The 114,654-nt window shown below is 70.7% G+C and carries 100 protein-coding genes, 1 tRNA gene and 1 riboswitch (2 of these 102 cut by a window edge); of the genes, 60 read left to right on the forward strand and 41 right to left on the reverse strand.

The features are described 5' to 3' along the window. A protein-coding gene (gene rarD, locus DEJ00_RS04950; RefSeq protein WP_071245443.1) for an EamA family transporter RarD crosses the window boundary here: on the forward strand, nucleotides 1-908 show its 3' portion. The gene continues 55 nt to the left of window position 1, outside the view; 908 of the gene's 963 nt are visible here — the last part of the coding sequence; its start codon lies off the left edge, out of view; the stop codon is at nucleotides 906-908. Between the two features lie 153 nt (nucleotides 909-1,061). Here the strand turns inward: rarD and DEJ00_RS04955 are convergent, their stop codons facing one another. Then, a complete protein-coding gene (locus tag DEJ00_RS04955) occupies nucleotides 1,062-2,390 on the reverse strand; it encodes an ABC transporter substrate-binding protein (RefSeq protein ID WP_071245441.1) in 1,329 nt (442 codons plus the stop codon). Nucleotides 2,391-2,651: 261 nt separating this feature from the next. Between DEJ00_RS04955 and DEJ00_RS04960 the strand changes: the two genes are divergently transcribed. After that, nucleotides 2,652-3,452 (forward strand): SDR family oxidoreductase, encoded by an 801-nt coding sequence (locus DEJ00_RS04960; protein WP_111056669.1) that lies wholly within the window; start codon nucleotides 2,652-2,654, stop codon nucleotides 3,450-3,452. A 68-nt stretch (nucleotides 3,453-3,520) separates the two neighbouring features. Here DEJ00_RS04960 and DEJ00_RS04965 read toward each other — a convergent pair whose 3' ends face one another. The 3 genes from DEJ00_RS04965 to guaB form a co-directional block, all read right to left on the reverse strand. Further along, entirely contained in the window at nucleotides 3,521-3,922 is a 402-nt protein-coding gene (locus tag DEJ00_RS04965) for a VOC family protein (RefSeq protein WP_071245439.1), read from the reverse strand. 166 nt (nucleotides 3,923-4,088) lie between these two features. Then, nucleotides 4,089-4,985 carry a hypothetical protein gene (locus DEJ00_RS04970; protein ID WP_111056590.1) on the reverse strand — a complete coding sequence of 299 codons (897 nt, stop codon included), beginning with the start codon at nucleotides 4,983-4,985 and terminating at the stop codon, nucleotides 4,089-4,091. A gap of 206 nt (nucleotides 4,986-5,191) precedes the next feature. Continuing rightward, complete coding sequence (gene guaB / locus DEJ00_RS04975; RefSeq protein ID WP_027466700.1) at nucleotides 5,192-6,694, reverse strand: IMP dehydrogenase; 1,503 nt, start codon at nucleotides 6,692-6,694, stop codon at nucleotides 5,192-5,194. A 326-nt stretch (nucleotides 6,695-7,020) separates the two neighbouring features. On the opposite strand from guaB, the gene DEJ00_RS04980 reads away from it, so the two are divergent. The 7 genes from DEJ00_RS04980 to DEJ00_RS05005 all read left to right on the forward strand — a co-directional run bounded on the left by DEJ00_RS04980 (nucleotide 7,021) and on the right by DEJ00_RS05005 (nucleotide 14,847). Continuing rightward, nucleotides 7,021-8,331: a branched-chain amino acid ABC transporter permease gene (locus DEJ00_RS04980; RefSeq protein ID WP_027466699.1), complete on the forward strand. Its 1,311-nt coding sequence runs from the start codon at nucleotides 7,021-7,023 to the stop codon at nucleotides 8,329-8,331. Between the two features lie 12 nt (nucleotides 8,332-8,343). After that, nucleotides 8,344-9,330 (forward strand): branched-chain amino acid ABC transporter permease, encoded by a 987-nt coding sequence (locus DEJ00_RS04985; RefSeq protein ID WP_027466698.1) that lies wholly within the window; start codon nucleotides 8,344-8,346, stop codon nucleotides 9,328-9,330. Beyond that, nucleotides 9,323-10,213, forward strand: a complete 891-nt coding sequence (locus DEJ00_RS04990; protein ID WP_027466697.1) for an ABC transporter ATP-binding protein — start codon at nucleotides 9,323-9,325, stop codon at nucleotides 10,211-10,213. The genes DEJ00_RS04985 and DEJ00_RS04990 overlap by 8 nt, the downstream gene beginning before the upstream one ends. Next, nucleotides 10,210-11,016 (forward strand): ABC transporter ATP-binding protein, encoded by an 807-nt coding sequence (locus DEJ00_RS04995; RefSeq protein ID WP_027466696.1) that lies wholly within the window; start codon nucleotides 10,210-10,212, stop codon nucleotides 11,014-11,016. Before DEJ00_RS04990 ends, DEJ00_RS04995 begins: the two co-directional genes overlap by 4 nt. Before the next feature lie 323 nt (nucleotides 11,017-11,339). Then, complete coding sequence (locus DEJ00_RS18220) at nucleotides 11,340-11,531, forward strand: hypothetical protein (RefSeq protein WP_027466695.1); 192 nt, start codon at nucleotides 11,340-11,342, stop codon at nucleotides 11,529-11,531. 248 nt (nucleotides 11,532-11,779) lie between these two features. Continuing rightward, on the forward strand, nucleotides 11,780-12,898 hold the full coding sequence (locus DEJ00_RS05000; protein ID WP_027466694.1) for a GuaB3 family IMP dehydrogenase-related protein: 1,119 nt from the start codon (nucleotides 11,780-11,782) through the stop codon (nucleotides 12,896-12,898). A 62-nt stretch (nucleotides 12,899-12,960) separates the two neighbouring features. Beyond that, nucleotides 12,961-14,847, forward strand: a complete 1,887-nt coding sequence (locus DEJ00_RS05005) for a glycerol-3-phosphate dehydrogenase/oxidase (protein ID WP_071245430.1) — start codon at nucleotides 12,961-12,963, stop codon at nucleotides 14,845-14,847. A gap of 225 nt (nucleotides 14,848-15,072) precedes the next feature. Here DEJ00_RS05005 and DEJ00_RS05010 read toward each other — a convergent pair whose 3' ends face one another. Further along, entirely contained in the window at nucleotides 15,073-15,576 is a 504-nt protein-coding gene (locus DEJ00_RS05010; RefSeq protein WP_111056591.1) for a hypothetical protein, read from the reverse strand. 75 nt (nucleotides 15,577-15,651) lie between these two features. On the opposite strand from DEJ00_RS05010, the gene DEJ00_RS05015 reads away from it, so the two are divergent. The 5 genes from DEJ00_RS05015 to guaA are packed head-to-tail and all read left to right on the forward strand — an operon-like array spanning nucleotide 15,652 to nucleotide 20,453. Further along, entirely contained in the window at nucleotides 15,652-16,182 is a 531-nt protein-coding gene (locus DEJ00_RS05015; RefSeq protein WP_017885470.1) for a cation:proton antiporter regulatory subunit, read from the forward strand. A 3-nt stretch (nucleotides 16,183-16,185) separates the two neighbouring features. Then, entirely contained in the window at nucleotides 16,186-17,637 is a 1,452-nt protein-coding gene (locus tag DEJ00_RS05020; RefSeq protein WP_027466692.1) for a cation:proton antiporter, read from the forward strand. Between the two features lie 5 nt (nucleotides 17,638-17,642). Next, complete coding sequence (locus DEJ00_RS05025; protein WP_111056592.1) at nucleotides 17,643-18,419, forward strand: SURF1 family cytochrome oxidase biogenesis protein; 777 nt, start codon at nucleotides 17,643-17,645, stop codon at nucleotides 18,417-18,419. A 10-nt stretch (nucleotides 18,420-18,429) separates the two neighbouring features. Next, nucleotides 18,430-18,876: a DUF3817 domain-containing protein gene (locus DEJ00_RS05030; protein ID WP_027466691.1), complete on the forward strand. Its 447-nt coding sequence runs from the start codon at nucleotides 18,430-18,432 to the stop codon at nucleotides 18,874-18,876. Next, nucleotides 18,873-20,453: a glutamine-hydrolyzing GMP synthase gene (guaA, locus tag DEJ00_RS05035; protein ID WP_111056593.1), complete on the forward strand. Its 1,581-nt coding sequence runs from the start codon at nucleotides 18,873-18,875 to the stop codon at nucleotides 20,451-20,453. The genes DEJ00_RS05030 and guaA overlap by 4 nt, the downstream gene beginning before the upstream one ends. Nucleotides 20,454-20,857: 404 nt before the next feature. Here guaA and DEJ00_RS05040 read toward each other — a convergent pair whose 3' ends face one another. After that, nucleotides 20,858-21,730 (reverse strand): Bax inhibitor-1/YccA family protein, encoded by an 873-nt coding sequence (locus DEJ00_RS05040; protein ID WP_027466689.1) that lies wholly within the window; start codon nucleotides 21,728-21,730, stop codon nucleotides 20,858-20,860. 31 nt (nucleotides 21,731-21,761) lie between these two features. Next, the gene (locus DEJ00_RS05045; protein WP_111056594.1) at nucleotides 21,762-22,757 is read right to left on the reverse strand and encodes a DUF817 domain-containing protein; all 996 of its coding nucleotides are present in this window, start codon (nucleotides 22,755-22,757) and stop codon (nucleotides 21,762-21,764) included. 106 nt (nucleotides 22,758-22,863) lie between these two features. On the opposite strand from DEJ00_RS05045, the gene DEJ00_RS05050 reads away from it, so the two are divergent. The 6 genes from DEJ00_RS05050 to DEJ00_RS05075 all read left to right on the forward strand — a co-directional run bounded on the left by DEJ00_RS05050 (nucleotide 22,864) and on the right by DEJ00_RS05075 (nucleotide 33,801). After that, nucleotides 22,864-23,874, forward strand: a complete 1,011-nt coding sequence (locus DEJ00_RS05050) for a glycerophosphodiester phosphodiesterase family protein (protein ID WP_111056595.1) — start codon at nucleotides 22,864-22,866, stop codon at nucleotides 23,872-23,874. A 12-nt stretch (nucleotides 23,875-23,886) separates the two neighbouring features. After that, nucleotides 23,887-26,334 (forward strand): ATP-dependent helicase, encoded by a 2,448-nt coding sequence (locus tag DEJ00_RS05055; protein WP_027466686.1) that lies wholly within the window; start codon nucleotides 23,887-23,889, stop codon nucleotides 26,332-26,334. 99 nt (nucleotides 26,335-26,433) lie between these two features. After that, complete coding sequence (locus DEJ00_RS05060) at nucleotides 26,434-28,413, forward strand: LamG-like jellyroll fold domain-containing protein (RefSeq protein ID WP_111056596.1); 1,980 nt, start codon at nucleotides 26,434-26,436, stop codon at nucleotides 28,411-28,413. A gap of 98 nt (nucleotides 28,414-28,511) precedes the next feature. Further along, complete coding sequence (locus DEJ00_RS05065; protein ID WP_111056597.1) at nucleotides 28,512-29,936, forward strand: aminotransferase class V-fold PLP-dependent enzyme; 1,425 nt, start codon at nucleotides 28,512-28,514, stop codon at nucleotides 29,934-29,936. Continuing rightward, a complete protein-coding gene (locus DEJ00_RS05070; protein WP_111056598.1) occupies nucleotides 29,933-31,336 on the forward strand; it encodes a lysine N(6)-hydroxylase/L-ornithine N(5)-oxygenase family protein in 1,404 nt (467 codons plus the stop codon). Before DEJ00_RS05065 ends, DEJ00_RS05070 begins: the two co-directional genes overlap by 4 nt. After that, on the forward strand, nucleotides 31,333-33,801 hold the full coding sequence (locus tag DEJ00_RS05075) for a GNAT family N-acetyltransferase (protein ID WP_258373543.1): 2,469 nt from the start codon (nucleotides 31,333-31,335) through the stop codon (nucleotides 33,799-33,801). Before DEJ00_RS05070 ends, DEJ00_RS05075 begins: the two co-directional genes overlap by 4 nt. Before the next feature lie 34 nt (nucleotides 33,802-33,835). Here the strand turns inward: DEJ00_RS05075 and DEJ00_RS05080 are convergent, their stop codons facing one another. From DEJ00_RS05080 to DEJ00_RS05105, 7 genes are all read right to left on the reverse strand, one after another. Continuing rightward, on the reverse strand, nucleotides 33,836-34,474 hold the full coding sequence (locus tag DEJ00_RS05080; protein ID WP_027466681.1) for a pyridoxal 5'-phosphate synthase: 639 nt from the start codon (nucleotides 34,472-34,474) through the stop codon (nucleotides 33,836-33,838). A 71-nt stretch (nucleotides 34,475-34,545) separates the two neighbouring features. Next, a complete protein-coding gene (locus tag DEJ00_RS05085; protein ID WP_111056599.1) occupies nucleotides 34,546-35,655 on the reverse strand; it encodes a hypothetical protein in 1,110 nt (369 codons plus the stop codon). Between the two features lie 22 nt (nucleotides 35,656-35,677). Next, nucleotides 35,678-35,824, reverse strand: a complete 147-nt coding sequence (locus tag DEJ00_RS18445; RefSeq protein ID WP_181440086.1) for a hypothetical protein — start codon at nucleotides 35,822-35,824, stop codon at nucleotides 35,678-35,680. 65 nt (nucleotides 35,825-35,889) lie between these two features. Next, a complete protein-coding gene (locus tag DEJ00_RS05090; RefSeq protein ID WP_081827410.1) occupies nucleotides 35,890-36,723 on the reverse strand; it encodes an oxygenase MpaB family protein in 834 nt (277 codons plus the stop codon). Next, complete coding sequence (locus DEJ00_RS05095) at nucleotides 36,720-37,088, reverse strand: hypothetical protein (protein WP_146247869.1); 369 nt, start codon at nucleotides 37,086-37,088, stop codon at nucleotides 36,720-36,722. The genes DEJ00_RS05090 and DEJ00_RS05095 overlap by 4 nt, the downstream gene beginning before the upstream one ends. Nucleotides 37,089-37,128: 40 nt before the next feature. Then, entirely contained in the window at nucleotides 37,129-37,428 is a 300-nt protein-coding gene (locus DEJ00_RS05100) for a hypothetical protein (protein WP_035809242.1), read from the reverse strand. A gap of 229 nt (nucleotides 37,429-37,657) precedes the next feature. After that, nucleotides 37,658-39,289: a RecQ family ATP-dependent DNA helicase gene (locus DEJ00_RS05105; protein ID WP_111056602.1), complete on the reverse strand. Its 1,632-nt coding sequence runs from the start codon at nucleotides 39,287-39,289 to the stop codon at nucleotides 37,658-37,660. A gap of 255 nt (nucleotides 39,290-39,544) precedes the next feature. Between DEJ00_RS05105 and sucC the strand changes: the two genes are divergently transcribed. The 8 genes from sucC (at nucleotide 39,545) to DEJ00_RS05145 (ending at nucleotide 50,818) form a co-directional block, all read left to right on the forward strand. Further along, complete coding sequence (gene sucC, locus DEJ00_RS05110; RefSeq protein WP_111056603.1) at nucleotides 39,545-40,714, forward strand: ADP-forming succinate--CoA ligase subunit beta; 1,170 nt, start codon at nucleotides 39,545-39,547, stop codon at nucleotides 40,712-40,714. Nucleotides 40,715-40,725: 11 nt separating this feature from the next. Beyond that, nucleotides 40,726-41,613, forward strand: coding sequence for a succinate--CoA ligase subunit alpha (gene sucD / locus DEJ00_RS05115; protein WP_071250213.1), 888 nt, complete (start codon nucleotides 40,726-40,728; stop codon nucleotides 41,611-41,613). A 141-nt stretch (nucleotides 41,614-41,754) separates the two neighbouring features. Further along, nucleotides 41,755-43,806: a DUF6350 family protein gene (locus DEJ00_RS05120; protein WP_111056604.1), complete on the forward strand. Its 2,052-nt coding sequence runs from the start codon at nucleotides 41,755-41,757 to the stop codon at nucleotides 43,804-43,806. 41 nt (nucleotides 43,807-43,847) lie between these two features. Beyond that, nucleotides 43,848-44,441, forward strand: coding sequence for a phosphoribosylglycinamide formyltransferase (gene purN, locus DEJ00_RS05125; RefSeq protein WP_071404669.1), 594 nt, complete (start codon nucleotides 43,848-43,850; stop codon nucleotides 44,439-44,441). Beyond that, complete coding sequence (gene purH, locus DEJ00_RS05130) at nucleotides 44,438-46,072, forward strand: bifunctional phosphoribosylaminoimidazolecarboxamide formyltransferase/IMP cyclohydrolase (RefSeq protein WP_111056605.1); 1,635 nt, start codon at nucleotides 44,438-44,440, stop codon at nucleotides 46,070-46,072. The genes purN and purH overlap by 4 nt, the downstream gene beginning before the upstream one ends. A 570-nt stretch (nucleotides 46,073-46,642) precedes the next feature. Beyond that, entirely contained in the window at nucleotides 46,643-48,451 is a 1,809-nt protein-coding gene (locus tag DEJ00_RS05135) for an ABC transporter ATP-binding protein (protein ID WP_027466673.1), read from the forward strand. Between the two features lie 101 nt (nucleotides 48,452-48,552). Next, nucleotides 48,553-50,352, forward strand: coding sequence for an ABC transporter ATP-binding protein (locus DEJ00_RS05140; protein WP_111056671.1), 1,800 nt, complete (start codon nucleotides 48,553-48,555; stop codon nucleotides 50,350-50,352). 37 nt (nucleotides 50,353-50,389) lie between these two features. After that, the gene (locus DEJ00_RS05145) at nucleotides 50,390-50,818 is read left to right on the forward strand and encodes a DUF805 domain-containing protein (protein WP_027466671.1); all 429 of its coding nucleotides are present in this window, start codon (nucleotides 50,390-50,392) and stop codon (nucleotides 50,816-50,818) included. Between the two features lie 43 nt (nucleotides 50,819-50,861). Here the strand turns inward: DEJ00_RS05145 and DEJ00_RS05150 are convergent, their stop codons facing one another. Continuing rightward, nucleotides 50,862-51,230, reverse strand: coding sequence for an MGMT family protein (locus DEJ00_RS05150; RefSeq protein WP_258373547.1), 369 nt, complete (start codon nucleotides 51,228-51,230; stop codon nucleotides 50,862-50,864). A 29-nt stretch (nucleotides 51,231-51,259) separates the two neighbouring features. Then, nucleotides 51,260-51,715: a GNAT family N-acetyltransferase gene (locus tag DEJ00_RS05155; protein WP_027466669.1), complete on the reverse strand. Its 456-nt coding sequence runs from the start codon at nucleotides 51,713-51,715 to the stop codon at nucleotides 51,260-51,262. Nucleotides 51,716-51,800: 85 nt separating this feature from the next. Here DEJ00_RS05155 and DEJ00_RS05160 point away from each other — a divergent pair, with 85 nt between their 5' ends. Both DEJ00_RS05160 and DEJ00_RS05165 read left to right on the forward strand, forming a co-directional pair. Continuing rightward, nucleotides 51,801-53,093 carry an ROK family transcriptional regulator gene (locus DEJ00_RS05160; protein WP_111056606.1) on the forward strand — a complete coding sequence of 431 codons (1,293 nt, stop codon included), beginning with the start codon at nucleotides 51,801-51,803 and terminating at the stop codon, nucleotides 53,091-53,093. Between the two features lie 216 nt (nucleotides 53,094-53,309). Beyond that, a complete protein-coding gene (locus DEJ00_RS05165) occupies nucleotides 53,310-55,718 on the forward strand; it encodes a lamin tail domain-containing protein (RefSeq protein ID WP_111056607.1) in 2,409 nt (802 codons plus the stop codon). A 178-nt stretch (nucleotides 55,719-55,896) separates the two neighbouring features. Here DEJ00_RS05165 and DEJ00_RS05170 read toward each other — a convergent pair whose 3' ends face one another. Continuing rightward, complete coding sequence (locus DEJ00_RS05170) at nucleotides 55,897-56,409, reverse strand: hypothetical protein (RefSeq protein ID WP_071245384.1); 513 nt, start codon at nucleotides 56,407-56,409, stop codon at nucleotides 55,897-55,899. Nucleotides 56,410-56,562: 153 nt separating this feature from the next. Here DEJ00_RS05170 and DEJ00_RS05180 point away from each other — a divergent pair, with 153 nt between their 5' ends. From DEJ00_RS05180 to DEJ00_RS05215, 8 genes are all read left to right on the forward strand, one after another. Next, the gene (locus tag DEJ00_RS05180) at nucleotides 56,563-57,405 is read left to right on the forward strand and encodes a PhzF family phenazine biosynthesis protein (RefSeq protein WP_111056609.1); all 843 of its coding nucleotides are present in this window, start codon (nucleotides 56,563-56,565) and stop codon (nucleotides 57,403-57,405) included. Nucleotides 57,406-57,618: 213 nt separating this feature from the next. After that, nucleotides 57,619-58,977, forward strand: coding sequence for an extracellular solute-binding protein (locus DEJ00_RS05185; RefSeq protein WP_027466665.1), 1,359 nt, complete (start codon nucleotides 57,619-57,621; stop codon nucleotides 58,975-58,977). Between the two features lie 107 nt (nucleotides 58,978-59,084). Then, a complete protein-coding gene (locus DEJ00_RS05190) occupies nucleotides 59,085-60,035 on the forward strand; it encodes a carbohydrate ABC transporter permease (protein WP_111056610.1) in 951 nt (316 codons plus the stop codon). Between the two features lie 5 nt (nucleotides 60,036-60,040). Then, complete coding sequence (locus DEJ00_RS05195) at nucleotides 60,041-60,934, forward strand: carbohydrate ABC transporter permease (RefSeq protein WP_371836703.1); 894 nt, start codon at nucleotides 60,041-60,043, stop codon at nucleotides 60,932-60,934. A 105-nt stretch (nucleotides 60,935-61,039) separates the two neighbouring features. After that, nucleotides 61,040-64,072 (forward strand): glycoside hydrolase family 38 C-terminal domain-containing protein, encoded by a 3,033-nt coding sequence (locus DEJ00_RS05200; protein WP_111056611.1) that lies wholly within the window; start codon nucleotides 61,040-61,042, stop codon nucleotides 64,070-64,072. Between the two features lie 330 nt (nucleotides 64,073-64,402). Further along, nucleotides 64,403-65,362 carry a hypothetical protein gene (locus DEJ00_RS05205; RefSeq protein WP_111056612.1) on the forward strand — a complete coding sequence of 320 codons (960 nt, stop codon included), beginning with the start codon at nucleotides 64,403-64,405 and terminating at the stop codon, nucleotides 65,360-65,362. A 95-nt stretch (nucleotides 65,363-65,457) separates the two neighbouring features. After that, on the forward strand, nucleotides 65,458-66,198 hold the full coding sequence (locus tag DEJ00_RS05210) for a histidine phosphatase family protein (RefSeq protein WP_027466661.1): 741 nt from the start codon (nucleotides 65,458-65,460) through the stop codon (nucleotides 66,196-66,198). Next, the gene (locus DEJ00_RS05215) at nucleotides 66,188-67,051 is read left to right on the forward strand and encodes an NAD(P)H-hydrate dehydratase (RefSeq protein ID WP_071245375.1); all 864 of its coding nucleotides are present in this window, start codon (nucleotides 66,188-66,190) and stop codon (nucleotides 67,049-67,051) included. The genes DEJ00_RS05210 and DEJ00_RS05215 overlap by 11 nt, the downstream gene beginning before the upstream one ends. A 154-nt stretch (nucleotides 67,052-67,205) precedes the next feature. Here DEJ00_RS05215 and DEJ00_RS05220 read toward each other — a convergent pair whose 3' ends face one another. After that, complete coding sequence (locus tag DEJ00_RS05220; protein ID WP_111056613.1) at nucleotides 67,206-67,643, reverse strand: YdeI/OmpD-associated family protein; 438 nt, start codon at nucleotides 67,641-67,643, stop codon at nucleotides 67,206-67,208. A gap of 184 nt (nucleotides 67,644-67,827) precedes the next feature. On the opposite strand from DEJ00_RS05220, the gene DEJ00_RS05225 reads away from it, so the two are divergent. From DEJ00_RS05225 to DEJ00_RS05240, 4 genes are read left to right on the forward strand one after another with little or no spacing between them, the layout of a single operon-like run. Continuing rightward, entirely contained in the window at nucleotides 67,828-68,973 is a 1,146-nt protein-coding gene (locus DEJ00_RS05225) for an ABC transporter substrate-binding protein (protein ID WP_071245371.1), read from the forward strand. Between the two features lie 5 nt (nucleotides 68,974-68,978). Continuing rightward, the gene (locus DEJ00_RS05230) at nucleotides 68,979-69,932 is read left to right on the forward strand and encodes an ABC transporter permease subunit (RefSeq protein ID WP_027466657.1); all 954 of its coding nucleotides are present in this window, start codon (nucleotides 68,979-68,981) and stop codon (nucleotides 69,930-69,932) included. Further along, on the forward strand, nucleotides 69,929-70,849 hold the full coding sequence (locus DEJ00_RS05235; RefSeq protein ID WP_111056614.1) for an ABC transporter permease: 921 nt from the start codon (nucleotides 69,929-69,931) through the stop codon (nucleotides 70,847-70,849). Before DEJ00_RS05230 ends, DEJ00_RS05235 begins: the two co-directional genes overlap by 4 nt. After that, nucleotides 70,846-71,916, forward strand: a complete 1,071-nt coding sequence (locus DEJ00_RS05240; protein ID WP_071245369.1) for an ABC transporter ATP-binding protein — start codon at nucleotides 70,846-70,848, stop codon at nucleotides 71,914-71,916. Before DEJ00_RS05235 ends, DEJ00_RS05240 begins: the two co-directional genes overlap by 4 nt. Nucleotides 71,917-72,049: 133 nt before the next feature. Here the strand turns inward: DEJ00_RS05240 and DEJ00_RS05245 are convergent, their stop codons facing one another. Beyond that, entirely contained in the window at nucleotides 72,050-72,529 is a 480-nt protein-coding gene (locus tag DEJ00_RS05245; RefSeq protein WP_027466654.1) for an NUDIX domain-containing protein, read from the reverse strand. A gap of 60 nt (nucleotides 72,530-72,589) precedes the next feature. Between DEJ00_RS05245 and nagB the strand changes: the two genes are divergently transcribed. Further along, entirely contained in the window at nucleotides 72,590-73,375 is a 786-nt protein-coding gene (nagB, locus tag DEJ00_RS05250) for a glucosamine-6-phosphate deaminase (protein WP_071245367.1), read from the forward strand. Between the two features lie 146 nt (nucleotides 73,376-73,521). Here nagB and DEJ00_RS05255 read toward each other — a convergent pair whose 3' ends face one another. Then, nucleotides 73,522-74,697, reverse strand: a complete 1,176-nt coding sequence (locus tag DEJ00_RS05255) for a MalY/PatB family protein (RefSeq protein WP_111056615.1) — start codon at nucleotides 74,695-74,697, stop codon at nucleotides 73,522-73,524. A 44-nt stretch (nucleotides 74,698-74,741) separates the two neighbouring features. Next, nucleotides 74,742-75,314, reverse strand: a complete 573-nt coding sequence (locus tag DEJ00_RS05260) for a TetR/AcrR family transcriptional regulator (protein WP_111056616.1) — start codon at nucleotides 75,312-75,314, stop codon at nucleotides 74,742-74,744. Nucleotides 75,315-75,391: 77 nt separating this feature from the next. Here DEJ00_RS05260 and DEJ00_RS05265 point away from each other — a divergent pair, with 77 nt between their 5' ends. The 5 genes from DEJ00_RS05265 (at nucleotide 75,392) to DEJ00_RS18225 (ending at nucleotide 81,657) form a co-directional block, all read left to right on the forward strand. Beyond that, a complete protein-coding gene (locus DEJ00_RS05265) occupies nucleotides 75,392-76,282 on the forward strand; it encodes an SDR family NAD(P)-dependent oxidoreductase (protein WP_111056617.1) in 891 nt (296 codons plus the stop codon). A gap of 40 nt (nucleotides 76,283-76,322) precedes the next feature. Then, nucleotides 76,323-76,787, forward strand: coding sequence for a hypothetical protein (locus DEJ00_RS05270; protein WP_138801991.1), 465 nt, complete (start codon nucleotides 76,323-76,325; stop codon nucleotides 76,785-76,787). Nucleotides 76,788-76,902: 115 nt separating this feature from the next. Next, nucleotides 76,903-79,350: a GH92 family glycosyl hydrolase gene (locus DEJ00_RS05275; protein ID WP_258373548.1), complete on the forward strand. Its 2,448-nt coding sequence runs from the start codon at nucleotides 76,903-76,905 to the stop codon at nucleotides 79,348-79,350. Nucleotides 79,351-79,606: 256 nt separating this feature from the next. Then, nucleotides 79,607-81,016 (forward strand): ATP-binding protein, encoded by a 1,410-nt coding sequence (locus DEJ00_RS05280; RefSeq protein WP_111056620.1) that lies wholly within the window; start codon nucleotides 79,607-79,609, stop codon nucleotides 81,014-81,016. After that, complete coding sequence (locus tag DEJ00_RS18225; RefSeq protein ID WP_146247870.1) at nucleotides 81,016-81,657, forward strand: HNH endonuclease; 642 nt, start codon at nucleotides 81,016-81,018, stop codon at nucleotides 81,655-81,657. Before DEJ00_RS05280 ends, DEJ00_RS18225 begins: the two co-directional genes overlap by 1 nt. A 764-nt stretch (nucleotides 81,658-82,421) precedes the next feature. Here the strand turns inward: DEJ00_RS18225 and nagA are convergent. The 6 genes from nagA to DEJ00_RS05310 form a co-directional block, all read right to left on the reverse strand. Beyond that, nucleotides 82,422-83,588, reverse strand: a complete 1,167-nt coding sequence (gene nagA / locus DEJ00_RS05285) for an N-acetylglucosamine-6-phosphate deacetylase (protein WP_111056621.1) — start codon at nucleotides 83,586-83,588, stop codon at nucleotides 82,422-82,424. After that, nucleotides 83,585-83,992, reverse strand: coding sequence for a YrdB family protein (locus tag DEJ00_RS05290; protein WP_051596981.1), 408 nt, complete (start codon nucleotides 83,990-83,992; stop codon nucleotides 83,585-83,587). Before DEJ00_RS05290 ends, nagA begins: the two co-directional genes overlap by 4 nt. Nucleotides 83,993-84,000: 8 nt before the next feature. Further along, nucleotides 84,001-84,861: a formyltetrahydrofolate deformylase gene (purU, locus tag DEJ00_RS05295; RefSeq protein WP_071245357.1), complete on the reverse strand. Its 861-nt coding sequence runs from the start codon at nucleotides 84,859-84,861 to the stop codon at nucleotides 84,001-84,003. A gap of 81 nt (nucleotides 84,862-84,942) precedes the next feature. Beyond that, a complete protein-coding gene (locus DEJ00_RS05300; protein WP_220038839.1) occupies nucleotides 84,943-86,340 on the reverse strand; it encodes an MFS transporter in 1,398 nt (465 codons plus the stop codon). 107 nt (nucleotides 86,341-86,447) lie between these two features. Next, on the reverse strand, nucleotides 86,448-86,882 hold the full coding sequence (locus tag DEJ00_RS05305; RefSeq protein ID WP_220038840.1) for a MarR family winged helix-turn-helix transcriptional regulator: 435 nt from the start codon (nucleotides 86,880-86,882) through the stop codon (nucleotides 86,448-86,450). 56 nt (nucleotides 86,883-86,938) lie between these two features. Then, complete coding sequence (locus DEJ00_RS05310) at nucleotides 86,939-87,394, reverse strand: MarR family winged helix-turn-helix transcriptional regulator (RefSeq protein ID WP_111032312.1); 456 nt, start codon at nucleotides 87,392-87,394, stop codon at nucleotides 86,939-86,941. A gap of 75 nt (nucleotides 87,395-87,469) precedes the next feature. Here DEJ00_RS05310 and DEJ00_RS05315 point away from each other — a divergent pair, with 75 nt between their 5' ends. Beyond that, nucleotides 87,470-88,342 carry an NAD(P)H-binding protein gene (locus DEJ00_RS05315; RefSeq protein WP_111056623.1) on the forward strand — a complete coding sequence of 291 codons (873 nt, stop codon included), beginning with the start codon at nucleotides 87,470-87,472 and terminating at the stop codon, nucleotides 88,340-88,342. Nucleotides 88,343-88,385: 43 nt separating this feature from the next. Here DEJ00_RS05315 and DEJ00_RS05320 read toward each other — a convergent pair whose 3' ends face one another. Both DEJ00_RS05320 and clpS read right to left on the reverse strand, forming a co-directional pair. After that, a complete protein-coding gene (locus tag DEJ00_RS05320; protein WP_111056624.1) occupies nucleotides 88,386-88,859 on the reverse strand; it encodes a DUF2017 family protein in 474 nt (157 codons plus the stop codon). Then, entirely contained in the window at nucleotides 88,856-89,161 is a 306-nt protein-coding gene (gene clpS / locus DEJ00_RS05325) for an ATP-dependent Clp protease adapter ClpS (protein WP_071245350.1), read from the reverse strand. The genes DEJ00_RS05320 and clpS overlap by 4 nt, the downstream gene beginning before the upstream one ends. A gap of 38 nt (nucleotides 89,162-89,199) precedes the next feature. Then, nucleotides 89,200-89,284, forward strand: a riboswitch (ZMP/ZTP riboswitch). A 96-nt stretch (nucleotides 89,285-89,380) separates the two neighbouring features. Here clpS and glyA point away from each other — a divergent pair. From glyA to DEJ00_RS05340, 3 genes are all read left to right on the forward strand, one after another. Continuing rightward, entirely contained in the window at nucleotides 89,381-90,658 is a 1,278-nt protein-coding gene (glyA, locus tag DEJ00_RS05330) for a serine hydroxymethyltransferase (RefSeq protein ID WP_111056675.1), read from the forward strand. Beyond that, nucleotides 90,655-91,590 carry a tetrahydrofolate dehydrogenase/cyclohydrolase catalytic domain-containing protein gene (locus DEJ00_RS05335; RefSeq protein ID WP_111056625.1) on the forward strand — a complete coding sequence of 312 codons (936 nt, stop codon included), beginning with the start codon at nucleotides 90,655-90,657 and terminating at the stop codon, nucleotides 91,588-91,590. Before glyA ends, DEJ00_RS05335 begins: the two co-directional genes overlap by 4 nt. 107 nt (nucleotides 91,591-91,697) lie before the next feature. Then, the gene (locus DEJ00_RS05340; RefSeq protein ID WP_027466641.1) at nucleotides 91,698-92,147 is read left to right on the forward strand and encodes a hypothetical protein; all 450 of its coding nucleotides are present in this window, start codon (nucleotides 91,698-91,700) and stop codon (nucleotides 92,145-92,147) included. A gap of 140 nt (nucleotides 92,148-92,287) precedes the next feature. Here the strand turns inward: DEJ00_RS05340 and galK are convergent, their stop codons facing one another. Further along, complete coding sequence (galK, locus tag DEJ00_RS05345; protein ID WP_111056626.1) at nucleotides 92,288-93,427, reverse strand: galactokinase; 1,140 nt, start codon at nucleotides 93,425-93,427, stop codon at nucleotides 92,288-92,290. Next, nucleotides 93,424-94,521 (reverse strand): galactose-1-phosphate uridylyltransferase, encoded by a 1,098-nt coding sequence (gene galT, locus DEJ00_RS05350; RefSeq protein WP_111056627.1) that lies wholly within the window; start codon nucleotides 94,519-94,521, stop codon nucleotides 93,424-93,426. Before galT ends, galK begins: the two co-directional genes overlap by 4 nt. A 64-nt stretch (nucleotides 94,522-94,585) precedes the next feature. On the opposite strand from galT, the gene DEJ00_RS05355 reads away from it, so the two are divergent. Together DEJ00_RS05355 and DEJ00_RS05360 are read left to right on the forward strand one after the other, a co-directional pair. After that, entirely contained in the window at nucleotides 94,586-95,440 is an 855-nt protein-coding gene (locus tag DEJ00_RS05355; protein ID WP_111056628.1) for a DeoR/GlpR family DNA-binding transcription regulator, read from the forward strand. After that, nucleotides 95,437-96,369 (forward strand): aldose 1-epimerase family protein, encoded by a 933-nt coding sequence (locus DEJ00_RS05360; protein WP_027466637.1) that lies wholly within the window; start codon nucleotides 95,437-95,439, stop codon nucleotides 96,367-96,369. The genes DEJ00_RS05355 and DEJ00_RS05360 overlap by 4 nt, the downstream gene beginning before the upstream one ends. 88 nt (nucleotides 96,370-96,457) lie before the next feature. On the opposite strand, the gene DEJ00_RS05365 is transcribed toward DEJ00_RS05360, so the two are convergent. Together DEJ00_RS05365 and DEJ00_RS05370 are read right to left on the reverse strand one after the other, a co-directional pair. Next, nucleotides 96,458-96,778, reverse strand: a complete 321-nt coding sequence (locus DEJ00_RS05365) for a hypothetical protein (RefSeq protein ID WP_027466636.1) — start codon at nucleotides 96,776-96,778, stop codon at nucleotides 96,458-96,460. A 186-nt stretch (nucleotides 96,779-96,964) separates the two neighbouring features. After that, a complete protein-coding gene (locus tag DEJ00_RS05370) occupies nucleotides 96,965-97,780 on the reverse strand; it encodes an SGNH/GDSL hydrolase family protein (protein WP_146247871.1) in 816 nt (271 codons plus the stop codon). Between the two features lie 140 nt (nucleotides 97,781-97,920). Between DEJ00_RS05370 and DEJ00_RS05375 the strand changes: the two genes are divergently transcribed. After that, nucleotides 97,921-98,475, forward strand: a complete 555-nt coding sequence (locus DEJ00_RS05375; RefSeq protein ID WP_027466635.1) for an SGNH/GDSL hydrolase family protein — start codon at nucleotides 97,921-97,923, stop codon at nucleotides 98,473-98,475. 82 nt (nucleotides 98,476-98,557) lie between these two features. Here the strand turns inward: DEJ00_RS05375 and DEJ00_RS05380 are convergent. Then, a tRNA-Lys gene (locus DEJ00_RS05380) sits at nucleotides 98,558-98,630 on the reverse strand. Nucleotides 98,631-98,683: 53 nt separating this feature from the next. Beyond that, entirely contained in the window at nucleotides 98,684-98,845 is a 162-nt protein-coding gene (locus DEJ00_RS18230; RefSeq protein ID WP_138801981.1) for a DUF2207 domain-containing protein, read from the reverse strand. A gap of 127 nt (nucleotides 98,846-98,972) precedes the next feature. Between DEJ00_RS18230 and DEJ00_RS05385 the strand changes: the two genes are divergently transcribed. The 3 genes from DEJ00_RS05385 to DEJ00_RS05395 all read left to right on the forward strand — a co-directional run bounded on the left by DEJ00_RS05385 (nucleotide 98,973) and on the right by DEJ00_RS05395 (nucleotide 101,567). Then, nucleotides 98,973-99,602 carry a DNA-directed RNA polymerase subunit beta gene (locus DEJ00_RS05385; RefSeq protein WP_111056630.1) on the forward strand — a complete coding sequence of 210 codons (630 nt, stop codon included), beginning with the start codon at nucleotides 98,973-98,975 and terminating at the stop codon, nucleotides 99,600-99,602. 493 nt (nucleotides 99,603-100,095) lie between these two features. Beyond that, complete coding sequence (gene sigK / locus DEJ00_RS05390) at nucleotides 100,096-100,695, forward strand: ECF RNA polymerase sigma factor SigK (RefSeq protein ID WP_027466633.1); 600 nt, start codon at nucleotides 100,096-100,098, stop codon at nucleotides 100,693-100,695. Then, a complete protein-coding gene (locus DEJ00_RS05395) occupies nucleotides 100,692-101,567 on the forward strand; it encodes an anti-sigma factor domain-containing protein (protein ID WP_111056631.1) in 876 nt (291 codons plus the stop codon). Before sigK ends, DEJ00_RS05395 begins: the two co-directional genes overlap by 4 nt. Nucleotides 101,568-101,782: 215 nt before the next feature. On the opposite strand, the gene pstB is transcribed toward DEJ00_RS05395, so the two are convergent. From pstB to DEJ00_RS05425, 6 genes are all read right to left on the reverse strand, one after another. Continuing rightward, nucleotides 101,783-102,562: a phosphate ABC transporter ATP-binding protein PstB gene (gene pstB / locus DEJ00_RS05400; RefSeq protein WP_027466631.1), complete on the reverse strand. Its 780-nt coding sequence runs from the start codon at nucleotides 102,560-102,562 to the stop codon at nucleotides 101,783-101,785. Nucleotides 102,563-102,611: 49 nt separating this feature from the next. Then, nucleotides 102,612-103,697, reverse strand: a complete 1,086-nt coding sequence (gene pstA, locus DEJ00_RS05405; RefSeq protein ID WP_027466630.1) for a phosphate ABC transporter permease PstA — start codon at nucleotides 103,695-103,697, stop codon at nucleotides 102,612-102,614. A gap of 13 nt (nucleotides 103,698-103,710) precedes the next feature. Beyond that, nucleotides 103,711-104,661 carry a phosphate ABC transporter permease subunit PstC gene (pstC, locus tag DEJ00_RS05410; protein WP_027466629.1) on the reverse strand — a complete coding sequence of 317 codons (951 nt, stop codon included), beginning with the start codon at nucleotides 104,659-104,661 and terminating at the stop codon, nucleotides 103,711-103,713. A 144-nt stretch (nucleotides 104,662-104,805) separates the two neighbouring features. Continuing rightward, nucleotides 104,806-105,915: a phosphate ABC transporter substrate-binding protein PstS gene (locus DEJ00_RS05415; protein ID WP_027466628.1), complete on the reverse strand. Its 1,110-nt coding sequence runs from the start codon at nucleotides 105,913-105,915 to the stop codon at nucleotides 104,806-104,808. Nucleotides 105,916-106,321: 406 nt separating this feature from the next. Continuing rightward, the gene (locus tag DEJ00_RS05420) at nucleotides 106,322-107,269 is read right to left on the reverse strand and encodes an NUDIX domain-containing protein (RefSeq protein WP_111056632.1); all 948 of its coding nucleotides are present in this window, start codon (nucleotides 107,267-107,269) and stop codon (nucleotides 106,322-106,324) included. Next, nucleotides 107,266-109,431 carry an RNA degradosome polyphosphate kinase gene (locus DEJ00_RS05425; protein ID WP_111056633.1) on the reverse strand — a complete coding sequence of 722 codons (2,166 nt, stop codon included), beginning with the start codon at nucleotides 109,429-109,431 and terminating at the stop codon, nucleotides 107,266-107,268. Before DEJ00_RS05425 ends, DEJ00_RS05420 begins: the two co-directional genes overlap by 4 nt. 207 nt (nucleotides 109,432-109,638) lie before the next feature. Between DEJ00_RS05425 and DEJ00_RS05430 the strand changes: the two genes are divergently transcribed. Both DEJ00_RS05430 and DEJ00_RS05435 read left to right on the forward strand, forming a co-directional pair. After that, nucleotides 109,639-109,920: a hypothetical protein gene (locus DEJ00_RS05430; protein ID WP_027466625.1), complete on the forward strand. Its 282-nt coding sequence runs from the start codon at nucleotides 109,639-109,641 to the stop codon at nucleotides 109,918-109,920. Nucleotides 109,921-110,027: 107 nt separating this feature from the next. Beyond that, nucleotides 110,028-114,654, forward strand: partial view of a DUF6531 domain-containing protein gene (locus DEJ00_RS05435; RefSeq protein WP_111056634.1) — the 5' portion only. 674 nt of this gene lie beyond the right edge of the window; the window shows 4,627 of its 5,301 coding nt (coding positions 1-4,627); the start codon lies at nucleotides 110,028-110,030; the stop codon falls past the right edge of the window.

Genomic DNA, 114,654 nt, shown 5'->3' on the forward strand with positions numbered 1-114,654 from the left:
TGCAGGCCATCGTGGCCTACGGGCTCTGGGGGCTGATGCCCCTGCTCTTCGCCGCAATGGCCCCCGCGGCGGCGTTCGAGATCGTGTCGTGGCGGATCGTCTTCGGCCTGGTGTTCTGCGCGGTGGCGATCGCGGTGACCCGGTCGTGGCTCCGCACCCGCACCCTGATGGCCCAGCGCCGTGTGATGCTCGTGATGGGGCTCGCCGCCGTCCTGATCCTGGTCAACTGGACCGTCTACGTCCTCGCGACGACCACCGGCCACACCGTCGAGGCGGCGCTCGGCTACTTCATCAACCCGCTCGTCACGATCGCGCTCGGCGTGGTGGTCCTGCGCGAACGCCTGCGTCCGGCGCAGTGGGCAGCCGTCGGGCTGAGCGTCGTGGCGGTCGTCGTCATCGCGATCGGCTACGGGCAGATGCCGTGGATCTCGCTGGCCCTGGCGTTCTCGTTCGGACTGTACGGCCTGGTGAAGAAGCGGGTCGGCGGCACCGTGGACGCCCTGAGCGGCCTGACGATCGAGACCGTGTGGCTGCTGCCGATCGCGGTCGTGGCGCTGGTGGTGCTCGGTGTGACCGGGCTCGGTGGCGGCGTGACGTTCACGAGCGAGGGCTGGGGGCACGCGGTCATCACCGTGCTGACCGGCCCGGCGACCGCGGTGCCGCTGCTGCTCTTCGCGTCGTCGGCTCGGCGGGTGAGCCTGTCGACGCTCGGGCTGACCCAGTACCTGGCGCCCGTGATGCAGCTGCTCGTCGGGGTGCTGGTGCAGCACGAGGAGATGTCCGCCGGACGCTGGTTCGGCTTCGGCATCGTGTGGCTCGCGCTCGTGGTGCTGACGGCGGACTCGTTCGCCGCCGCGCGGGCGTCCCGTCGCCGGGCGCTCGCACCCACCCGGGTCGAGCCGGTCTGACGAACGCACCACGGGCCTCCAGTCCGCCCGTCGGTCCGTCCTGCACCCGGTGACGGACCCTGCCGGGCGTCCGGCCACCGACGCGAAAGCGACAGTCCCCCACGGAAGTTCCGCGGGGGACTGTCGCTTTCGCGAGCGGTGCTGGGCTGAGCCCTACTTCTTCACCGCACCCTGGATGGCGCTCTGGTAGACGGGCTTGTTGTCGGCGTCGAACTTGTAGATGCCGATGTAGGCGGCCGACGGGTCGTTGTTCTCGTCGAACGGACCGATGCCGGACGGGCCGGTGTAGTGGATGTCCTTGCCGTCGTCCAGGAGCGTCTTGCACTCCTTGAACGTCGCGCACTCGGTGCCGCCGTCAGCACCCGACACCGCAGCCATGTTGGCCTGGATGGTGCCGGAGTCGGTGCCCTTGCCCTTCACCGCGGCGAGGGCGGCGAGGACGGTGGCGTCGTAGGACTCCGCCGCGTACGAGTAGTCGGCGAGCGTCTTGCCCGACGAGTCCTTGTAGAACGCAGCGAGCTGCTTCTTGAAGTCGTCCTTCGGCGAGGCACCGGGGATGGTGCCCTGGGCGCCGGTCAGGGTGCCCTTGTCGAAGTCCTTCGAGTAGTCCGCCGTGTTGCCGTCGGACATGTAGATCTTCGCTTCGTTGCCCTGCGAGACGAGCTCCGGGATGATCGACTTCGTCTCGTCGAAGGCGAGGACGACGATCGCGTCGGGCTTCGCGGCCAGGGCCGCGGTCACCTCGGACGAGAACGTGGTCTGGCCGGGCGGGAACTCCTGGCCCTCACCCTTGCCGCCGTAGACGACCTGGCCGCCCGACGCCTCGACCGCAGCCTGCACGGAGTTGCGGAGGCCGGTGCCGTACGTGTCGTTGAAGACCAGGAAGGCGACCTTCGCGTTGCCGTCACCGGTCACGAGCTGGCCGAGCGCGGAACCCTGCACCGAGTCCGGCGGTGCGGTCCGGTAGTAGTACGACGAGTAGCCGGAGAGGTCGGTCGCGGTGTTCGCGGGCGAGATCTCGACGATGCAGTTGCTCGTCAGCTGGTCGATGACGTTCAGCGTGACGGACGAGGACTCGGCGCCGATCGCGACCGGCACCTTCGCGTTGACGAGCTTCGTCGCGGCGGAGCTCGACACGGTCATGTCGTTGCTGTCACCGGAGTCGGTCGCCGGGTCGATCGTGACGTCCTTGTCGAGGACGCCGCCCGCGGCGTTGATGTCCTTGACGGCCAGGCCGACACCGGACTCGGCCGGCGGGTTGAGGTAGGCCAGCGAACCGGTCAGGGGCAGGATCGTGCCGATCTTCAGCGCGTCCGTACCGGGGGTGTCCGGGGCCTTGCAGCTGGCGGCGGGATCCTTCTTCGCATCGCTCGACGCCGAGCTCGAGGGGGAAGCACTGCCGGTGGTGGAACACGCGGCGAGGAGGACGGCTGCTGCGCCCGCCAACGCCAGTGCCGCGGTGGCACGGGTGGTTCTGATCATCCGTGGAGCCCTTTCTCTGCGCGGAGGCTGTGCCGCTTCGGGTGAATGCGACGCCTCCACTGGATGTCGAGAAACGTAGGGTCCATGTGTTTCGCCCGTGTGACGGGGCGGTACGCAAAGGTGTTTCGTTACCGAGCCGTGACGTTCCTGTGCGCAGGGACAGGGATCGGCGCAGGAGCGGCGGAGCCGGGTGGTGACCCGACCTGCGCCAGGCGGATGGTCCGGCAGGGCGCCCGGGAGGCCCGGCGTACGTTCCGCCGCATGAGCGACTTCCAGCCCACCAAAGCCATCGTCACCGGCTCCGAATCCGGGATCGGCCGTGCGACCGCCGTCGCGCTCGCCGAAGCCGGCATGGACGTCGGCATCACCTACCTGTCCGAGCCCGACCGTGCCGAGGAGACCGCGGAGGAGGTCCGGAAGACCGGTCGTCAGGCCTTCGTCGAGCAGATCGACGTCTCCGACCTCGCCGGGGCGGCCGCCGTCGTCGACCGACTCGTGTCGCAGCTGGGTGGCGTCGACGTCTTCGTGGCCGACGCCGGCACCGGAGACAACGCGCCGTTCCTCGAGATGACCCTCGACCAGTGGCGCCACACGGTGTCGACCGACCTCGACGGCGCCTTCGTCACGATGCAGGCCGCCGCGAAGCACATGGCGCAGGCCGGCACCGGCGGCCGGATCATCGGCATCACGAGCGTGCACGAACACCAGCCCCGCTACGGCTCGAGCGCCTACGACGCCGCGAAGCACGGGCTCGGCGGCCTGCTGAAGACCATGGCGATCGAGCTCGCCGAGCACGGCATCACCGTGAACGCCGTCGCCCCCGGCGAGATCGCCACCCGGATGACCGGCGCCGAGGACGAGGACCCGCACACCATCGACCGCCCCGGTGTTCCGCTCGGCCGTCCGGGCAACGCGTGGGAGATCGCGGCAGCCGTGGCGTTCCTGGCCTCGCGTGCGTCGTCCTACATCACCGGGGTGTCCCTGCCGGTGGACGGCGGGATGCTGCAGATGGGCCCGCACGGCGGCTCGCACATCACGTCGAACGACTGGCGTTCGGCGTAGGAGCTCGGCCGGCGCTCTGGCGGTCCGGCCGGTCCGGCGGTCCGGTCAGCGGGCCGTCGCCGGGCTGGTCAGCTCGGCTGGCCGGCTTCCTCGTCGAGTTCGGCCTGGGACCGCAGGACGCAGAACTCGTTGCCCTCCGGGTCGGCGAAGACCACCCATCCGCCGTCCGGGTGGCGCAGGTCGGCGAGCTCCACGGCACCGATGCCGCGGAGCCGCTCGACCTCTTCGTCGCGAGTGCGGTCGGTGGGGCGCAGGTCGAAGTGGATCCGGTTCTTCACGGTCTTCGCCTCGGGCACCTGGATGAAGAGCACGGTGTGCGATCGGTCGGGTGCCGTGATCTCGCACTCCTCGTGTCCGGGAGCGTTCGGGTCGTCGGGAAGGTCGACGTACCCGAGCACCTGCTTCCACCACTCCGACTGGGCGTAGGCGTCGCGGGAGTCGATCGTGGTGTGTGAGACGGCGCTGACCATGCGGTGACACTACCGCCGGGCAACGCAGCACGCCGGGGGTGAAGACGCCGTCGTGGTGCTCTGACGCCGCGGTGCTCGCGAGACGCCGCCGAAGTCGGTGGCGTTTCGGGGACTCGGCGGCGTCCAACCCACACGACGGCGTCTTGCGCTCTCCGCCAGCCGCTGCTCACGAGTCCGGCTGGCGACGTGCGCTGATCGGCGCAGCACGGAACAAGGGGAGCCCGGCAGCCGACAGCACCGCAGCCAGCGCTCGTGCATCCCCGGCCTCCCACATCGTCCACCGCGCGAACCCGCGTACCTCCGGCAGTCGACGGAGGGTGTCCTCACGGGTCTTCTCGTCCCAGAGGGCTCGGGGGACGTCGTACTTCAGGCGACCGTCGAACTCCCCGATCACGCCTGCGTCGGGCCACCAGAAGTCCGTTCTGAACTTGCCGCGCGGCGTCTCGAACTCGTGCTGCAACTCCGGGGCAGGAACCCCGAGGAGATGAGCGGTGACGCGGCTGATCGACTCCCCCGGGGATTCGGCCCGCGCATCTGCGAAGGCGACCGCCGCAGCAGCCTGTCGGCATCCACGCACGCGTCCGAGGGCTTCGAGTGCGCCGGCGAGTACTTCACGACGGAGCAGGTCGATCCTGAGCACGTGGTCGAGGACGACGACGGCGTGGGTGAACGACTGCCGCCGTGCGATGTCGAGGACCGTCCGCTCGAGGGACGTCGTCGGGATACCGCCGACCACGACGCGCTCGCCGCTCCGGATCCGCCCGGTGTGACGAACGACGCCCCGACCGGTGTGCGTCTTGTCGAGCCGGACGTCGATCACGTGCAACCGCCAGTCGGCAGCGTCGAAGTCGGGCAACCCCCAGAGCGCCGCGGCCGAGGTCCCCGAGACGACGCAGTCGGACTCCAGGGACCCGTACCGTGCGCGGACGAACAGGCGCCGGCGTTCCAGGAGTGAGAGCGCCTCCCACTCGGGGCGTTCGACGGCGGCGCCGTGGAACAGACGCACCGGTTCGTGCAGGGCCGACGGGACACGGACCAGGACGGTCTGGGCGAGCGCGTTCATGCCTGCAGCTTGGAACGCGGCCACGGCGGGCGGCGACTCGCACGTCGGACCGGTGGAGAGCCTCCAGGCCGTTGTCGGCTGTGGAGGAGTCGCAAGACGCCGTCGTCTCCGCACCACGCCCGGAAAGCGTTGAGACGCCGCCGAATTCGGCGGCGTCTCAACGACACGACGGCGTCTTCCGGACCAGACTTGGCCCGGACCAGCACTCAGCTGCGGTAGTTCGGCGCCTCGACGACCATCTGGACGTCGTGCGGGTGGGACTCCTTGAGCCCCGCCGCCGTGATCCGGACGAACTTGCCACGGGCCTTCAGCTCGGGGATCGTGCGACCGCCGACGTAGAACATCGACTGGCGCAGCCCGCCGGTGAGCTGGTAGACGACGTTGCCGACCGAACCGCGGTAGGGCACCTGGCCCTCGATGCCCTCGGGGATGAGCTTGTCGTCGTTCGGCACGTCCGCCTGGAAGTAGCGGTCCTTCGAGTACGAGGTCTTCTTGCCACGGGTCTGCAGAGCCCCGAGGGACCCCATGCCGCGGTAGGCCTTGAACTGCTTGCCGTTCACGAACACCAGGTCACCGGGGGACTCGTCGGTGCCGGCCAGCAGCGAGCCGAGCATGACGGTGTCGGCACCGGCCACCAGGGCCTTCGCGATGTCGCCCGAGTACTGCAGGCCACCGTCGGCGATGATCGGCACACCGGCTTCGCGTGCGGCGAGGGAGGCCTCGTACACGGCGGTCACCTGCGGCACACCCACACCGGCGACGACGCGCGTGGTGCAGATGGAGCCCGGGCCGACACCGACCTTGACGGCGTCCACACCGGCGTCGATGAGCGCCTGGGCGCCCGCGCGGGTGGCGACGTTGCCGCCGATGACGTCGATCGCGTCGAACGTCGGGTCGGCCTTGAGACGGCGGACCATGTCGAGAACGCCTTCGCTCTCGCCGTTGGCGGTGTCGACGACGAGCACGTCGACGCCGGCGTCGCGCAGGGCCTCGGCACGCTGCCACGCGTCGCCGAAGAAGCCGATCGCGGCACCGACGCGGAGCCGGCCCTCGTCGTCCTTCGTGGCGTCCGGGTACTGCTCGCTCTTGTCGAAGTCCTTGACGGTGATGAGGCCGCGGAGCTTGCCCTCGGCGTCGACCAGCGGCAGCTTCTCGATCTTGTGCTGCGCGAAGATGGCGATCGCCTCTTCGGGGTCGATGCCCTCCATCGCGGTGATCAGCGGGGCCTTCGTCATGACGTCGCGCACGTACGTGGTGGCCTGCTCGAACGTGGCCACGAAGCGCATGTCGCGGTTCGTGATGATGCCGACGAGGGTGCCGTCCTGCTCGACGACCGGCAGGCCGGAGACGCGGAACTGGCCGCAGAGCGCGTCGACCTCGGCCACGGTGGCGTCCGGGGTGGTGGTCACCGGGTTGGTGATCATGCCCGACTCGGAGCGCTTGACCTTGTCGACGTAGGCAGCCTGGTCCTCGATGGACAGGTTGCGGTGCAGGATCCCGATGCCGCCCTGGCGCGCCATGGCGATGGCCATGCGGGCTTCGGTGACGGTGTCCATCGCGGCGGAGAGCAGCGGGACGTTGACGGAGATCCGCTTGGTGAGCCGGGACGCCGTGGACGCCTCGCTCGGGATGACGTCGGTGTGCCCGGGCAGCAGCATGACGTCGTCGTACGTGAGTCCGATGAATCCGAACGGATCCGGCTGGTCCATGGGTCCCCTTCGTGGGCGAGTGAAGTGTCGAGACACCGGGAACACGACGACGGGTTCCGGATAGGACATGGTAACGCGAGCGGCTGTCGCCGCATTCCGCCTGGAGGCACGGATCGCGCCCGCCTCGGAGCATTCCTCCACAACGTCACAGTTCGGGTACGAATCACACAGGGAACGTGTTGGAAACACGGGTGTCACAAAATCCCCATAGGTTCCTCGTCATCCGAACGAGAGGCTCTTCCGTGGGATCCATCACTCCTCCGGGACGGGCGCAGCCGCGCCTGTTCCGCCTCCGCCACGCACGACGACGACCGGTCCTGGCGGCCGTGCTCGTCGCCGCGTTCCTGGCGACCTTCCTGATCGACTGGGCGGTCACCCTGCCGGCCTTCAGTGCCACCTCGGCACCGGCCACCAGCCAGGCGTGCACCGTCAGCCCCGACAACGGGTGCATCCAGGGCACGATCACCGATTCCGAGCGTGAACCGGCCGAGGGCGTCGACGTCGACGTGACCGGCCCGAGTGGCTTCGACCAGACGGCCACGACCAACGGCGACGGCCGCTGGTCGGTCAGCGTCGACACGGCCGGCGAGTACACGGTGAGCGTCGACCAGGGCACCCTGCCGAAGGGCCAGTACCTGACGAACGCCGCCGACGCCGAGCGCAAGGTGCAGGCCACCCTGAACGCCAACGTCGGGCAGATCTTCCAGCTGTCCGACCAGAAGGGCGCCACGACCTCGACGGACTCGTCGGGTGTGAGCATCCAGCGGGCCTGGCAGCAGTTCGCCTCCGGGCTCCGGCTCGGGCTCCTCATCGCCCTGGCGTCCATCGGGCTCTCGCTCATCTACGGCACGACGGGGCTGTCGAGCTTCTCGCACGGTGAGCAGGTCACCCTCGGCGGTCTGCTGGCGTACGTGTTCGCCAACCAGCTCGGCTGGAACATCTGGGTCACCGGCATCGTCGTCACGCTGTTGTGCGCCGCGACCGGGTACCTGCAGGACGCCGCGATCTGGCGGCCACTCCGGCGACGGCGCATCAGCCTCACGCAGCTCATGATCGTGACGATCGGTCTGTCGATCGCCGCCCAGTACGCGTTCCAGTACTTCTTCGGAGCCTCGACGGTCCGCATCCAGCAGGGCAACCCGGAGACCGTGCGGTTCGCCGGCGTCACCCTGACGGTGCAGTCCTACGTCGCCATGGGGATCGCCCTCGTGGTCCTGGTCGCGACCGGGCTCTTCCTGGCGAAGACGCGCTTCGGCCGGGCGACCCGCGCCGTGTCCGACAACCCGGCGCTCGCCGCGGCCTCCGGCATCGACGTCGACCGGGTGATCCGCTTCGTGTGGACGCTCGCCGCCGGCCTCGCGGGGCTCTCCGGCGTGATGCTCGGACTCGTCCTGAACGGCGTGAACTGGCAGACCGGGCTCCAGCTGCTCCTGCTCATGTTCGCCTCGGTCACGCTCGGTGGCCTCGGCACCGCGTACGGCGCCCTGGTCGGCTCGATGATCATCGGCGTCGTCGTGGAGCTCACGAACCTGGTGCTCCCCGGTGACTTCAAGTACGCCACCGCCCTCGTCATCCTCATCCTCATCCTGCTGTTCCGGCCGCAGGGCATCTTCGGCCGCGCCGAGCGGATCGGCTAAGGGAGCACGCGCATGGACTACATCCTCAACCTGCTGTCCTCGCTCACCCAGGAGGCACTCGCCCCGACGACGGCCGCGTTCGCCCTGGCCGCGATCGGCCTGAACGTGCACTTCGGGCTCACCGGCCTCGTGAACATGGGCCAGGCGGCGTTCCTGCTGCTCGGCGCCTACGGCTTCGCGATCTCGATCACGAACGGGCTGCCGTTCGTGATGGCGGTCCTCATCGCCCTGCTCGTCGCGATCGTGTTCGCGATCATCCTCGGCATCCCCACCCTGCGGTTGCGCGGCGACTACCTGGCGATCGTCACGATCTCCGGCGCCGAGATCATCCGCATGGTGGGTCGCTCGAGCCTGCTCACCTCGACCACGGGCGGCTCGAACGGCATCACCGGGTCGAGCTACCGCGACCCGTTCACCGCCCTCAGCCCGCTGCCCGACGGCACCACCACGATCCTGTGGTTCACGTACGCGAACAACGGCGTCAACGGCTGGTGGATCCGCATCGCAGCGTGGGCCATGGTCGCCCTGTTCACCCTGGTGCTCTTCCTGCTCATGCGGAGCCCGTGGGGCCGCGTGGTGAAGGCCATCCGCGAGGACGAGGACGCCGTCCGCTCGCTCGGCAAGAACGTCTACTCGTACAAGATGCAGGCGCTCGTGTTCGGTGGGGCGCTCGGTGCGATCGCGGGCATCATCTACGTGCTGCCGAGTTCGGTGCAACCGGACGCCATGGGCCGCTCGATGACGTTCTTCATCTGGACGGCGCTCATCCTCGGTGGTGCTGCGACGGTGTTCGGACCGGTGCTTGGAGCCGTGCTCTTCTTCGTCGTCCGGCTCTTCATCCGCACGCTGGCCGGCGACTTCATCCCCGACTCGATCATGAACGCGCAGCAGGCCGAGCAGTTCTCGTACGTGCTCGTCGGCGTCGCGCTCATGCTGCTCATCGTGTTCCGTCCACAGGGGTTGCTCGGCAACAAGAAGGAGCTGACGTTCAGTGTCTGAGACCTACGGCCACCCCAAGGCCGACCCGATCCTCACCGTCGACGACGTCACCCGCCGCTTCGGGGGCATGACCGCCGTGGACGTCGACCACCTCGAGGTCCAGCGCGGTTCCATCACGGCCCTGATCGGCCCGAACGGCGCCGGCAAGACCACGTTCTTCAACCTGCTCACCGGGTTCGACAAGCCGAGCCCGGGTGCGAAGACGCAGTTCAACGGCGCCACGCTGCAGAAGACGAGCGCGACGCACATCGCGAACAAGGGCATGGTCCGCACCTTCCAGCTGACCAAGGCGCTGTCCCGGCTCACCGTGATGCAGAACATGCTGCTCGGTGCGCGCGACCAGCCCGGCGAGAACTTCTTCGCCGCCCTGGTCAAGCCGGTGTGGGCGAAGCGGGAGCGCGAGATCACGGCCAAGGCCGAGGACCTCCTCGCCCGGTTCAAGCTCGACACGAAGGCGGACGACTACGCCGGTTCGCTGTCCGGCGGCCAGCGCAAGCTGCTCGAGATGGCCCGGGCGCTGATGTCCGACCCGACGATGATCATGCTCGACGAGCCGATGGCCGGTGTGAACCCCGCGCTCACCCAGTCGCTCCTCGGGCACATCCAGTCCCTGCGCGACGACGGCATGACCGTGCTCTTCGTCGAGCACGACATGCACATGGTCCGGCACATCTCGGACTGGGTGGTCGTGATGGCCGAGGGGAAGGTCGTCGCCGAGGGCCCGGCGGACACGGTGATGGACGACCAGGCCGTGATCGACGCCTACCTCGGTGCGCACCACGACACCGACCTGGGTGACGACTCGCTCCTCACCGAGGAGACCTTCGAGGAACTGGCGGAGGAAGTCGCCGAAGAGGACGCAGCAGAGGAGACGACCCGATGACGGACGCAACGGACCCCACGAACGCGAGCAGTGCCTCCAGTCCGTCCCCGGCGGCCACGCTGGAACGCGAGCCGGTGCTCAGCGCGAAGAACCTCGTCGCCGGCTACCTGCCGGGCGTGAACATCCTGAACGGCTGCGACCTGGACTGCTACCCGGGCGAGCTCATCGGCATCATCGGGCCGAACGGTGCGGGCAAGTCGACGCTCCTCAAGGCCCTGTTCGGGCTGGTGTCCATCCGCGAGGGTTCGGTGACCCTGCAGGGGGACGACATCACGAACCTCAAGGCGAACAAGCTCGTGCAGGCCGGTGTCGGCTTCGTGCCGCAGACGAACAACGTGTTCCCCTCGCTGTCGATCGAGGAGAACCTGCAAATGGGGCTGTACCTGCGGCCCCGGAAGTTCGCCGAACGGCTCGAGGTCATCTACGACCTGTTCCCCGTCCTCGCCCAGCGGCGCAATCAGCGGGCCGGATCGCTCTCGGGAGGTGAGCGGCAGTCGGTCGCGATGGCCCGTGCGCTGATGATGGACCCGAAGGTGCTGCTGCTCGACGAGCCGAGCGCCGGACTGTCCCCCGTGCGCCAGGACGAGACGTTCCTGCGGACCCGCCGGATCAACAAGGCCGGTGTGTCGATCATCATGGTGGAGCAGAACGCGCGACGCTGTCTGCAGATCTGCGATCGTGGGTACGTGCTCGACCAGGGGAAGAACGCGTACTCGGGCACCGGGAAGGAACTCGCTGACGACCCCAAGGTCATCGAGCTCTACCTGGGGACGCTCGCCAAGGACGTCGACGCACAGCGCTAGCGCTGTCGTCGACTACGGGTACCGCTGTGGGGGTGGTATCCGTGACGGGTGGGGCCGTGCGTGGTCGCTTCGCGCCGCACGGCCCCGCTCCTGTACCCGGCCCGGAGGCGCGGCTCGCCCCGCGTCGCATGACTGTGGTCGCATGACGCCGTCGTGTTCCGTTGACGCCGCGGTCCCGTCGAGACGCCTCGAAATTCGGCGGCGTCTCGTGGGCGTGGCGGTGTCCTGCGCGGACGACGGCGTCTTCCGTTGACGACGGCGTCGCCCGTCGTACCCGGCCAGGAGGCGCGGCTCGCCCCGCGCGGGTCGGTATCGTTCCGCGGGTGCGCACCTCTGGACCCCTCGTGCTCGACGCCCTCGTCTGGCTCGTGTTCATCGCGCTCTTCGTCGGGGCGGCGTTGCTCGTCAAGGTCGCGGCCGTGCTGCTCGTCGTCCTCGTGGTGCTCGCGCTCCTGCTCGGCTTCGTGCTGCGGGCGCTCCGGAAGCGCCGACGGGCGCCGCGCCGCCCGCGCTGACGGCTGCGTGGTGACGGCCCCGCGCTGACGACTGCGTGGTGACGGCTGCGTGGTGCGAGGTTCCGCACGTCGTGCGACCCTCGCGACCTCGCACCGAACACGGAACCTCGCACCGTACGCGGCAGCCCTCGCACGGTGCGCGGCAGGCCTCGCACCGTACGCGGCAGGCCTCGCACGGTGCGAGGTTGCCCGCCACCCGCACCGTCCGGCCCGTGCACGCCGCAGAGCCCGCCCGGTAGGCTGTCCGAGTGAGCGAAGTCGAGATCGGTGCAGGCAAGCGCGGACGTCGGGCGTACGCGTTCGACGACATCGCAGTGGTCCCCTCCAGGCGGACGCGTGACCCGCGCGACGTCAGCGTGCAGTGGTCGATCGACGCGTTCACGTTCGCGTCGCCGATCCTGTCGGCGCCGATGGACTCCGTGTCCTCGCCGGCGACGGTCATCCAGATGGGCAAGCTCGGCATCCTCGGTGTGCTCGACCTCGAGGGTCTGTGGACCCGCTACGAGGACCCGACCCCGTACTACGACGAGATCAAGTCCCTCACCGACGGCAACGTCACGAAGCGCATGCAGGAGATCTACTCCGAGCCGATCAAGGCCGAGCTGATCACCGCACGCCTGGCCGAGATCCGCGCAGCCGGGGTGCCGGTCGCCGGTTCGCTCAGCCCGCAGCGCACCCAGGAGTTCTCGAAGACGGTCGTCGACGCCGGTGTCGACCTGTTCGTCATCCGCGGCACCACGGTCTCGGCCGAGCACGTCTCCCAGACCGAGGAACCCCTCAACCTCAAGAAGTTCATCTACGAGCTCGACGTCCCGGTGATCGTGGGCGGTGCCTCGACCTACACGTCGGCGCTGCACCTCATGCGCACCGGTGCGGCCGGCGTGCTCGTCGGCTTCGGTGGCGGCGCTGCGTCGACCACCCGCGCCGCGCTCGGCATCCACGCCCCGATGGCCACCGCCGTCGCGGACGTCGCCGGGGCCCGTCGTGACTACCTCGACGAGTCGGGCGGCCGCTACGTGCACGTCATCGCCGACGGCGGGCTCGACACCGCGGGCGACATCGTCAAGGCCATCGCCGTGGGCGCCGACGCCGTCATGCTCGGCACCGCACTGGCCCGTGCGACCGAGGCCCCGGGTGGCGGCTACCACTGGGGTGCCGAGGCGCACCACCCCGAGCTGCCCCGCGGCCGCCGGGTCGAGGTGGGCACGATCGCCCCGCTCGAGAACGTCCTGAACGGCCCGACGCCGACCCACGACGGCCGCGCGAACCTCGTCGGTGCCCTGCGTCGCTCGATGGCCACGACCGGATACTCCGACGCCAAGGAGTTCCAGCGAGTAGAAGTGGTCGTGGCGCCGTACCACCAGTGACGGTGGCACCCGGGCACGACCCCGGGTGACGCCACGGCGCCGACCGTGACCCGGAGGCGACGATGGCCAAGTCCAGCACGACGAAGCAGACCAGCACGGCCGGACGTCCGCGTGACGTCGCGCCCGGCGTGGGGTTCGACCCCGCGGCGAAGCTCGGCCCGGACGAACGTGCGGCCGCGATCGAGACGCTGAAGACCAAGGAGCTCGACGTCCTGGTCGTCGGCGGCGGGATCGTCGGTGCGGGCAGTGCGCTGGACGCCGTGACCCGCGGCCTGAGCGTCGGCATCGTCGAGGCCCGCGACTGGGGCTCGGGGACGTCGAGCCGCTCGTCCAAGCTCGTGCACGGCGGCATCCGCTACCTGGAGCAGCTCAACTTCGCGCTCGTCCGCGAGGCCCTCATCGAACGCGGCCTGCTGCTCCAGCGCATCGCCCCGCACCTGGTGAAGCCCGTGCGCTTCCTCTACCCGCTCAACCACCGGGTGTGGGAGCGCTTCTACATCGGCATCGGCATGGCGATGTACGACGTGTTCAGCTGGTCCGGCGGCCGTCCGCCCGGCGTCCCGCACCACCGGCACCTGAGCCGGAAGCAGGTGCTCAGGAACATGCCCGGGCTCAAGAAGGACGCCTTCGTCGGCGGCATGACGTACTACGACGCCCAGGTCGACGACGCGCGCTACGTCGCGTCGCTCGTGCGCACCGCGGCCTCGTACGGCGCCGAGGCAGCGAGTCGCGTCCGCATCGAGGGGTTCATCAAGGTCGGAGAGCGCGTGGTCGGTGCGCAGGCCCACGACATCCAGACCGGCGAACGGTTCGAGATCCGCGCGAAGCAGGTCGTCAATGCCACCGGTGTCTGGACCGACGACACCCAGGCGATGATCGGCACCCGCGGCCAGTTCAAGGTGCGGGCGTCGAAGGGCGTCCACCTCGTGATCCCCCGGGACCGGTTCCAGTCGAACACGGGCATGATCCTGCGCACCGAGAAGAGCGTGCTCTTCGTCATCCCGTGGGGCCGGCACTGGCTCGTCGGCACGACCGACACCGACTGGTACCTCGACAAGGCGCACCCGGCGGCGACCGCGGCGGACATCGACTACATCCTCGAGCACGTCAACAAGGTGCTCGCCGTCCCGCTGACCCGCGAGGACGTCGAGGGCGTCTACGCCGGCCTCCGCCCGCTCCTGGCGGGGGAGTCCGACCAGACCTCGCAGCTCAGCCGGGAGCACGTCGTCGCCCACACCGTCCCGGGCCTCGTCGTGGTCGCCGGCGGCAAGTGGACCACCTACCGGGTGATGGGCAAGGACGCCATCGACGAGGCCGTCGCGGCCATGGACGGCAGGATCCCGGAGTCGACGACCGAGGACATCCCGCTCCTCGGCGCCGAGGGGTACCCCGCTGCGTGGAACCGACGCGCCCGCACCGCACGGAGCTTCAACGTGCACAAGGTGCGCATCGAGCACCTGCTCAACCGGTACGGCACCCTCGCGACCGAGGTGCTGCAGCTCGTCGAGCAGGACCCGGCGCTCGCCGAGCCGCTGCCGGGGGCCGACGACTACATCGGCGCCGAGGTCGTCTACGCCGCCTCGCACGAGGGTGCCCTGCACCTGGAGGACGTCCTCGCCCGTCGTACCCGCATCTCCATCGAGGCCTGGGACCGCGGCGAGTCAGCAGCGCCCGTCGCCGCGAAGCTCATGGCGGACGTGCTCGGGTGGGACCAGGAGACGACCGAGCACGAGGTCGCGAACTACCTGAAGCGCGTCGCCGCCGAACGGGAGTCGCAGCTGCAGCCCGACGACGAGAGCGCGGACCGCGTGCGGCTCGAGGCCCCCGACATCGCGTTCGGCTTCGACGAGGACGACGTGGTCGTGGGCGGCGGTCGCTCGGACGGCGCCGAGGGCGCGAAGGCGTCCGACGAGCAGGTCGTCGGCGAGAAGACGAGCGAGCCGGAGTAGCGAGGCCAGCAGACGCCGTCGTGTCACCGGAAAGCCGGCGTCTGCGGGTCGGACAAGACGCCGTCGTGTCGTGTTGACGCCGTCTGGTCGTCGAGACGCCGCCGGATCCGGCGGCGTCTCGGTGTCGACGAGGCGTCTCGACAAGACGACGGCGTCTTGCGGAGTCCACCCGCGCCTCCAGACCGGAAGGACGGAAGACCGGACTGGAGGCCCGTGGTCCGTCCGTCAGACGGCGCGCGCCCGCAGGGCGGCGCGGCGCACGTGCACCGACTGGCCCACCACGAGCACCACCGGGATCGCGATGAGCGCGACGAGACTCGTCACGTACAGCACGCCCGACCAGATCGTGTGGGCACCACCGCCGACCCCGTAGGCGTCCGCGACGTCCATGCCGAGGGCGATCGCCGCCACGAACGACATCGGCGTCCCCATCACCACGACGGCGAGCAGCACCGCCGCGATGACGTGCGCCGGTGCCCGGGTGATGAGCAGCAGCACCGACAGCCCCGCGGCGAACAGCACGCCGACGACGGCGATCCCGACGACGGTCGCGACGTCCGCCCCGACCGGGAAGCCCTGCTGCGTGAGCTCGGCGTGGATCTCGGCCAGGGTCGCACCGGGGACCGCGGCGAGCGGGTCCAGCACCAGTGCGTCCACCGCCAGCAGCGCTGCGTACAGCGCGACGACCAGCACCCCGACGACGGCGGCGACGATCCGTGTTCTCCCCATCCACAGAACAGTAGTGCGCGGAATGCGCGGGACCACCGGGTGGTTAGCATGGGGGTACTCGAAGAGGGAGCCATCATGGTCGACGTCCATCGCGTCAAACTCCCCGGAGTCGGCGTGCTGCACAGCTTCTACACCGACGACGGTGGCAAGTGCGGTGTCATCACGCACCGGTCGGGGCACTCCGACCTCATCTCGTTCGCCGACGTCTCCGACGGCGCGGACAAGTCCGAGAAGGTCTCGCTGCGTCTCAGCGAGGACGAAGCGCACACGCTCGCCGAACTGCTCGGTGGCACCCGGATCACCGAGGGCCTCGACAAGCTCGACGAGATCCCCGGGCTGTCCATCGACTGGTTCTCCGTCGACTACGACGACGCCATCGCGGGCAAGCCCCTCGGCGACCTGCACGACTCGGGCTTCATCGGCCTGACCGTCGTCGCCGTGGTCCGTGGCGACAGCGCCAACCCGGCGCCCTCGTCGGACTTCGTCGTCTTCCCCGGAGACACGATCGTCGTCGCCGGTTCCCCCGAGAAGGTCGCCAAGGCGTTCTCCTTCTACCGCAGCGGAGAGCTTGCGGCCGCCTCGGCCGAGGCCCCGCGGAAGAGCTAGCGCATGCACCTGGGTGGTGAGCTGCTCACCATCGGTGTGCTCTTCGTCATCGCCTACGTCCTGGGCCGGCTCGGCAAGACCATCGGTCTGCCGGCCATCCCGATCTACATGGTGGTCGGACTCGTCGCGAGTCCGAACACGCCGTGGTTCGGGCTGAGCGTCGAGTCCCACACGATCGAGCTCATCGCGACGTTCGGGCTCATCCTGCTGCTGTTCAACCTCGGGCTCGAGTTCGACCAAGAGGAGTTCTACGGCAACGCCGGCAAGCTCCTGGTGTCGGGCGGCACCTACGTCGTCATCAACATGGGCGTCGGGTTCGCCTTCGGGTTCTCGCTCGGCTGGGGCACCCGTGAAGCCCTGATCATCGCGGGCATGACGGCGACGTCCTCGAGCGCCATCGTGACGAAGCTCCTCATCGAGCTCCGGCGCCTGGCGAACGACGAGACCCCGATGATCCTCGGCGTCACCGTGATCGAGGACGTCTTCATCGCCGTCTACCTGGCGATCGTCTCCGTCGTGCTGTCCGGCGACACCAACGTCTGGGCCGTCGTCGGCAAGCTGGCACTCGCGTTCGGGTTCCTCATCGTGATGTTCACGCTCGCGCGCTTCGCGGGCAAGTGGGTCTCGAAGATCTTCGCCACCCGTGACGACGAACTGTTCACGGTGCTGTTCTTCGGACTCGCGGTCATGTTCGGCGGCATCGGCGACCTGCTCGGCGTGACCGACGCCATCGGTGCCTTCGTCATCGGCCTGCTCTGCGGAGCGACCCGGTACCGCGACCGCATCGAACAGCTCGCCCTGCCGATGCGCGACGTCTTCGCCGCGTTCTTCTTCGTCAACTTCGGGCTCGGCCTCGACCTGTCGACCTTCGGCGAGGTGCTCTGGCCCGTCCTCGGCGCGATCGGCATGACGGTCGTGCTCAACGCGGTCGCCGGCCAGATCGTCGCGCGGATGAACGGCTTCAACGTCCAACAGGGCATCAACACCGCCGTCATCCTGGTGAACCGTGGCGAGTTCGCGCTGATCCTCGCGACGCTGTCGGCTGCCGCCGGGCTGGAGGCGCGGATCACCGCCTTCGCGGGCCTCTACGTCCTCTGCATGGCCGTCCTCGGGCCGCTGCTCGCGGTGAACTCGGACCGGATCGGCCGCCTCGTGGTGCGCCCGGGCCGGCTCATCCGCCTGCGCGGACGCCTGGGCGGCCGACGTGCCGTCGCCGCGGCAGCCGCTGCCGAGAGCGCCGAAGCGGCCGAGGCCGAGGCGGACGCCACCGCCGCGGCGCGGAAGGCCGAGCGGGACCGCCAGTTCGCCGAGGAGTTCGCGCTCGTCGAGGCTGCTGGCAGGGACGAGCGAGACAATGAGGGGTCCGAGCCGACGTCCGCCCCCGTGACGTCGCCGGTCGAGATCCCCGCCGAGCGCCCCGAGCGCCCGGTCCGACAGCGCGATCCGGAGTACTGATACAGATGTGGGCCGTTGCCCGACGACCGAGGTGGATCGCGCTGCTGTTGCTGGCGCTCGTGCTGGCGGCGGTGTTCGCCGGGCTGGGGAAATGGCAGCTGGAGCGGTCGATCGCCAACGGCAAGCCCCTGCCGGCGACCACCGAGACCCGCCGCACGCTCGAGGCGGTCACCACCCCCGAGCGCCCCGTCAGCGAGAGTCTCGCCGGGCAGAAGGTCACCGTCACCGGGACCTTCGTCGCCGACGACACCACCGTCCTGACCGGCCGCACCGGGGGTGGGAAGTACCAGACCGTCGGACACCTGGTGGACTCGGACGGTGAGGCGAGCCTCCCGGTCGTCATCGGGTGGTCCGACCAGCGCGCGGCCGCCCTCGCCGGGGGCGAGCGCCTGGCGGACGGGCAGACGCTCACGATCCAGGGTCGCTACTACCCGGCCGAGTCGCCGGACCAGGACGCCTACAAGAAGGGCGAGTACTCCGCGGTCGCCCCCGCCCGGTTCGTGAACACCTGGCAGGCCTTCGACGACCGCATGTACCTCGGGTACGTCGTCGCCGACGGCACCACCGCGAAGGCTGCCGACCTCGGCACCATCGCCGACCGTGCACCGTCGCGCGAGGTCCAGTTCGACTGGCTCAACCTGTTCTACGCGATCGAGTGGGTCGTCTTCGCCGGCTTCGCCGTGTTCCTCTGGTACCGGTTCGTGAAGGACGCCTGGGAGCGCGAGCAGGAAGAGGAGCGCGAGGCAGCGCTTGCCACCGAAGCCGACGCGCTCCGACGGTAGGATTGCCGGCATGGCCCTGACCGTCCGAACCCGTGACATCCCCAAGATCCCGGGGGCGGTGAAGTGGTACCGCGTCTCGGCGTACATCACCGGTGTGCTGCTGCTCGCCCTGGTGGTCGAGGTCATCATCAAGTACACGCCGCTGCAGCTCGAGATGCAGCTCGGCAACGGTCCGTTCTTCGTGCCCAACGGCACGGCGGGCGAGACCCCGGGCACGTTCAACCTGTCGATCGCGATCCTCATCGCCCACGGCTGGCTGTACGTGCTCTACCTCTTCACGGACTTCCGTCTGTGGAGCATCATGCGCTGGAGGCCGTCGCGCTTCCTGCTCATCGCCCTCGGGGGCATCATCCCGTTCATGTCCTTCGTGGTCGAACACCGCATGCAGCAGCAGGCCATGGACACCTACCACGAGCTGATCGCTGCCCAGCAGCGTGAGAAGGAGGCCGCTCGGTGAGCGAGACCGAACAGCGTCCCGTCCTCGTCGTCGACTTCGGGGCCCAGTACGCGCAGCTCATCGCGCGTCGGGTCCGTGAAGCGAACGTCTACAGCGAGATCGTGCCGCACTCCATCACCGCGGACGAGATCCGCGCCAAGGACCCGGCGGCCATCGTGCTGTCCGGTGGTCCGTCGTCCGTGTACGAAGAAGGCGCGCCGTCCCTCGACGGTGACATCCTCGACCTCGGCGTCCCCGTGCTCGGCATCTGCTACGGCTTCCAGGCCATGGCGACCGCCCTCGGTGGCGAGGTCGCGAACACCGGTCTGCGCGAGTACGGCGCCACCGACGTGACCCTCGCCCCCGGCACCAGCACCCTGCTCGGCGACCAGCCGGCGGACCAGGTGACGTGGATGTCGCACGGCGACTCAGTGGCCAAGGCACCTGCCGGCTTCGACGTGCTCGCCTCGAGCGCGTCGACGCCCGTCGCGGCGTTCGCGTCCGACGAGCGCAAGCTCTACGGCGTGCAGTGGCACCCCGAGGTCAAGCACTCCGTGTACGGCCAGGCCGTGCTCGAGAACTTCCTGCACCGTGCCGCGGGCCTGCCCGGCGACTGGAACTCCAGCAACGTCATCGAAGAGCAGGTCGCCCGCATCCGCGAGCAGGTCGGTTCCGCACGGGTCATCGCCGGGCTCTCCGGTGGTGTCGACTCCGCCGTCGCCGCAGCCCTGGTGCACAAGGCCGTCGGCGACCAGCTGACCTGCGTCTTCGTCGATCACGGACTCCTCCGGGCCGACGAGCGCAAGCAGGTGGAAGAGGACTACGTCGCCTCCACCGGCGTCCGGCTCATCACGATCGACGCCGAGCAGCAGTTCCTCGACGCCCTCGCTGGCGTGAGCGACCCCGAGCAGAAGCGCAAGATCATCGGGCGCGAGTTCATCCGCACATTCGAGGGCGCGGCCGAGGCACTCGTGCTCGAGGCGCAGGCTTCCGACTCTGATGCCGAGGTCAAGTTCCTCGTGCAGGGCACGCTCTACCCCGACGTCGTCGAGTCCGGCGGCGGAGCGGGCACCGCGAACATCAAGTCGCACCACAACGTCGGCGGCCTGCCCGAGGACATGACGTTCGAGCTCGTCGAGCCCCTGCGCACCCTGTTCAAGGACGAGGTCCGTGCGGTCGGCCGCGAACTCGGGCTGCCCGAGGTCATCGTCGGTCGCCAGCCGTTCCCCGGCCCGGGCTTGGGCATCCGCATCGTCGGCGAGGTCACGAAGGAGCGGCTCGAACTGCTCCGCGCTGCCGACAAGATCGCGCGCGAAGAGCTCACCGCGGCCGGCCTCGACCAGGAGATCTGGCAGTGCCCGGTCGTGCTGCTCGCCGACGTCCGCTCCGTGGGCGTGCAGGGCGATGGCCGGACCTACGGGCACCCGATCGTGCTCCGTCCGGTCTCGTCCGAGGACGCCATGACTGCCGACTGGACGCGTCTGCCGTACGACACCCTCGCGAAGATCTCGAACCGCATCACGAACGAGGTGCCCGACGTGAACCGGGTCGTGCTCGACGTCACGTCGAAGCCGCCGGGGACGATCGAGTGGGAGTAGGGCTCCCCTGAGCAACGGAAGGCCCGGTACGCGTCACGCGTGCCGGGCCTTCGTGCGTCCGGGGGCGCTGCCGGGGTCGAGGGTGGGGCGCTGCCGGAGCCGCGTTCGTGGGCGCTCCCGGGGGCCGTCGAGTGGTCACAACACCCCGCGGGCCCGGTGCCGAGCGGTCACGAAGTGTCGGCTGGCCCCGGCCCGGACGACACTTCGTGACCACTCGGCGGGCGACCGGCGGGGTGTTGTGACCGCTGGGACCGACGCCGGGACCGCCACCGGGACGCCGGGACCGCCACTCGGGCCGCCACCGCACCGCCCCGCCACCGCACCGCCCCCACTGCCGCCGACCACCGGCCCGGGAACGACGAAGGGCCCCGGCAGCGCCGGGGCCCTTCGCGTGTGCGGTGGTACTAGTTGCGCGAGCTGCTCGCGATGATGGCGAGGATGCGCAGGATCTCGAGGTACAGCCAGACGAGCGTCACGATGAGGCCGAACGCCGCGGTCCAGGCGTAGATGCGGGGTGCGCCGCGCTCGACACCGGTCTTGATCTGGTCGAAGTCGAGGATCAGCGAGTACGCGGCCATCAGCACGACGAACACGCCGATGAGGACCCCGAGCGGGATGCCGAAGAGCGTCACGCCCATCAGGCCGAACGCGCTCTGGGTGACGCCGGTCCACATCAGGACCAGGTTCACGAGGGAGAACGCCATGTACCCGACCATCGCGATCAAGAAGAAGCGCGTGGCCTTCGGGGTCGCGCGGACCTTGCCCGAGCGGAACAGGAGCAGGGTGACGAAGAACACACCGAGCGTGCCGAACACAGCCTGCGCGACGATGCCGTCGGCCTGGGGGAACGCGGTCTGGAAGTAGTTCGAGATACCGCCGACGAACAGCCCCTCGAAGAACGCGTACGTCAGGATCAGACCCGGCGAGGGCTTCTTCTTGAAGGTGTTGACGAGCGCCAGGACGAACCCGACGAGCGCGCCGACGATCCAGACGACCGGCGGCAGGTTCCAACCGGCCACCGCGCCGACGACGAGCACGCCGAAGGCGAGGAGCGTCTTGACGATGGTGTCCTCGTACGACATGCGGTCGGTGTCCACCGGGGACGCAGTCGGGCGGTCGTACATGTACTGCAGCTGCTCGGGGGTCATGCCGCCCTGGGCCTGCTGCGGGGTCTGTCCCCAGCCGGCCTGCTGCTGACCAGCACCGCGCCCGCCCCAGGTGTTTGCCCCCTGTGCGTTGAAGGCGGGGGACTGGTCGAAACCGGGCTTGAAGGCCATGGTGTCCTCTTCCTAGGAGATTCGAGTCCTCTCAGCCTAGGGGCGCTCGGTCGCGGAAGGCTGAGGATTCGCGGCGAGCGGACGCGGGCCCAGCGGGCCCCGACGGGGGAAGCCTAGGGTCGCCCGCTGCACGCGCGCCCCGAGGACGTCGAGAGTCCGCCGTCGAGCCCACCCGTCCCGACGGCAGCGCCGGGTAGAGCCAGGTGACGAGCGCGACCGAGATCGTCATGAGCAGGAACCACGCCACGATCTTCGCCGGTGCCACCGGCTGCCACACCGCGAGCTGCGCCGGGTAGCTCCACGCCCCGGCCCAGGTCGCGACGTTCTCGGCCGCCCAGATGAACACCGCGACGAGTCCCATCGCGACGAGCACGGGCATCCGCAGCGTCGCCCGGTGGATCCGGACGTGCATGGTCGTGCGGGCGAAGAGCAGCAGCACGAGCGCGAGCAGCAGGTACCGGGCGTCGGCGACGAAGTGGTGGCCGAAGAAGTTCAGGTAGATCCCGCCCGCCACGACCGCCAGCAGCCACTGCCGCGGGTACCGGTCGAACCGCAGGTCGAACAGTCGGTAGACCCTGACCATGTACGACCCGACGGCGCCGTACATGAACCCCGAGAACAGCGGCACCCCGGCGAGGACGAACAGCCCTCCGGGTTCGTAGGTCCACGAGCCCATGTGGGTCTTGAACACCTCCATCGCGGTGCCGACGACGTGGAACAGCAGCACGACCCGGAGTTCGCGCACGGTCTCGAGCCCGAACACGAGCATCCCGACCTGCAGCAGCACGGCCGCGATCGTCAGGACGTCGTTCCGCATCGCCGCCGGCACGGTCAGGTGCACCACGGCCATGGTCGTGAGCAGCAGCGCCCCGAACGCGCACGCCCAGGCCTGCTTCGCACCGAACACCAGGAACTCGGTGACGAGCACCCGGACGGGCCGGTGCGGTTGGTGCCCGGCGTCGAGCAGTCGGCGTGCGGCCCGGTCGATCCGGGCCTCGACGGCGGTGGAGAGCGAACGGACGGTCATGCGGTGATGCTCGGTGCCGTCCCTGGGAACGACGGCCCCCGGAGCGCCGGGTGTGTCCCGCGACACAGGCGCCCCGCTGGTCACTCGCGGCAAGTAGGGTCGCGCCATGACCCTCGTGATCGCCCACCGTGGTGCGTCCGGCTACCGCCCCGAGCACTCGCGGAGCGCGTACGAGCTCGCGATCGAACTCGGTGCAGACGCGATCGAACCGGACCTGGTGCCCACGAGGGACGGCGTGCTGGTGCTCCGGCACGAGAACGAGGTCTCGGGCACCACGGACGTCGCCGACCACCCGGAGTTCCGGCACCTGCGCACGACGAAGACCGTCGACGGCCAGACCCTGACGGGCTGGTTCACCGAGGACTTCACGTGGGCCGAGCTGCAGACGCTCCGTACCCGCGAGCGCCTGCCGGTGCTGCGCCCGGGATCCGCCGAGCACGACGGTGCGCAGCCGATCCTGCGGCTCGTCGACCTGCTCGCGATCCTCGACGCCGCACCCCGCCTGGTCGGGCTCGTCGCCGAGGTCAAGCACGCCGCGTACTTCGACCGCGCCGGGTTCCCGATGGGTGGACTCGTCGACGCCGCGCTCGGCGAGGCCGGGTGGCGGCAGGACGAGCGGCTCACGGTGGAGAGCTTCGAGAAGGGCGTGCTGCGCGACCTGCGCGAGCGGGGGACCGGTGGTCGGCTCGTGTACCTCCAGGAGGCCCGTGGCAGCGCCGCGGACGAGGTCGCGTCCCACGGATCGCTCGCCCCCACCTACGCCGCCGAGCGTTCCGAGGACGCGCTCGCGTCGTTCGCGACCGAGTTCCACGGCATCAGCGTCGACCTCGGCACCCTGATGGCCGGCGTCGACAGCGTCGCGCTCGACGACCCGACGCCGGTGCGCAGCGCGATCGTCGACCGCGCTCACGCCGCCGGGCTCGCGGTGTACACGTGGACGCTCCGGCCGGAGAACCGGTTCCTGCCGTCGCCGCTGCGTCGTGGTGGCGACGTCGCGGCGTTCGGCGACTGGGAGCGGTGGTTCACGTCCGTGATCCGCACCGGGCTCGACGGGGTGTTCGCCGACCACCCGGACCTGGCGGTGCTCGCCCGGTCCGCTGTCGGGGGTCCCGCCTAGACTGTCCCGGACATGACGATCGTGCTCGACCCCTTCGAATCGACGCCCGAACCGGGCGCCGGTGCCCGCGCGTACGAAGACCCGTTCACCGCGGGTCTGAACCCCCAGCAGAAGGAAGCCGTCGAGTACCGCGGCGAGTCCCTGCTGATCGTGGCCGGTGCCGGTTCCGGCAAGACGAGCGTGCTCACCCGCCGCATCGCACTGCTGCTCGCCAACCGCGAAGCCTGGCCGTCGCAGATCCTGGCGATCACGTTCACGAACAAGGCCGCGGCCGAGATGCGCGAGCGCGTCCGGGCCCTGGTCGGTGGCGAGGCCGAGGGGATGTGGATCTCCACGTTCCACTCGGCGTGCGTGCGCATCCTGCGGCGCGAAGCCGAGCGGTTCGGGTTCCCGCAGTCGTTCACGATCTACGACTCCGCCGACTCCAAGGCGCTGCTGAAGCGGATCATCAAGGAGCTCGAGGCCGACTCCCTCGGGCTGACCGTCGGTGCCGCGGCGTCGAAGATCTCGAAGCTCAAGAACGAGCTGCAGGACATCGACACCTACGCGCGCAACATCAACGTGAACGACCCGCAAGAGGTCATGTTCACCGAGGTGTTCCGGCGCTACACGAACGAACTCCGCCGGGCGAACGCGTTCGACTTCGACGACCTGATCGGCCAGACGGTGTTCCTGTTCCGGGCCTTCCCGGACGTCGCCGCCCTGTACCAGCGCCGCTTCCGGTACATCCTGGTCGACGAGTACCAGGACACGAACCACGCCCAGTACGCCCTGATCCGTGAGCTCACCCGCCCGGTGCCGGTCGAACAGGTCGACAAGCTCGAGGACTCCGGCCAGCACGTCGCCCGGATGCGGGAGACCGACGGGTCGATCGCCCCCGCGTCCCTGACGGTGGTCGGCGACTCCGACCAGTCGATCTACGCGTTCCGCGGGGCGGACATCCGCAACATCGTCGAGTTCGAGCGGGACTTCCCGAACTCCAAGACGATCCTGCTCGAGCAGAACTACCGCTCGACGCAGAACATCCTCGACGCGGCGAACGCGGTCATCGCGAACAACTTCGACCGCCAGGCGAAGAGCCTGTTCACCGACGTCGGTGCCGGCGAGAAGATCGTCGGCTTCACCGGGTACACCGGCCACGACGAGGCGCAGTTCGTCGCCGACGAGATCCAGCGCCTGCGTGAAGACGGCATGGACTACCGCGACATGGCGGTGTTCTACCGGACCAACTCGCAGACCCGTGCGCTGGAGGAGATCTTCATCCGTGCGGCGATCCCGTACCGGGTGCTCGGCGGCACGAAGTTCTACGAGCGCGCCGAGATCAAGGACGCCATGGCGTACCTGATCACCGTCGCCAACCCGGCCGACCCGATGGCCCTGCGCCGCATCCTCAACGTGCCCAAGCGCGGCATCGGCTCGGTCACCGAGACCACGCTCCAGCGCTACGCCGACGAGCACGAGACCACGATGCGCGACGCCCTGCGGCACGCGGGTGAGCTCGGGTTCGGGCCGAAGGTGCGGAACGCCATCACCGAGTTCGCGGCGCTGCTCGACTCCGTGTCCGAGAAGGCCCCGACGCAGCCGGTGGTCGACACCCTGACGCAGCTGCTCGACGGTTCCGGGCTGCTCGACAACCTGCGGAAGTCGCCCGACGCGCAGGACGCCGCCCGTGCCGACAACATCGACGAGCTCGTGGCCGTGACGCGTGAGTTCCAGAAGAACAACCCCGAGGGCACGCTGTCGGACTTCCTGACCGAGGTCTCGCTGGTCGCCGCGGCGGACGAGCTCGACGACTCGTCGGGCACGGTGTCGCTCATGACGCTGCACACCGCGAAGGGCTTGGAGTACGACGCGGTGTTCCTGACCGGCGTCGAGGAAGACCTGCTCCCGCACCGGATGTCCGCCAACGAACCCGGCGGGCCGTCGGAAGAGCGCCGGCTGTTCTACGTGGGCATCACCCGCGCCAAGAAGGTCCTGTTCCTGTCCCTCGCGATGACCCGTGCCCAGTTCGGCGACGTGAACGTGGCGATGCCCTCGCGCTTCCTGCAGGAGATCCCCGAGGGGCTCATCGAGTGGAAGCAGTCCCCGGGCATGGCGAACAGCCGTGGTGGCACCCAGCCCCGCGCCCTGAACGCCAAGCGCGACGGCGGCTTCGGCGGTGGTGGCGGCGGCGGGGGCTACCGCGGTGGTGGTGGCTGGGGCGGCGGCTCGTACGACCGCGCAGCGGCAGCGTCCAAGACCCGCCCGAAGACCGAGTGGGCGAACCGGGTGTCCGGGCAGGTGCGCGACAACGGCGACATGGAACTCGTCGCCGGCGACCGCATCAAGCACGTCGACTTCGGCGAGGGCACGGTGTCCGCGGTGACGGGTCAGGGTGCCAAGCGCATCGCTGAGATCGCGTTCGACTCCGCGGGCCGCAAGAAGCTCCTCATCAAGATCGCCCCGATCGAGAAGCTGTAGGAGCCCTCACCGGTCCACACCGAACCGGCAGCCGCAGCCGGTCTGGAGTTCACGGAACGGACCCGGGGCGTTCCCCCGCGGTCCGTACGGTGCGGTGCTGTGCAGAACAGCCCTGACGATCGCAACGACGCCGACGACCACACCGGAGACCGCAGCAAGCGCATCCCGGTCTCCCGCCGGGGCTTCCTGGTCGGGTCCGGACTCGCCGGTGCGGCCGGTCTCGTGGCCTCGAACGGCTTCGGCGGCGCCCCGGCCGTCGCCGATGCGCTGACCGCGGCACCCGCAGTCGCCCCGGCGGCGCTGGCCGGATCGACCGAGGCTGCTCAGGCGGCGGTGGCGCGCGGGCACACCGGACGGTGGCGCCCGGACACGACCTCGCCACGCTTCACCGTCGCCGTGATGCCGGACACGCAGTACATGTTCGACGGCGCCGCGGTGTACCCGGCGCCGATGCGCGCCTCGCTCGAGTACGTCGTCCGCGAGCAGGCCCGGCACAACACGGTGTTCCTCGTCCACCTCGGCGACCTGACGCAGAACGGTGCGGCGTCCGAGATGCGTGCGTCCGGCGCGGTCTTCGACGTGCTCGACCGTGCCGGTGCGCCCTACAGCGTGCTCGCCGGCAACCACGACGTCGACTCCTCGACCGACGACCAGCGTGGCCGAACCCCGTACCTCGACGTGTTCGGCCCGCAGCGGTTCCGGAGGGCCCCTGGCTGGATCGGTTCGAGCCCGGACGGCTACAACACCGCTCACCGGTTCACCGCGGCCGGCCGCGAGTGGGTCGTCCTGGCGCTCGACTGGCGGACGAGCGCGAGCGGGCTCGCCTGGGCCAGCTCCGTGCTCGCGGTCCGGCCGCACGCCCCGGTCATCCTCACGACGCACGCCCTCGTCGACTCGGACGCCAGCGGTGGAGCGGCGTTCGACCCCTACGGCCAGCAGCTCTGGGACTCCTTCATCTCGAAGCACGACCAGGTGTTCCTGACGCTCAACGGGCACTACTGGGGGCCGGGCCGCACGACGGCGAAGAACGCCGTCGGGCACGACGTCGCCCTGCACCTGACCAACTACCAGAACCGTTACTACGGCGGAGCGGCCATGATCCGGCTGTACCACGTCGACCTCGAGCGGAACGTCATCGACGTCGAGACACTGTCGCCGTTCCTGCTCGGCGGTGGGCTCGGCGAGACGAACGAGCTCGCGGCCCAGGAGATCACCCTCAGCGGAGACGTCGACCGCTTCACCATGGCGGTGGACTTCGACGCACGCTTCGCGGGGTTCGCGCCGGTCGCACCACGGGCCTCCCGGCCGGCGGCACGCATGCTGGTGCCGGGGACGCTGGCGTACTGGCGGTTCGACGGCAACCCGGACGGGGCGGCGCTCGCGCCGACGACGCGGGTGCGCGACCAGAGCGGGCGGGGGAACGACCTGGTGGTCGCTCGCCGGACCGGTGCCGTCGCGGGGGCGCTGCGCTGGACGGCGGCGCACCACGCCGACCAGCCGGGCGCCGGCGGCCTCGCGCTGCAGGGCGGCAAGACCGGCGGGGACCACCTGCAGACCGTCGACGCGGCTCCGCTCAACCGGACCCGGTTCCCCCACGGCTACACGGTCGAGGCGTTCTTCGCGCTGCCGACCACGTTCGACCCGAGCGCGAACGGGTTCAGCGCCCTGCTGTCGCAGTACTCCAGCGCCGGTCAGGTGGGGAAGGCGACCGGAGCCGACGGCGACCCGGACGAACCCACCGTGACCCTGAGCCTGTCGGGGGACCGCGAACTGCAGTGGTGCGTGTACCCGGCGAGCCAGGACGGATCACTGACGAACTGGGGGCACGAGTTGCCGCTCGGGGCCTGGTGGCACGTGGCCGTGGTGAACGACGGGACGCACACCGTGCTGTACGTCGACGGGTGCCCGGTCGTGCGGAACCCGTCCACCCCGAACCGCGGTCTGAGCACGATCGGCAAGCCGTGGCTGCTCGGTGGCTACCGCTACGGCGGCAAGCTCGACAACGTGTTCGTCGGGTCGATCGGCGACGTGCGCATCGTCGGCCGGGCGCTGCAGCCGAACGAGTTCATGAACGCCTGACGCCCCGCCGGCAGACGGGCGTCTGACACGCCCGGCCGTTCGGTGCGCCCCTCGTTCGGGTGGCACGATCACACTTTGTGAGGTTAGCCTTACCTAACGTGACACCTCCCATCGAACTCCTGACCACCGCCACCGCCGAGCGCTACCGCTCCGCCGTGACGTCCACGGTGGACCGTCTGGCCGACCGCTTCGCCGCCGCCGACCGTCCGACGACCGACACCGCTCCCGAGGTCCTCCGGGCCCGGGTGCAGAACGTCGACCTCGACGCCGAACCCCTCGGGACGGACCGCGCGCTCGCCGAACTCGACGAGCTGTTCGTCCGTGAGGCCGTCTGGTTCCACGACCCGGCGTACCTCGCGCACCTGAACTGTCCGGTCGCGCTGCCCGCGGTCGCCGCCGAGTCGGTCCTGGCCGCCGTGAACCCGTCGGTCGACACCTGGGACCAGTCCCGGATCGGCACCGAGATCGAGCGGCACGTCGTCGCCTGGCTCGCCGGTCGGATCGGGTTCGCCGCGGGTGACGGCATCTTCACCTCGGGCGGCTCGCAGTCGAACCTGCAGGCCCTGCTGCTGGCGCGCGAGGCCCTGGGCGCCAGCGGCACCGTGTTCACGACCGCGGAGACCCACTTCAGCATCGCGAAGTCGGCGCGGCTGCTCGGCCTCGAGGCCGTGGTCGCCGTCGCCACCGACCACGCAGGCCGGATGGTGCCCGCCGCCCTCGCCGAGGCGATCGCCGCCGCCCGCGCAGCCGGGCAGACGCCGATGGCCGTCGTCGCCACCGCCGGCACCACCGACCGCGGAGTGATCGACCCGCTCGAGCCGATCGCGGACGTCTGTGACCTCGAGGGAGTCTGGCTGCACGTCGACGCCGCGTACGGCTGCGGGCTGCTCGTGTCCCCGACCCGCCGGCACCTGCTCGACGGCGTCGAACGGGCCCGGAGCGTGACCGCCGACCTGCACAAGTCGTTCTTCCAGCCGGTGTCGTCGAGCGCCCTGCTCGTGCAGCGCCCGGAGGACCTGCGCCGCACCGCCTGGTACGCCGACTACCTGAACCCCGAGGACGCCGCCGAGCCGAACCAGGTCGACAAGTCACTGCAGACCACCCGCCGGTTCGACGCCCTGAAGCTCTGGGCCACCCTGCGGGCGACGGGTGCCGACGCGATCGGTGCCGCGTTCGACGCCGTCATCGACCTCGCCGTGGCCACCCACCGGATCGTCGAGGAGCACCCCGACCTGGTGCTCGTCGCGCCGACGCAGCTCAGCACGGTGCTGTTCCGCTGGCAGCCCGCCGGCATGACGAACGTGGCCGCCGACGCGCTGGTCGCCCCGATCCGCTCGGCCCTGCTCGCCGAGGGCCGGGTGCTGATCGCCAAGACGGTCATCGACGGCCGGCCGTGCAACAAGCTCACGCTGCTCAACCCGGAGACGACGCCAGAGCAGATGCGCGCGTCGCTGGAGCACGTCGTCGCGACGGCCGCCCGGGTGCGCGCAGCCACCACCGAGACCGAGGGAGCGACCCGATGACCGCCGACCGCACCGCTGCCGACCGCACCGCTGCCGACCCCACCGTGCACGACGTCGTCGGCATCGGCATCGGCCCGTTCAACCTCGGCCTCGCCTGCCTGACCGACCCGATCGCCGACGTCGACGCGGTGTTCCTCGACGCCGCCGACGGCTTCGCCTGGCACCACGGCATGATGCTCGACGACGCCACGATCCAGGTGCCGTTCCTCGCCGACCTGGTGACGATGGCCGACCCGACCTCGCCGTTCTCGTTCCTCGCCTGGCTCAAGGAGACCGGGCGCCTGTACCCGTTCTACATCCGCGAGGACTTCCACCCCCTGCGCAGCGAGTACGACGCCTACTGCCGCTGGGCCGCCGACCGGCTCGACACCCTGCGGTGGGGCCGCCGGGTGACCGCCGTCGAGCACGACCCGGTCACCGACACGTTCACGGTGCACGCCGAGACCGATCAGGGTCCCGAGACGTACCGCGCACACCACGTCGTCGTGGGCATCGGCACCGAGCCCTCGGTCCCCGCCCCGCTGCGCGGGATCGGCGGACCGGCCGTCCACTCCGCCGAGTTCCTGCCGAACCGCGACGCCCTGCGCGACGCCGGGTCCATCGCCGTCGTCGGCAGCGGGCAGTCCGCCGCCGAGGTCTACCGCGAACTGCTCGAGGACATCCGGCAGGACGGGTACCGCCTCGACTGGATCACACGTTCGCCCCGGTTCTTCCCGATGGAGGACACCAAGCTCACCCTCGAGATGACGAGCCCGGAGTACACGGACCACTTCCACGGGCTTCCCGAAGCCGTCCGCGACCGCCTGGGGCGGGAACAGCGCGGCCTGTACAAGGGCATCAGCGCCGACCTGGTCGACGACCTGTACGACCAGCTCTACCGGATCAGCGCGCGCGGCCCGGTCCCGACGACGCTCCGGACCGAGACGAGCGTCGTCGACGCCGCCTGGCTCGCCGACCGTGGCACGTACCGGCTGACGCTCCGCCACGAGCAGCTCGACCAGACGTACGAGCACGAGGTCGAGCAGCTGGTGCTGGCCACCGGGTACAACCCGCGGGTCCCGCGGTTCCTCGACCCGGTCGAGCACCTCGTCGCCCGCGACTCCCGCGGTCGCCTGGCGGTCGCCCGCGATCACCACGTCGACACCCTGGGCGGACGCATCTGGGTGCAGAACGCCGAGGAGCACACGCACGGCCTGACCGCGCCCGACCTCGGCATGGGCGCGTGGCGGAACGCGTCGATCATCCGGTCCGTCACGGGTCGTCCCGTGTACGGCCTGGAGGCCCGGATCGCCTTCCAGGAGTTCGGCCTGCCCGCCTCGGAGCCGTCCACCGCCCACCCCGGCGCCGCGGAGCGCGCGCCGGCCCGGTGCGCGTCCGAGCGGGCGGAGGTGTCCGCATGAGCGCCGTCGTCGACAGCACCGGTGTGACGGGCGCCGGTTCGGTGGGCACCGGTGTGGTGGGCACTGCGACGGTCGACGCGCACGGGGTGACCGCGCCCGGGGGAGCCGAGCCGGGCCTCCTGACCGTCGAGCCCGTGGACCCGGAACGCGACGCCGCCGTCGTGCAGTGGTGGCTCGCCCACCCGGCGTCGTCGTGGTGGGAGATGGGCGACCTCGACGTGGACGGGGTGCGCGCCTACCTGGTCGGCGTGCAGGCGGACCCCGCGCAGGCAGCGTGGCTCGGCCGCCGGAACGGCGAGCCGTGCTTCCTGGCGGAGACCTACGACCCCTCCGCCGTCCTGCTCACCGACGTGTGGGCGGCCGAACCCGGCGACGTCGGCATGCACCTGCTCGTCGCGCCGGTGCCCGCCGAGGGTCGTGTCCACGGCCTGACCAGCGCGGTGATGCGTGCCGTCGTCGAGCACTGCCGGGACGCCCTCGGCGCGCGCCGGGTCGTCGTCGAACCCGACGTGCGGAACACCGCGGTGCAGGTGAAGAACGCCGAGGTCGGGTTCCGCGCCCTGCGACAGGTGGACGTCGCCGGCAAGCGGGCACTGCTGTCGGTGCTCGACACCGACCGGATCGGCGTCCCCGACGACGACGGGCCGGCCGCGCACCTGCGGCCCGAGCACCTGGAACCCGCCGAACGGCACCTGGTCGCCAAGGCGATCGCGGAGTTCACCCACGAACGGCTGATCGCACCCGTACCGGACGGGGACGGGTGGCGGCTCGACGCGGGGGAGTCGACCTACCGGTTCCGGGCCCGGCAGCACGTGCTCGAGCACTGGTCGATGGACGAGGCCTCGCTGACGCGGACCCGTGCGGGGGTGCCGGCGCCGCTCAGCGCGCAGGAGCTCGTGCTCGAGCTGCGCGCGGTGCTCGGGATCCCCGACGAGTTGCTCGGCACGTACCTGGAGGAGATCGCGTCGACGCTGGCGAGTGCCGCGGCGAAGCACCGGCGGGGCGGACCGTCGGCCGGGCAGCTGGCACGGGGGCGGGGCGCGGCCGGGTCGTCCGGTTCTGCCGGATCGGCCGGTTCGGCCGGGTCCGTCGAGGACGTCGAGGACGTCGTCGCGTCGTTCCAGGACGTCGAGGCGGCGATGACCGAGGGGCACCCGGCGTTCGTCGCCGCCAACGGCCGGATCGGCTTCGGGCTCGACGAGTACCGGGCGTTCGCGCCGGAGTCCGGCGGCCGGTTCCGGTACCGGTGGCTCGCCGCCCGACGCGAGCACACGCACCTGGCGCTCGCCGCCGACCGGACCGAGCAGGCGCACTGGGAGGCAGAGCTGTCGCCGGTGGCCGTGGCCGGGTTCCGTGCCACGCTGGAGCGTCGCGGGCTCGACCCCGACGACTACGTGTGGCTGCCCGTGCACCCGTGGCAGTGGCAGCACCGGATCGCCGTGACCTTCGCGCCCGACCTGGGGCGACAGGACCTGGTCGACCTGGGCGAGGGACCCGACGAGTACCAGCCGCAGCAGTCCATCCGCACCGCGTTCAACCGCACCGAGCCGGCACGCTCGTACGTGAAGACGGCGCTCGCCGTGCAGAACATGGGGTTCCTGCGGGGGATGTCGCCCGCGTACATGCGGAACACCCCGGCCGTGAACGACTGGGTCGAGTCGATCGTCTCCGCCGACCCCACGCTCGCCGCCGCCGGGTTCTCGGTGCTCCGGGAGCACGCCGCCATCGGCTACACGGGGGACGCCTACCACCGGGTCGACGTGTCCTCGCCGCAGCGCAAGATGCTCGCAGCCCTGTGGCGGGAGAGCCCGCTGCCGCGGGTGACGGACGGCGAGCGACTGCTGACGATGGCGGCGCTGCTGCACCGGGACGCCGCGGGGAACGCCGTGGTCTCGGCGCTGATCGAGGCCTCTGGTCTGCCCGCCGACGTCTGGGTCCGGCGCTGGCTCGACGCCTACCTGCTGCCCGTCGTGCACTGCCTGACCGTGCACGACCTGGTGTTCATGCCGCACGGCGAGAACCTGGTGCTCGTCGTGCGCGACGGCGTCGTGGTCCGGGCCGTGATGAAGGACATCGGCGAGGAGGCCGCGGTGCTCGGTCGGCACGCCGACCGCCCGGTCCCCGCCGACATCGACCGGATCGTGCACCCGGTGTCCGACGACGAGGCCGCGCTCGCGGTCTTCACCGACGTGTTCGACGGGGTGCTCCGGTTCGTCGCCGCGATCCTCGACGACGACGCGGTGCTGCCCGAGTCCCGCTTCTGGCAGGTCGTGGGGGAGTGCATCGACGCCCACGCCGCCGCGCACCCGGACCGCCGTCGTCCCCTGGACCTGCGGGTGCCGACGTTCGAGCACTCGTGCCTGAACCGGTTGCAGCTGCGGAACACCCTGTCGATGGTGGACCTGGCGGACCAGTCGGCGTCGCTCATCCGGGCGGGGGCGATGGCGAACCCGATCGGGCGGTAGAGGGGCGGGGGCTCTCGGTGCGGAGCCGCGCCGACTACGGCTGCAGGCGGGTGGCCGTCCAGGTGCCCTCGGCGAGTGCGTACTGCAGTCGTCGGTGCATCCGGTCGCGGCTGCCGTGCCAGAACTCCACGATGTCGGGCTCGAGACGCCAGGCAACCCACCGTGCAGGCCGGGGGACGTCGTCGCCGGAGTCGTCGAGCAGGTCGTTCGCGTCGTCGATCAGGTCCTGCAGGGTCCGCGGCTCGAGCACGGCCGACTGGTCCGCGATGGCCGTCGCGGCGCGTGACTTCGGGGAGCGGTCGGCGAACAGGGCGTCCGACTCGGCGTCCGACAGCCGGACGACGTGGCCCTCGAACCGGAGCTGCTGCATCGTCTCGCGCCAGTACGCCTGCAGGGCTGCGTGCGGGTTCTCGGCGAGCTGCCGACCCTTCGGGCTGTCCTCCGACGTGCCGAAGACCAGTCCGTCCGCCTCGATGCGCTTCACGTCGACGGTGCGAGCGGACACACGGCCGTCGGCCCCGGCCGTGGCGAGGGTCATCGACAACGGCTCGGAGACCTGTCGGTCCTGCGCCGCGGACAGCCAGTCGCGAGCGAGGTCGAGCGGAGACGCCGGAGGGCTGTCGAACTCGGGCAGGTGCAGGGAGTCGTCACCGGAGAGCGGGGCAGAGGACATGTACCCACCCAACCGTGCCCGAGGGCTCGGTGTTCGAAAGGGGTCGTCCGCCGGGGTCGACCTCGGCCTCGTCAGGGCGTCGCGGACGGCAGCGTCCGGGTGATGCGGAGGTGTCCGACCGCACTGACGAGGACGGTCCAGACGGATCCGTCCGCCAGGCCCGAGAACGTGACGGTTCGGCCCTGGTCGTCGTCGCTGCCGGTCGGGACACGTCCGTGATCCGGCCAGAACATGACGGACAGCGCCTCGTCCGGGATCAGCGCGAGCCGGCGGAGGTGCTGCCAGAGCGCGGACACCTGGTCCTGGCGTGTGGACGTCTCGAGTCCGCTCGGGCGGAACTCCGTCGGTGGCAGGTCGTCCAGGCGGGTGTCGTGCACCACCTCGAACGGCGCTCCGGGACGCTCGACGTACCGCCGACGGAACACCCGGATGCCGATCGTGCCGTTCGGTTCGACCGCGACGTCGATGAGGTCGGCCCACCGGGTGTCCTCGTCGTCCCACCCCACCGCTCGGGTGATCCGGTGCGTGCTCGGCTGGTGCCTGCCGGTCAGTACCGTGCCGGCGAGCACTTCCGCTTCTGACCACTCGGCCGGAGTCAGGGCGTCACCGAGCGTCGCCCGCACGGCGGTCCACCGTTGCGGTGCCGACCACGAGGCCGGCTGCGCGCGACCGAGGAGGCGATCGATCAGGGAAGGCCGTCCGTCGATGGAGCGGGTCGGAGCAAGCGTCGTCGAGGTGGCGATCGTCTCGGTGTCGTCGACGGCCTCTGGTCGCGCGACCAGCGGCTTCACTCCGACGAACGCCCGCTGTGCCTCCACCGTGCCGAGGCGTCCGTCGGCCGGGTCGAACACGTCGACCAGGTCGTCGAGGCGTGGACGACGACCGCGGCGGTGTCGGTACGCACGCAGGCCACCACCCTGCTGTCGGGCCATCCCGCTCGGCCACACGTCGACGCGAGCCCCCTGCACACCCAGGAGCCAGCCGTCGCGGTCGAGTGCCGCGCGCACCAGGCTCAGCGCCTCGAAGGCGTCGTCGGCCGTGGCCGAGTGCTCGACGCCCAGCAGCGACACGGTCACGGTGGAGTGCGCCTGGCGGTCTGGGTTCGTCAGGTCCACCTCCACCGTGACGGTCGCCGGGGCGCTGGTGCCGTTCCGGTACGCGATCCGGTCGTACGTCGTCATCGCCGCCCGCCGTGTCCACGTGTCACGGCGTCGGGACCTGCACCGACACGAGCCCGGTGAACCGGAGCTGCTGCACCGTCTCGCGCCAGGACGCCTGCAGGGCCACGTGCGGGTCGTCGAACTCGGGCAGGCGCAGGGAGTCGTCACCGGAGAGCGGGGCAGAGGACATGCACCCACCCAACCGTGCGCCGGCGGTCAGCGCTCGGGGAGTCCGGCGCGACGTACCGAGCTGGGTCACGTGACGTGTCGCCCGGCGGTCCGCCGCATCGCCCGCAGCAGCAACGGACCCGGCAGCCGCAGCAGCGCGCTCGGCACCAGCGCCCGCACCCCGGCCACCACCCGGACGGTGTGCCGGAAACGCCGTTCCTCCCGCGGCCCCCACGCGAAGCCGTACGCCGTGCGCACCCGTTCCGGCAGCATCCCCACGGTCACGATGCGGACGAGGGGCATCGCCGCCCGCACCCACAGCGGCGCGAACCGCGGGTGCAGCAGGTCGCGGACGACCCCGCGGGCGTCGTCGGTGACCTCGAGCCCCTCCAGCGTCCGCTGCCAGTACCGGTCGAACGCCGCCACCGAGGTCGGCCAACGCTCCGGCGGCACCCGCAGCGCGGTCGCGATCGGGGCGTAGGCGGCGAGGACCTGCTCGGCGCGGGCCGCGGAGACGCGTGTGCCGAACAGGTCGTGCGCCCGCCGGGCGGAGTCGAACAGGGTGGCGGCCACCCAGAGTTGCCGGTCGACGTCGTCGGCGCCGGCGACGGGCCGGTGCGCACGGTTGACGAAGCCGGCCGCGGTCGCCGAGTCGGTCTCCGTGCCGATGACGACGGCGTAGACGAACATCAGGGTGTGCGCGAGCCGCTGCTGGGGTCGCCGGGCGAAGTCCGAGTGCCGTCGGACACCGGCCGCGACGACCGGGTCGGCGATCTGCAGCAGGATGGCGCGGCCGCCCGCGGCCACGGGGGTGCTGTCGGCGAGGAACCGACGCAGGTGACGGTCGTGGACGCGCCCAGCAGGCGGACGGGAGGCACGGTGCGGGTCGTGTGTCGCGCCTCCAGGCCGTGGGGTGGTCACGCCGCACCCCGTCGGCGTCGCGCCCGCAGGACGGGCCACAGGTCCACGGCGATCGCCGCCAGGAGCGCGAGGGCACCGACGACCAGGGCGACCAGTGCATACGACGAGGCGTCGACCGGCACGTCACCGGTCAGGGCGAGGAGCGTCGCGACGAGCCAGATCGCGGGGAGCGGCCAGAGACGGGTCGGTGATCCGGTGACGACCGCACCGACGACGCCGACGACGAGGAGCGGGACCCAGCGGCCACCGGGCTCCGAGCGGGCGGCGAGGTGCGCCGAGGCGGCGACCAGGAGCATCGCCGCGACCGCCAGCAGCCGCGCTGCCGAGGGCAAGCTGCGGACGCTGGAGCGGACTCGTCGGAACACGGCCCGATGCTACCGAGCCGTGTTCCGGGGGAGCCTGGGCTCAGAGCGGCTTCGTGCCGAGGTCGTTGCCGAGGTCGGCGCGGTCCTCGTCCTGCTCGTTCTCGTGCTCCCACAGGTCGGGCGAGCCCTCGCGCGGGGAGCCACCGGTCGGACCGTCGTCGGAGCCGTCACCGGGCTGCGGCTCGACCGTCTCGCCGGCGACCGCGTCGTTCGTCACCGTCTCGAGGGACTCCTCGGCCTCGTCCACCTCGTACGGGCCGACGTGCTCACGGTCGATGTCGTCGTCGCGACGCTGCTGGGACTCGAAGTCGTCGACGGGGCTGATGCCGGGGTCGCTCATGGTGGTTCCTTTCCGTTGCGGGCTTCCTGCCTACCCGCCGGCGCTTGGCGGCCGTCCGGTTTCGTGTCGTGTTCACCCGGGCGTCACCTGCCGGTCACACCGCCACGGCAGCATCGCCGATGCTCGGGGGAGTGGAGCGCGGTCGCCGACGGGTGGTCGAGCGACCGCGCCTTCCCCGCCCGGGTCGTCCGGGTCGGTGCGCTTCGTCCGCGATGCGTCCTGGTTTCGGTCAGACGCGTTCGAGCAGGTCGCGTTGCTCGACGTCGGCGAGTGCGAGGGTGCGGTAGCCGGCGGACTCGAAGAACACCGTGATGCGGTCCTCTTCCGTGCTCATCACCACGCCCGTGCCCCACTCGGCGTGCTCGACGCGCGCATCCGGCGGCCACGCTTCGTCGTTCGCCCCGTCGGCGACGTGGGCGGAGGCCTCGCGTGCCGTGCCGGACGAGCAGGTGTCGCAGTTCCCGCACGGCTCCGGCAGCTCGTCGCCGAAGTAGCCGAGCAGGAACTGGCGGCGGCACCCCGTCGTCTCGGCGAGCTGGCGCATCATCGCGATGCGGGACTCCTCGACCCGTTCCCGTTCAGCAGCACGGTCGGCTGTCGCACGTGCCGCACGGTCGGCGTCCTGCGGGCCGTCCGGCACCCGGGAGACACCGTCGACGTCGTCACGCAGGGCGCCGGCGTCGAGCAGGGCGTTGAGTGCTCGACCGGCGGTACGGGCCGATAGGCCAGCGGCCTCCACCAGTGCGGAGCGGGCGATCGAGCCGGTCGCCGGGACGGCGTCGAACACGGCCCGGACCGAGGCGGGTCGCGGCGAGCCGGACGCGAAGAACGTGCGCAGGCCGAAGTCCTCGGCGCGGTAGTGCAGGGTGGCGCCGGCCGGTTCGGCGTCCCGCCCGGCCCGTCCGATCTCCTGGTAGTAGGCGTCGATCGACTCGGGGACGTCGGCGTGCACGACGTACCGGACGTCGGGCTTGTCGATGCCCATGCCGAAGGCACTCGTCGCGACCACCACGTCGACGTCGCCGTCCAGGAACCCGGTGTGCACGGCCTCGCGCTCCGCCACCCGCATGCCGGCGTGGTACGGCTGCGAGCGGCGACCACGGGCGGCCAGGGCGTCGGCGTACTGCGTGGTCGCGGCGCGGGTGGCGACGTAGACGACCGTGGGTCCGTCGAGCTCGGCGACCTGGTCGACCACGGCCTGGCGCTTCTCGGCGTCCTCGGCGTGCCGGACCACCTCGAGCCGGATGCCGGGACGGTCGAACCCCGAGGCGAGCACGAACGGGTCGCGCATACCGAGCCGCTCGACGATGTCGTCCCGCACCGGAGCGGAACCCGTGGCGGTCAGTGCGAGCACCGGCGGGCGGCCCAGGCGTTCCGCGACCTCGCCGAGCGCCAGGTAGTCCGGTCGGAAGTCGTGACCCCACGACGAGATGCAGTGCGCCTCGTCGACGGCGACCAGCGCGACCCCGGCATCGCGGAGTCGCTCGAGCACGTCGTCCTTCACGAGCTGTTCGGGGGCGAGGAACACGTAGCCGACCTCGCCCGCGGCGACGGCGTCCCACGCATCGGCGACGTCCCGTGCCTTCTTCGTGGCGTTCAGGGCGACGGCTCGGGGTGCGTCGGAGTGGTGCTCGAGCCCGACCACCTGGTCCTCCTGCAGCGCCACGAGCGGGGAGACGACCACGACGAGGCCGTCCAGCCCGAGGCCGGCGACCTGGTAGATCGCGGACTTCCCCGATCCGGTGGGCATGACCGCCAGGGCGTCACGGCCCTCGAGCACGGCGTCGATGACGGACTCCTGGTCGGAGCGGAGCGTCCAGCCGAAGACCTCGGTGGCGCGGGTACGGAGTTCGGGTTGCACCGATCCACAGTGCCGAGCTCGAGCTCGGGCCGGTCCCAGCGGTGCGCGCAGCGGATCGTGCGCTTCAGGTGCCCGGTGCCCGGTGCGGGGTCCTGATCGGCGGGTACTCGGCTGTGCCCGACGTGCACCGGCCGTCCACCGAGCAGCGCTAGGCTGCGTGGCGGCCGTTGTCTCGACATCGAGCGACCCTCGATGTGGAGAGCGCGACCGGGAAACCGATGCCGATCGCACGAACCGTGCGGGAAGAAGAACAGCGTGGATCTTTTCGAGTATCAGGCCAGGGACCTCTTCGAGTCCTACGGCGTCCCCGTGTTGCAGGGGATCATCGCCGACACCCCCGAGCAGGCGAAGGCGGCGGCCGAGAAGATCGGTGGCGTCGTGGTCGTCAAGGCGCAGGTGAAGGTCGGCGGTCGCGGCAAGGCCGGCGGCGTGAAGGTCGCGAAGACCCCGGACGAGGCGTTCGAGCACGCGCAGGCCATCCTCGGCCTCGACATCAAGGGCCACACCGTCCAGCGCGTCATGGTCGCCCAGGGTGCGGACATCGCCGAGGAGTTCTACTTCTCCGTGCTGCTCGACCGGGCCAACCGCTCCTACCTCTCGCTCACCAGCGTCGAGGGTGGCATGGAGATCGAGCAGCTCGCCGTCGAGAAGCCCGAGGCGCTCGCCCGGGTCGAGGTCGACCCGCTGACGGGCATCGACAAGGCCGCCGCGCTCGAGATCGCCGCGCAGGCGAACTTCCCATCGGAGCTGCGGGACGCCGTCGCCGACGTCTTCGTGAAGCTCTACGACGTCTACAAAGGCGAGGACGCGACCCTCGTCGAGGTGAACCCCCTCGTCCGCACCGGCGATGGCCAGATCCTGGCACTCGACGGCAAGGTCTCGCTCGACGAGAACGCCGACTTCCGCCACGAGGGCCACAAGGACCTCGAGGACACCGCCAGCGAGGACCCGCTCGAGGCCAAGGCGAAGGCCCACGGGCTGAACTACGTCAAGCTCGACGGCCAGGTCGGCGTCATCGGCAACGGCGCGGGGCTCGTCATGTCGACGCTCGACGTCGTCGCCTACGCCGGTGAGCGCCACGGCGGCGTGAAGCCCGCCAACTTCCTCGACATCGGCGGCGGCGCCTCGGCCGAGGTCATGGCCAACGGCCTCGACGTCATCCTCGGCGACCCGCAGGTGAAGAGCGTGTTCGTGAACGTCTTCGGCGGCATCACGGCCTGCGACGCCGTCGCGAACGGCATCGTCGCCGCGCTCGGCATCCTCGGCGACGCGGCCACCAAACCGCTCGTCGTGCGCCTCGACGGCAACAACGTGGAAGAGGGTCGTCGGATCCTCGCGGAGGCAGCGCACCCGCTCGTCACCGTCGCCGCGACCATGGACGATGCGGCCGAGAAGGCCGCCGAACTCGCCGCCGCAGCGGCCTGAAGGGACTGACCATGTCGATCTTCCTCAACAAGGACTCCAAGGTCATCGTCCAGGGCATCACCGGTGGCGAGGGCACGAAGCACACCGCCCTGATGCTCAAGGCCGGCACGAACGTCGTCGGCGGCGTGAACGCCCGCAAGGCCGGCACCACCGTCACCCACGGCGACGTGTCGCTGCCGGTCTTCGGTTCGGTGCGCGAGGCCATCGACACCACCGGTGCCGACGTCTCGATCGTCTTCGTCCCGCCGGCGTTCGCGAAGGACGCCGTGACCGAGGCCATCGACGCCGAGATCCCGCTCGTCGTCGTCATCACCGAGGGCATCCCCGTGCAGGACTCGGCCGAGTTCTGGGCGCACGCCAAGGCGAAGGGCGGCACGACCCGGATCATCGGGCCGAACTGCCCCGGCATCATCACCCCGGGGGAGTCCCTCGTCGGCATCACCCCGGCGACGATCACCGGCAAGGGCCCGATCGGGCTCGTCTCGAAGTCCGGCACCCTGACCTACCAGATGATGTACGAGCTCCGGGACCTCGGCTTCTCGACCGCCATCGGCATCGGCGGCGACCCGGTCATCGGCACCACGCACATCGACGCGCTCGCCGCGTTCGAGGCCGACCCCGAGACCGAGGCCATCGTGATGATCGGCGAGATCGGTGGCGACGCCGAAGAGCGTGCCGCCGAGTTCATCAAGGCGCACGTCACCAAGCCGGTCGTCGGCTACGTCGCGGGCTTCACCGCTCCCGAGGGCAAGACGATGGGCCACGCCGGCGCGATCGTGTCCGGTTCGGCAGGCACCGCCGAGGCAAAGAAGCAGGCGCTCGAGGCCGCCGGCGTCAAGGTCGGCAAGACGCCGTCCGAGACCGCCGCGCTGCTGCGTGAGGTCGTCGCCGCTCGCTAGCGGTTCGTCCGTTCCGCACAACACCGGTGTTCGTCGTTTGAACCGCGTCCTGCGCGTGTTCGTCCTGCGAACACCGGTGTTTTGCGTCGGCAGCCGCGCGGCTCCGGGGTGGCCGCGCGAGGGGCACGTATCCTCGCTGCGATGAACCGCCTGGGAACCGCTCTGCTCGCCGCGATCGAGGCGGTCGTGACGGTCGGCGTCGGCATCGGGATCGCCCTCGTGCCCCTGACGCTGCTCTGGGGGTTCGAGTACGGCCTGCAGGTCGACTGGGACGTGTTCTGGAAGGCCACCGGCAGCGTGTGGCTCGTCGGACACGGCGTCGACGTCTCGTTCCTGCTCGGGTCCGCACTCGCCAAGAGCACCGGGGTCAGCGGCGCCGCCGACCCCATCCACGTGACCCTCGCCGCCCTCGGGTTCGCGGTCGTGACGGCCTGGCTCGGCGCCCGCGCCGGACGGCGGTTCGCGGAGACCGAGCACCGCACCACCGGGCTACTGGTCGGGACCGCCGTCGTCGCGCTCCTCGGTCTGGCCGTCGCGCTGTCGGCGACCTCCGCCGCCACCCGCCCCACGCTCTGGCAGGCCGTGGTGCTGCCGGCGCTCTGGTTCGGGATCCCCGCACTCGCCGCCTCCGAGGTCTGCCGTCGTCGCCGTGACCTGCCCGCCGACGCCGGCACCCAGCGGGTCATCGACCTGGTCGACCGCATCCCCGCCGTGTGGCGGTCCGTCGCCGGGTTCGGCCTGCGCGCCGGGACCGCCGCGACCGCCGTGGTCGTCGGCGTGGCCGCGGTGCTCGTCGGCCTGCTCCTCTTCACCTCGTTCGCCGAGGTCATCACCCTGTTTGAGCAGTCGCACGCGGGGGTCATCGGCGGCGTCGCGCTCACCGTCGGGCAGCTCGCGTTCCTGCCGGACTTCGTCGGGTGGGCGACCTCGTGGCTGATCGGCCCCGGGTTCGCCATCGGCACCGGGTCGAGCGTGTCCCCGATCGCCACGACCCTGGGCCCGATCCCCGGTCTGCCGGTCTTCGGTGCCTTGCCGACCTCCGGTCACACCTTCGGGCTCGTCTGGATCCTCGTGCCGGTCATCGCCGGGTTCGCGATCGGCGGCTCGATGCGACCACGGTTGGTGCGGGCCCTGGGCGCCGCCGACTCCGCGCTGCACCGTGCGCTCGGCGGCGTCGTCGCAGGACTCGTGGCCGGTGTGCTCACGGGACTCATCGCCTGGGTGTCGTCCGGCTCGTTCGGCCCCGGACGCCTGGCCGACGTCGGCCCGAACGCCCTGGCGGTCGGTGGGTTCGCCGCACTCGAGGTCGGCCTGCCGGCGATCATCGCCCTCGCCGTGGGCAGCGACCTGGTCCGGCTGCCGGAGGGCGGATGGACGCGGGAGCGCTGGACCGAGGCCGACGAACCCGACGATGACCACGACACGGCGCGCGCCGGGGTCGACCTCGGTGAGGGTTCCCTGCTCGCCGCACTCGACCAGGCCGGTGCCGGGCGCACCACCGACGTGCACCGCTTCGTGGTCGAGGAGTCCCACGACGGGTCGACCGCTGCGCGGCCCCGCGCGACGACCGAGCACGCGACCGAGCCGATCCGCAGCGAGCCGATCCGCAGCGAGCCCGCGGACGCGGCACCCGCACGGTCCACTTCCGCACCAGCACGGCCCGCCTCCGCACCCGCGCCCGTCTCACTGCGCGCCGGTGGCACCGACCACGACGTCGAGCTCCCCGACTGGGCGAAGACCGACGCGGTGGCCGCCGACCGCCTGGCCGCCGAGCCCGGACCGGAGCGCGGCAGCGCCGGACGAGCAGCCCTGGGCGGCCTCCGCGACCGCCTGGCCGGCGCGGCCGAGGGTGTCCGGGGGCGAGCCGGTGCACTCCGCGACCGCGTGACCGGCTCCGACGCCGAGCCCCAGCGTCCCGGCTCCGAGCGGCCCGCAGCGCCCGCCCCAGCAGCTGCACCCACCCCGGTGCCCACCGACGCCCAGCCCGCGTTCCCGTGGAGCACCGAGGAGTTCGTCGCCGGCCGGGACGACGTGGACGAGACGGCCGAGGCGGACCGCGTGGACGTCGCGCCGGACACCCGTGGGCCCGCCTCGAGGCCGGCGGAGCAGTCCCGACCGATGAAGTGGGACGTCACCGACCAGATCCCCGAGGACGAACTTCCCTGGTGGAGGCAGCCGAAGGACGACCGGTAACAGCGCCCGTCGAGTGCGTGCCTGCCGGTAGGGTTGGTGCCGTGCTCGAACTGGTCGTCCTGATCTCCGGTACCGGGTCGAACCTCCGAGCCCTGCTCGAAGCGACCTTCGACGCCGAGTACCCCGCCCGTGTCGTCGCCATCGGTGCCGACCGTGACGCCGAGGGCCTCGGTCTGGGCGAGGAGTTCTCGATCCCGACCTTCACGGTGCCGTTCACCCGCTACGACTCGCGCGCCGAGTGGGGCCAGGCCCTGGCGGAGCAGATCCGCCCGTGGTCGCCCGACCTGCTCGTGCTCTCCGGCCTGATGCGCCTGCTGCCCCCGGCCGTGGTGTCCGAGTTCGCCCCGGGGATCATCAACACCCACCCGGCGTACCTGCCCGAGTTCCCCGGCGCCCACGGCGTGCGGGATGCCCTGGCCGCCGGGGTCACCGAGACCGGTGCGAGCGTCATCGCGGTCGACGACGGCGTCGACACCGGTCCGATCCTCGCGCAGGAGCGCATCCCGGTGCTGCCGGGTGACACCGAGTCGACGCTGCACGACCGCATCAAGCCGGTCGAGCGCCGCCTGCTCATCCAGACCATCCTCGACATCGCCAACGGCACCACCGACCTGAAGGGCACCCCGAGCGCATGAGCGTGCACGCAGCCGACCCCAGCCTCTACCGCGACCGAGACGTGGTCCCGGTCCGCCGTGCACTGATCTCGGTGAGCGACAAGTCCGGCCTGCTCGAGCTCGCCGGCGCCCTGGCCGACTCCGGGGTCGAGATCGTGTCGACCGGCTCCACCGCGCAGACCGTCCGTGACGCCGGCTACGCCGTCACCGACGTCGCGAGCGTCACCGGGTTCCCCGAGTCGCTCGACGGCCGGGTGAAGACCCTGCACCCGTCGGTGCACGCCGGCCTGCTCGCCGACCTGCGGCTCGAGTCGCACGAGCAGCAGCTCGCCGACCTCGACATCGCGCCGTTCGAGCTCGTCGTCGTGAACCTGTACCCGTTCGTCGAGACCGTGGCGTCGGGTGCCGACACCGCGACCGTGGTCGAGAACGTCGACATCGGCGGCCCCGCGATGGTCCGCGCCTCGGCGAAGAACCACCCGAACGTGGCGATCGTCGTGTCCCCGGCGTCCTACCCCGAGGTCGTCGAGGCCGTCCGTGCCGGCGGCACCACGCTCGAGCTCCGGAAGCGCCTCGCAGCCCAGGCCTTCGCGCACACCGCCGCCTACGACACCGCGGTGGCGTCCTACTTCGCGAGCGACGTCGTCACCGCCGCTGCGGCCCCGACGACCGCCGGCGACATCCGGACCCCCGGTGCGTTCGACGAGCACCTGGCGGTCGAGGCCGAGCTGTCGGCGACCCTGCGCTACGGAGAGAACGCCCACCAGGCCGCGGCGCTCTACACGACGTCGGACGGCACCGGCATCGCACAGGCGACGCAGCTGCACGGCAAGGAGATGTCGTACAACAACTACGTCGACGCCGACGCAGCGGTCCGTGCGGCCTTCGACTTCGACGAGCCCGCCGTCGCGATCATCAAGCACGCCAATCCGTGCGGCATCGCGATCGCTCCGGCCGACTCCGCCGACCCGATCGCCTCGGCCCATGCCGCTGCGCACGCCTGCGACCCGCTCTCGGCGTTCGGCGGGGTCATCGCCGCGAACCGCCCGGTCACCGTGGCCATGGCCGAGACCGTGAAGGACATCTTCACCGAGGTCGTCGTCGCCCCCGGGTTCGACCCCGAGGCGCTCGAGATCCTGTCGCGCAAGAAGAACATCCGCCTGCTCACGCTGCCGGCCGACTTCGCGCTCGCCGACCGCGAGGTCAAGCAGATCTCCGGCGGGTTCCTGGTGCAGGACGCCGACCGCTTCACGGGCTTCGACCAGGCCACCTGGACCCTCGTCGCCGGCGAGCCCGCCGACGAGCAGACCCTCGCCGACCTGGCCTTCGCGTGGAAGGCGAGCCGTTCGGTGAAGTCGAACGCCATCCTGCTGGCGAACCAGGGCGCGAGCGTCGGCGTCGGCATGGGCCAGGTCAACCGGGTCGACTCCTGCCACCTCGCGGTGAACCGGGCCGGTGACCGTGCGACCGGCAGCGTGGCGGCGTCGGACGCGTTCTTCCCGTTCGCCGACGGCCTGCAGGTGCTGCTCGACGCCGGTGTCCGTGCGGTGGCGCAGCCCGGTGGCAGTGTCCGCGACGACGAGGTCATCGCCGCGGCGAAGGCCGCCGGCGTCACGATGTACTTCACGAGCGAGCGCCACTTCTTCCACTGATGTGAACAATCGGTGGCGAACCATTGCGCGCCGTGAGTCACTGTGAATAGTCTGTAAGGCTCCGCGGCAGGCAGCCGACGATCCCTCGGGACCGGCGGCACCGCGGACACAACGGTGACGAAGACGACGACTGGAGTGACGATGGACAACATGACCGGAACCGTGGCGACGGCCGCCCGTGCAGGTCTCGTGTCCGTCGTGGGGACCACTCCCGCACGGCGATCCCTGATCGCACCGCGGCCCCGCGCCGCGGCCGCCGTCTAGTCGGGCCGTTCCCACGGCCCCGCGGCGCAGCACCACCGGCGTCCGCGAACCACCCGCCTGAACCCGGGGGACGACGCTCCCTCGGTGCCTCCGGCCCGACCGACGTCACGCGAGTGACGGCGGAGACGCGACCACGCGCCCGGCCGATGATCACCACGCAACGCCACACCGAGCCTCCAGGCCGAAGCCGCGCAACGCGAGCAAGCAGCAAGCAAGCAAGCAAGCAAGCAAGCAAGCGAGCAAGCAAGCGAGCACGCACCGCGCAGCGCGACCCGGGGACCCGGCAGACGCATGAGGACGCAACGCATGTCCAAGTCGCCCACCACGGCGCGCCCGTCCACCTTCCGCGCGATCGCGCGGATCTACCCCTACGTGAAGCCCTACCAGGGGCGCCTCATCGGCGGCATGGCCGCAGCGATGGGAGCCTCCCTGGTGGCGCTCGCAATCCCCTACGTGCTGCAGTGGCTCGTCGACGGTCCGCTGTCGTCGCGCGACTCGGCACAGATCTGGCCCGCCGGGCTCGGGGTGCTCGCCCTCGGCGTGCTCGAGGCGTTCTTCATCGCCTCGCGCCGCCGGCTGGTGATGCGCCCCTCGACCCGCATCGAGACCAGCATGCGCAACTCGCTCTACGCGAAGCTGCAGGACCTGCCGGTCGCGTTCCACGACCGCTGGGAGTCCGGGCAGCTGCTGTCCCGTTCCGTGTCGGACCTGTCGCTGATCCGGCGCTGGCTGGCCTTCGGGGTCGTCCTGCTCGTCGTGAACATCGTGACGATCGTCGTCGGCTTCGTCGTGCTGTTCACCTTCGGGTGGATCCTCGGGCTCATCTTCCTGATCGCGTCGATCCCGCTGTGGATCAACGGCCTGCTGTTCGAGCGCCGGTACTCCGCCGTCGCACGCCGTAGCCAGGACCAGGTCGGTGACCTCGCCACGAGCGTCGAGCAGTCGGTGCACGGCATCCGCGTGCTCAAGGCGTTCGGTCGCGGCGGCGCGAAGCTCGAGGAGTTCAGCGAGCAGGCCGAGGCCCTGCGCGGCACCGAGATCAAGAAGGCGAAGGCCATCGCGGGCATCTGGCTGTGGCTGCTGCTCGTGCCCGACGTCGCGTTCGCCCTGTGCCTGCTCGCCGGCATCTGGCTCGCGTCGCAGGGGCAGCTCAGCGTCGGCCAGCTGTTCGCGTTCTTCGCGACGGCGACGGTGCTGCGGTTCCCGATCGAGTCGATCGGCTTCCTGCTCTCGATGACGTTCGACACCCGCACGGCGGTCGACCGTTTCTTCGAGGTCATGGACTCCGAGAACACCATCACGGACCCGGAGCACCCGAAGACGATCGCCGAGCCGCACGGTGCCCTGTCGTTCAACGGCGTGCACTTCCGGTACCAGGACTCCGCGCCGCAGTACCCGGACCTGATCAACGGCGTCGAACTGCAGCTGCAGCCGGGCGAGACCATGGCGCTCGTCGGGCTCACCGGCTGCGGCAAGACGACGCTGCTCTCGCTCGTGCCGCGTCTGTACGACGTGACCGGCGGTTCGGTGACGATCGACGGGGTCGACATCCGCGACCTCACCCGCGAGGAACTGCGCCGGCACGTCGGCGTCGCCTTCGAGGACGCCACCCTGTTCTCGTCGACCGTGCGTGAGAACGTGCTGCTCGGTCGACCGGACGTGCAGGGTGCCGAGGCCGAGGCGCTCATGCGCGAGGCGCTCGACATCGCGCAGGCGTCCTTCGTGGACGACCTGCCCGACGGCGTCGACACCCGGGTCGGTGAAGAGGGGCTGTCGCTGTCCGGTGGCCAGCGTCAGCGCCTGGCACTCGCCCGCGCGATCGCCGCGCGGCCGTCGGTGCTCGTGCTCGACGACCCGCTGTCGGCGCTCGACGTCGACACCGAGGCGCGGGTCGAGGCGGGCCTGCGTCGCGTGCTCGCCGACACCACGTCGCTCATCGTGGCGCACCGTCCGTCGACGGTGACGCTGGCCGACCGGGTCGCCCTGATGGAGAACGGCGTCGTCACGGCCGTCGGGACCCACCACGACCTGATGGCCACCAACGAGCACTACCGCTACGTCATCTCGTCGCTCGACGACGACGACGCGACCGCACGACAGGAGGCGATGGCATGAGCCAGCAGACCGACCAGAACCTGCCGGGAGGCACGGCGTCCGTCCCGCAGGAAGCTCCGGACGAGCAGGCTGCCGCCCCCGTCACCGCCTCGATCACCACCATGGGCGTGCGCGGTGAGGAGCGTGAGGACTTCACGAAGGCCGAGAGCAAGCGCCTGCGGCGCCGGTCCCTCGCCCTGCTCGGGTCCCTCGCCGCACCGCTGAAGCTCCGGCTGGTGCTGCTCGGCATCGTGGTCGTGGTCTCGACCGCCGGCACCGTCGCGGGTCCGGCGCTCATCGCGTGGGGCATCGACAACGCCCTGCCCGCGGTGATGGACCAGAACGACTGGGTGCCGGCGTTCGGCGTCGTCGCGACGTACATCGTCGTGGCCGTCCTCGGTGCGGTGCTCACGGCCTGGTACACGGTGCTCGCGGCACGGATCAGCCAGGCGATCCTGTTCGACCTGCGCAAGCGGGTGTTCCTGCACACGCAGCGGCTCTCGCTCGAGTTCCACGAGACCTACACGTCGGGCCGGATCATCTCGCGCCAGACGAGTGACCTCGACTCGATCCGCGAGCTGCTCGACTCCGGACTGAACCAGCTCATCCAGGGCGTGCTGTACATGGCGTTCACCGCCGTGGCCCTGGTGCTGCTCGACCCGACGTCCGGGCTCGTGCTGGCGGTGTCGCTCGTGCCGCTCTGGTTCCTGATCCGCTGGTTCCAGACGAACTCGCAGACGCTGTTCCGCTCGACCCGTGTCACCTCGGCGCGCGTCATCGTGCACTTCGTCGAGACGATGACGGGCATCCGAGCGGTGCAGGCGTTCCGCAAGGAGTCCCGCAACCGTGACGAGTACGGCGGCTACGTCGAGGACTACCGGGTGGCGAACACGAAGGTGTTCAACCTGTTCGGGACCTTCGACCCGGTGCTCGTGCTCATCGGCAACGCGACGCTCGCCGCGGTCGTCATCGTCGGTGGTTTCCGGATCGTCGGCGGGACGCTCGAGGTCGGTGCGCTGCTCGCGGTCGCGCTGTACGCCAAGCGCTTCTTCGACCCGGCGCAGGAACTCGCGATGTTCTACAACGGGTACCAGTCGGCCTCGGCGGCGATGGAGAAGATCTCCGGTGTCCTCGAGGAACGGCCCAGCGTGCCGGACCCCGTGAAGCCCACCCGTCTGGCGGACGCCACCGGGAAGATGGACTTCGACGAGGTCGTCTTCGCCTACAACAAGGGCAAGGTCGTGCTGCCGGAGTTCGACCTGCACATCCCGTCGGGGCAGACCATCGCCCTCGTCGGGTCCACCGGTGCCGGCAAGTCGACGCTCGCCAAGCTCATGGCCCGCTTCTACGACCCGACCCAGGGCTCGGTGAAGCTCGACGGCGTGGACCTGCGCGACCTCGACACGAAGGACATGCGCCGCGCGATCGTCATGGTCACACAAGAGGCGTACCTGTTCTCCGGCACCGTCGCGGACAACATCGCGCTCGGCAAGCCCGGTGCGTCGCGTGCGGAGATCGAGGCGTCGGCCAAGGCCGTCGGCGCGCACGAGTTCATCATGGCGCTGCCCGACGGGTACGACACCGACGTGAACAAGCGCGGCGGTCGTGTCTCGGCGGGTCAGCGGCAGCTGCTCTCGTTCGCGCGAGCGTTCATCGCGGACCCGAAGGTGCTCATCCTCGACGAGGCCACGGCGTCGCTCGACATCCCCTCGGAGCGACTCGTGCAAGAGGGTCTGGAGACCCTGCTCGCCGACCGCACCGCGGTGATCATCGCGCACCGGCTGTCCACCGTCGCGATCGCCCACCGGGTGCTCGTGATGGAACACGGCCGGATCGTCGAGGACGGCACCCCCGCCGACCTCATCGCCGGCACCGGGCGGTTCGCCCAGCTGCACGCGGCCTGGCGCGACTCGCTCGTCTAGGCCCCGATCGGGCTGCACCACGTGGTTGGCTTGCTCCATGAGCAACGACAGCGTGGTGCAGCCCGGCGGCGTCGCCCTGCACGACCCCTTCTACGGTGCCCCCTTCACCGAGGCCGTCCGACGGTTCTGGCGGAAGTACACCGTGTTCACCGGACGGGCATCGCGCGCCGAGTTCTGGTGGTGGTGGCTGACGTCGTTCGCGATCGGGCTCGTGCTGCAGCTCGTGCCACAGGTGTTCACGCCGGACACCCCGGCGCTCGAGAACCCCGTCGGCTCGTACCTGTTCATGCTGTGGGTGCTCGCGACGCTCATCGGGTCGCTCGCGCTCGGCGCCCGACGGCTGCACGACGCCAACCTGTCCGGCTTCTGGCAGTTCCTGCACGTGCTGCCGGGCCTCGGCTCGCTCATCGTGTACGTGCTGTGCCTGCTGCCCGCGAACCCGAAGGGTGCGCGCTTCGACCGCTGACGACCAGGGCGGACCCCGGCGGGCCGACCTGCGCGGACGGGGATCAGAACGGGTCGTCCGCGTCCGTGGCGGGTGACCAGCGCGCACGACGCATGTCGAGCCTCCAGGTCGACGTCCCCTGCACGAGCGGCGTCCCCTCGACGCGGTAGTGCTCGAGTGCCCGGGCCTCGTGGTGGAGCGGCGGGTGCCCACCCGCGCGCACCACGCGCCACCACGGCAGGTCGGCGCCCTCGTGCGCCATCACCTTGCCGACGGCACGCGACGCCCGTGACCCGAGGGCCGCGGCGACGTCGCCGTACGTCATGACGTGACCCGGCGGGATCATCCGCACCACCTCGGCGACGGCGGCGCCGAAGTCGCCGGCGGCGTCTTCGAAGGGCACAGTGTCGGACGGCACGGTGTCGGATGCCACGGCGTCGGAGCGTACGTCGTCGGGGCGCGCTAGAGCGTCAGGACCGCGAAGTGGTCGCCGTACTGGGTCTCGCGAACGACCTCGAAGCCCACGGCGCGGAAGAACGCCTCGGGGCTGTCGTCGCCGCCCGGCTCGTACACGACCGTCAGTCGCTCGAACCCACGGCTGCGTGCCTCGTCCGCCAGGCCGTGCACGGCGAAGCGACCGACGCCCCGGCCCTGTGCGCTCGCCGCCACGTTGACGCGCCAGATGCAGCTGCGCAGCTCTTCCTGCGCGTTGTCGGCGTCGAACGAACCGATGATCAGGCCGAGGACCTCGTCGTCGTCGAGGACGACACGGGTCCACGCGGAGCTCGGCTTGACGTCGGACTCGGCGACCCCGTAGGTGGTCGGCTGCACGAACTGTTCCTGGCCCGGCTTGAGCGTCAGGGAGTTGGCCGCGGCAGCGGTCTTCGCGGAGAGTTCTTCCAGGCGCAGGTCGGACATGCGGCCAGGCTAACGGTGCAGACCCTGCGGAAGCCAGAGACCGGGGCAGACCGAGACCGCACCGTTGCCGCGGTATGGTCGCGGCATGGCAGAGCATCGACGCGGAGCGAACCTCCCGTCGATCGGCGGGTTCAACCGCACCGTGGTCCTCGACGCCGTCCGCCGCTCACCCGACGGCCTGAGCCGCGTCGAACTCGCAGCCCGCACCGGACTGAGCGCGCAGACCGTGTCGAACGTCACCCGGTTCCTGATCGAGGCCGGCATGATCGTCGAGTCCGGCACCGTCGTGTCCGGCCGCGGCAAGCCCCGCACCATCCTGCGGCTCGAACCGGGCAGCCGGTACGCGGTCGGCGTGCACGTCGACCCGGCCGTCGTCACCTACGTGCTGCTCGACCTCGCCGGCACCGTCGTCGCCGCGTCCACCACCTCGACCCCCACGGCCGACGACCCGTCCGAGGTGGTGCGCACCATCGCCTCGGCCGTCGACGGGCTCGTCGCCGACGCCGGGGTGGCCGTCGACAGCGTGCTCGGCGTCGGGATCGCGAGCCCCGGACCCATCGACGTCGAGGCGGGCATCGTGGTCGACCCGCCGTTCCTGCCCCGGTGGCGGGACGTGCCGCTGCGCGATGCGCTCGCCGAGGCCACCGGCTACCCGGTCCTGCTCGAGAAGGACGTCACGGCCGCCGCGGTCGGCGAGATGTTCCTGGCGGGGGAGTCCTCGGCCCGGAACTTCGCGTTCGTGTACTTCGGCACCGGGTTCGGCGTCGGGCTCGTCGTCGACCACGAACCCGTGCGCGGGGTGGGGTCCAACGCGGGCGACGCCGGGCACATCATGGTCGACCAGGGGTCCCTCGCGGGCACCCCGGACGGCTCGGGCACGCGCGGCGAGGTCGGTGCAGCCGTTGCGCCGGACCGGCTGGTGCGGATCGCGCGGTCGCGGGGGCTCGCGCTGTCGGGCGGCGGCGCGGTCACGGAGGCTGGTGCTGGCGCAGACGCCGTCACCGCGGATGCCGACTCGGTCGACGCCGTGAACGCCGCGTGGGACGAGCTCGCCGTGGCGATCGCCGACGGGGACGACACCGCCGTCACGCTGGCGGCCGAGGCCGGCACCGTCATGGGCAACGCCGTCGTCCTCATCGTGAACCTGCTCGACATCGACCGCGTGGTGTTCGGCGGCCCGTTCTGGTCGCGCATCGCGAGTGCTGCCCTGCCGGCTGCGCGGACCGCCATCGTCGGGTCACCGTTGCTCGTGCCGAAGCACGCCGTGCAGGTGGTGGAGAGCGACCGCGGTGCCGACGTCGCCGCCGTGGGTGCCGCCTGCCTGGTGCTCGACGCCGCGCTCTCGCCGCGGGCCAGCACCCTGCTGATCCGGCGCTGAGCGCGCGGGCTCACCGGAGGCGGTGAGCGCGACCGCAGGGCGGACGGGAGGCGCGGTGCGGTCCCGACCCGCGCCTCCCGTCCGCCCGCCGCGCGTCCAGGGCGCCGGTCGCGACCCGGGACACCGCCCGTTCACCCGGCGGCCACCGGCCGGTCGCGTGGATGCTGAACAGTCGTGCAGGTCTCCGCCCGCTCTCTCCCCCGAGAAGGACCCTGCATGCGTGCTCCTGCCCTGCGCCCACCCACGATGCGGATCGGCGCAGTCGTCGCGACCGCCCTGGTCGTCGCGGCCGGTGTCGTCACCGCCAGCCCGGCCCTCGCCGCCGTCGGTGACGACGACCCGGCCGTCGGCGCCGTCGCGGCGAACGGCCTCGTCATCAACGAGGTCGAGTCGAACGCCGACGACACCGACTGGGTCGAGCTCAAGAACACCTCGGGTGCCGCGATCGACCTGACCGGGTACGCGTTCCTCGACTCCGACAGCTCGCACGACGCCTCCGTGCTGCCCAGCGGCTCGACGATCGCGGCCGGTGGCTACTTCGTCGTCGAACAGCTGTCCACGACCGCCCCCGGCTTCGACTTCGGGCTCGGTGGCGCCGACACCGTGCGCCTCTACGACCCCGCCGGCGACCTGGTGCTCCGGTACGCCTGGACGACCCACGCGGGTGTCACCTACGGTCGCTGCGCCGACGGCGTCGGGCCGCTCGTGGACACCACGTCCTCGACCAAGGGTGCCGCGAACGACTGCTCCTCGCCCGTGCGGATCAACGAGGTCGAGTCGCAGGACGGCACCCCCGGCGACTGGGTGGAGCTGACCAACACCGGCAGCACCACCGTCGACCTGGGCGGGTACGTGCTGCGCGACAGCGAGGACGACCACACGTACACGATCCCCGCGGGCACGACCGTCGCGGCGGGGGGCTTCACCGTCCTCGACGAGGCGGCGTTCGGCTTCGGACTCGGCAAGGCGGACTCCGTGCGGCTCTTCGACGCCCGCGGTGCGGTCGTCGACTCGACCTCGTGGACGGCGCACGCGAGCACGACGTACGGCCGCAACCCCGACGGCACCGGGGACTTCGCCGAGACGGCAGCACCCACGAAGGGTGCGGCGAACCGGTTCGCCGGCGTCGTCACCGCCGAGGCCTGGCCCGGCGGCCCGGACGAGACCGTGCTCGACGACGAGGACACCTTCACGGGCGACCTGAGCGGCCTCGACTGGACGACCTCGGGGACCTCGCGGGACGGGCAGCTCTGGGCCGTGCAGAACGGCGACGGCCTGCTCTACCACCTGACCTCGGACGGCACGGGCGGCTGGGCGCCGTCGAACGCCGCGGGCACCGACCTGCGCTACGCCGACGGCACGGGCACACCGGACGCCGAGGGCGTGACGGTCACGAGTGACGACCCCGGCGCCGTCTACGTGTCGACCGAGCGGAACAACGACGTGTCGAGCACGAGCCGCCCCTCGGTCCTGCGCTACGCCACGACCGACGGCTCCGAGGGCACCCTGCGCGCCACCGACGAGTGGAACCTCGCCGCGGACTTCCCCGGTCTCGGCGCGAACGCCGGACTCGAGGGCGTCACCTGGATCCCGGACACCTGGCTCACCGCGCACGGCTTCACCGACGAGCGCACGGGCGCCGCCTACGCACCGTCGCGCTACGCCGGACACGGCGAGGGCCTGTTCTTCGTCGGGGTCGAGGGCACCGCGAGCGTGTACGCCTACGCCCTGATGGACGACGGGTCCTCGGCGCGGATCGCCACGATCGCGACCTCGCTCGCCGTCGTCGCCGACGTGCAGTTCGACCCGACGCTCGACGCGCTCTGGGTGGTCTGCGACGAGGTGTGCTCGGGTCGGACCGCGCTGTACGAGGTGACCGACGGGGCCTTCGCCGCATCGACGCTGTACGAGGCACCGTCGGCCGCCGACCGCACGCTCGCCAACGAGGGCTTCGCGATCTCGGGCGTCTGCACCGACGGGGCGCGCGCGACCTTCTACGCCGACGACAACGACACGGACGGGTTCTCGCTCCGCACGGGGACGTACCCGTGCGAGGGCGGCGACACGGACCCGGGCACGGAGCCGACGCCGACTCCGACTCCGACCCCGGGCGACGGCGGCACGACGCCGACGCCGGTTCCGACCCCGGGTGGGACGCCCACCGCGGGCCCGACCCCGGGTCCCTCGGCTGCCCCGGTTGTTCCGGTGGCGCCGTCGGGGTCGCTGTTGACGGAGGCGAGTCGTGGTGGGGTGTCGGCTCCGGCGTCGGCTCGTGCGGGGGAGACGATCACGGTGACGGTGGGCACGGCGTCGGCCGGTGACACGGTGAACGTGTGGTTGTTCTCGGAGCCGACGCTGATCGGCACCGCGGTGGTGGCTGCTGACGGGACGGTTCGGGTGACGATCCCGGCGGACACGGTGGCTGGTGTGCACCGGTTGGCGGTGACGGCTGCGGACGGGTCGTTGATCGGGTGGACCCCGATCACGATCACCACGGACGGGCAGCTCGCGTTCACGGGTGCCGCAGGGCTCGGTGCCGGTGCGGTGGTGGCGTTCCTGCTGCTCGCGGCGGGTGCGGGTGTGCTGGTCGTGCGTCGCCGACGTCGGACGGTGGCTGCGGAGTAGTCCCCACGCCCCACGGGCGCACTTCGTGAGCAGGAATGGTCGGGTTCGAACAGCGGACCCGACCGTTTCTGCGCACCATGCGCGGTGGGCGCGACCGCGCGACGGACGGGAGGCGCGGTGCTGGGCCGCCCCGCGCCTCCAGGCGGGTGGGTGCGTGCGTTCAGTGCTCGGTGCTCGTTCAGTGCTCGGTGCCGTGCATGGTCTGGGTGTCGTCCTGACCGGGGATGGCGTCCTTCGTGGTCCAGCCGTACCAGCGGCCGTCGATCTCGGTGACCGCGCGACCGTCGCCGCAGGTGACCAGGCCCTTGGTCGGGAGCTCCTCGGGCAGGAAGTCGGCGGTCATCGCCGTGCCGCCGTACGACTCGTCGAGCGGGGTGCAGTCGTCCACGTCGACGCCGTCCTTCGAGGCGAACCCGATGACGTACCCGGGCTGGGAGACGTGGAGGCGGACGTCGATGTCCTTCGCGTCCTCCGGCACCCACTTCGGCATGAAGAACGCCAGGTCCTCGGACTCCCCGGAGCGCGGGGCGTCGGAGTACGCGTCGAAGTGCTTCTGCGGGGTCTTGTTCGGCACGATGTCCTGGATCGCGCTGCAGCCGGCGGTCAGCAGCAGGGCGGACACCGCGGCGGTGGAGGCGAGGGCGATCCGGAGGGTGCGGCGGGCGGTGGTGGGGCGCGTGTCGGTGCTCATGGATCCAGTCTCGCGACGGTCGCGGCGCTGAAACATCACGTGCGCACCCGGAAGCGGTCGGGGGTTAGCCCCACCTGGGCACCGCAGCACGCCGTGCCACCCGTCGAGGATCGGCCCGCGAATCCCGTCACCGTGCCGCAGTAGCGTCGGGGCATGCAGCAGGAGATCCTCCGGTACACCGCCTTCGCCGCCGAGCCGGGCGGCGGCAACCCCGCCGGGCTCGTGCTCGACGCGGCCGGGCTGTCCGACGACCAGATGCTCGCGATCGCCCGGCAGGTCGGGTACCCCGAGACCGCCTTCGTCGTCGGTTCGACGGCGACCGGGCCGCGGGTCCGCTACTTCTCGCCGAGCGCCGAGGTCCCGTTCTGCGGGCACGCCACCGTCGCACTGGCCGTCGCGTTGGCCGAGCGCGAAGGGACGGGCCGCCGGGTGTTCACGACCCTGGCCGGCGAAGTCGCCCTCGATGCGATCGTCGGTGCGGACGGCGCGGTGCAGGTCGCGATGACGAGCGTCGAGCCCGCCACACGGGACCTCGACCCGGCCCTGCTGGCGCGGCTGTTCGACCTGCTCGGACTCGAGGCGGCGGACATCGCTCCGGGGTTCCCGGTCCTGGAGTCCTTCGCCGGCAACTGGCACCCGGTGCTCGTGCTGCACGACCGCGAGCTGTTCCACCAGTTCCGGTTCGCGCCGGGGCCCCTCGCCGAGCTCAAACGCGAGGCCGGATGGGCGGGGACCGTCACGGTGCTGCACCGCACCGGGGACCGGGAGTACGAGGCGCGCAACCTGTTCCCCGCCGGGCGCATCACCGAGGACCCGGCGACGGGATCGGCTGCGGCGTCGACCGGGGCGTACCTGCGGCAGATCGGTGCAGCGCAGCCGGGCGACCGCATCACGATCCGGCAGGGGCGGCACGTCGGGCGTCCGAGTCTGCTGCTCGTGGACGTCCCCGAGGCCGGCGGGATCACGGTGACGGGGAGCGCGACGCCGATCTCCTGACAGACGTTCCTTCCCAGAACGCACGCGTTGGGAAGCGGAATCGGGCGTACCTGGTCGAAACTTCCGACCCGGTACGCCCGATTTCACCCGGTACGCCCGATTCCACCGGCCGCCTCCCCCAGAAACTCCTTGACACGGTTAAGTCAATACGGTGGACTAATCCTGCGCGCGGGCGATGGTGCCCGCGGACATCACCCGTGCAAAGGAGCACCGATGAAACGCACCCGCATCATCGCCGGACTCGCAGCTGTGGCCGTGGCCGCAGTCGGTCTGGCTGGCTGCTCGAGCTCGGGGTCCGCCTCGAGCGACACGATCAAGATCGCGTACCAGAAGTTCGGCGCCTTCCAGCAGCTCGACGCCCAGATGAAGGTCGTCAAGAAGCAGTACGAGAAGGACAACCCCGGCAAGAAGGTCACCCTCGTGCCCATCCAGGCGCAGGGCAACGACTACTACACGAAGCTCGCGCTCATGAACAAGGCGCCGGCCACCGCCCCGGACGTCATGTACGAGGACACGTTCCTCGTCAAGGCCGATGCCGAGGCGGGCTACCTGCTGCCACTCGACAAGTACACGGACAAGTGGGACGAGTGGGACCAGTTCTTCGACAACGCCAAGCAGGCCGGGCAGGGCGACGACGGCAAGATCTACGGCGTCCCGATGGGCACCGACACCCGAGCCCTCTGGTACAACAAGGACATCTTCAAGAAGGCCGGGCTCGAGGTCCCGTGGAAGCCGAAGACGTGGGACGACGTGCTCGCGGCGGCGAAGACCATCAAGGACAAGCAGCCCGACGTCATCCCGTTCAACATCTACTCGGGCAAGGCGCAGGGCGAGGCCTCGACCATGCAGGGCTTCGAGATGCTCCTGTACGGCGCCGACGGCTCCGGCAACACCCTGTACAAGGACAAGAAGTGGGTCACCGGCTCGAAGCAGTTCGAGGACTCGCTCAAGTTCGTGAAGGACGTCTACCAGGGCGGCCTCGGCCCGACACCGCAGCAGGCGCTCGACACGAACGTCGGCACGACCATCGCTCAGACGTGGCTGCCGAAGGGCAAGCTCGCGATCGACCTGGACGGTTCGTGGCAGTCCGGCACGTGGCTGAAGTCCGGCACCGCGCCGTGGCCCGAGTGGAACGACGTGATGGGCCAGGCACCCATGCCGACCCAGAACGGGCAGGCTCCCGGCTACAACTCGATGTCCGGCGGATGGACCCTGGCGGTCGGCGCGAAGTCGAAGAACCCGCAGGCGGCGTTCGACTTCATCACGAGCTTCCTCGACAAGGACGGTTCGCTGAAGTACGACACCGAGAACAGTCAGATCGCCGTCCGCAAGGACGTCGCGGACGACCCGGCCTACACGGCGGCGAACCCGACGTTCAAGTTCTTCTCGGGGCTGGTGGAGAACACCAACTTCCGCCCGGCGACGAGTGACTACTCGCAGGTCTCCAACGCGATCCAGGTCGCGATGGAAGCGGTCATGACGGGTCAGCAGTCGCCGAAGGACGCGGCTGCCGCCTACGACAAGGCCGTCACGCAGGTGGTCGGCAAGGAGAACACCGTCTCCGCTGGTTGACGGACGTCACCCACTGACGGACTGGAGGCGCGGGGCGGTCCCGCACCGCGCCTCCCGTCCGCTCTTCCCCACCTTCGGAACCCCTCCGCACCCGGAAGGCACCCATCGTGTCCAGCACCCCCCTCGCGCCGACGCTGTCGGCGCCCGGTGCGCCGAAGCGCACCGATCCACCCGTGCCGCGCAAGCGGCGACCACTGCGGAACGTCGGACGAGCGGTTCCGCTCGTCCCCGCCCTGGTCCTCCTCGTCATCTTCCTGCTCGGCCCCGTCATCTCGTCGTTCTACGGGTCGTTCACCAACTCGGCGCTGACCGGTGCCAGCGCCGCCGACCAGCAGTTCGTCGGGTTCCAGAACTACGTCGAGCTGTTCCAGGACCCGGACTTCCCGAAGTCCGTCATCCTGACCGTCGTCTTCCTGCTGGCCTCGGCCGTGGTGGGACAGAACGTGCTCGGCCTCGGACTGGCCCTGCTGATGCGCTCGGCGAACAAGGCCGTCCGGGCGATCGTCGGCACGTTCGTGGTCGCCGCGTGGGTCCTGCCGGAGATCGTGGCGTCCTTCGCGGCGTACGCGTTCTTCAACGACGAGGGGACGCTCAACACGTTCCTCGCGTCGATCGGGATCACCGGCGCGAACTGGCTCTACACGTACCCGATGCTCGCGGTGATCCTGGCGAACATCTGGCGCGGCACCGCGTTCTCGATGCTCGTCTACTCGGCCGCCGTGCAGGAGGTCCCCGAGGAGATCACCGAGTCCGCCGAGGTCGACGGAGCCACCGGCTGGCAGCGGCTCGTCTACATCACGCTCCCGGTGATCCGCCGGAGCATCTCGACGAACCTCATGCTCACGACGCTGCAGACCCTGTCGGTCTTCACGCTGATCTTCGTGATGACCGGCGGCGGGCCGGGCACGAACTCGTCGACCCTGCCGATCCTGGCGTACCAGGAGGCGTTCAAGTTCTCGCAGCTCGGCTTCGGGACCGCGATCGCGACCATCCTGCTCGTGGTGGGGGCGGTCTTCTCGATCATCTACATCCGGGCCCTCAAGCCGGAGGTGGACTGATGGCCATGACAGCCCCGTCCCTCGACCAGACCACGACCCGCTCGGTGACCGCACCGGGGTCGATGCACATGACGTCACCGCGCGGCCGCACCATGCGGTGGGTGTCGAACACCGTGCTGCTCGTCATCGCGGTGTGCTTCGCGGTGCCGCTGCTCTGGCTCGTGCTCGCGTCGTTCGACACCCAGGCGTCGCTGTCGGTGAAGCTGCCCTCGCAGTTCACCCTCGACAACTTCGCGAAGGTGCTCACCCCCGAGCTGTCGTTCATCCCGCTCGCGAACAGCCTGCTGCTCTCCGGCGGCACCGCGGTCGTCACCGTGGTGTTCGCCCTGCTCGCCGCGTACCCGCTGTCCCGGTACAAGATGCGCGTCAACAAGCCGTTCCTGTACAGCATCCTGTTCGGCACCGGTCTGCCGATCACCGCGATGATGGTGCCCGTCTACGCGCTGTTCGTGTCGCTCAACCTGATCGACAACGTGTGGGGCTGCATCTTCTTCCTCGCCGCCACGTCGCTGCCGATGGCGATCTGGATGGCGAAGAACTTCATGGACTCGGTGCCGATCTCGCTGGAAGAGGCGGCGTGGACCGACGGCGCCTCGATGCTCACCACCCTGACCCGCATCGTGATCCCGCTCATGCGTCCGGGCATCGCGGTCGTCTTCATCTTCGTGTTCATCCAGGCGTGGGGGAACTTCTTCGTCCCCTTCGTCCTGCTGCTCTCGCCCGAGAAGGTGCCCGCCGCGGTGAGCATCTTCAACTTCTTCGGGCAGAACGGGGCGGTGGCGTACGGCCAGCTCGCCGCGTTCTCGATCGTCTACTCCGTGCCGGTCATCGCCCTCTACGTGATCGTGTCCCGAGGCCTCGGCGGCGGCAACGCCCTCGCCGGCGGCATCAAGGGCTGACGCCGGCCCCCACCCCCGCAAGACACCGGTGTTCGCGCGTCGAACACCCGCGAACCGCGGTTCGATCCGCGAACACCGGTGTTCCGCGAACCAGAAAGGAAGCACATGCACCAGGACGAACCGCTCGTCGAGGCCCGGATCGCCCGCCTCGTGCGCGACCGCGTCGACCCCGCCGTCCTCCGTCGCTCGGCGCCGGTGACGATCGAGGCGTGGGAGGTGCCGGGCGAACCGGTGCCGTTCGACGCCGCCGTGGGCGAGACGTACACACCGTTCACGGTGGGGTCGCACTGGGGCGGACGCCCGTGGGGCACGACGTGGTTCCGGGTGACCGGGACCGTGCCGGCGGACTTCGGCACCGCGCCGGGGACCACCGCCGAGCTCCTCGTCGACCTCGGGTTCACCAAGCGGCAGCCCGGCTTCCAGGCCGAGGGACTCGCGTTCCGCGCCGACGGCTCCACGATCAAGGCGATCGAGCCGCGGAACGACACCGTGCCGCTCGAGGTCGGCCCGGGGGAGTCCTTCGAGCTCTGGATCGAGGCCGGGGCGAACCCGGACATCGGCGGCGACTCGTTCCAGGGTGCGACGCCGCTCGGCTCGCGCTCCACCGCCGGCGACGACCCGATCTACCGCCTGAAGGCCCTCGAGGTCGTCGAGCGCGACGACACCGTGTGGGAACTGCAGCAGGACCTCTGGGTGCTGCGCGGGCTGATGGCCGAGCTCCCCACCGACGGCACCCGCGGCGCCGACATCCTGCGGGCACTCGAACGCGCCGCAGACGCCCTGGACCCGGACGACGTCGCCGGCACCGCCGCGGACGCCCGTCAGGTCCTGGCGCCCGTGCTCGCCGTCCCCGCCAGTCCCGCCGCCCACCGCGCGATCGCCGTCGGGCACGCCCACATCGACTCCGCCTGGCTGTGGCCCGTGCGCGAGACGAAGCGCAAGTGCGCGCGGACGTTCTCGAACGTGCTCGACCTGATGGACCGCGACCCCGACTTCACCTTCGCCTGCTCGTCCGCGCAGCAGTACGCGTGGATCCGTGACGAGTACCCGTCCATCTGGACCCGCATCAAGCAGCGCGTCGCCGAGGGCCGGTGGATCCCGGTCGGCGGCATGTGGGTCGAGTCGGACACCAACCTGCCCGGCGGCGAGGCCCTGGCCCGCCAGTTCGTCGCCGGCAAGCGCTTCTTCCTCGAGGAGTTCGGCATCGACACCCCCGAGGCCTGGCTCCCCGACTCGTTCGGCTACTCGGGCGCCCTGCCGCAGATCGTCCGCGCCGCCGGATCGAAGTGGTTCGTCACCCAGAAGCCGTCGTGGAACGAGACGAACGTCATCCCGCACACCTCGTTCCACTGGGAGGGCATCGACGGCTCGCGCGTCCTGACGCACCTGCCCCCGGCCGACACCTACAACTCCGACGTCTCGCCCGCCGACCTGCGCCGCGGCGAACGGAACAACAAGGAACGCGGCACCGCGAACACCTCGATGCTCCTGTACGGCTTCGGGGACGGCGGCGGCGGTCCCACCCGCGAGATGGTCGGCGCCGCACACCGCCAGCACGACCTCGACGGGTCGCCCCACGTCACGCTCGGCACGCCGGCGCAGGTGTTCGAGCAGCTCGAAGCCGAGCTGCCGACGCCGGGGGTCTGGTCGGGGGAGATGTACCTCGAGTTCCACCGCGGCACCTACACGTCGCAGATCCGCACGAAGCAGGGCAACCGCCGCTCCGAGCACCTGCTGCGCGAAGCCGAGCTCTGGGCAGCGACGGCGGCGGTCCGGCTCGGCAGCGAGTACCCGTACGCCGAACTCGAGGACGCCTGGCACACCGTCCTGCTGCAGCAGTTCCACGACATCCTGCCCGGGTCCTCGATCGCGTGGGTGTACGAGAACGCCGAGGAGCAGTACGCCCGGGTCGCCGAGGTGCTCGAGGGGCTGATCGGCAGCGCGACGACGGCGCTCGCGGGCAGCGCGACGACGGCGCTCGCCGGCGCCGACGACGCCGCGTCGGTCGTGCGCTTCAACGCCTCGCCGGTCGCGGCAGGGGACGTGACCGCCCTGGCAGGTTCGGTCGTCCACGCGCCGCGACCCGTGCCTCCCGTCCGGAGCGGCGACCGCTTCGTCTTCGACACCGGCGTCGTCACCGCGACCATCGACGCCGCCGGCCACGTCGTCTCGTTCGTCGACCACGCCACCGGACGCGACGCGATCGCGCCCGGCGCCGCGGCGGCGGAGTACACGGTGTTCCGTGACACCCCGAACCAGTGGGAGGCGTGGGACATCGACCGCGCGTACCAGCGCAACGGCACGGTGCTGTCGGCCTCGTCCGTCTCGGTCGACGGCTCCTCGCTCGTGGTGGAACGGTCCTTCGGATCGTCGACGCTCACCACACGCTACTCCGCCGTGCAGGGCGAACCGGAGCTGACCGTCGAGACCGAGGTCGACTGGCACGAGCACCAGAAGCTGCTGAAGCTCGCGTTCCCCATCGACGTGCTCGCGTCGTCAGCCTCGAGCGAGATCCAGTTCGGGCACATCGACCGGCCGACGCACCAGAACACCTCGTGGGACCACGCCCGGTTCGAGACCTCGGCACACCGCTGGGTGCACGTCGCGGAGCCCGGTTTCGGCGTCGCCGTGGCGAACGACTCGACCTACGGCCACGACATCACGCGCGAGACCCGGCCGGACGGCGGGATCACCACGCTCGTGCGGGAGTCGCTGCTGCGCGGGCCGACGTTCCCGGACCCGAACGCCGACCAGGGGCACCACGTGTTCCGGACGGTGCTGCGAATCGGGGCCTCGGTGCTCGACGCCGCCGACTCCGGGTACCGGCTGAACCTGCCGGTGCGGAGCGTCCCCGGGTCGGCCGAGGTCACGCCGCTCGTCACGGTGTCGTCGCCGCAGGTGTTCGTCGAGGCCGTCAAGCTCGCCGAGGACCGCTCCGGAGACGTCGTCGTGCGACTGTACGAGGGACTCGGCGGCCGGGCGTCGGACGTCGGGGTCTCCTTCGGGTTCGACGTCGGGTCGGTGGCACAGGTCGACCTGCTCGAGCGGCCACTGGAGCGCTCATGGTCGGCCGGGGAGCCGGTCGTGCTGACCCTGCGGCCGTTCGAGATCGTGACGCTGCGCGTGCGTCGGGCCTGAGGCAGCGGGCCCGGCGTTCGGTCGGGGAGAGACCGCGGCGCCGGACGGGACACGGGTGCGTTCCGTTCGGCGCCGTGTTGCGCGGGGGTGTGCGTGCGCGTGCGGGCGGCCGAGGTGGGTGGGGCGGGTGGCCTGGTCGAATCGGGCGTAGCTGGTCGAATCGGGCGTACCTGGTCGGAACTTCCGGCCAGGTACGCCCGGTTCCGCTTGGCATCGCGGCCGTTCTGGGAAGGAACTCCTCCCCTCCACAACCGCCCAGGCCTGGAGGCCCGTCCACAGTTCCGGACATCGGCCCCAGGAGCGGGTGGCTGAGCGGGCATCGTCACGTGCATGAACGAGTCGCTGCCCATCCTCCGAGCCTCCGCCATGCACGAGGCCGGCCTCGATGCCACCACCCTGCGCCGCCGGACCCGGACCCAGGGTGTCGGCCGCCTGGTCCGGGTCGGACCGAACGCCTTCGTCGACGGCGCCGCGTGGGATGCCGCCGGGCCTCGTCAGCGGTACGTCACCCGGGTCTTCGCGCGGCTCGGACGGCTCGGCACGCGGGCGACGGCCTCGCACCTGTCCGCGGCGGCCCTGCACGGCCTCCCGGCGCTCGCCGGGTGGGACGTCCCGGTGCACGCGACGGTGCCGGAGTCGATGTACCGGGGCAGGAGCGCCGAGCTGGTCCTGCACTCGAGACCCGTCGGCCGGGCCGAACGGATCACGGTCGGTGCGATCGCCGTCACCTCCGTGCCCCGGACCGTCGTCGACATCGCGATGTCCGGCGACCTGCGGGCCGGCGTCGTCATCGCGGACGCCGCGCTGCGACGTGGGTTCGACGACGCCGACCTCCGACGAGCGGTTCCTCCGAAGGCCCGCGCCCGAGCCCTGGCGCAGCAGGTGCTCGACCTGGCCGACGGTCGGTCCGGGTCGCCGGCCGAGTCGCTCGCTCGGGTCGTGTTCCGGGAGCTCGGACTGCCCGCGCCGGTGCTGCAGCAGGAGTTCGTCGTGGACGGCCGTCGGTCCGCGGTCGACTTCTGGTTCCCGGACCACGGGGTCATCGTCGAGATCGACGGACGGGCCAAGTACTCGCAGGAGCGCTACCTGGGCGGCCGGAGCCCGACCAAGGTGTTCCTCGACGAGAAGCGGCGGCACGGTCGGTTGCTCACCGTGCCGGGTGTCCGGACGATCATCCGGCTCGAGTGGCGAGACCTCTTCGACCTCGAAGCGCTGGCACTGCGACTCCGGGCGGCGGGGCTCCCGTGCGCGGTCCGCCCGGTCCGGAGCGCTCGACGCCGCGCGGGGTGACCGTTCGACGCCGCGCGGGTGACCCTCCGGCACCGCACGGGGTGGCCGTTCGGCGCCGGTGAACCGGCACAGCACGCTCTGGCTAGCGTGGCGGCATGGCAGTGCAGGAGATCTGGCTCGTCCGTCACGGCGAATCGGTCGCGAACGTCGCGGCGGCTCGGGCCGAAGCAGCGGGCGACGACGTCATCGACGTCGAGTTCCGGGACGCCGACGTCCCGCTCAGCCCGCTCGGCACCGATCAGTCCCGGGCCCTCGGGCAGGAGCTCGCCGACCGCGGGATCGACGACGTCCCCGTCGCGCTGTGGGTGTCGCCGTACCTCCGCGCACAACAGACCATCGCGATCGCGCTCGAGGCAGCCGGCCTCGCCGAACCCGAGAAGCGGGTGGACGAGCGGCTGCGCGACCGCGAACTCGGCGTCCTCGACCTGCTGACCCTGCAGGGCGTCCGCAACCGGTACCCGGACGAGGAACGCCGCCGGCAGTGGCTCGGCAAGTACTACCACCGGCCGGCGGGCGGGGAGTCGTGGGCCGATGTGATGCTCCGGCTCCGGTCGCTCCTCGGCGACGTCGAGCGGGTCGACGGCGCCGAGCGCCTGGTGATCGCCGCGCACGACGCCGTGGTGATGCTCGCCGTCGCGGTGTGCCTCGACCTCGACGAGCCGGCGCTCATGGAGTTCGCCCGGACCCACGCCGTCGCCAACGCCTCCCTCACCCGACTCCGTCGCGACGACGCCGGATCGCCGTGGGTGCTCGAGGAGTTCTCCTCCGTCGGGCACCTGGACGACGACGAGGTCACCCAGCACACCGGCCGGAAGGACGACGAGCATGTCCACTGAACCCGTCACCCCGAACTTCCTGCGGGACTGGCCACTGCCCGAACCCGGTGCCGGCAAGTACGGCCGCGGGCAGGTGCTCATCGTCGGCGGCGCCGCTCGGACCCCGGGCGCAGCGATGCTCTCCGCGCTCGCCGCACTCCGGGTGGGCGCCGGTCGTCTCACCCTGGCGGTCGGCCGGAGCGTGGCGAACGAGGTCGCGGTCGCGGTGCCCGAGTCCGGGGTCGAACCCCTCGACGAGGACCAGGACGGGCACATCGCCGTCGGCGCGATCGAGGGCATCGCGGACAGCGCGTCGAGTGCCGACGCCGTGCTGGTCGGGCCGGGGCTCGACGAGCCGGACGGTTCGCGTGACCTCGTGGCCGGACTCGCCGACGTCGTCGGTCCGCACACCACCGTCGTGCTCGACGCCTTCGCCCTCGGGGTGGCCGCCGACGTGCGGGACCGCCTGGAACCGCTGCGTGGACGGCTCGTGATGACGCCGAACTCCGGCGAGGCCGAACGCCTGCTCGGGCGTGAGTGCAGCGACGACGACGTGGCCGACGCCGTGGCGATCGCGAACCGCTTCGGTGCGGTCGTGGCCCTCGGCGATGCCATCGCCACACCGCAGGGTCGGGCGTGGCTCAAGGGCACCGGCTCCGGCGGTCTCGGCACGAGCGGCAGTGGGGACGTGCTGTCCGGTGCGGTCACCGGCCTGCTCGCCCGCGGCGCCGATCCGGCACAGGCCGTGGCGTGGGCGTCCTACGTGCACGCTGCCGCTGGCGACCGACTCGCGGTGCAGGTCGGGCCGCTCGGGTACCTGGCGAGCGAACTCGTGACCGAGATCCCGCGGGTCCTGGTCGAGCTCGGGGCCTGAGCCCGCCCGTTCTTTCCCAGAACGCCCGCGATACCTGGTGCTTCCGGGCATACCTGGCGAGAACTTCCGACCAGGTACGCCCGAAACGACCAGGTACGCCCGAAACGACCAGGTACGCCCGAAACGACCAGGCCGCCCGACCCGCCCGGCACCACTACCCCCGCAGGGACTCCACGGCCTTCTCGATCCGCCGTGCCCGGGTCTCCGGGGCCTTCGCCTGGGTGACCGGGTCGGCGAGTGCCCGCTGCCGCGAGTTCGACAGGGCGTCGAATGTCGCACGCACGCCGGCCTCCTGCAGCGCGGCCGCCAGGTCCTCCGGCAGGTCGACGGTCCGGGGCAGGGTGTCGACCTCGAGTGCGACCTCGACGGTGTCCCCTGCGGCGATCCCGGCGGCCTCACGGTGTGCGGCCGACAGCGGCACCAGGAACTGCTCGTCCATGACCCCGACGGTGGAGCGGTAGGTGTAGCCCCGGTTGATCGTGACGACCACCGCGGGGCGCTTGCCGGATCCGAGCGCCTCGATGACGGACTCCGGGACGGGGAGTCCGGTCGCCGTCTTCCGTGCTTGCAGGACCGTCGTCGTGAACCGCATCCGTGCCTCCAGGCCTGATGTGGGCGCGACCATGCGCCCAGATCGAGCAAAGCGTACAGCCGCACCCGCTGTTCCGCCGCCGTTCACCACCGGAGCACGGGCCGGAAACCGGCCGCGTCCACGATCGACCAGAACCCGGACCCCCGGTCACCTCAGCACCTTCCCCCACCCGAAAGGCCCACCCGTGCAGCACAAGCGCACCCTGGCCGGCATCGCCCTGGCCGCCGCAGCGATCGTCACCCTCGCCGGATGCTCGGCGACGAGCTCCGCGAGCGCCGGCTCCGACGGCGACGCCGACTGGAAGACCGCCACCAGCGCCCAGTCCGCCGGCGGCATGGACGCCCTCGTCAAGGCCGCCAAGGCCGAGGGGCAGCTGAACGTCATCGCGCTGCCGCCGTCGTGGGCCAACTACGGCAAGATCATCGACGGCTTCACCAAGAAGTACGGCATCAAGATCAACTCCGCGAACCCGAACGGCTCGAGTGCCGACGAGGTCGCCGCCGTGAAGTCGCAGAAGGGCCAGTCCACCGCGCCCGACGTGCTCGACCTCGGCAACGCGGTGCTGCAGGAGAACCTCGACCTGCTCACCGACTACAAGGTCGCGAACTGGGACGACATCCCCACCGACCTGAAGGAGAAGGACGGCGCGTGGACGCGTGACTACACCGGCCTGATGTCGATCGGGTACGACTCGTCGAAGATCTCCGACGCCCCGAAGGACCTGCAGGACCTGCTCGGCAGCGAGTACAAGGGCAAGGTCTCGATCGCGGGTGACCCGACGCAGGCCAACCAGGCAGCATCGGCCGTCTACCTGGCGGCGCTCGAGAACGGTGGCTCGGCCGACGACATCACGAAGGGCGTCGACTACTTCGGCGACCTGAAGAAGGCCGGCAACTTCCAGAACGTGCTGCCGACGCAGGCCACGGTCGCCTCGGGTGAGACCCCCGTGGTCATCCAGTGGTCGTACAACAACCTGGCGTGGGGACCGGCAGCGGGCGCGAGTGGCAACAAGGACTGGAAGACCGTCGTCCCGAAGGGGCAGGCGCTCGGCTCGTACTACTCGCAGGCCATCACCAAGGACGCCCCGCACCCCGCGGCCGCCCGCCTGTGGCAGGAGTACATCGCCAGCCCGGAGGCCCAGAACCTGTACCTGCAGGCCGGTGCCTTCCCCGCCACCCTGTCGGCGATGGAGAAGTCCGGCAAGGTCGACCAGGACGCCCTCGACGCCGCCGGTGGCGCGCCGAAGGACTACGTCGAGCTGACCGACGCGCAGGTCGCCGACGCCGCGACGGTGCTCAAGGCCAAGTGGTCCTCGACGATGGGGTCCTGAGCAGCATGACCACCGCATCGGCAGACGCGCCCGCGACGAGCGCTCCGAGCACCGTGCGCCCGGCGTCCGCGCCCGCCGATGCCGTCCGTCGCGGCGCCGGACCCCGTGTCCGGCGCCGCGTCGGTCTCGCCTGGCTGGGGCTGACCCCCTTCGCCGCCTACGTCCTGCTGTTCCTCGCCGTCCCCGCCGTGATCGCGATCGGCAGCGGCTTCTTCGACGGCTCCGGAGCGTTCACGTTCGCGAACCTCGCGGCCTTCGCCGACCCGTCCGTGCTGCGGGCGTTCGGCGGGTCGTTCGGCCTGTCCGCCGCCTCCGCGGTCATCGGAGCCGTGCTCGGCGCGGTCGTCTGCTGGGCGCTCTCGGCACTGCGGCCGGACGGACTGGTCCGGTCGATGATCGACTCGGCGGCGAGCGTCCTCGCCCAGTTCGGCGGCGTCATGCTCGCGTTCGCGTTCATCGCCACGATCGGCGTGCAGGGACTCGTCACGACGTGGTTGGTCACGGTCTTCCACGTCGACCTCAACGCGGACGGCGCCTTCCTGTACACCGTGCCCGGGCTCGTCATCCCCTACGTCTACTTCCAGGTGCCGCTCATGGTCCTCACGTTCATGCCCGCACTCGAGGGCGTCAAGGCCCAGTGGGGCGAGGCCGCCGCGACCCTCGGCGCCTCGCGCCTGACGTACTGGCGCCGCATCGCGTTGCCGGTCCTGGCGCCGGCGTTCTGGGGGTCGCTCCTGCTGCTCTTCGCGAACGGCTTCTCGTCGTTCGCCACCGCCGCGGCCCTCATCTCGCAGGGCGGCATCGTGCCGCTCACGATCCGCACGCAGCTCACCAGCGAGACGCTCGTCGGCCTGCAGAACGTCGCCGGGGTGCTCGCGTTCGGCATGGTCGTCGTGATGGCGGTCGTGATGGGCGCCTACTCGCTGCTGCAGCGCCGAGCCGCCAGGTGGCAGCGATGAGCGCGGCGGCACCGGTCCGCCCGGTGCGTCCGGCGCAGCCGGTTCGGCTCGGAGGCCCGTCCCGCGTCCGCCGCTTCGGCACGGCCCCGTCCCGTGGTGCGGCCGTGACCGTGCTCACCGTGATCGGGCTGCTGTTCGCCGTCCCGCTGGTCGCCCTGCTGCAGTTCACGTTCCGGCAGGGCACCGACGGCGGCCTGACCTTCGCGCACTGGGCAGCGATCGGCGACCCGGCCAACGCGTTCACCTACCAGCCCGTGTTCGACGGGCTCGGGGCGTCGCTGCTCATCGCCGTGATCACCGTCGGGATCGTGCTGCTCGTGCTGCTGCCCGCCCAGATCATCACCGCGCTCCGTTACCCGAGGCTCCGACGCATCCTGGAGTTCGTCTGCATCGTGCCGATCACCGTGCCGGTCGTGGTGCTCGTCGTCGGGTTCATCCCCGTGTACCAGGTCGTCTCGCAGGTCTTCGGCTCCGGCGCCTGGACGCTGGCGTTCGCGATCGGCATCGTCACGCTGCCGTTCGCGTTCCGCCCGATCGCCGCCGCCATCACCGCGATGGACCTGATCGTCCTGTCCGAGGCCGCCCGCTCACTCGGTGCCTCGTGGTGGACCGTCACCTGGCGCGTGCTCCTGCCGAACCTGCGCCGGGGCATCACCGCCGCGTGCTTCCTCACGATCACCGTGGTCCTCGGCGAGTACACCCTCGCCGCGTTCCTCTCCCGCAGCACGTTCCAGACCGGGCTCGTGCTCGTGCAGGGGACCGACCCGTACGTCGCCGCGATCTTCTCGGTCGCCGCGCTCGTGTTCGGCTTCGTGCTGCTCGTCCTCATCGGCCGCATCGGGACCCGTCGCACGGGCCGGGTCCGCCGCACCCGCACCCGCACCACCCGTCGTCCCCGCACCCAGGAGTCCGCATGACCGTCACCGCTCCGGCAGCCCCGGCGTCCCTCGCCACCACCGGTGCCGTCGTCGAACTCCACGCCGTCGAGAAGCACTACGGCGCACACCGTGCGCTCGCGGGACTGTCCCTCCGTGTCGAGCCGGGGGAGTTCGTGTCGCTGCTCGGCCCGTCCGGCTGCGGCAAGACGACGGCGCTCCGGGCGCTCGCGGGCCTCGAGGCGATCGACGCCGGCTCGATCCGCATCGACGGCCAGGACGTCGCCGACACCCCGGTCAACAAACGCGACATCGGCATGGTGTTCCAGCAGTACTCGCTGTTCCCGCACATGACGGTCCGGCAGAACGTCGCCTTCGGCCTCGAGATGCGCCGGGTCCCCGCCGCCGAGCGCAGGAGCCGCGTGGTCGAGGCCCTCGACATGGTCCACCTCGGCGAGTTCGCCGAGCGCTACCCGCACCAGCTCTCCGGTGGGCAGCAGCAGCGCGTCGCCCTGGCCCGTGCCCTGGTCACCCGCCCCCGGGTGCTCCTGCTCGACGAGCCGCTGTCGGCCCTGGACGCGAAGGTCCGGGTCTCGCTGCGCGACGAGATCCGCCGCATCCAGAGCGACCTCGGCATCACCACGGTGTTCGTGACGCACGACCAGGAGGAAGCGCTCGCCGTCTCCGACCGGATCGCCGTGATGCAGGCGGGCGACATCGAGCAGATCGGCACGCCCGAGGAGCTCTACCGCACCCCGTCGTCGGCCTTCACGGCGGACTTCGTCGGTCAGTCGAACCGGCTGCAGGGCGACCTGCGCGGGGGTGACGTCTTCGTGTACGGGTTCCGGGTGCCGGCGCTCGACTCCTCGGCGCCGGACGGCCCGGTGCTCGCCTACGTCCGGCCGGAGGACATCGCCTTCGCCCCCGAGGGCATCACCGGCACCGTCGTCACCTCGAGCTTCCTCGGGTCGATCCGCCGCACCACCGTCCGCCTGGACGACGACACCGTCGTGACCGTCCAGCACGAGGTCGGCGATCGCCGGGCCACCGGCGACCCCGTCGCCGTGCGCCTGCTCGGCGCACCCGTGGCGGTCGCGCCGCTCGCGTAGTCGCGACGACGTTTCGCGCTGAGCGACAGTCCACGCGCGACCAGATGCGTGGACTGTCGCTGTGCACGAAACGTCGGGGGACGCGGACGGGAGGCCCGTGGCGGCCTGGCACCGCGCCTCCAGACCGGTGGGGTCAGCGCTGGAAGCGCGCCTCGCGCTCGTCCGCCAGCCCGGCCTCGACGCGTGCCCGCATGTTCTCGGACATGTCGGGCAGGGCGTCGAGTCGAGCCCAGAACGCCTCGGTGTTCTCGCCGTCGGCTGGGTTCGGCGTCCCGGAGACGTACCGGCAGGCGAAGACCAGGTCGAGGTACTGCGACCGGTCGCCGTTCGGGTAGGTCATCTCTGGCAGCACCTGCACCCAGGCCAGGCGTTCGGCGACGGCGACGACGTCGGCTTCCTCGAGGACCTCGCGTTCGGCGGCGACGGCGGGTTCCTCGCCCGGGTCGACGATCCCGGTGACCGGCGTGTACGCGCCCGTGTCGGCCCGTCGCACCACGAGCAGTTCGCGCTCGGCGCCGGAGCCGCGCGTCACGATCGCGCTCACGCCCGACAGCCAGAGCGGCGCCGTGCCGATCTTCTCGCGCAGGGACAGGACGAAGTCGGGGGTCGGCATGCCTCCACGCTACCCACACGACCCCTGTCGCAGACTGGTCATGACCAGTAGGCTGGGCGTGTGGAGATCATCATCCTGCCCACGCCGGACGAGGTCGGTCGCGTCGCCGCGGCCAAGATCGCGTCCGTCGTCGCCAAGAAGCCGTCCGCCGTCATCGGTCTCGCCACCGGATCCAGCCCGCAGGGCATCTACACCGACCTGCAGCGCCGGGTGCAGTCGGGCGAGATCTCGTTCGCCGAGGCCCGTGGGTTCGCCCTCGACGAGTACGTCGGCATCCCGCTCGAGCACCCCGAGTCGTACGCGGCCGTGATCGCCCGCGACGTCGTAGCGCCCCTCGGCTTCGACGCGTCGCGCGTGCGGGTGCCGGACGGCCGTGCCGCCGACCTGGAGTTCGCGGCCAAGGAGTACGACGCCGCGATCCGTGCCGCGGGCGGGATCGACGTGCAAATCCTCGGCATCGGGGCCAACGGTCACATCGGGTTCAACGAGCCGACGTCGTCGTTCGCCTCGCGCACCCGCATCAAGACCCTCGCGCCGTCGACCCGTGACGCCAACGCGCGCTTCTTCGACTCGCCCGAGCAGGTCCCGACGCACTGCATGACGCAGGGGCTCGGCACCATCCTCGAGGCCCGCGAGCTCGTCCTCGTCGCCCAGGGCCCGTCGAAGGCGGCGGCCGTCGCCGCTGCGGTCGAGGGGCCGCTCAGCTCCTTCGTGCCCGGTTCGGCCCTGCAGCTGCACGAGCACGCGACCGTCGTCGTCGACGAGGAAGCCGCCGCCGGGCTGCAGCTCGCCGACTACTACCGCTACACGTACGCGAACAAGCCGGCCTGGCAGCGGTTCGAGTAGCGCCCGACCATCTGCTGCGGTAGACGCCGGCGTCTTGCTCAGACGCCGCCCGAGCGCCGACACGCCGCCGAATTCGGGGGCGTGTCGACGATTGCGGGGCGTCGCACGCGCACGCCGGCGTCTTCCGGCCCGATCCAGGTCCGGTGTCAGGCGCGCGCGGCTGCGGCGAGGCGGCTGAGCCCCTCGTCGAGGGTCTCCGCCGAGCACCCGAAGTTCAGCCGCGCGAAGCCCCGGCCCTGCCGTCCGAACGCCGGGCCGGAGCCGAGCGCCACCTTCGCCCGGTCGACGAGCTCCGCCGCGGGGTCGTCGCCCCACGGCAGCGCCCGCAGGTCGAGCCACGCCAGGTACGACGCCTGCGGCTGCCGGTACTCGGCGCCGGGCAGCACGTCGCCGATCCGCTCGGCCAGGGTGCGCCGGTTCGCCGCGAGCTCGGTGAGCAGTGATGCCAGCCACGGCTCGCCCTCGCTGAAGGCCGCGACGCTCGCGGTGTAGCCGAGGATGCCGGTGCGCTCGACGACCTCGGTCGGCAGGCCGTCGAACAAGGCGCGGGCCCGCTCCGAGGCGCCGATCATCATCGCGCACTTCGTGCCGGCGAGGTTCCAGGCCTTGCTCGCACTCGTCAGGGCGACCCCGAGCGATGCGGCCTCGGGGCAGGACTCCAGGAACGGCGTGAACACCGCGTCGGCGTGCACGAGCGGCGCGTGGATCTCGTCGGACACCACGACGGCGTCCCACTCGGCGGCCAGCTCCGCGAGTGCGACGAGCGATGCACGGTCGTGCACCAGGCCGAGGGGGTTGTGCGGGTTGCAGAGCAGCACCGTGCGGGCTCCGTCGGCGAACGCCTGCGCGAGGCCGTCCAGGTCCATCCGCCAGCCGGCCGTGGTGTCGAAGGGGTCGGCCGGGCCTGCGGGGGCGAGCAGCGGGACCTCGGTGACGGTGCCGCCGGCCTCGGACACGTACTCCCAGAACGGCGGGTACACGGGCGGCATGATGACCACCTGGTCGCCTGGCTCGATGATCCGGCGCAGCACCTCGACCGCCGCGACCGACACGTCCGTGGTGGTGCGGACCAGATCGGGGTCGACCCGCCACGCCCACCGGCTCTCGGCGAAGTCGGCGAACGCCTCGGGCAGGGCCCGCCCGTGCCCGACGTACCCGGTGTCGCCGTTCGTCACCGCGGTGACCAGGGCGTCGCGGATCGGCTCGGCGAGCATGCTGTCCATCTCGGCGACGAACATGGGGAGCACGTCCGGCGGGTAGGCCGTGTACTTCTCGCTCGTGCGGGACCGGTACGCATCGAAGACGGACACCATGACGCTCATGCGCCCATCCTGACAGCGAGGCACGCGGGGCGCGAGGGTGGTGGTCAGGCCGGGCGGAGGCCCGCCAGCAGCACCTCGACGTAGCGCTCGGGGTCGTGCACCCGGGAGCCTCCCGCCACGGCGGCCGCACGCATCCCGCACAGCAGCCGTCGCAGGTCGTCCGCGTCGACGTCGGCACGCACGAGCCCCTCGGCCCGTGCCCGAGCGAGCAGTGCGTCGACGGACGCCACCATGTCTCCTGCGAGCGCGGCGGTGTCGGCACACGAGAACCCGCCGTTCGTCAGCAGGTCGCCGAGGGCGGCATCGTCGACCATGCTCCGGAACGCAGCCGTCACGACCCCGCGGAGCGCGTCCCCGGTGTCCGGCACGGTGACGGCGACACGGACGAGGTCGAGCATGTCCTCGAGCGCGTCGATCGCGAGCGCCTCGAGCAGGTGCTGCTGCGACGGGAAGTGCCGGTAGGCGGTCCCGACACCCACACCGGCATCGTGTGCGACGGCGTTCAGGAGCGGCTGCTCGCCGCGCTCCAGGAACGACCGGGCGACGTCGAGCAGCGCGGCCCGGTTGCGCTGCGCATCGGAACGCAGCGCTTCGGGACGGGCCATGGCGATCGTCATGCGGACACTCTATCCGGTTGTGCTAGCGTTCCGGATGGATCATCCGATTCGATACGGAGTGCGGACAGGAGACGACGATGGAACCCTTCACGTGGGAGCCCGAACAGATGGCGGACCAGCACGGGCGGACGGTCGTGGTCACCGGTGCGACCGGCGGACTCGGTCTGGTGGTCGCGACCCGACTGGCCGCCGCTGGAGCGCGCGTCATCGCGGCGGTCCGCAACCCGGACAAGGCGGCTCGCGTCCTCCCCGCGGGTCTGGAGGCGCGGGTCGTCGACACCGCGTCGGTCGCCTCGGTCTCGGCGTTCGCCCGGCAGCTCGCCGCGGACGGCATCGTCGTGGACGCCCTCGTCAACAACGCCGGCGCGACGCTCGGCGCGTTCGGGCTGACCGACGAGGGCATCGAACGCACCTGGGCCACCAACGTCGTCGGCCCGGCCGTGCTCGCCGACGCGATGCTCCCGGTGCTCGGTGGACCGTCACCCCGGGTCGTGCTCGTCGGGTCGAACCTGTCGCAGCGCACCCGCCGCGTGCCTGCACCGGGCGGGGTCGACGATGCGAGCGGCTACTCCCAGTTCGCCGTGTACACCGACTCGAAGACGGCGGCGACGGCGCTCGCGGTCGACCTCGGCGAGCGGCTCCGCGCGGCCGGCTCGGACGTCCGCTCGGTCATCGCACACCCCGGCATCGCAGCGACGGGGATGAACGACCAGGCCGAGACCCTCACGCAGCGCCTCGGTGGCCTGGTCGCCCGCAGCATGGCCCGGACCGCGGAGGACGGCGCTCGCTCGACGCTCTGGTCGGCCACCGCACCGGACGTCGCCGAGGGGGTGTTCGTCGGGCCGGCGCTGCGTCGGGGTGATCGGCGGCTGCACGTCGTCCCCGTCCGCGGGGCAGCCGCCGACCCGGGGTTCCGGCAGCGGGTCCGCACCTTCGTCGACGAGGTCGCCGCGCGCACGACGGCCTGATCACGTACCGGTCGGCACCGTTCCGTGCGACACTCACCCGATGGTGGGGGTGGACGACGCAGCGACGGACGACCCGGTGGGCGCGGAGTACGCGCGGCTCGAGCGGGAGCGCCGGAAGGGCCGCGGCGTCCGGGTCGAGCGCCGCGTCGCGCTCGCCGCGGTGCTGGTGCTCTGCGTCGTTCCCGTCGCGATGTTCGCCACGATCGTCTCGACACTGCGCCTGTTCGGGGACAACGTCGAGAGTCCCGGTGCGGTCCACACCTACGAGTTCTTGCTCGTCCTGGGACCCGTGGCCTGCTTCGTCGCCGTGCTCCTCGGCGTCCGGACGGGGCGCACCGGCGTCGTGGTGACCGCCGTCGTCATGGTGCCGATCGTGCTCGTGGCCGCCTACGTCCTCGCCGTCCCGCAGGGGCGCTGGAACCAGACGGAGCAGGACACCCGGCGTGATCGCGAGGCGCCGGCCTGTTACAGCGGCACCGACAGCTGCGCGGAGTACGGCGGCTGACCCCGAGCCGGCACCGGAGGGCGCCGGGGCCCGTCGCCGAACCCGACGTGAACAGCGGGAGAGCGCTCGGTGACGAGAGCGGCGTCCCCCGTCCGAGGGGGCTAGCGTCACGAACGTGAACCGATCTCGCGTGCACCGTCGCCCGCTCGTCCGTCCGCTCCCGCTCGCCGCGGTGGCCACGATCGCCGTACTGCTGGGCACGGGGATCGTCGCCGCGCCGGCGGTGGCCTCGCCGTCGACGCAGCCCGGGCGGACCGTGAGCGATCCGGCCCGGTACGTCGACCCCTTCGTCGGCACGAGCAACAACGGCAACACCTGGCCCGGGGCCACCGCACCGTTCGGCATGGTGCAGTGGAGTCCCACCGGGACCGCGGGCGACCAGACGTCGACCCCGGTCGCGAACGGCTACTCGTACGACGTGAACCGGCTGCGCGGGTTCAGCCTGACGCACCTGAACGGGGCCGGGTGTGCTCCGGGTGCTGCGGGAGACGTGCCGATCATGCCGGTCACGACCCCGGTCACGACCTCGCCGTCGGCCGACTCGAAGGACGCTGTCTACGCCGCGGGCTACTCCCACGACCAGGAGTCCGCGAGCCCCGGACGCTACGGCGTCACGCTCGACAACGGCGTCCGCACCGACCTCGCCGTCACCACCCGCGCCGGCGTCGGCGCGTTCACGTTCCCGGCCGGCAAGGACGCGAACCTGCTGTTCCGCACGTCGAACTCGATCAACGGCAGCGAGGCCGCGATCACCCGCGTCGACCCCCGCACCCGCACGGTCAGCGGCAGCGTCCTGACGGGCGGCTTCTGCAGCCGCCGCGCGAACGGCGGCGGCGCCACCAACCCGGACCGCCGCAGCTACTACCGCCTGTACTTCACCGCGACCTTCGACACGGCGTTCGCGAGCACCGGCACCTGGAAGGACGGCACGGTCCAGCCTGGAGGCACGTCCTCCTCCGGTGGGGAGGGCTACCTGACCGGGGCCGACCGCGCCGGACGCGGCTCCGGCGCGTGGGTGGGGTTCGACGCGCGTCGCGGAGCGACGGTGCAGGCGAAGATCGGCATCTCGTACGTGAGCGCGGCCGGGGCGGTCGCCAACCGTGACGGCGAGGTGACCAAGCGCTCGACCGTCGCCAGCGTGGCGTCCGACACACGGGCGTCCTGGAACCGTGAACTGTCGCGCCTGCGCGTCGGCGGCGGCACGGCGGACCGGACCACCCAGCTCTACACGTCGGTCTACCACGCACTCATGCAGCCGAACACGCTGAACGACCGCGACGGGCGCTACCTGGGACCGGACCTGCGGGTGCACCGGATGGACCGCGGACACCGGGCCGTCTACGGCACGTACTCCGGGTGGGACCAGTACCGGGCGCAGATCCAGCTGCTGGCCTTGCTGCGGCCGGACGTCGCCGGGGACATGGCGCAGTCGATGCTGCGGTTCGCCGAGCAGAACGGCGGGGTGTGGGACCGGTGGCTGCACCTCGGCGCGCCGACACACGTGATGACCGGCGACCCCTCTGCCGCGACGCTCGCCACCTGGTACGCCATGGGCGTCCGGAACTTCGACGTCCGGGCCGCCTACGCCTCGCTGAAACGCCAGGCGACGGTCGAGAACGCGGACGCCGAGAGCGACATCGGGTGCCCGGGGCAGTGCCTGGCGCAGCGGCCCGCACTCGACGAGTACCTGGAGCGGCAGTACGCGGCGAACGACGACTGCTCCTGCTGGGGCGGTGCCGCCGAGACCCTCGAGGACTCGATCTCCGACAGCGCGCTCGGGTACTGGGCAGGTTCCCTCGGACTTCGTTCCGACGCCCGGATGTTCGCCGAGCGGGGGACCTCCTGGAAGAACACCTTCAACGCCGCCGTCGGGTACCAGGCCGCGCGGCAGGCCGACGGCTCGTGGACGCCGGGCTGGTCGCCGTCGACGGGGACCGGGTTCGCGCAGGGCACCAGCGCGCAGTACACCTGGCTCGTGCCGCAGGACGTGCAGGGGCTGTCCAGCGCGCTCGGCGGTGACGACGCCGCGGTCGCACGGCTCGACGACTTCTTCCACGACGCCTCGGGCAACTGGGCGGTCACCGGTGGCGACGCCACGAAGTTCGACCCGACGAACGAGCCCGACATCCACACGCCGTGGATGTACAACGCCCTCGGCAAGCCCTGGAAGACGCAGGAGACCGTGCGGCAGGTCGTGGACGACGCCTACTCGACCGGCCCCGGCGGCCTGCCCGGCAACGACGACCTCGGCACGATGAGCGCCTGGTACGTCTTCGCCTCGATCGGCCTGTTCCCGCAGACGCCCGGCCGAGCGGACATGCTCATCGGCAGCCCGACGTTCAGCACGGTCGACATCCGGCGCTCGAGCGGCGAGCGGATCGTCATCCGGTCGACCGGGACCGAGCCGTACGTGCAGGGAGCCCGGTTGAACGGGCGGACGCTCGAGCAGTCGTGGGTGCCGGCGTCCTTCGTGACGCGGGGCGGCACGCTGTCGCTCCGGGTCGGGGAGACGGCGGACACGTCGTGGGCGAGCGGCGAGCGGGGGCGCCCGGTCGACCGCTGACGGATCGTTGTCACGAATCAGAACCATTGGGCTATAGGTAGGACGACGAGCAGCGGCCGTACCGACGACCGCGCTTCGCGGGGTCAACCGCACCTCGACCGCAGGAGAGCGACCCGTTGGATCACCGAGGCGAGAGTCTGTTGCACGCACACTACGATTGCTCGAGCCGCCGGCGCTGAGCGCGTTCACACCCCCTTCTGCATGCCATCTCTCGACAGGTCTATCGACTGTCCCCCGAACATGCGATAGTGGCGCCATGAGTGCTTCATTCCGGGCGAGGAAGTTCGTTCAAGCCAGTCGGGGCGCGGCACCCCGCCAGATTGCACTCAATGCCGGAATATCCAGACCTGCAAACTGCATCACGCTTCTCACCGGACCGAACGCGGTGGGTAAGTCTCGCACCCTTGCTGATATTGCTGAGATATTCGCGATCGCCGACCACGCAAAGCCTCGGCCAGGATTCGCGGCAAGCTTCGAATATAGCCTGGGCGATACTCGGTGCACCTTATCCTTTGACGGGCGCCAACTGCTTGCGACTCGTAATGGGCGAGCAATTTCGGCGGAGAAACTTCCGGGGCCAACGCGCGTTGTGGCGGTGACTACCAGCGCGTTCGACCGCTTCCGCCTACCGATGCAGCGCACCCGTGACGAGCGATATCGTTACCTAGGCTTGAAGGATTCTCGTGGACGAATCTCGGCCACCGCTGGGGTTTACCGCTCTCTAGAAGAGCTCTTTGACCGCAGTGATGATAATTCTTCCCATCGCTCCAGGATTGGCTCGGTCTTCCGTGACTTAGGATTCGAGGCCCGCGTTGAAGTGCTCTTCAGCTGGACAAGCCGCGGCAGAGCCTTCGCAAGCGGCGCAGAGTTGGATTCGCGCCTCGATCAGGAAACCCGACAAGTCCGGCAGTTCGCGCGAAGTATGCCCGATACGGCTTCTGACGAGGAGTTAAGGTCCGCCGCGAGGCTACTCGACTCCTCAGCGTTTGAAGAGAAGGCGATGCTGTTTGCGGACTTCGATCGTCCGCACTCCTACGGTTCGGAGCACTTCCAGGCAATGCGTGCACTTCGTCGAGCTGGGATGGTGCGAACTTCAGGCGTTATGCTGGAGCGCTTGGAAACTGGTCAGCGTCTGGATATCCAAGATGCTAGTTCTGGGCAATTGTCACTCGTCAGTTCCTTGCTTGGTATTGCGTCCGCAATTGACGATAACAGCCTAATCTTGATTGACGAACCCGAAATTAGCTTGCATCCGGCGTGGCAGAGCACTTACGTAGACAAGCTTATGCAGATGTTCGCCGCATTCAGGGGCTGTCATTTTCTCGTAGCCACTCACTCGCCGTTAGTGGCGTCCGGCATGGAAGAGCACGACGGAAACCTCGTGTCACTTGAGACGGATCGTCTTAGTGTCGACGAACTACACGGGTCAACAGACGAAACACTAGTGCGAGCCTTCGGGGTGAGTACTTCCGGGAACTTGTACATGAAGCAGCTTCTTGTCAAAGTCCTCCGCATGGTCTCTGGCGGTGAGTACAACAGTGATGAGTTCGACGCGGCAATGCTTGAGCTGCGGCAGTCGGCCAGTGCTCGTGGAGTCGCGAAAGAAGTCAAAGAAATCATCGCGGATATCACTGCCTCAGTGGCAAAAGCTCGGAACAAAGCATAATGCGCTACCTGCCGCCCATCAGCTACAACGTGGCGGATGTGCAATTTGTGGCCGCCTTTGGCAGGCGCGCATCGAAGGGGGCGGAATTCTGGTCGGAAGATGCTTCCGATGGGATCAAGGGTAGAATTAAGGAGCATTATATTGACAAGCAGCAAAAGCGCTGTTGCTATTGCCGAAACGTCTTCCCTTCTTCAAACAGACGTATTTGGGATGCCGAGCATGTTGTGCCGCGCGTGTTGCGTCCTGATTTCATGTTCGTTCCGGAGAATCTCGCTGTTTCGTGCCCGTCTTGCAACGGCGCAAAGAGTGATGATCAGACTCTTGTAGACCCAGATGTTCCGGCTTACCCACTCGACCCAGCAGCCTTCTTGATTGTGCACCCGCACTTCGATCATTATTCCAGGCATATTGCCCAATCTGGGTATGTGTATGCGCCGGTCGAAGGTTCCCAGAAGGGTATTTTCACAATCAAACGTTGTGACCTTCAGCGGTTCGCGGGTGAGGTATTCGCCTGGCCGGAGCCAATTCTCGACGACCGGTTCGAGGAAGACGCAATCGGCTTGATGGAGGGAGCGAGTTCAAGCGTGCGGGCCGTGAGAAACTTTCTTGCCACGGTAGAGGTTTCGGAGAAATCATCGTAGCTAGGGTTTCGGGCGCTCGCCGAGCGGGTGAGTGACCGCTACCCTTTCAGTAGTCAGCTGCATCGGGGTTCATCCAGAACGGTGACCAGTAGTACCCGTTTGGGTCGTCGAACTGCCGCTGGTACGTGGCGGTAAGTCGCATCCTGCAGGGTTGCAATGGCTGCGCCGTGGTCGGTGCCGCTGCTGTACCGGCTGGTCTTCTTCACGCGGATGGCGTCTGCGGCGGCGATGCCCCGCGAGTCGATCGAGTCGTGTACGACTTCATCGAGTCGTTCTCCAGAACCCGGGGGGACCGAGAGAGTTCGGCGCGCTCTTCGTCAGCTCTTCCGGCGCGAATCTGGATGCGACGGTTCCGACGGTCGTGCTCGCCGCCTCCGTCTGCCTCGACTGCTCACGGCACGGCAGCCTCGACGCTGCGAGCGACGAGCCGAGACGCGCACCGGCCGCGTTTCCGGCATGCTCGTCCCACGGAGTTCTCGTGCGGATGTGGTCGGGGTTGATGGTCTTGCTGCTGGCAGCTGTCGGGCTGTTCCTGCGCTCCGCCGTCAGCGCAGTCCGGCGGGATGGACTCGGACGCGGCCGAGTGCACCGCGGGTCCGCCGCCCCCTGGTTCTGATGCTCGATCGGGCTGTCAGCTGCGGTCGGTGTCCTGCTCGTGGTGTGGGTCTTCCTGCTCGATGGCTGATCGCCGCCGTCCCCACCGCGTTCCGGAGCGGTGTCGCAGTGAGCTCGGTGAACCTACCGGCCCCCTCCACCGCGGCGGCTCAGCGCAGCTGGCGCCCGCCGCCCCACACGCGCTGCACCTCGAGCGACGGCGACAGCGCCACGAGGTCCGCGGCGAACCCCGGCGCCAGCCGACCCAGGCGGTCGCCGAGCCCGAGCGCGGCGGCCGGCACACTCGTCAGCGCCGCCACGGCCTCGGGCAGGGTCCGCCCGGCGAGCGAGACCGCGTTGCGGAGCGCCACGTCCTGCGTCAGCGTCGACCCGGCGATGGTGTCGGTCCCCGCGACGTGCGCGACCCCGTCGGTCACCGTGACGTCGAGCGACCCGAGGCGGTACGAGCCGTCCGCAGCGCCGGCGGCACCCATCGCGTCGGTGATGAGCGCCACACGACCCGGCGTCGCCCGGAAGAGCGTGTCCGCCACGACCGGGTGCACGTGCACGGCGTCCAGGATGAGCTCGAGCGTCACGCGGTTGTCCGCCACGGCAGCGCCGATCGGCCCGGGTGCGCGGTGGTGCAGCCCGGGCATCGCGTTGCAGGCGTGGGTCAGGATCGTCGCCCCGGCGTCGAAGGCGGCGCGGGCCTGGTCGTACGTGCCGACCGTGTGCCCGACGGCGACCGTGACGCCGGCCGCGACGAACCGGCGGACGGCGTCGAGGGCTCCGGGCAGTTCGGGCGCGATCGTCACCTGTCGGATGACGCCCTCGCCCGCTCCGAGCAGCGCGTCGACCGCGGCGGGCGTCGGATCGATCAGGAACGACTCGTTGTGCGCACCCTTGTTGTGCGGGGACAGGAACGGTCCCTCCAGGTGCACACCGAGCACGAGCGGGTCGGTCGCCATCACGGCGCGGACGTGGGCCAGCGACGCCGCGAGGGCGGGGACCGGGTTCGCGACGAGCGACAGGACGGAGCGGGTCGTGCCGTGCGAACGGTGCATCGCGAGCGAACGGTCGAACGAGTCGTCCTCGTACGCCTCGGTCGCTCCACCGTGCCCGTGCAGGTCCACGAAGCCGGGCGTCAGGACCGCGTCGCCCAGGTCGACGACCCGGTCGGCCGCGGGGGCCTCGGGGCCGGAGCCGGTCGCGTGGATCGTGTCGCCGACGACCAGGACCCAGCCGTCGGCCGTGGTGCCGGCCGTGTCGACGACGCGGGCTGCGCGGACCAGCGTGCGCTGAGCCTCCTGGCCGGTCTGGAGGCCCGTGGTGCTCATGCGGTCTCCTTGCGGAACGCGATCAGGCCGCTCAGGGCGGCGATCACGATGAAGACGATCCCGACGACCGGGTGCCCGATGGAGATCCAGGTCGCGCCTGCGGCGACGACCAGGGCGACCTCGACGATGGTCTTGCCGACGATGTCGGTCTCGATCGGGGACCGCGGCGACCGGAAGAAGTACCAGACGACCGCGGCGAACAGCGGGGCACCGACCATGAACAGGTAGCCGGGGAGCGGGAGCTGCCACGACCAGTAGCCCCAGAAGGCCAGGGACAGCAGGCCGAACACCATCACGGCGATCCGCAGGACCATCCAGGCCTCGAACCGCCGTCGCGGCTGCCGGACGGCGGCCGGGTCGGGAACCGATTCCCAGTCGACGGGGGACTGCGGGGCGTTGGTCATGGTGCTGCCTACTTGAAGATGATGGTGCGGGCGCCGTCGAGCAGGACGCGGTCCTCCGCGATCCAGCGCACCGCCTGGGTGAGCGTGCGGGACTCCTCGTCCTGCCCGATGGACACCAGCTCGGCCGGTTCCTTGGTGTGGTCGACGCGGACGACGTTCTGCTCGATGATCGGGCCCTCGTCGAGGTCGCTCGTCACGAAGTGCGCGGTCGCACCGATGAGCTTCACCCCGCGGGCGTGCGCCTGCCGGTACGGGTTCGCGCCCTTGAAGCCGGGCAGGAACGAGTGGTGGATGTTCACGGCACGGCCCTCGAGCGCGGCGCAGAGCTCGGGCGACAGGATCTGCATGTAGCGGGCGAGGACGACGAGCTCGATGTCGTGCTCCTCCACCGCCTGCAGCACGCGTCGCTCCATCTGCTCCTTCGAATCGGCGTCGGTGACCGGGCGGTGCTCGAACGGTACGGAGTAGAACGCGGCGAGCTCGGACAGGTCCGCGTGGTTCGACAGCACGAGGGGGACCTCGATCGGCAGCTGTCCGCCGCGCTGCCGGTAGAGCAGGTCGTTCAGGCAGTGGCCCGCCTTCGACACCAGCACGAGGGTGCGCAGCGGACGACCGACGACGTCGAGCTGGACGCGGGCGTCGTAGCGGGCGGCGACGGGGGCGAGCGCTGCCTCGAAGGCGGCGCGGTCCACCGGCGCCATCACCTGCAGGCGCATGAAGAACGTGTTCGTGTCGGCGCTGGAGAACTGCTGCGACTCGGTGATGTTGCCCTGGGCGGCGACGATCGCTCCGGAGACGGCGTGCACGATCCCGGGCTGGTCGTCGCAGACGAGCGTCAGGGTCCAGTGCGTGGGGGTCGGGTCGGTCACCGGATCAGGGTACCGGCCGCGGGGGATGTGCTTCGTGAGCAGGAACGGTCGAGTGGGCAGCGGCGACTCGACCGTTCCTGCTCACGAAGCGTCAGGCGCAGCGGCGGTGGCGTCGGGCGCAGGCGCAGGCGCGGGCGTAGCAGTGGTGGCCTGCCCGGCGTCGGCGTCACGCAGGCGACGGTCGGCCAGGGTCAGCACGGTCAGGAGCACCGCGACGCCGAGGATCACCCACGCCAGCACGTGCAGGTCCGGCGTCGTCGGGGCCTGGCCGAACACGCCGCCGATCAGCGAGGACGCCGCGATCGCCCCGATGTACACCGCGGTGCGGGACAGCCCGGCCGCGGTGCCGATGTACTCCGCGGGGACGAGCCGGTACAGCGCCGCCTGGTTCGACACCGACGCCAGGGCCTGCGGCACCCCGAACAGCGCCGGGGTCAGGGCGAGCAGGACGACGGGCGACCCGGTGTGCAGGAAGAGCAGGAGCACACCGCCGAGGATCGGCACCAGCGCGGCGACGACGAGTGGCCCGCGGATCGCGGTCTTCCGTGCGACGACGAACGAGGCCACCCCGGCGACGATCGCGGCCGGCAGCTGGATGTACCCGGCGACGTCGCTCGGGTAACCCGCGACGTCCTGCACCCACTGCGAGAACCCGTAGGTCATCGTGTAGGCGAGCAGGTACGTCAGGAACAGGCGGCCGTACGTGCGGGACAACGCGCCGTTCCGGGCGAGCAGCCGCACGTCGACGAACGGTCGCACGGCCCGGAGCTCCCACGCCACCAGGGCGACGAGCAGCACGAGCGCCACCGCGAGCAACCACCACAGCCCGGCGGACAGGTCGAGCAGGAAGACGAGCAGCGCCGAGACGGTCCCGGTCATCAGCACCATGCCGAGCGGGTCGAGCGCCTGCAGCACCGGCAGGTCGGCGTCGTCGCGCGGACGCAGCCGGTCGGACGGCAGCCAGAGCGTCGCCACGACGATGCCGAACACCGCGAGCGGCACGTTCACCAGGAAGATCGCGTGCCAGCCGAACGCGGCGATGAGCGCCCCGCCGAGCGGTGGGCCGGCGGCGGCGGACACGAGCGACGTGATCGACAGCGCCCCGAGCACGAGCGGCGGCGTCGGCTTCCCGATCCGGGCGGAGTGCTGCCGGAGCGTGGTGAGCGCCGCCGGGTAGGCCGACGACGTCCCGATGCCGATGAGCACCCGGGCGAACACGGCGCCGCCGAACCCGGTCAGGACCTCGGGCACCACCCCGGCGATCCCGACGATGACGAGCCCGGTCAGGAACACCTTCTTCGGGCCGAACCGGTCGGCGAGCTTGCCCATCGTGGGCTGCGCGATCGCACTCGCCAGGTACAGGGCCGCGACGAGCCAGATCGCCTGCGCCGCACCGATGCCCAGGTCGCGGGAGATCGGGGTGAGGGCGACCGACACCATCGTGGTGTTGATCGGGTTGAGCAGGGGCCCGACGAGCACCGGGATGAGGAGCTTCGGACCGAAGCCGCTGCCCGTGGTCGTGTCGGGGGTCGTGGTGGTGGTGGACGTGAGAGCGCTTCTTCCGGTTGCAGGACTGGGGGTGCGGGTCAGGGATCGACGATCGGCCCGAGCAGGTCCATCGCCCGCGCGACGACGCGGCGGTCCGCTTCGGGCAGGGTCGCGAGCCGCTCGGCGAGCTCGTGGTTCCGCGCGGCCCAGGCGGTCTGGCGCGCGTCTCGGCCGGCCGCCGTCGCGCTGACGATCGCCCGCCGGCCGTCCGTCGGGTCGGCCTGCCGCTCGGCCAGGCCGAGGTCGACCAGGGCCTGGACGGTCGCGCCCATCGACTGCGGTCGGACACCCTCGGCTCGGGCCAGGTCGGCGATGGTGGCCGGCCCGTGTCGCAGCAGGCGTCCGAGGGTGGCGGTCTGCGACGCCGTGACGTCGTCCGACTTCGAGGCCAGCAACGACCGCCGCAGTCGTCCGTGCATCGTCAGCACGGCGTCGGCCAGGTCGGTCGGGTCGGTCTCCGGTGCGTCGGTCACGCCCCGGAGGCTAGTCCGTCACCAGCCCACCTTGCAAGTTTGCCTTCCGATACCGGTCAAGGAACGGCGGAACCGTCGTCGCCCGCGTCCGGCTCGAGCAGCGGGAGCAGGGTCGCCGAGATCGGTTCCGCGCCGTCGCCGAACCACGCGTTGCTCGCCCGGACGATCGGGTGGGCGCGTGCCAGCAGCGCCTCGCCCTGGTCGGTCAGTCGCATCCGGGAGGCCCGTCCCCGGCCCGGTGCAGCACCCCGCTCCACGAGTCCCCGCGTCGAGAGCCCCCCGACGAGCGTCGTCATGCTCTGCGGTCGGACGCCGACCGCCCGCGCCAGGTCGGCCTGGCTGAGCTCGCCGGCCGCTGCGAGCTGGATGAGCGCCCCGAACTCGACGGGTGTCAACCCGAGCGGCGCCAGCTCGGCCGCGAGCCGGCGGGAGAGCGTCCGTGCGGCCCGGATCACCGTCCAGGCCACGATGCCGTCGACGTCGTCACGCGGGGCTGGGAGTTCCTGGGGCACGGGGCGATCGTACCGGCGTACGTTCACGTATCAGGAAACTGATACCAGAACGGGTCAGTGGAACGAGGAGCAGACATGGGCGAGATCGTGGCGGTCACCGGCGTGACCGGGGACGTCGGGGGCAAGACGGCGGAGCTGCTGCGGGCGGCAGGGGTGACGGTGCGAGCCGTGGTCCGACGACCCGAGCAGGTCGACGCGCTCCGGGCGCGGGGCATCGACGGCCGCCTGGCCGACCTGGACGACGAGGACGCGCTCACCGCGGCGCTCGACGGGGTCGACCGGTTCTTCCTCGTGACGCCGGTCAGCCAGCGGCAGCGCGAGCAGGGCACCACCGGGGTCCGTGCGGCGCAGCGGGCCGGGGCCGGCCGGATCGTGCAGTTGTCCGGCGGGGACGCCGCCGAGCACTCCCCGATGTCGTGGGCGAGCGCCGCCTGGCACATCGACCGGCTGGTGCGCGAGAGCGGGCTGGCGTGGACGATCCTGCACCCCTCGTCGTTCATGACGAACGTGCAGCCCTCGGCGCCCGCGATCCGACGGGGGTGGTTCCCGCACACCACGGGCCGCGGGGTGATCGGCTGGATCGACACCGAGGACATCGCCCGGACCGCCGCCCGGGTGCTGACGGAGGACGGCCACGACGGCACCGAACCGGTGCTCACCGGGCCGGACCTGCTCGACGCGCGGGGTGTCGCCGCCGCGCTCACCGCCGGGCTCGGCCGACCCGTGCGCGCCCTGCACCTGCCGAGTCGGGTCTACGCCGGTGTGCTGCGCCTGAGCGGGGTGCCCGCCTGGCAGGCCGAGGGGCTCCGGCAGCAGTTCGGCCGGGTCGTCCGACGCGGCCTCGACGGCGTCGACGTGATGAGCGACGACGTCCTGCGCATCACCGGCACCGCACCCCGGAGCCTGACCGACTGGGCGCGAGCCCACCGCGACGACCTGCTGGGGTGACCCGTCGCGCCGGAGGTGATCCGGGCCTCCAGGCCGTGGGCCGTCAGCGCGACGTGAGCGTCACGACCAGGTGCTCCTGCACGTAGCCGAGCCAGTCGTAGACGTCGCGCAGGCCGACGCCCGCGTCGGCCTCGACGGAGCGCCCCTCGTCGTCGGCGTCCTCGATGCCCAGCCGGTCGGCGATCGTCAGCCGCAGGTCGGTGAGGGTGCGGAGCCACGCCTGCTCGTCCTCGGCGTCGAGCGAACCGTCGCGGGTGCCCGTCAGCCAGTCGTGCACGATCGAGGCGTTCGTCGTCTTCTGCGTGAGCAGGTCGGACTGCGTGTACTTCCGGAACTCCGCGCTCGCCTCGTCGTCACCGGGGTAGGCGTCCGGGAACATCCGCTCGCTGATCGGGTCCGTGGACAGGTCGCCGCCGAGCACCTGCCGCAGCTGCTCGGTGAGCGAGGCGAGCAGGTCGCGCTCGCCGGAGGACAGGCCGAGGTGGACGCCGTCGGCGCGGCGGACGAACGGGATCACGCTTCGGGGGCCTTGTCGACGGTCGCCTGCAGCCCGTAGCCGTGCATGGACTGCACGTGGGCCTCCATCGATTCGCGCGGACCCGACGCCACGATCGCCCGACCGTCGTCGTTCACCTGGTGCATGAGTCGCTCGGCCTGCTCGCGCGAGAACCCGAAGTGCCGCTGGAAGACGTAGGTGACGTACGACATCAGGTTCACCGGGTCGTCCCACACCACCGTGACCCACGGGGTGTCCGCCCGCGCACTGGTCCGTTCGTCCGTGGTGGTCCGTTCGTCCACGTCGGGCGAGAGCAGCGTCATGCATCCAGGGTGACACAGGGCGGGGTCGCTCGGTACGATCGTCAGGTCGCGACTGGCGTTGGATGGGTCACCATCGGGGAGCGACAAAGACACGGTGCGCGGCCGTACGCCTGGGCTGCACCGACCGACCGTCCGAGTGCGACCAGCTGGTCGTCCGCACACCGTAGGAGTCCCGTGTCCATTGCCGATCTGCCCCCGTTCGTCTCCGACTCGGCCGAGGTGGCCGAGCAGGCCGCCGCCCGCGCCGCGTTCAACGCCCCGCTCACCGAGGTCGACCCTGAGATCGCCGCCGTCCTGCAGCAGGAGCTCGGCCGCCAGCGCGACACCCTCGAGATGATCGCGTCCGAGAACTTCGTGCCGCGCGCCGTGCTCGAGTCGCAGGGCTCCGTGCTCACCAACAAGTACGCCGAGGGCTACCCGGGCAAGCGCTACTACGGCGGCTGCGAGTACGTCGACGTCGCCGAGCAGCTCGCCATCGACCGTGCCAAGGCGCTCTTCGGTGCCGAGTACGCGAACGTGCAGCCGCACTCCGGCGCGACGGCGAACGCGGCCGTCCTGCACGCCATCGCCTCGGCCGGCGACACCATCCTCGGCCTCGAGCTCGCGCACGGCGGGCACCTGACCCACGGCATGAAGCTCAACTTCTCCGGCCGCATCTACAACGCCGTGGCGTACGGCGTCGACTCCGAGACGTTCGAGGTCGACTACGACGACATCCGCGCCAAGGCCATCGAGCACCAGCCGAAGGTCCTGATCGCCGGTTGGTCCGCGTACCCCCGCCAGCTCGACTTCGCGAAGTTCCGCGAGATCGCGGACGAGGTCGGCGCGAAGCTCTGGGTCGACATGGCGCACTTCGCCGGCCTCGTCGCCGCCGGTCTGCACCCGTCCCCGGTCCCGCACGCCCACGTCGTCTCGTCGACGGTCCACAAGACCCTGGGCGGCCCCCGCTCGGGCATCATCCTGTCGAACGACGAGACCCTGTTCAAGAAGCTCAACTCCGCGGTCTTCCCGGGCCAGCAGGGCGGCCCGCTCATGCACGTGATCGCCGCGAAGGCCACCGCGTTCCTGCTCGCCGGCACCCCGGAGTTCAAGGACCGTCAGGAGCGCACGATCCGTGGCGCCCAGGCCCTCGCCGCCCGCCTGACCGCCGACGACGCCAAGGCCGCGGGCATCGACGTGCTCACCGGCGGCACCGACGTGCACCTGGTGCTCGTCGACCTGCGCGCGTCCGAGGTCGACGGCAAGCAGGCCGAAGACCTGCTGCACGAGGTCGGCATCACCGTGAACCGCAACTCCGTGCCGTTCGACCCGCGCCCGCCGATGGTCACCTCGGGTGTCCGCATCGGCACCTCGGCGCTGGCGACCCGCGGCTTCGGCGACGCCGAGTTCACCGAGGTGGCCGACATCATCGCGCTGACCCTCATGCCGAACCCGGACGTCGCAGCGCTCTCGGCCCGCGTGAAGGTCCTGACCGACGCGTTCCCGCTCTACGCGTGAGCGGTTCGGTCAGCGCGGCGCTCCCGCGCGAGCTCTGGGCCGGTGAAGGGAGTGCCGTCCGCATCGACGGCACCGCCCTCGCCGCCCGGACGCTCGACGAACTCCGGGGCCGGATCGACCGCCTGCACGAGCACGGCATCCGTCCGGGCCTCGGCACGATCATGGTCGGCTCGAACCCCGGCTCGATGTCCTACGTCGCTGGCAAGCACCGCGACTCGGCGTCGATCGGGCTCGACTCGCACCGCATCGACCTGCCCGAGACGGCGTCCGCTGCCGACATCCGGGCCGCGATCCTGCAGATGAACGACGACCCCCGGGTCACCGCGTTCATCGTGCAGCTCCCGCTGCCGCAGGGCATCGACCCGACGCCGATGCTCGAGCTGATGGACCCGGCGAAGGACGCCGACGGCCTGCACCCGACGAACCTCGGCGAGCTGGTGCTCGCCGTGCCCGGTGGTGCCGGCACGATCGACGCACCGCTGCCGTGCACCCCTCGGGGCATCGTCGCGATGCTCGACGCGTACGAGATCCCCATCCGTGGTGCGCACGTGACGATCATCGGGCAGGGGCTGACCGTCGGACGGCCGCTCGGTCTGCTGCTCACGCGGCTCGAGGCGACCGCGACCCTGACGCACTCGCTGACCGCGGATGTCGCCGCGGAGTGCCGTCGCGCCGACATCATCGTCGCCGCGGCCGGGGTCGCCGGGCTCGTCAAGACCGACTGGGTGCAGCCCGGTGCCGCCGTCATCGACGTGGGGATCACCCGCGTCGTCAACGAGGAGACCGGCAAGGCGAAGCTGCACGGCGACGTCGACCCCGCGGTCGCGTCGGTCGCGGGCTTCCTGTCGCCGACTCCCGGTGGTGTCGGGCCGATGACCCGCGCGATGCTCATGAAGAACGTCGTCGAGGCCGCCGAGCGTCAGCTGTCGTAGCGCGCGGGCTCTCGCGTGCTGATGGAGTGCAGCAATGGTCGGGTGGCGTCATCGCACCCGACCATTGCTGCTCACGAAGTGCACTCCGCCGGTGCTACGGTCGCGGCATGGGGGACGAACGACTGCAGACGGCGCCGGTGATGCGCCCCCGGCCCGAGCCGTCGCAACTGACCAAGGACGCCCGGTGGCTGATCGTCATCGTGGCGCTCTGCGTGCTGTTCCAGGCTCCGGGGTCGACCTGGTCGATGACACTCGCGCACGCCGGCCAGGAGTACACGTTCACGTCGGGCCCCTGGTTCGGGTGGACGCTCGCGACGGTGGGGTTCGCGGTCGCCGGGTTCGTCGTCGCGATCGCCCGCCGTGGTGCAGCCCGCTTCGACGAGCACACCGTGATGGGCCTGACCCTGGCTGCCGTGCTCGGGACGACCGTCGTGGTGTGGCTGCTCATGCCGGCGCAGACCGCGTGGGTGGAGTGGGCCGTGGAGCACGGTCGGACGCACCCGTTCGTGCTCGGGAACGTCGTGGAGTACGTCCGGTACGCGGACTACCTCGGCTGAGCGGGCGGACGCGCGCGGTCGCGGCGGTCGGGGTGCTGCCGTTCTTTCGCGCTGAGCGACAGCCCACGGGCTGATCGCCGCGTGAGCTGTCGCTGAGCGCGAAACGTCGAGCGCCCGAGCGCCCGCGCGCGCCGCAGCCGTCAGTCGCGCCGGGCGCCCTGCGCGGCGTGCACCGTGAACACGTTCGGCTCGCGGTACCCGGCGTCGGCGAAGGCAGCGGTGACGGCGGCGGTGATCGCCCCGCGCGACTCCTGGTCGACCAGCGCGATCGCCGCGCCGCCGAATCCACCCCCGGTCATGCGGGCGCCGACGGCACCGTGCTCGACCGCCGTGGCGACGGCCAGGTCGAGCTCCGGCACGGAGATCTCGAAGTCGTCGCGCATCGACTCGTGCGACGCGACGAGCAGGGAACCGATCGCCCGGGGGCCCTGTTCGCGCAGCGTGCGGACGGTGTCGAGGACGCGCTGGTCCTCGGTCACGATGTGCCGAACGCGGCGGAAGGTCTCGTCGTCCAGGAGCTCCTGCGCACGAGGGAGGTCCTCGACGCTGACGTCACGCAGGGCCTCGACACCGAGCACCCGCGCACCCTTCTCGCACGAGGCCCGACGAGCCGCGTAGCCACCGGTCGCGTGAGCGTGCTCGACGCGGGTGTCGATGACCAGGACCTCGAGGCCGTTCGCCTCGAGCGCCAGGTCGACGACGGCGGTGTCGAGCGTGCGGCAGTCGAGGAACACGACGGCGTCCTGCTCGCCGAGCAGCGAGGCGGACTGGTCCATGATGCCGGTGGGGGCACCGACGGCGTGGTTCTCCGAGTACTGCCCGACGCGCGCCAGGGTCTTCCGGTCGAGGCCGAGTTCCCACAGGTCGTTGAACGCCAGCGCGACACCGCACTCGATCGCCGCACTGGACGACAGGCCCGCACCGACCGGGACGTCGGACTCGATGAAGACGTCGAACCCGGTCTTGTCGCCCAGATCGGCACCGGCCTGCTCGCGCAGGGCCCAGGCGATGCCGAGGACGTAGGCCGACCAGCCGCTCATGGCCTCGGGCGACAGGTCGTCGAGGGACAGCGCCACCGGCTCGCTCGTGGCGTCGAAGGCGGAGGCGACGCGGATCGTCCGGTCGTCGCGCTGCGCGATGGAGGCGGTGGTGCGACGGTCGATCGCGAAGGGCAGCACGTACCCGTCGTTGTAGTCGGTGTGCTCACCGATCAGGTTGACGCGACCTGGGGCGGAGTACCGCACCGTCGGCTCGTACCCGTAGACCTGCTGGAACGTCATGCGCGCTCGACTCCCTGTCGGATGAACTCGGCCGCCTTCTCGGGCACGAGGTCCCCGATCCAGGCGCCCATGGCGGCTTCGCTGCCGGCCAGGAACTTCAACTTGTCCGCCGCACGTCGCGGCGAGGTGATCTGCAGCATCAGCCGCACGGTGTCGCGGGCGGTGTGCACCGGTGCCTGGTGCCACGCGGCGATGTACGGCGTCGGGTCGCCGTAGAGCGCGTCGAGCCCACGGGTGAGCCGGAGGTGCATGTGCGCCAGCTCGTTCTTCTCGGCGTCGGTCAGGCCGGCGAAGTCGGGGACGTGACGGTGCGGCAGCATGTGGATCTCGATGGGCCAGCGCGCGGCGAACGGGACGAAGGCGGTGAAGTGCTCGCCGGCGAGGACGACCCGCTCGGAACCCCGCTCGTTCGCCAGGTGCTGCTCGAACAGGTCCGGGCCGAACCGTTCGATGCTCGCGAGCAGTCGCTGGGTGCGCGGGGTGATGTACGGGTACGAGTAGATCTGCCCGTGCGGGTGGTGCAGCGTGACGCCGATCGCCTCGCCCCGGTTCTCGAAGGGGAACACCTGCTGGATGCCCGGCATCGCGGAGAGTGCGGCGGTGCGGTCGGCCCAGGCTTCGACGACGGTGCGGGCACGCGACTCGGAGATGGAGGCGAAGGACCCGGAGGTCTCGGGCGAGAAGCACACGACCTCGCACCGGCCGACCGAGCGGAGCTGGCGGTTCAGGCCGACGTCGCTCAGGGACTCGAGCGACTCGGGAGCGTCGTCGGCTTCGAGCAGCGGGCCGAACGACGGCGAGCGGTTCTCGAACACGGCGACGTCGTAGCGGCTCGGGATCTCGGACGGGTTGGCCGCGCTCTGGGGCGCGAGCGGGTCCTGGTCGGCCGGCGGCAGGAACACCCGGTTCTGCCGGGACGCCGCGATCGACACCCACTCGCCCGTCAGGACGTCCTGCCGCATCCGCGCCGTCTCGGGCCGCGGGTCGAGCACGCGCTCGTCGATGCTGCGTTCTGCGGGCAGCGTCGAGTCGGCGTCGTCGAAGTAGAAGAGGTCGCGGCCGTCCGCGAGCTTCGTCACGCGCTTGGTGATCACCGGAACAGCCTAGCGCCGATCCGAAGCGTTGCGAAGGACATCGGAAGCAAGCGAAACTGTCCACATGACGGACGCCGACCTCTCCTTCCTCGCCGGCGCGCTGCCCGCGCCCCTGCGGCAGGACCGCATCGTCGCGATCGTCGACGGCGCCCCGGGCATGGTCCGGACGGCCGCGTTGGCCGCGTCCCTCGGCACCAGCGAGGTGACGGTCCGCCAGGACCTCGCCGTCCTCGACCAGGAGGCCCGGATCCGCCGGGTGCACGGGGGTGCGGTCCGCCTCGGGGCCGGGTCCACCGAGCGCCCCTTCGAGGAGACCGCCGTCGAGCACCAGGTGGCCAAGGCGGCCATCGGCCGTGCGGCGGCGGCGCTGGTGCGCCCGGGGGAGTGCGTCGTCCTCGACGTCGGCACCACGCCCGCCGCCGTCGCCGAGGCGCTCGTGGCGCGCACCGAACTCACCGGCGTCACCGTCGTCACGAACTCCCTCACCACGGCGCTCGCGCTCGAGCGAGCCGTCCCGCGCTTCACCGTGATCGTCACCGGCGGCACCCTCCGGCCCCTGCAGCACTCACTCGTCGCGCCCTTCAACGGCGCGGTCCTGCCGATGATCGCCGCCGACCTCGTGTTCCTCGGTGGCACCGGCCTCGACGTCGACCACGGCCTGACGAACGTGAACCTGCCCGAGACCGAGGCCAAGCGGATGCTCGCGGGGACGGCCCGGCGTACCGTCGTGGTCGCGGACGGGTCGAAGTTCGGCCGGGCCCACATCGGGGTCGTCCGCGCGCTCGAGGACATCGACGTCGTCGTCACCGCCGAGGCCGACGCCGCCGCGGTCGCCACGATCCGGGCGGCCGGTGCCCAGGTGATCGTCGCCGACGGCGATCAGCACACCGAACCAGCCGGAAGGAAGAACACCCCATGACCGCAGCACCCACGGGTGGCCAGTACCGCCTCCACCACGCCGGGCCCGACGGGGTCGTCGAAGCCGTGGTCACCGAGGTCGCCGCGGGCATCCGCGAACTCCGCGTCGCCGGCTTCGACATCACCGAGCCGTTCCCCGTGACCGAGCAGCCGCCGGGGGCGAACGGGATCGTCCTGGCACCCTGGCCGAACCGTGTCGCCGGTGGCGTGTGGGAGCTCGACGGCAAGCGGCAGCAACTCGACGTCTCGGAGCCGAAGTACGGCAACGCGTCGCACGGACTGCTCCGGTTCGCCCCGTACCGGGTGGTCTCGCAGACCGAGACGTCGATCCAGCAAGAAGCGACGATCCACCCGCAGCACGGGTGGCCCTTCACCCTCGAGACGCGCGTGCTGCACGAACTCGTCGACGACGGCATCCGCGTCACGCACGAGGTCACGAACCGTTCGGGCGTCCGTGCACCCTTCGCGATCGGTGCGCACCCGTACCTGCGCGCCGGTGACACCCCCGCCGACGACCTGGTCGTCACGCTCGACGCCGCGACCGCATTCACCGTCGACGAGCAGAAGGTGCCGAACGGTTCGGTGCCGGTCGAGGGCACGCCCTACGACCTGCGCCAGGGGCGGCGGGCCGGGGACTCGGACCTCGACACCGCGTACAAGGACGTCACCCCGGACGCCGAGGGGATCCGCCGGACGACGATGCACGGGCCCGAGGGCGACGGGGTCGAGCTCTGGCAGGACGCCTCGTTCCCCTACGTGCAGGTCTTCACGTCGCGCGAGTACCCGCGTGGCGACGGGAAGGGCCTGGCGGTCGCGGTCGAACCGATGACGGCGCCTGCGAACGCCCTGAACTCGGGCGAGGGCCTGCGCTGGCTCGAGCCGGACGAGACCTGGACCGGTTCGTGGGGGATCCGCCGCGTCTGGTCCTGAGGACTCCGGTCGGCGCGCACTGCTGACACGACGAAGGCCCCGCCGGGTGTCCGGCGGGGCCTTCGTCGTTCGTGTCGGGAGCCGGGCGTCAGCCGCGGCGCATCCGGAGCGCCTCGACCGCGAGGGACTCGGTCGCGTACCGGCCGACCTCGTGCGCCCATGCCGGGTCGTCGCCGCGGAGCGCGATGAAGTCCTTGCGCTGCCGGCAGACGTAGCCGAGCACGGCGGTGGCCGTGGCGACCTCGATGAAGTCCTTGCGGATGTGGCGGGTCGTGACCTGGGCGTTGCGGCGGAGCGTGTCGAGCAGGAGCTCGTTGCTCATCGTCGTGTTGGTCGCTGCTGCGAGCTCGACGATGCGGCGCGCGTCACCGGTGGTGCTGGTCTGCGTGGCTTCGATGGGCTCGATCACGGTGTACCCCGTTCGTTCGTGGTGGTGCTGTGTTGCAGGATCCGTCGATCGGATCCGAGAACGACACTATCGGCGCTATGCCAACAATCCGCTGAGGGTGGGCTGGGCTGTGCAGGGGATCCGCCATGAGCCAGCTGAGGAGGACTTGTACCCCGGTGCCGCGGCCCCCGGCGCCCGGTCGCGTCGTCAGGAGCAGCGTTCGCTCGGCGCGGCCCTGGTGAGTTCCTCGAGCGCCCCGTCGATCTTTTCGGCCAGGTAGCGGTACCCGTCGTCGTTGAGGTGCTGCCCGTCGCCCGCCGCGTAGCTCGCGCTGTTGGCCGACGTGAACCACTGCCGGTCGATCGCGTCGATGAACGGCACCCGGGCGTCTCGTGCGCCGGCGGCGACCGCCGCCGAGATGGCGACGGTGGTCTTCGCGCGGGGCTGCGGTGCCGAGGGGCCGACCGCCACCACGACCGCGTCCGGCCACTGTCGCTCCGCGGTCCGCAGGGTCTGCTCGACGCGGGACTCGAGTGTCGCTGCGTCGACGAGCCAGTCGTTCTGGCTGCCCTGCACGATGACCAGCTCGGGATCGAGGGACGCGTGCCGTTCGATCCGCGCGATGTAGGTCCGTGCGGAGGAGTGCGACCTTCCGGTGTTCACGTAGCCGCTCCCGGGCACGCCGTCGATGGTGGCGTCCCAGCCGCGTTCCGCGACGAGGTCCTGCGCCCAACCGTGCATGCCGTCGTACGAGCCTCGCCCGGTCGTGTACGAGTCGCCGACGATGAGCACGTCCGAGCCGGCGGCGATCGCCGATGCCGCCTCGCTCGCCGACACGGTCGGCGCTCCCGGATCCGGCTGGCACGCGTCCGACACCGTCGGGAGCAGGACGAGGAGCCCGGCGACGCCGAGGCTCATCGCGCCGAGGGCGACAGCCGGTACCAGGCGTCGCCTCCGTCGTCGTCGTCTGAGCAGCAGCGAACGGGGACCGTCCGGCCATCCGCCGTCGGTTCGTCGGGCCACGGCCGGGATTCTACGCGGCCCGATCCGCACCTCGGCTGACCGGTGAGGAGTGTCCGCGAACACCGCTGGCGGCACGCGGAGCGCTGTCCTGGGCGTGGTTGGCTGGACACCCGCGACCGAAACCGACCCTGGGAGCTCCCGTGACGACCGTCACCTACGCCGGCGACAGCATCACCAACCCCGAGAACTCGTTCTCCTGGACCCGGTTCCTGACCGGGACCGATCTGCGGCTCGTCAGCGGTGTCGGCATCAGCGGCGCGACGTCGGCGGCCGTGCGGAACGCCGTGGCCCCCGTGGATGCCGACGTCCTCGTCGTCATGGTGGGCACCAACGACATCCGCCTCGGCGTGGGTCGGTCGACCATCCGCGACAACATCGCGGCGATCGTCGAGGTCGTCGGTGCCGACCACGTCGTCATCGGGCAGGTCGCACCGTCCAACCTGACCGACTACGGCGCCGACCACATCGACCGTGCCGCCGGCGGGTTCGCGCACAACCGCGACCTCGCGCGGTTCACGGCCGATCGGGGGTGGCTGCTCGTCGACCCCTGGTTCCCGGTGCGTCGCCTCGACGGCACCTACGCGTCCGGTGCGGCCGACGTCGACGGCGTCCACCCGACGGTCGCGACCGGCACCACGGCCGGGGCGATCCTGTCCACCGCCATCCGCATCGCCGCCGGTGGAGCGTCTGCCTGACACAGCGGCGTTCGGGAGGGTGTGGGCCCCGTGGGGCTCGAACCCACGACCCTCGGATGAAAAGCCGGCGTTCGGGAGGGTGTGGGCCCCGTGGGGCTCGAACCCACGACCCTCGGATTAAAAGTCCGGTGCTCTACCAACTGAGCTAGAGGCCCTCACCCGCAAGGCTAGCGGGTGAGGGCCTCCAGGAAGGAACCGTCGGTCCGGGTCAGCCCCGACGTCCGGTGAGCGAGCGCAGCAGCCACGCGATGACCGCGATGACGAGCAGCACGATGCCCACCCAGAGCAGGAACTTCAGGCTCGCGGCGAACCCGCCGACGAACAGCAGGATGACTGCGATCACAGCCAGGATGATGAGCAGGGCGTTCATGGAAGATCCTCTCCTTCACGTGCAGGGAGGAGCGCCTCCCTGCCGCAACACGGTACGCGTGGCGCAGCCGTTGCGTTCTGGGCGAACGGGACGCGGGCGTGTCACCGGCCGCGCCTACACTGCTGCGGTGCCTCGCGATCACCACCGTCCCGTCCACTTCACCGACGCCGAGTTCGCCGCCATCCAGGGCGGTGAGGACCCGGCGCTGGTGAACCGTGTCGCGCACGAGACCGCGAACGCACTGCTGCACCGGGTCCGCGAAGACCCGGACCCCGCCGTGGTCGAGCGGCTCGTCACCTACACCGACGTGCACGGCATCGACGCCATCGCGGAGCTGTGGGCACGGGTCGGGGCACACACCCTGCCGGGGGCGCTCTGGCGGGTGTACCTGGTGCGCATCGTCATCCGGCAGAACCCGGAGGAGATCGCGTACCTGTTCGAGCGGGGCACGGCGCAGATCGGCACGATCGACCAGGCGGTCGCTGGTGCCGAGGAACCGACGGGCCCGGCCGAGATCCTGACGCTCGCCGACCGCATCCTGCACGGCCTGTACACGGGCGACCTCGCGGTGGCGCTCGACCGCGGGGCGTCGTTCTGTCGTCTGGCCGCCGCCGGCGCAACCGCCGTGGCGGACGAGTCGGACCTGGTCGCGTCCGAGCGCGCGAGCGAACTCACGACGCGGGCGCTCCGCCTGACGGAGCTGGCGGCCGACCTGACCGAGGCGGCGGCGCTCTGGCGCCGCGACAGCCTGGACTGAGCACGCGGCGGGACGGACCCGAACCGGGCCTCCAGGGCCGTGCAGCAGTCCGGAACGCATCCGGGCATGAAAAGACCGGGCCGCAGAAGCGCCTCTCGGCGCGAGGCCGCTCGAAGCGGCGAATTTTGGAGCCCGGGGCTTGCTGCGGCCCGGCGAGACCAAGTCTACGAGACGCTGGCTGATCACTCGACCCTGTTCACTCATGGTGGACAGAACCGGCCCGGGCGTGCCCGCGGGAACCCCTTCGAAGGCTCGCCGCGCCCATCCCGCCGAGAAATCCCGACCCCCATCCAATCCACAGCGGGGACCGCGCCGAATCATCTGCGTGACGGTCGGAATGCCCGTCACGAAGCGAGAGGCCCGGTGTGACCCGGACCGGCACCGCCGGTCAATTCCCTGTGGGTCACGCCGGCCCCTCGTCTCGACCGCCCATGCGGAGCCTTCGTGCTACCCGCCTGGTCAACGAAAGCAACCGAGAGGAGGGAAACCTGCAATGCTTGCCCTCGTGGATAGCGACACCGAACGCTGGAGCTCGTCAGAGCCAGCTCAGGCATCGCCGGACGACCTCCTCGCCCGGGTCGCCGCCGGTGACCAAGCCGCCTTCGCGGACCTCTACGACGCACTCTCCGGTCGGGTCCTCGGTCTGATCACGCGCCTCCTCCGGGACCGCGCGCAGTCGGAAGAGGTCACGCAGGAGGTCTTCCTGGAGGTCTGGCAGCAGGCAACCCGCTTCGACCGGAAGCGCGGTACCGCGGCCAGCTGGGTCCTCACCATGGCCCACCGCCGAGCGGTCGACCGGGTCCGTGCCTCGCAGTCGTCGCACGACCGCGACACCAAGATCGGCATCCGCGACCTCGAGGCCGGTTTCGACCAGGTCTCCGAGTCCGTCGAGATCCGCATCGAGCACGAGCGCGTCGGCCGAGCGCTGGCGAAGCTCACCGAGTTCCAGCGGCAGGCCGTGCAACTCGCGTACTACGGCGGCTACTCGCACAGCGAGATGGCCGAACACCTCGGTGTCCCCATCGGCACCGTCAAGACCCGTCTCCGTGACGGGATGATCCGACTCCGAGACGAGATGGGGGTGACCTCATGACCGAACGCCACGACGACCCCGCACTGATGACGGGTTCCCACGCCCTCGACGCGCTGTCCGACGACGAGCGCGCGCTCCTCGAGGACGCCCTCCGGACGTCCCCCGAGCTGCAGGCCGAGAACGACTCGCTGCGCGAGACCGCGCTGCAGCTCGCCTACGCCGTCGCACCGATCGAGCCCCCCGCGTCGCTCAAGGCGTCGCTGCTGGCCCAGATCGCCACGACCCCTCAGGCCGCACCCCTCGCCGACACGACGGTCGACCGGACCCCGGTCGCCGAGACCACCTCCGTCCAGGAGGCCCGTCCCGAGCCCGCCAGGCACGTCGCCTCGATCGCCGACGGCCCCACCGCCGGTGGCCGGGCTTCCTCCGAGGCTCGCCGCCGCTGGTTCCAGCGTCCGGCGGTCATGCTGACGGCCGCAGCTGCCGTCGCCGCGGTCTTCTTCGGCGGACTCGGCGTCGGATCGATCTTCGACCCGAACGGCTCCGGCACCGGCACCACGCAGGCCTCGAGCGGCCTCGACCGCATCTACGCCGCGTCGGACTTCCAGCGCACCACGACCAAGGTCGCGGGCGGGGGTTCGGCGACGGTCGTGTGGTCGAACGACCTCGGCAAGTCCGCGGTGATCCTCGACGGTGTCGAGCAGGCGCCGAAGGGCAAGACGTACGAGCTCTGGTACATCGGCTCCGAGGAGCAGGGCGGCACCATCAAGTCGGCCGGCCTGGTCGACGGTGCGGCCGACGGTGTGCACTCCGCCGTGCTCAAGGGTGCGATGTCCGAGGGCGCGACGATCGGCATGACGGTCGAGCCCGAGGGCGGTTCCGAGCAGCCGACCACCTCGCCGATCATGGCGGTCCCGACCACCACGGCCTGATGCCAGGGGCGGTCCTGCTGGACTGCCACCGACGCACAACGACGAAGCCGCTGTCACACGACAGCGGCTTCGTCGTTCCGCGTCAGCGTCGTGATCGCACCGCCGCGCCGGGCGCGACCACGAACGCCGCCGCAACCACGAAGGCCCGGTGCGCGTCCTTGGCGGACGTGCACCGAGCCTCCAGGCAGTCCGTCAGCGCGACGGACGGATGCCGATCAACCGAAGCGGCCCGAGACGTAGTCCTCGGTGGCCTGCACGGACGGGTTCGAGAACATCGTCGCGGTGTCGTCGAACTCGATGAGCTTGCCGGGTGCACCGGTGCCGGCGATGTTGAAGAACGCCGTCTTGTCGCTGACGCGCGACGCCTGCTGCATGTTGTGGGTCACGATCACGATCGTGAACTCCTTCTTGAGCTCCTCGATCAGGTCCTCGATGGCGAGCGTCGAGATCGGGTCGAGGGCCGAGCAGGGCTCGTCCATCAGGAGTACGTCCGGCTCGACCGCGATCGCGCGGGCGATGCAGAGACGCTGCTGCTGCCCACCGGACAGGCCCATGCCGGGCTTGTCGAGGCGGTCCTTGACCTCGTTCCACAGGTTCGCGCCCTGCAGCGAGCGCTCGACGATGTCGTCGGCCTCGGAACGGGAGACGCGCTTGTTGTTGAGCTTCACGCCCGCCAGCACGTTGTCGCGGATCGACATCGTGGGGAAGGGGTTCGGACGCTGGAAGACCATGCCGACCTGCCGACGGACGAGCACGGGGTCGACGCCGGCGCCGTACAGGTCGTCGCCGTCGATCTTGACCGAGCCCTCGACCCATGCGCCGGGGATGACCTCGTGCATGCGGTTCAGGGTGCGGAGGAAGGTGGACTTGCCGCAGCCCGACGGGCCGATGAAGGCCGTGACGGTGCGGGGCTCGATGGTGATGTCGACACCCTCGACCGCCTTGAACTTCGAGTAGTAGACGTTGAGGCCGTCGACCTCGATGCGCTTGGACACGTTGATCCTTCTGGGTGGGTGGTGTCGCTGGTTCCGCGGGGGCGGAGGGTCAGCGGCTGAGCTTGGGGGCGAAGAGACGGGTGATGAACCGGGCGAGCAGGTTGAGCAGCATCACGATCAGGATGAGCACGAGGGCCGCGGTCCAGGCCCGGTCGACGAACGGCACCGGGTTGGCGCCCTGCTGCGAGTACTGCGTGTACGCGTACACCGGCAGGGTCATCATCGGGTCACGGAACAGGTTGTAGTTCATGCTCGCGGTGAAGCCGGCCGTGACGAGCAGCGGGGCGGTCTCACCGATGACGCGGGCGATCGAGAGCATGACGCCGGTGGTGATGCCGGCGAGGCTGGTGGGGAGCACGACCTTGAGGATCGTGAGGTACTTCGGCACCCCGAGGGCGTACGAGGCCTCGCGGAGTTCCATCGGGACGATCTTCAGCACCTCTTCGGTGGAGCGCACGACGATCGGGATCATCAGCACCGACAGGGCGACGGAGCCGACCAGGCCGAAGCGGGCACCCGGGCCGAGGAACAGCGCGAAGAGCGCGTAGGCGAACAGACCGGCGACGATCGACGGGATGCCCGTCATGACGTCGACGAAGAACGTGATGCCCTTCGCCAGTGCGCCGCGACCGTACTCGACCAGGTAGATCGAGGTGAGCAGGCCGATCGGCACCGAGATGAGCGCCGCGAACAGCGTGATCTCGAGCGTGCCGATGAGGGCGTGGACCGCGCCGCCGCCCTCGGAGATGACCCCGCGCATCGAGTACGAGAAGAAGTTCGCGTCGAAGCGGGCGATGCCCTTGGCGATGACCGTCCAGAGCAGCGACACCAGCGGCAGGACCGCGATGACGAACGCCGTGATGACGAGCGAGGTGACCAGGCGGTCGACCGCCTTGCGGCCGCCCTCGACGATGCGCGAGATGACGACGATGAGGACGTCGAACAGGACCGTGCCGAGGAAGATCGCGGCGACGACGTTGAAGTCCTTGACGGCGCCACCCGCGTTGAGCAGGGCGAAGACCAGGACGAGGGCGACCCAGCTGCCGACCAGCAGCAGCCACGGGACGGAGGCGTGCAGCTTGCCGTTGGCGTAGACGTTGCCGGCGGTGCCGGTCTGACGGAGCGCGAGGGACATCGGGTGCGACCTCTCAGCTGACTCGGCTGCGGACGATGTACCGCGCGAGCATGTTGATGACCAGGGTGATGACGAAGAGGATCAGACCCGACGCGATGAGCGCGTTGAGTGCGGTGCCCGAGGCCTCGGCGAACTGCAGGGCGATGTTCGCGGCGATCGTCGAGGGGTTCTGCGACGTCAGCATCTGGAACGTGACGTTCGTCGAGACCGACAGCACCAGCGCGATCGCCATCGTCTCGCCGAGTGCACGGCCGAGGCCGAGCATGATCGCGGAGACGATGCCGGACTTCGCGAACGGCAGGACCGACAGGCGGATCATCTCCCAGCGGGTCGCGCCGAGGGCCAGGGCCGCTTCCTCGTTGAGGGTCGGGGCCTGCAGGAAGATCTCACGCATGACCGCGGTCATGATCGGGATCGCCATGACGGCGAGGACGATCGACGCCGTCAGGATCGTGCGGCCGGTGCCGGACACCTGGCCGGAGAACAGCGGGAACCAGCCGACGTACTCGTTCAGGAACACGTAGAACGGCTTCACCAGGGGCGCCAGCACGGCGATGCCCCAGAGGCCGTAGACGACCGACGGCACGGCGGCCAGCAGGTCGATCACGTAGCCGAGGACCGGCGCGAGTCGACGCGGCGCGAAGTGCGAGATGAAGAGGGCGATCCCGAGGGACAGCGGCACGGCGATCACGAGCGCGATGAGCGCGGACCAGACGGTGCCGAAGACCAGGGGGCCGACGAAGTCCCAGAAGTTCGTCGCCTTGCCCGGCAGCTCGCCGACCTTGGCGGAGAAGGCCGGGATGCTCTGCCACACGAGGAACGCGGCGACGAGCACGAGCACGAAGAGGATGAGGCCGCCGGCGATGACCGACGCGGCGGAGAAGACGCGGTCGCCGACACGGACGACGGCCTTCGGCTTGATCGGGGTGACGGTGGCCCCTGGCTGGGCCGGTGCGGTCGTCATGGGGTACTCCTGTCGGAGGAACGCCGGGGGAGGCGACGGGTTCTGGGGTGGTGGTGCGGTGCCCGTCCGGGTGGTGTCCTGGACGGCTGAGTGCCCGGACGCCGGTCGTGTGGGTGGGACCGGCGTCCGGGCGCTCAAGGGGCCTTACTTGATGGACGCGACCGCGTCCTTGGCCTTCGACGCGAGGTCGGAGGAGAGGGCGGCCGACTTGGCCTCCTTGGCAGCGGCGTCCTGAGCGGCGCTCGAGACGACGTAGTCGAGGTAGCCCTTCACGAGCTCGGCCTTGTCGGCGTCCTTGTACTCCTGGCACGCGATGGCGTAGGAGACGAGGACCAGCGGCCAGGCACCGTCAGCGGTGTCCTTGCGGTCGATGTCGATCGCGAGGTCGTTGTCCTCGCGGCCGGTCGCGATCTTCGAGTCGGCGACGACCTGCGCGGCACCGTCGGCCGAGATCTCGGTCGCCTTGTCGCCGACCATCAGCTTCGCGCGGTCGAGGTCGCCCGCACCGGAGTCGTCGATGTAGGTGATGGCGTTGGTGGCGTTGCCCATCGCGGAGGCGACACCGGAGGTGCCCTTCGCGCTGTCACCGACCGAGTACGGGAAGGTCTGGCTGGGCTCTTCGGTCCAGACGTCAGAAGCGTTCGCGGAGACGTACTCCGAGAAGTTCTGCGTGGTGCCCGAGTCGTCCGAGCGGTGCACGACCGTGATGTTCGCGTCCGGCAGCTTCGCGTCCTTGTTCAGGCCGGCGATCTCCGAGTCGTTCCACTTGGTGATCTTGCCCGAGAAGATCCCCGCGATGGCCTTCGCGTCGAGGGTCAGGTCGCTGACGCCGTCGACCTTGTACGCGATCGCGATCGGGGAGATGTAGACGGGGATGTCGATGCCCTTGGTGTCCGCCTTGCAGGACTCGAACTTGCCCGAGAGCTCCTCGTCCTTCAGCGCGGCGTCGGAGCCGGCGAAGTCCGCGGCACCCGACATGAAGTTCTCGCGGCCGGCACCGGAGCCGTCCGGCGTGTAGTTCACGGTGACGCCCGAGGCTTCGTTCTGGAAACCGGCGGCCCAGGTGGCCTGCGCGGTCTGCTGTGCGGACGAGCCGGAGCCGGTCAGGGTGCCGGAGAGCTTCGAGTAGTCGCTGCCGCTGGTGGAAGAGGAGGACTCGGTGCTGCCCGCGTCCTCGTTTGCCGCGCACGAGGAGAGCACGACTGCGCCGGCGATCGCGATTGCTGCGATCGAACCGATTCGCTTGATGTTCACAGGGGTCCCTTCGGGAATGGAATGCAGTGGGACCACTGCGGTCCCTGGGCCGGTGCCGACCCGGGAGCGACTGTAGGGACGCGAGGTGACCGCAATCACCCCCGCTGGTGAACGGGAGGTGAACGAGGGGTTGTCCGCGTCGGGGCGGCGTGCGCCGCACCCGCGCAAGGAGCAGGATCGGGGGCACTGTGCGCTCGTTTGGAAGATGCGCACGCATGATCGCGGACGAGCGGTCGGGAGGCCCGGATCGCGTTCCCGGGCGCGGCGCGGCCCCGTCCTGTGGCCGGGTGCCGGGCGCGTCGGCAGCCGTGCGGCGGCGCTGCGGTCGGGCGACACTGTCGTCCGCCGACGCTGCGGTCGGGCAGGGCTGCGGACCGCCGGACCGTTGCGGTCCGCCGGTGGCGGGCTACGCCGGGATCGTGTTGCGGTGCGTCTCGACCGCGACGAGCGTGTCCCCGGCGATGTGCATGACGGAGAAGTCCCCGACCGACAGCATCGCGGCGCGGCGCAGGTCGAAGCGGCCGGACTCGTCGGCGGTCGCGGTGGCGATCCGGGCGATGATGTCGGGCAGTACCGGGCCGTGCGAGCACAACACGGCGGTCTTGCCCTTGTCGAGCCGGCGCCGGACGACGCCCTTCACGTCGGCGGCTCCGCGGTCGTGGGCGTCCTGGCTGAGGTCCGGGGTGCTCGAGACGCCGAGCTTGGTCGCGGCGGACAGCGGTTCGACGGTCGCGAGGCACCGCGCCGCCGTGCTGCTCACGATCTTCTTCGGGCCGAACGCTGCGACCGGTGCCGCGGCCGCCTTGGCCTGCGAGCGGCCGACGGGCAGCAGTGGACGGGTGGCGTCGGGGCCGTCCCAGTCCGAGCCGGGCACCGTCTTCCCGTGGCGCAGGGTGATCAGGGCGAACGTGCGGTGCTGTCCCGCGGCGGCGCGTTCGGCGAACCGGTCGAGGATCGCGACGTCCCGCTCGTACGTCAGGCGATTGCGGGCGTCGTCGATGGTCACCCACTCGAGCGCCGCGACCTCGTGGTTCGGCACGAAGGCGCCCGCGCGGGCGTACTCCTTCGCCGAGACCCGGGCCGCCCAGTAGTGCACGACCTTGTCGCGGCCGTTCGGCAGCACGTACTCGGCGGTGCCGAGCGGTGCGCCGAGGTGGACGCGGTACCCGGTCTCCTCGTCGATCTCGCGCACGGCGGTCGTCGGGACGGCCTCGCCCGGGTCCACCTTGCCCTTGGGCAGGGAGACGTCCTTGTGGTGGTCGCGGTGGATGAGCAGCACGAGGGGCGTGCCGTCCTGTTCGCGCCAGACGACCGCACCCGCAGCGACGACGGGGCCCGAGGGACCGCCGCTCACCGAGTCGAGCGCTTCCGGGCCGAGATCTTCCGCATGGTCACATTCTGCACGTCCTCGAGCGGACGGCCCGCATCGTCGGTGGAGTGCCGCGTCCACTCGCCGTCGGACTCCAGGTGCCACGAGCTGGCGGTGTCGGCCATCGCCAGGTCGAACATCTCCTGGACCTCGTTGATGTGGTCAGGGGCGACCAGTCGCACGAGCGCCTCGACGCGTCGGTCGAGGTTGCGGTGCATCATGTCGGCGCTGCCGATGAACACCGCCGGGTCGCCGTCGTTGTGGAACGCGAACGCGCGGGAGTGCTCGAGGTAGCGCCCGACGATGCTCCGCACGCGGATGGTGTCGCTGACGCCTTCCATGCCCGGCTTGAGCGAGCAGATGCCGCGCACCCACACGTCGATCGGCACCCCGGCCTGGCTCGCCAGGTACAGCGCGTCGATGATCTGCTCGTCGACCATCGAGTTGACCTTGATCCGGATGCCCGAGGGCTTGCCGGCGCGGGCGTTGGCGGCCTCGGTCTGGATGCGCTTGAGCAGGCCCTTCCGCAGGTGCAGCGGTGCCACGAGCAGGCGCTTGAACTTCTTCTCGATGGCGTAGCCGGACAGCTCGTTGAACAGGCGGGTCAGGTCCTTGCCCACCGTGTCGTCCGAGGTGAAGAGCCCCATGTCCTCGTAGATGCGCGAGGTCTTCGGGTTGTAGTTGCCCGTGCCGATGTGGCTGTAGTGCTTGAGCGTCCCGCCCTCTTGCCGGATGACGAGCACCAGCTTCGAGTGCGTCTTCAGCCCCACCAGGCCGTAGACGACGTGCACGCCGGCCTTCTCGAGCTTCCGGGCCCAGGTGATGTTGTTCTGCTCGTCGAAGCGAGCTTTGATCTCGACCAGGGCGAGGACCTGCTTGCCGGCGGCCGCAGCGTCGATCAGCGCCTCGACGATGGGGCTGTCCCCGGAGGTGCGGTACAGGGTCTGCTTGATCGCCAGGACGTTCGGGTCGGCCGCGGCCTGCTCGAGGAACGCCTGCACGCTCGTGGCGAAGGACTCGTAGGGGTGGTGGACCAGGACGTCGTTCGCCTTGATCGCGCGGAACAGGTCGGGCTTCGTGTTCGGCTCACCCGGCTGGAACTGCACCGGGGTGGTCGGCACGTGCTTGGGGTAGTGCAGGTCGGGGCGGTTGATCTTGGAGATCTCGAACAGTCCGCCGAGGTCGAGCGGCGACGGCAGCCGGAAGACCTCTTCCTCGGTGATGTCGAGTTCACGCACGAGCAGGTCGAGGGTCACCGGGTCCATGTCCTCGGTGATCTCGAGGCGGATCGGCGGACCGAACCGGCGGCGCAGGAGCTCGCGCTCGAGGGCCTGGATGAGGTTCTCGGCCTCGTCCTCCTCGATCTCGACGTCCTCGTTGCGGGTGACCCGGAACACGTGGTGCTCGAGGACCTCCATCCCCGGGAAGAGGTCGTCGAGGTGGTTCGCGATGAGCTCTTCGAGCGGGATGAAGCGCATCCGGCCGGAGTTGTCGTCGGGGAGCTTGATGAAGCGGGAGAAGTTCTGCGGCACCTTGAGGCGCGCGAACTCCTGGCGCTGCGACTTCGGGTTGCGGACCCGCACCGCCAGGTTGAGCGAGAGCCCGGAGATGTAGGGGAACGGGTGCGCCGGGTCGACGGCCAGGGGCATGAGCACCGGGAAGATCTGCTCGTTGAAGTACTCCCGCATCCGCTGCCGGTCGGCTTCGTCGAGGTCGGACCAGTGCTCGATGTGGATGCCCGCGGCGTCGAGGTCGGGCTTGAGTGACCCGATGAAGGCCTGGGCGTGCCGGTCCTGCAGCTCGTGGGCCTTCTTCGCGATGTCCCGCAGGACGTCGCTGGGGGCACGGCCGACGTTGGTCGGGACGGCGATGCCGGTGTCGATGCGGCGCTTCAGGCCGGCGACGCGGACCATGAAGAACTCGTCGAGGTTGGACGCGAAGATCGCCAGGAAGTTCGCCCGCTCCAGCAGGGGCTGCGTGCGGTCTTCACCCAGCTCGAGCACGCGCTGGTTGAACCGGAGCCAGCTGAGCTCACGGTCGAAGTAGCGGTCCGTCGGCAGTGACTCGTGCTCGATCTCGATGACTTCGTCGAAGTCGTCGAGGTCGGGTGCGACGGATTCGCCGTCGAGCTGCGGTTCGGTGTCCATCCCCACATCCTGCCACCCGGCCCCTGCCACCGGAGGGGCCCCGGTGGACGCTGTGGAAACCGGTGGTGAACCGTTCGGATGTGGAGGAAGGGTCACGATATACCGACGGTGACATCTGCCTGGGTTTGTGGGTATGGTGGGCCGTGTCAGAGCCTCCGGGGGGATTCCACTGCGCGGGGGTGCAGCTACGAATGAAAGAGGTTCATCATGTCGCGTGTCCTTTCGACCGAGCAGGCCAAGACCGCCATCCGTCAGGTCCAGTCGATCATCAACGGTGGTTTCACCGACCAGATCTCGCAGCTCGACGCCCAGGGCCGGATCCTGTCCGACTCGAACGTCTGGGACGGCCCGCTCGCGGCGACGTTCCGCGGGTCCACCTGGCCGGAGACCAAGGCTGCTCTGGACAAGGCGAAGACCGAGCTCGAGCAGCTCCGCACGCAGCTCGACAAGATCTCGCAGGACATCTTCACCGCAGGTGGCGGCGCGTAAGCACCGGCCTGTTCCCGCCCGGACCGTCGCACTCGCGGCGGTCCGGGCGTTCGCGGTCGGTGGGGCCGCTTCACCAGCACGATCAGCACGACTTCGGGGGATGAACCATGGTGGACCTGCACGGCAATGAGCCAGTCAAGTTCGACAACGGCACGGCCGACGCACTCAGCACGGCGCTGAACGACGCGGCCGAGTCGATCGAGGGTCAGGCCGGCTCGCGGCAGTCCTACGTCACCACCGCATCGCAGGAGTTCCGCGGGCACTTCTCCGAGCTCTTCGCGCAGAACGCCGGCACCGCGAAGAGTGACGCCGAGGACATCGCCACCAACCTGCGCACCGTCGCGGGCTGGGTCGACCAGATGAAGGCGGCCGCCGAGCGCGAGAACGCCCGTCGCAAGAAAGCCCGCGACTGGTACGCCGAGTACGGTGACCGGAACTTCTTCGAGTGGATGCACGACAAGGTCGCCGGCGCACCGGAGCCGCCCAAGGTCGAGCACGAGGATGCTCCGACCTTCGCGCCCGCCAGTGCGAAGTCGACCACACGCCAGACCCCGAATCCGGGCGCGGGTGGGAGTGGTGGCGGCGGGACCTCGTCCGCCAAGCCGGAGGACCTGCGTTCCTTCGCCGCCGGATCGACCTCGCTCAACAGCGACCTCGCCGGGAAGCCCGCGGGGCTCCGCGGCAAGCTCGACGACTTCGCGACGAAGTGCTCGTGGGGAACGATCAACGCCGACGGGCTCGTGTCAGCGTTCGACAAGTGGCTTGCTGCCAACGACCAGGACGTCACGTGGGCGAACACGATCGCCGATGCATTCGCGGCCGCTGGCGGCGAGGGCGCCGTGTCCACCGTCTCGGACGCCGCGCTCGCCGCAGCCCTGGCTGCCGCCGGGGTCTCGCAGTCCCGCACCGACCTGCAGTTCGATCCACCATCGGCCTACGGCGCCCAGCCCACCACCGGCTTCTCGATGGACCCGGTGAACACCACGACGGGCAACTTCCTCGAGCCGGAGCTCGACCTGGCGTTCACCGGTGCATCTGCGGCGCTGCAGGTGACCCGCATGTACAACTCCCTCGACCAGCACGTCGGCCTCTTCGGTCCGGGGTGGGCGTCGATCCTCGAGACCCGTCTGCTCCTCGACGACGAGGGCGCGTCGTTCGTCGGCGCCGACGGTCGCCAGGTGCGCTTCCCACGTGACGGCGAGGGGTGGGCCCGCGGCGTCGGCGAGAACCGCTGGCTCGCGGCCGAGGGCGACCGACTCGTCGTCCGCGACAACCAGGGTGAGCGCATCGACTTCTCGCCGTCCGGGCTGTGGCTCGGACAGCGCGGCGGTGCCGGCACCGCGGTCCGCGTCGAGCGGGACGCCGACGACGTCGTCGTGCGCCTGGTGCACGAGCGCGGTCGCTCGATCGACATCGACCACGTCGACGGCCGGGTGGCGGTGCTCCGCGCCTCCGACGGCCGCCGGATCGAGTACGGGTACGACGATCGCGGCCGACTCGCCTCGGTGACCGACGCCGTCGGCACCCGGGCCTACGGCTGGAACGACGACGACCTCATCACGACGGTCACGAGTGCGGCCGGTGTCGTCGAGGTCGACAACACCTACGACGACCAGCGCCGCGTGGTCGAACAGATCACCCCGCACGGCCGCACCGTGCGGTTCGCCTACCTGCCCGGCCGCGTCACCGTGGTGTCCGACCACGACGGCTCGCGGTCGAACTCCTACATCGCCGACGCCAAGGGGCGTCTCGTCGGGGTCATCGACTCCGACGACCGACGCCAGTCGATGAGCTACGACCGGCACGGCAACCTGGTGTCGGCGACCGAGCGCGACGGGTCGGTGACCGTCCACGCGTACGACGACCGCGGCCGGAAGACCCGGACCGTCACGCCGTCCGGCGGCGACCTGACCTACGGGTACGACGACCAGGACCGCGTGACGACGGTCGTCACCGAGGCCGGTGCCGTCGTGAGCTACGAGTACGTGGGCGACGACCGCGACCCGTCGGTCATCGTCGACCCGGTCGGCGGCCGGACGGAGCTGACCTGGCAGGACGGCTCCCTCACCCATGTCGTCGACCCGACCGGCGTGGTCCTGACGCTTTCCTACGACGCGTTCGGTGAGCTCGTCTCGACCACCAACGCCGTCGGCGACACCGCTCGGATCGAGCGCGACGCGGCCGGTCACCCGGTCGCCGCGATCAGCCCATCCGGTGCACGGAGCGAGTACCGCTACGACGCCGCCGGGCTCCTCGTCGAACGACGTGACGCCGACGGAGCCGTCTGGCGCTTCGAGTACGCCGCCGGAGCACGGATCGCTGCGATCACGGATCCGCTCGGAGCACGGACGACGCTCGAGTACGCCCCGAACGGCGAACTCGCGACCACGACCGACCCACTGGGTCGACGCGTCTCACGGACGTTCGACGACCAGGGGAACCTGGCGGAGCTCGCGTTGCCGGGCGGCGCGGTCTGGACGTTCGCGCACGACGCCTTGTCGCGCCTCCAGGCCGTCACCGATCCCGCTGGCGCGACCTGGCGGCGTGAGTACGACGTCGTCGGCGAGCTGACGGCGACCGTCGACCCGACGGGCGTCCGTCAGGAGTTCTCGGACGACGTCGCGACCGGCGTCGCGACGCTGCGCGACGCCTTCGACACCGCGACCGTCCGGTTCGACGAGTACGGCCGACCCGTCGAGTCCACGTCTGACGAGACCGGTTCCGAACTCATCACCTACGACGCCGCCGGTCGCCCCTTCGAACTCGTCGACGGCGAAGGCGGACTGACCCGACTCGAGCGCGACCTCGCCGGTCGCGTCGTCGCGTTGGTCGCCCCCTCGGGCGCGCGCTCCACGTACGAGTACGACGCCTGCGGGCGTCCCGCCGCAGCCACCGACGCCGCGGGGGCGCGGACGACGCTCACCTACGACGCGGACTCCCGTGTCGTGGCCCGGACCCTGCCCACCGGCGAGGTCGAGGAGATCACGTACGACGCCGTCGGGCGCGTGGTCACGCAGTCGACTCCGGGTTCCGGCACCGCGCGGTTCCGCTACGACCAGGCCGGGAGGCTCGTCTCCAGCCACGACGCACGCTTCGGCCGTCGTCGGTTCCGCTACGACGCCGCCGGGCAGCTGATCCAGGTCGTCAACGGTCTCGACGGGGTCACCTCGTTCGAGTACGACGAGCGCGGGCGCCTGGTGACGATCACCGACCCTGCCGGCGGGACCACTCGACGGGAGTACGACGCCGCCGACCACGTGGTCGCCGTCACCGACCCGCTCGGACGGACGACCACGGCGGCCTACGACCCGGCCGGGCGCCAGATCCGCCAGACGGATCCCGACGGCCGCACCACCGAGTGGACGTACGACGCAGCCGGCCGCCAGCAGGCCGTGCTCGTCGACGGTGCGGTGCAGTCGGAGATCACCCGCGACGCCGTCCACCGAATTGTCGTCGTGTCGGACCACACCCGTGGTGCAGGCCGGACGATCGAGCACGAGCTCCAGCACGACCGCCGCGGCCTGCTCGTCCGCCGAGCCCGAGGCGACCAGTCCGTCGCGTGGGAGTACGACGCCGACGGCAACCGCACTACTCGGGTCGACCCGAACGGCACCCGCACCACCTACCGTCGCGATGCCGTCGGCCGTGTCGTCGGGGTGGACCGTGACGGCACCGCTGCCGGCGCGTTCACCTACGACGCCTCGGGTCGTATCGTCCAGGCGGCCACGGGCGACCTGGTGCAGTCGTGGTCGTACGAGGGAGGCGCCCTCGTCGCGCACACCTCGACCACGCTCGACGGTGCCAGCAGCACGCGGATCGAGCGCGATGCCGATGCGCGGATCACCGCGGTCGACGGACCGTCCGGAGCGGTGTCCTACGAGTACGACGCCGCCGGGCAGCTCGTGCGCGCCGGGAACTCGACGTGGGCCTACGACGACGGTGGGCGACTCGTCGTCGAATCCGTCGGCGGTGTCGAGACGCGCCACGAGTACGACGCTGCCGGACAGCTGGTCGCGACGACCACCGAGGCCGGCCGCACCGAGTACGTCCACGACGGTCTCGGCCGCCGCATCCGGCGGACCGCAGCCGATGGTTCGACCACCGAGTACGCGTGGTCCGACCTGGGGTACCTCGCTGCCGTCGTCGACCGCGACGCCTCGTACGCCGAGACCGGTCGGCTCGACGTCTGGGTCGACGCGCTCGGTGAGCTCGCCGAGGTGGGTGGGGTCGCCGCGTGGTGGGACTCCGCCGCGGTCGTGCCGTCACTCATCAGCATCGCCGACACGTCGCTGCTCGACCTGCCGGGGGGTGTCACCGCGATCGGCGATGCCGTGACGCAGCCCGCTTGGCGGAGTGCGCGCGCGACCGATGCTGCGGACCCGTGGGCTGCGCTCGCTGCCGTCACCGACGTCGGGCTGCCCGCGGGGGTGTCCCTGACCGGCTCGGGTGGGGTGTCCGTCGCAGGGCTGGAGTGGCTCGGGGCCCGTGTGTACGACCCTGCGGCGCGGGGCTTCCTGTCGGTCGATCCGCTGGCTCCGATCCTGGGTGCCGCGTGGTCGGGGAACCCGTACTCGTACGCGGGCAACGATCCGTTGCAAGCCGTCGACCCGCTCGGGTTGCGGCCGGCGACTGACAAGGACTTGCAGGCCTACCGGGATGCGAATCAGGGTGCAATCGCCAACGTGCGTGACTGGGCCGACGAGCACTCGGAGCTGATCTCGAACATCGCCATCG

Origin of the sequence: Curtobacterium sp. MCLR17_039 (genome assembly GCF_003234745.1) — a bacterium.
Lineage (GTDB): Bacteria > Actinomycetota > Actinomycetes > Actinomycetales > Microbacteriaceae > Curtobacterium > Curtobacterium flaccumfaciens.

What these genes read in the sequence shown, in the direction of transcription:
- DEJ00_RS04955 (WP_071245441.1), bottom strand. Translation starts at nt 2,390, where the DNA reads ATGATCAGAACCACCCGTGCCACCGCGGCACTGGCGTTGGCGGGCGCA.
- DEJ00_RS04960 (WP_111056669.1), top strand. Translation starts at nt 2,652, where the DNA reads ATGAGCGACTTCCAGCCCACCAAAGCCATCGTCACCGGCTCCGAATCC.
- DEJ00_RS04965 (WP_071245439.1), bottom strand. Translation starts at nt 3,922, where the DNA reads ATGGTCAGCGCCGTCTCACACACCACGATCGACTCCCGCGACGCCTAC.
- DEJ00_RS04970 (WP_111056590.1), bottom strand. Translation starts at nt 4,985, where the DNA reads ATGAACGCGCTCGCCCAGACCGTCCTGGTCCGTGTCCCGTCGGCCCTG.
- guaB (WP_027466700.1), bottom strand. Translation starts at nt 6,694, where the DNA reads ATGGACCAGCCGGATCCGTTCGGATTCATCGGACTCACGTACGACGAC.
- DEJ00_RS04985 (WP_027466698.1), top strand. Translation starts at nt 8,344, where the DNA reads ATGGACTACATCCTCAACCTGCTGTCCTCGCTCACCCAGGAGGCACTC.
- DEJ00_RS04995 (WP_027466696.1), top strand. Translation starts at nt 10,210, where the DNA reads ATGACGGACGCAACGGACCCCACGAACGCGAGCAGTGCCTCCAGTCCG.
- DEJ00_RS05005 (WP_071245430.1), top strand. Translation starts at nt 12,961, where the DNA reads ATGGCCAAGTCCAGCACGACGAAGCAGACCAGCACGGCCGGACGTCCG.
- DEJ00_RS05010 (WP_111056591.1), bottom strand. Translation starts at nt 15,576, where the DNA reads ATGGGGAGAACACGGATCGTCGCCGCCGTCGTCGGGGTGCTGGTCGTC.
- DEJ00_RS05015 (WP_017885470.1), top strand. Translation starts at nt 15,652, where the DNA reads ATGGTCGACGTCCATCGCGTCAAACTCCCCGGAGTCGGCGTGCTGCAC.
- DEJ00_RS05020 (WP_027466692.1), top strand. Translation starts at nt 16,186, where the DNA reads ATGCACCTGGGTGGTGAGCTGCTCACCATCGGTGTGCTCTTCGTCATC.
- DEJ00_RS05025 (WP_111056592.1), top strand. Translation starts at nt 17,643, where the DNA reads ATGTGGGCCGTTGCCCGACGACCGAGGTGGATCGCGCTGCTGTTGCTG.
- DEJ00_RS05030 (WP_027466691.1), top strand. Translation starts at nt 18,430, where the DNA reads ATGGCCCTGACCGTCCGAACCCGTGACATCCCCAAGATCCCGGGGGCG.
- DEJ00_RS05040 (WP_027466689.1), bottom strand. Translation starts at nt 21,730, where the DNA reads ATGGCCTTCAAGCCCGGTTTCGACCAGTCCCCCGCCTTCAACGCACAG.
- DEJ00_RS05045 (WP_111056594.1), bottom strand. Translation starts at nt 22,757, where the DNA reads ATGACCGTCCGTTCGCTCTCCACCGCCGTCGAGGCCCGGATCGACCGG.
- DEJ00_RS05050 (WP_111056595.1), top strand. Translation starts at nt 22,864, where the DNA reads ATGACCCTCGTGATCGCCCACCGTGGTGCGTCCGGCTACCGCCCCGAG.
- DEJ00_RS05055 (WP_027466686.1), top strand. Translation starts at nt 23,887, where the DNA reads ATGACGATCGTGCTCGACCCCTTCGAATCGACGCCCGAACCGGGCGCC.
- DEJ00_RS05070 (WP_111056598.1), top strand. Translation starts at nt 29,933, where the DNA reads ATGACCGCCGACCGCACCGCTGCCGACCGCACCGCTGCCGACCCCACC.
- DEJ00_RS05075 (WP_258373543.1), top strand. Translation starts at nt 31,333, where the DNA reads ATGAGCGCCGTCGTCGACAGCACCGGTGTGACGGGCGCCGGTTCGGTG.
- DEJ00_RS05080 (WP_027466681.1), bottom strand. Translation starts at nt 34,474, where the DNA reads ATGTCCTCTGCCCCGCTCTCCGGTGACGACTCCCTGCACCTGCCCGAG.
- DEJ00_RS05085 (WP_111056599.1), bottom strand. Translation starts at nt 35,655, where the DNA reads ATGACGACGTACGACCGGATCGCGTACCGGAACGGCACCAGCGCCCCG.
- DEJ00_RS18445 (WP_181440086.1), bottom strand. Translation starts at nt 35,824, where the DNA reads ATGTCCTCTGCCCCGCTCTCCGGTGACGACTCCCTGCGCCTGCCCGAG.
- DEJ00_RS05100 (WP_035809242.1), bottom strand. Translation starts at nt 37,428, where the DNA reads ATGAGCGACCCCGGCATCAGCCCCGTCGACGACTTCGAGTCCCAGCAG.
- sucD (WP_071250213.1), top strand. Translation starts at nt 40,726, where the DNA reads ATGTCGATCTTCCTCAACAAGGACTCCAAGGTCATCGTCCAGGGCATC.
- DEJ00_RS05120 (WP_111056604.1), top strand. Translation starts at nt 41,755, where the DNA reads ATGAACCGCCTGGGAACCGCTCTGCTCGCCGCGATCGAGGCGGTCGTG.
- purH (WP_111056605.1), top strand. Translation starts at nt 44,438, where the DNA reads ATGAGCGTGCACGCAGCCGACCCCAGCCTCTACCGCGACCGAGACGTG.
- DEJ00_RS05135 (WP_027466673.1), top strand. Translation starts at nt 46,643, where the DNA reads ATGTCCAAGTCGCCCACCACGGCGCGCCCGTCCACCTTCCGCGCGATC.
- DEJ00_RS05140 (WP_111056671.1), top strand. Translation starts at nt 48,553, where the DNA reads ATGGGCGTGCGCGGTGAGGAGCGTGAGGACTTCACGAAGGCCGAGAGC.
- DEJ00_RS05145 (WP_027466671.1), top strand. Translation starts at nt 50,390, where the DNA reads ATGAGCAACGACAGCGTGGTGCAGCCCGGCGGCGTCGCCCTGCACGAC.
- DEJ00_RS05155 (WP_027466669.1), bottom strand. Translation starts at nt 51,715, where the DNA reads ATGTCCGACCTGCGCCTGGAAGAACTCTCCGCGAAGACCGCTGCCGCG.
- DEJ00_RS05160 (WP_111056606.1), top strand. Translation starts at nt 51,801, where the DNA reads ATGGCAGAGCATCGACGCGGAGCGAACCTCCCGTCGATCGGCGGGTTC.
- DEJ00_RS05165 (WP_111056607.1), top strand. Translation starts at nt 53,310, where the DNA reads ATGCGTGCTCCTGCCCTGCGCCCACCCACGATGCGGATCGGCGCAGTC.
- DEJ00_RS05170 (WP_071245384.1), bottom strand. Translation starts at nt 56,409, where the DNA reads ATGAGCACCGACACGCGCCCCACCACCGCCCGCCGCACCCTCCGGATC.
- DEJ00_RS05180 (WP_111056609.1), top strand. Translation starts at nt 56,563, where the DNA reads ATGCAGCAGGAGATCCTCCGGTACACCGCCTTCGCCGCCGAGCCGGGC.
- DEJ00_RS05185 (WP_027466665.1), top strand. Translation starts at nt 57,619, where the DNA reads ATGAAACGCACCCGCATCATCGCCGGACTCGCAGCTGTGGCCGTGGCC.
- DEJ00_RS05195 (WP_371836703.1), top strand. Translation starts at nt 60,041, where the DNA reads ATGACAGCCCCGTCCCTCGACCAGACCACGACCCGCTCGGTGACCGCA.
- DEJ00_RS05200 (WP_111056611.1), top strand. Translation starts at nt 61,040, where the DNA reads ATGCACCAGGACGAACCGCTCGTCGAGGCCCGGATCGCCCGCCTCGTG.
- DEJ00_RS05205 (WP_111056612.1), top strand. Translation starts at nt 64,403, where the DNA reads ATGAACGAGTCGCTGCCCATCCTCCGAGCCTCCGCCATGCACGAGGCC.
- DEJ00_RS05210 (WP_027466661.1), top strand. Translation starts at nt 65,458, where the DNA reads ATGGCAGTGCAGGAGATCTGGCTCGTCCGTCACGGCGAATCGGTCGCG.
- DEJ00_RS05215 (WP_071245375.1), top strand. Translation starts at nt 66,188, where the DNA reads ATGTCCACTGAACCCGTCACCCCGAACTTCCTGCGGGACTGGCCACTG.
- DEJ00_RS05220 (WP_111056613.1), bottom strand. Translation starts at nt 67,643, where the DNA reads ATGCGGTTCACGACGACGGTCCTGCAAGCACGGAAGACGGCGACCGGA.
- DEJ00_RS05230 (WP_027466657.1), top strand. Translation starts at nt 68,979, where the DNA reads ATGACCACCGCATCGGCAGACGCGCCCGCGACGAGCGCTCCGAGCACC.
- DEJ00_RS05235 (WP_111056614.1), top strand. Translation starts at nt 69,929, where the DNA reads ATGAGCGCGGCGGCACCGGTCCGCCCGGTGCGTCCGGCGCAGCCGGTT.
- DEJ00_RS05240 (WP_071245369.1), top strand. Translation starts at nt 70,846, where the DNA reads ATGACCGTCACCGCTCCGGCAGCCCCGGCGTCCCTCGCCACCACCGGT.
- DEJ00_RS05245 (WP_027466654.1), bottom strand. Translation starts at nt 72,529, where the DNA reads ATGCCGACCCCCGACTTCGTCCTGTCCCTGCGCGAGAAGATCGGCACG.
- DEJ00_RS05255 (WP_111056615.1), bottom strand. Translation starts at nt 74,697, where the DNA reads ATGAGCGTCATGGTGTCCGTCTTCGATGCGTACCGGTCCCGCACGAGC.
- DEJ00_RS05260 (WP_111056616.1), bottom strand. Translation starts at nt 75,314, where the DNA reads ATGACGATCGCCATGGCCCGTCCCGAAGCGCTGCGTTCCGATGCGCAG.
- DEJ00_RS05265 (WP_111056617.1), top strand. Translation starts at nt 75,392, where the DNA reads ATGGAACCCTTCACGTGGGAGCCCGAACAGATGGCGGACCAGCACGGG.
- DEJ00_RS05270 (WP_138801991.1), top strand. Translation starts at nt 76,323, where the DNA reads ATGGTGGGGGTGGACGACGCAGCGACGGACGACCCGGTGGGCGCGGAG.
- DEJ00_RS05280 (WP_111056620.1), top strand. Translation starts at nt 79,607, where the DNA reads ATGAGTGCTTCATTCCGGGCGAGGAAGTTCGTTCAAGCCAGTCGGGGC.
- DEJ00_RS18225 (WP_146247870.1), top strand. Translation starts at nt 81,016, where the DNA reads ATGCGCTACCTGCCGCCCATCAGCTACAACGTGGCGGATGTGCAATTT.
- nagA (WP_111056621.1), bottom strand. Translation starts at nt 83,588, where the DNA reads ATGAGCACCACGGGCCTCCAGACCGGCCAGGAGGCTCAGCGCACGCTG.
- DEJ00_RS05290 (WP_051596981.1), bottom strand. Translation starts at nt 83,992, where the DNA reads ATGACCAACGCCCCGCAGTCCCCCGTCGACTGGGAATCGGTTCCCGAC.
- DEJ00_RS05315 (WP_111056623.1), top strand. Translation starts at nt 87,470, where the DNA reads ATGGGCGAGATCGTGGCGGTCACCGGCGTGACCGGGGACGTCGGGGGC.
- clpS (WP_071245350.1), bottom strand. Translation starts at nt 89,161, where the DNA reads ATGACGCTGCTCTCGCCCGACGTGGACGAACGGACCACCACGGACGAA.
- DEJ00_RS05340 (WP_027466641.1), top strand. Translation starts at nt 91,698, where the DNA reads ATGGGGGACGAACGACTGCAGACGGCGCCGGTGATGCGCCCCCGGCCC.
- galK (WP_111056626.1), bottom strand. Translation starts at nt 93,427, where the DNA reads ATGACGTTCCAGCAGGTCTACGGGTACGAGCCGACGGTGCGGTACTCC.
- DEJ00_RS05355 (WP_111056628.1), top strand. Translation starts at nt 94,586, where the DNA reads ATGACGGACGCCGACCTCTCCTTCCTCGCCGGCGCGCTGCCCGCGCCC.
- DEJ00_RS05360 (WP_027466637.1), top strand. Translation starts at nt 95,437, where the DNA reads ATGACCGCAGCACCCACGGGTGGCCAGTACCGCCTCCACCACGCCGGG.
- DEJ00_RS18230 (WP_138801981.1), bottom strand. Translation starts at nt 98,845, where the DNA reads ATGAACGCCCTGCTCATCATCCTGGCTGTGATCGCAGTCATCCTGCTG.
- sigK (WP_027466633.1), top strand. Translation starts at nt 100,096, where the DNA reads ATGCTTGCCCTCGTGGATAGCGACACCGAACGCTGGAGCTCGTCAGAG.
- DEJ00_RS05395 (WP_111056631.1), top strand. Translation starts at nt 100,692, where the DNA reads ATGACCGAACGCCACGACGACCCCGCACTGATGACGGGTTCCCACGCC.
- pstA (WP_027466630.1), bottom strand. Translation starts at nt 103,697, where the DNA reads ATGTCCCTCGCGCTCCGTCAGACCGGCACCGCCGGCAACGTCTACGCC.
- pstC (WP_027466629.1), bottom strand. Translation starts at nt 104,661, where the DNA reads ATGACGACCGCACCGGCCCAGCCAGGGGCCACCGTCACCCCGATCAAG.
- DEJ00_RS05425 (WP_111056633.1), bottom strand. Translation starts at nt 109,431, where the DNA reads ATGGACACCGAACCGCAGCTCGACGGCGAATCCGTCGCACCCGACCTC.
- DEJ00_RS05430 (WP_027466625.1), top strand. Translation starts at nt 109,639, where the DNA reads ATGTCGCGTGTCCTTTCGACCGAGCAGGCCAAGACCGCCATCCGTCAG.